Origin of the sequence: Micromonospora taraxaci, from assembly GCF_007830095.1 — a bacterium.
Classification (GTDB): Bacteria; Actinomycetota; Actinomycetes; order Mycobacteriales; family Micromonosporaceae; genus Micromonospora; species Micromonospora taraxaci.
In genome coordinates this window covers 3,200,438-3,315,780 of sequence record NZ_VIWZ01000001.1, presented here as the reverse complement: position 1 = coordinate 3,315,780, position 115,343 = coordinate 3,200,438, and the positions used below count along the sequence as shown (strand labels likewise).

Below are 115,343 nucleotides of genomic sequence, written 5' to 3'. Positions count from 1 at the left end.
CCTGGTTCGCGGCCAACGCGGTGATCGAGCACGGTGACCTGGCCCTGGCGTCGGAGCTGCTGCCCACCGCCGCCGTCGACACGTGGACCGAGGCCGCGGTGCTCACCTCCCTGGCCCACATCGCGCACGCGAACGGTGACCAGGCCACCCTGGAACGCACCGCGACGCGCAGCGCAGCGCTGTTCGCCGACCTCGGCGACCGGTGGGGCCGGCTCCGGGCGACCGAGTGGGTGGGCGGGCTGGCCGACATGCGCGGCGAACACGAGCGCGCCGCCGCGCTGCACCGGGAGGGGCTGCGCTGGGCCGAGGAACTCGCGCTGTGGCCGCAGGTCTGCGCCGAGCTGTCCTGGCTGGCCTGGCTCGCGGTGCAGACCCGCGACTACACCGAGGGCCGGGAGCTGGCCGAACGGGCGTACGGCCTGGCGGTGGAGCAGGGCTCGCCCGGTGCGCTGGTCTTCGCGGAGATGAGCCTCGGGCTGGCCGCCCGCCGCGACGGGAAACTCGACCTGGCCGTCACCCACCTCACCCACCTCGTCGAGCTGGGCCGGGGCGAGAGCCAGCCGGCACTGTACCTGCCGATGGTTCTGGTCGAGCTGGGCTACGCGGTCGAACAGGGCGGCGACCCGGACGCCGCGCTGGCCCTGCACATCGAGGCGTTCGAGGCCGCCGAGGCGATGGCCACGATGCGCGACGCTGTCGGCCCCCTCGAGGGGATGGCGGCGGCGGTGCGCTCCCCCGAGGTCGCCGCCCAGCTGCTGGGCGCCGCTGCCGCCGCCCGGCTCGCCACGCAGTCCCCCGCCGCGCCGGCCGAACGCGACGACGTGGAGCGGGTGACCGAACGCCTGCGGGCCGAACTCGGGCCGGAGCGGTTCGACGCGTTGCTCGCCGAGGGCGCGAAGCTGAGCCCGGGCGAGGCCCGAGCCCAGCTCTGAGTGTCGGTCAGGCCGTCGTCTTCGGCCGGTACGAGGCGACGATCACGCCGCTCTTGTGCACTCGGGTGTCGACCAGGTCGAACGACGCCTTGACGTCGGTCAGCGGCGCGGTGAGGCTCGGGCCGCCCTCCAGCACCGGGTGGATCCAGAACCGGACCTCGTCCACCAGGCCCGCCTTGATCAGCTGCGCGGTGACCGAGCCGAAGCCGTACTGGATGATGTTCCTGCCCTCCTGGGCCTTGAGCGCGCGGACCGCCTCGACCAGGTCGCCCTGGAGCACCTCGGTGTTCTTCCAGGTGGGGTTGGTGAGGGTGGTCGAGGCGACGTACTTCCTGACGTTGTTGAAGTACGCGGCGCCCGTGGTCGGGTCGCTTTCGTCCCGGGTCGGCCAGGCGGCGGACATGCCGTCGTAGGTGGCCCGACCCATCAGCATCGCGTCCGCCTCTTCGGTCTGCTCGCCGGCGAGGCTCATCGCCTCCTCGTCGAAGTACGGCGAGGTCCACATCGGGTTCTCGATGACGCCGTCGAGGGTGACGTAGGTCGAGTTGATGAGCTTGCGCATCGGAATCTCCTGGGTGTGTGTCAGGTGCTTCGGTGACACCCAGAACTCTGCCGGCTTCCGCTTACGATTCGCTTCAGGTGCTCTCGCCCGGCTCCGAAAGCGGGTCGGTCAGCGGGATGGGCAGTGCCTGCGCGGCCACCGTGCCGCCCCCGGTCGAGTGCGCCGGCGCGGGGCGGTCGCCGGTGCGGCTGTGCAGCCGTCCCTGCCCGGCAGGCCCGGCACGCCTGGCCACCTCGACGGTCACCATCCGCACCGGCGGTGGCGGCGCGGTGAAGCGCCCGACACCCCATCGCACCCAGATCGGAATCCGGCCGGCGTCCGCCTCCGCGGCCAGCTTCTGCACCGTACGGGCCCGGTCGGTGTGGTCGACCTCGACGACCACCGGTGGGCCGTCCGGGCGGGCGCACGCCACGTCGAGGACCGAGTGCCGTTGCTGAAGTGGCGGCGGCAACGGCAGGACGCTGGGCGCGCGGCGGTAGACCCGCCAACCCTGTGCCTCGGCCCACCGCACCACAGCGTCGATCACCTGCGCGGTGACCTCGTCGGTGTTCAGGTCGACGAAAGTCAGGTCGGTCAGCCAGCGGCCCAGGTCGGCGGCCAACCGCTCGCCCTGCGCCGTCACGTCCACCGGCGCAGGATAGCGCCTCAGCCGACGGTGGCCGCGGTCGCGGCGAGGTGCCGGGTGAGCCAGGCGGTGGTGGCCGAACGCGCCGCCTCGGCGTTGTCGCGGGCCAGGAAGTCGTGCCCCTCACCGGTCAGGACGAGATGGGCGTACGGGGCGTCGCGGGCCGCCAGGGCTTGGGCGACCTGCGCCGACTCACCCGCCGGCACGTTCGTGTCGTTGGCGCCGTGGATGAGCAGAACCGGCACGTCGAGCCGGTCGAGGTGGGTCATCGGCGACAGGTCCCGCAGCAGGTCGGCGTCGCGTACCGGGTGGCCGTACTTGCTGACGGCGGCGGCGGCGATCCACGGCTCGGTGCCGGCGAAGAAGGTGTGGAAGTCGGAGATCCCGCACTCGGCCACCCCGGCAGCGAACAACCCGGGGAAGTTCACCAGCACCGCGAGCACCAGGTAACCGCCGTAGGAGCGGCCGAGGCAACCGACCTGCCCGGGGCGCGCCACACCGCTGTCGATCAGGTGGTCGGCGCACGCCGCGACGTCGGCGATGGCCCCGTACCGGCCGGCCAGGTTGTCGGCGGTCACGAAGGACCGACCGAAGCCCGAGGAGCCCCGCACGTTCGGCGCGAACACCGCGACGCCCTGCGCCACGAGAGCCTGGAACAGCGGGTTGTAGCGGGGACGCTCCTGCGCCTCCGGGCCACCGTGCAGGCTGATGGCGGTGGGCCAGGGCCCTGGCCCGGCCGGGCGGTAGAGCCAACCGGAGAGCGGCAGACCGTCGCGGGCACGCAGGTCGACCAGTTGCGGTGCGACACCGCTGCCGCCCGTACGCGCGACGCCGCTGTCCGGCCGCAGCGGACGCGGCGCCCCGGTCGCCGGGTCGACCAGCCAGACCTCCCGGGGTTGCACCGGCCCCTGCGCGGTGAGGCAGAGCAGACCACCCTCGGCGGCGAAGACGGCGTCGTCGAGCACCTCACCCGGGGCAGCGACGGCCCGCTGCACTCCGCTGGTGAGGTCGAGCAGGCTGACCTCGCTGCGGCCCCCGTAGGTGTTCCAGAGCAGGGCGGCCCGACGTCCGTCGGCGCTCGGCGTGGCCTGCTCCAGCTCGGCGTCCGGCCGCCAGGCGAGCCGGGTCGGCGTCACGTCCGGGCGAGCCAGGTCGACCCGCACCAGCGCGGCGAGCTCCGAGTACGCGTCCGTGCGGGCCAGCACGCTCGTCCCGCCGGGGCCGAACCAGCCCTGGTCGGTGCTGCCCCGCCCGGTGTCCGTCAGCAGCCGCCGCCGCTCCCCGGTCGCCACGTCGAGCAGTTCCAGCCAGCGGGCGTTGCGCGGGCCGCGGCGCAGCAGGGCGCTGCGGGCGTCCGGGGTGACGTCCAGCAGGGTGAGCAGGTCATCCTCGGCGAGCACCCGCCGGTGCCCGCTGTCCGCGTGGATCAGGACGGCGGCACCCCGCTCGGCGGTCTCGGTGACCATCAGGACCGCACCGCTGGCCAGCCAACCGGCCGGCGTCGCGCTGTGGCGTCCGAAACCGGCTACCTGGTGACGCCCGCCGCCGTCCGGCCGGAGCAGCCACACCTCGGTGCGGGGCGCGCCGCCGGGAGCGACGACGCAGGCCAGCCACTGCCCGTCCGGAGACCAGCTCACGGCCAGCACCGGATCGTCACCGGTGGGCAGCGCGACGGCGTCATCCGCGCCGACCTGGCGGATCCAGATGCCGGGCGTCCCGGCCCGGTCGGAGAGGTACGCCACCCGAGCGCCGTCCGGGGACGGCGCAGGCGCGAAATCCTCGACGACGGGCGTCGGTGTCGGCCGACGACCGGCGAGGCGGGTCCGACGGGTGGTCCGCGGCGCCTCGATCCGTACGCTCATCTAAACCCCGATCCGCTGCAACCAGAGCTCCAGCAGCCCGAGCTGCCAGAGCGCGTTGGAGCCCAGCGTGGTCCGCCGGGCGTTCGGCGCGTCCAGCAACTCCTCCAGGTAATCCTTGCGGAACAGGCCCCGTTCGCGGGCCGGCTGGGCGGTCAACGCGTCGCGGACGTCGTCGAGCAGCGGCCCGGAGAGGTGCCGGATGGCGGGCACCGGGAAGTAGCCCTTCGGCCTGTCGATCACCTCGTCGGGCACGATGCCCCGACTCGCGGCCTTCAGCACGCCCTTGCCCCCGTGCGCCAACTTCAACGCGGGTGGGCAGGCGGCGGCCAGCTCGACGACCTCGTGGTCGAGGAACGGCACCCGGGCCTCCAACCCCCACGCCATGGTCATGTTGTCGACCCGCTTGACCGGGTCGTCGACGAGCATCACCAGGCTGTCCTGACGCAGCGCCGCGTCCAGGGCGGTGTCCGCGCCGGGTGCGCCGAAGTGCGCGGCCACGAACTCCAGGCTGGCGTCGTGGTCGAGCATCCACTCCGGCGCCAGGTGCCCGGCGAGCGCGTCGTGCCGACGGTCGAAGAACACCCTGGCGTACGCCTCGACGGCGTCCGACCGGGCGACGTTCGCCATCGGCGGGTACCAGTCGTAGCCGGCGAAGATCTCGTCGGCGCCCTGCCCGGACTGGACCACCGTGATCCGCTGTGAGACCTCCTCGGAGAGCAGGTGGAAGGCGACGCAGTCGTGGCTGACCATCGGCTCGCTCATCGCCGCGACGGCCTCGTGCACGGCGGGCACGAACCGGGCCGCGCCGACGCGGATCTGCTGGTGGTCGGTGTCGAACTCACGGGCCACCAGGTCGGAGTAGTGGAACTCGTCGCCGGTCTCCCCGGCTGCCGCCTCGAAGCCGATGCTGAACGTCGCCAGTTCGGTCTGGCCCTGCTCGGCGAGCAGGGCGACGATCAGGCTGGAGTCGAGGCCGCCGGAGAGCAGCACACCGACCGGCACGTCGGAGACCATGCGACGGCGTACGGCGGTGCGTAACGCCGTCATGATCCGTTCCTGCCACTCCCCGGCGGACATCGGCGCGGCGGCGGCACGGGTGAACTCCGGCCGCCAGTACACCGTGTCGGTGCTCCGCCCGTCCGCGGTGATCACCCGGATGGTGGCGGGTGGCAGTTTGCGGATGCCGGCGAGGATGGTGCGCGGCGGTGGCACCACCGAGTGGAACGTCATGTAGTGGTGCAGCGCCACCGGGTCGAGGTCGGTGTCGACGTCACCGGCGGCGAGCAGCGCCGGCAGCGTCGACGCGAAGCGGATCCGGCCGGGCCCCTCGGCGAGGTAGAGCGGTTTGATGCCGAGCCGGTCGCGGGCCAGCACCAGGGTGCGCGTGGCCAGTTCGACGAGCGCGAACGCGAACATGCCGTAGAACCGCTCGACGCAGGCGACGCCCCACCGGTGGTACGCCTTGAGGATCACCTCGGTGTCCGAGGTGGACCGGAAGGAGTAGCCGGCAGCGGTCAGCTCGTCGCGCAACTCCCGGTAGTTGTAGATGCATCCGTTGAAGACCAGGGCCAGCCCCAGTTCACCGTCGACCATCGGTTGGGCACCCGCGTCGGACAGGTCGATGATGCGCAGTCGCCGGTGCACCAGCGCCGCCGGGCCGTGCTGCCACCGGCCCTCACCGTCCGGGCCTCGGGAGGCCAGGGCGGGCAGCATCCGCTCGACGGCCGCCATGTCCGGTGGCGCCCCGTCGAGGCGAAACTCACCTCCGATACCGCACATGGCATCCACCTCTCATCGGCTCGGGCCGCTGACCGGTCCAGGCTTGGCGGACCGGGTTGCGCCCCGATGACGCGGGGGTCAAGCGTGGGTTACGCCGACGGTTGGTCGGCTCCACCGAGCAGCCACGTGTCCTTCGACCCACCGCCCCGGGACGAGTTGACGATCATGCTGCCGGCCGGCGCGACGCGGGTCAGGGCCACCGGCGCCACCTCGGCGGTCTCCCCCAGGAACACGAAGGCCCGCAGGTCGACGTGGCGGGGCGCGAGTGCCGTCCCGTCGAAGACCGGATGGGTGGTGAGCGCGATCATCTCCTGGGCGATCCAGCGGTGCGGGGCGGCGAGGATCTGCTCGCGGACGGCGTCCAACTCCTCCGCCTCCGCCCGTGGACCGATCACCACCCGGTCGCCGCCGTACCCGTCGACCGGCTTGAGCACCAGCTGATCGAGCCGGCCCAGCACGTCGGCGCGCTGCTCGGGCAGTCCGCACAGGTACGTCGGCACGTCCGGAAGCAGCGCCTTCTCCCCCAGGTAGTACTCGATCAGCCGGGGCACGTACGCGTACAACGCCTTGTCGTCACCGACGCCGTTGCCCAGCGCGTTGGCCAACGTCAGCCGGCCGGCGTGCACCGCCGCGAGCAGCGGCCAGCCCAACGGCACGCCGTCGGCCCCCGGCGCGTGCAGCAACGCCTCCTCGTCCATCCGCAGGTAGATCACGTCCACCTGGCTGCGGCGACCCTCCCGGATGAGCTGGACACGGCCCTCCTCCACGAGCAGGTCGCCGCTGCCGGCCAGCGGTACGCCCATCTCGTCGGCGAGCAGCCGGTGCTCGAACCAGGCCGGGTCACCCGGACCACTGCTGAGCACCACCACGGCGGGGTCGTCGGCAGCGGCGGGCCCGGCAGCCACCAGTGCCCGGTGCAGCATCGCCGGTGTCTCGTCAGCGGGCAGCAGATCGTCGGGGACCGGCAGCTCGGGCAGCACCGCCCGGGTCAGTCGACGGTTCTGCACGGCGTAGCCGATGCCCGAGGGCACCCGCAGGTTGTCCTCCAGCACGTACCAGCCGCCGTGAGGATCACGGACGAGATCGGTGCCGGACACCTGGGCGCGGGTGCCCCGCCGGCCCATGAGCGCCCCGGTCGGGCGCAGTCCGGGTGAGGATTCGACCACCCAGGCCGGGACCACGCCGTCGGCCACCACGGTCCGGTCTCCGTAGACGTCACGCAGGAAGGCGTCGAGCGCGCGGGCGCGCTGCACCAGGCCGGTGCGCAGGGTGCGCCAGTCGGCGGCGGGAACCACCCGGGGCACCAGGTCGACCGGGAAGAGTCGGGTGCTCGCCTCGCCGGCCACGCTGAAGGTCACGCCACGGGCGCGCTGCTCCTCGTCCCGGTCGTGCTCGCGGTGGCGCAACCCGTCGGCGCCGAGGCCGCGGAGGGCGGCCAGCAACGGCCGGTACGCGGGCTCCGGTCCCGCCGGGCCGAAGACCTCGTCGTCGGTGTGGGCGTACGTGGGTAGGGCCGGTGCGGTCGGCGCGCCGGGTAGCGGCCCCCGTACCCGTCCCCGGGTCTCGTCGAGCAGCAGGTCGACCACGTCCGCCAACCGGCCCCGCCGCTCGTACGCCCGCCGCTGCCGCGCGGCCGAGCTGCCGCGTTCCAGCGCGTACCGGGTCAGCTCACTGACCTGCTCCCAGTCCCCGGTCGCCGTCAACTGCGGGCGCAGGTCGGTCACCAGTCGGCGGACCGCCTCGGCCGCCGGCACCGGTCGGGCCGACCGGGGCAGGTCGAGCAGGTCGCCTTCGAGGCCGGACCGGGCGGCCCGCCAGACGGCGGCGCGCAGCACCGGTGGGCGCACTGCGGTGCGGTCCACACCGGCGCGAAGCGCGGCGACCTCCCGCCGTACCAGCGCCCGGAACAGGCCGGTGAGCAGGACGATGATCTCCACGTCGGCGTTGGCGTCGGTGATCCGCAGCTCCACTGTGGGCACGTGCGCGGAGGGTCGGACGTCGAAGTAGATCATGGCGGGATCGGTGATGGTCTCGGAGGAGATCAGCTCGGCGACCAGCGCCTCGTGGTCCGCAGCGCTGCTCACCTCCCCCGGGTCACCGGCGGTGGGCCAGCGCTGCCAGACCAGCGACCGGACGCTGGCGTAGCCGCTGTCCTGACCCATCCAGTACGGCGAACTGGTGGAGAGGGCGAGGAGCACCGGCAGCCACGGTTGAACGCGGCGGGTGACCGCGACGGCCAGATCCCGGTCGGACACGCCGACGTGCACCTGCGCACCGCAGATCAGCTGCTCCCGGGCGAGCATCTGATATTCGTCGAGCATCCGCCGGTAACGGGAGGTGGGGGTGACGCTCGGGTCGCCGTCGGCGCGCAGCGGCACCGTGCCGGCCGCCACGATGCCCAGGTCGAGCCGGTCGGCGACCTGCACCGCCGCCTGGCGCAGCCGGGTCAGCTCGGCGCGGATCTCGTCCAGTGTGCGGCAGACAGCGGTGTTGGTCTCCACCACGCTCTGGTGCAGCTCGGCGGTGAACGAGGTGGCCGGCAGCCGATCGAGCAGCTCGCCGGCCCGGGGCACCAGCTCCCGAGTGTGCAGGTCGACGACGTGGAACTCCTCCTCCACCCCGATGGTGGCCAGGTCCGCCGGGTCATCATCGTCCACCGGCAGGACCGATGTGGGGCGAGGCGTGGGCAGTGCCCGGCCGTTGCCGGATCGGCCCAGCGGCCCGTCGAACGTGGTCGCGTTCGTGGTGTTGTCGGCCATGGTCACCCCGGTTCACGAGTCGGTGGTCGTGGCTGTCCGACGAGCGTTCCCAGGGTTGGTACCGGGTGCGTTTCCGGCGCGTTAAGGTGACGCGCTGTTCTGCCCAGCCGGGCATCGAACGGCCGCGCCGGCGCTGATCGACACGAAGTCGCCGATGTCGGGGTATCCCGTTGGTGCGGATACTCCGACATCGGCGAACTGAGGAACGGCCAGCATCACCTCATGTTGGCCACCACGAACGGCGCGTGGCCGTGCAGGTAGTTGTTCCACCCGCCCGTCACCGGCGCGCCGGGGCTGAGCAGGTTGGTGGTGTCGGTGCCGACGTCGAGTTTCCAGGCGGTCCAGGAGATGCCGTTCGCCTTCATCCAGTCGATCCAGGACTGCGCCTCGGGTAGGCAGGACCGGCCGTCGAGGCCACCGTCGGCGTTACTGGCGCCCCACTCGGTGACGAAGAGAGCCAGCCCGGCGCGGATCGCCGCGTCACCCTTGGCGCGCAGCGCCGAGCCGTGCGTGCACGAGTAGAAGTGCAGCGTGTACATCAGGTTGGTGCCGGAGACCGGGCTGGCCGCCGCCACGTCCACGTCCTGCGACCACGTCGGGGTGCCGAGCACCACGATGTTGTCGGGGTCGGCGGCGCGGATCGCGGAGACCACCGCCTGGTGGTACGGCTTGATGACGTTGGTCCAGCTCACCTGCAGCGGTTCGTTGTAGGGCTCCCAGATGACGTTGGGCAGGTGACCGTAGCGGCGGGCCAGGTCGCCGAAGAACGCCACCGCCTGGGACTGGTTGTTCTGCGCCTCGTGGGCGTGCCAGTCGACGATCACGTACACCCCGGCGGTGACCGCGTTGTTGATGATGGTCTCCACCTGCGTACGGGCCTTGTTCGGGTCACTGAGGTACGCGCCCGCCGGCTCGACGCCCATGGCCGCGCGGATCACCTGGAGGTTCCAGTTGTCCCGCATCCAGCGCAGCGCGGAGAGGTTCTCGGCGTACGGTGCGGTCTCCCAGTTGAGCCACATGCTGCTGATGCCGCGTAGTTGCACACGCGCGCCGGACTTGTCGCACATGGTGCTGCCGCAGACCCGCAGTTGCCCGTGCCGCTCGACGGGTGTGCCAGTGGTCGGCGGCGGCGTGGTGGGGGGCGGCGTGGTGGGGGGCGGCGTGGTGGGAGGCGGGGTCGTCGGGGGTGTGCCGCCGGCGCAGGAGGCACCGTTGACTGTGCAGTTCAGCGGCGTGCCGGTGCCGTTGACGAGGAATCCGAACGACGTCGACGCGCCGGCGGCGAGGGTGCCATTCCAGGACACGTTGGTGAAGGTGTAGCGGCTGCCGGAGGTCGCCTGCTGCGCGTTCCACGACTGGCTGACGCTCGACCCGGACGGCAGGTCGAACTCGACCCGCCAGCTGGTTATCTGTGCGGACGTGTTGTTCGTGACGGTGACCTGACCCTGGTAACCGTTGCCCCAGGTGTTCGTCACGGAGAACACGGCGGTCGCCGCGCTGGCCGGTGTGGCGGCGACCAGGGCCGCCCCGCCGGCCAGCAGGCCGGCGACGGCCAGGGTCGTGACAAGTCTCAGTGTGCGCATGCGGAACCCGCTTCGGATCGACGGTGGTGGTCTGAGGCGGGGCGGCGCCTGGGCGCACGATATCGATCGATGACTATAGGGGCAAGGTGGAGGTTCTGGCCGGAGGGCTCAGCACCGGCGCCCCACACCGGGGCCCGGCCCCGATCAGACCGGTCCCCGCGGCGCTCAGGAGGCTCGGCGTACCCGGTAGGCCAGGTGGGTGACGCCGTCGCCCTCGACGACGCTGAACGGGCCGTCCAGCTGAAGTGGGGCGATCTTCAGGTCGGCGAAGAGCGGGACGCCGGCACCGAGCAGGACCGGGACGAGGTCGACGTGCACCTCGTCGAGCAGGCCGGCCTCGACGACCTGGGCGGCGATGGTGCCCCCGTTGACACCGACCTCCTTGTCCCCGGCGATCGCCTTCGCCCGGGCGATCGCGCTCTCGATGCCGTCGCTGACGAAGACGAAGGAGTCGTTCTCGGCTGCCCAGCCCTCCGGCACGCTGTGGGTGACCACAACGACGGGCACGTCCAACGGATGCCGACCACCCCACCCGCTGGTGATGTCGAAGAGCCGCCGGCCGACGACGAGCGCGCCGGTCCGCTCGGTGAGGGCCCGTAGGTGCCGGGCGCTCGTGGCCGAGGTCCGAAAGGTCAGCTCGGGGTCGGCCGTCGGCGTCTCGACGTCGCCGTTTTCGTACCACTGGAAGAGGTACTCGAAGCCACCGTGGGACGCGTCCGCGATGTAGCCGTCCAACGACATCGTCGCCCCGGTCGTCACCTTCGTCATCGATCCACTCCTCGGTCCGTGCCGTGTCGGCTCGTCGGCGAGGCCGGCTGCTCCGGCCCTCAACCCAAGGTCGAAGCCGGCGCACCGTCCTCGACACGTCGGCCGAGCTTTCTCCTGAGTGTCGACCGAGGCCGTCAGGGCCGCAGCGCGTTGAGTACGAGGTCGGCGTACCGGCGCCACACCGCCGGGTCGCGCTCGTCGAAAACGATGAGCTGCCGGACCGCTCCGCAGAGGATCACCCGGATGTCCAGCTCGCCGGCGTCCGGGCGGATCCCGCCGGACGCTCGGGCTGCCACCAACAGCTGCCCGATCAGGGCCAGGATGCGCGCGGCGGGCACCAGCCTGCCCTCGAAGAACGCGTCGGCGAGGACCCGGTCGGAGGCGAGGCGTTCGAACAGGTCGGGCACGAACGAACACCACTCCCGGTACGCGTCGGCGCCGTCGAGCGCCGCCCGGATGCGCTGCTCCAACTCCTGGAACTGCCGCTGAACGACCGCGACGATCAGGTCTTCTTTGCTGGGGTAGCTGCGGTAGACCGTCGCGCGACCCACCCCGGCCCGCTCCGCCACCTGCGGCACCGTCACCTGGAGACCCTGCTCGGTGAAGAGCTCCCGGGCGGCGGCGATGACCCGCTCCTGGTTACGGCGGGCGTCCAGCCGCCGACGGGGAGTCTCCGGGTCGCTCGGCGTCGGCGGCGTCATGGCCTCAGTCTGCCCGCTCGGTCTCGTCGGTCAGCAGCGGCTCGTCGCCGTACACGGTGGTGATTTCGACGTTGAGCGCCGTGGCCACCCGGCCGAACGACCAGTAGTAGCCGATCACCTGGAGCACCTCGACGATCTCGCGCTCGCTGAGGATCTGCCGGGCCTGGTCGAAGAGCTCGTCGGGAACGCGCGGTGACCGCACCACCTCGGCGGTGAACCGGATGAGCGTCCGGTCGTACGCGGAGAGGTCCGGACTGTCGATGCGCTGGCTGCTGATGATCTCGCGAGTGCGCTGGTCGACGCCGGCCGCCTCGGACATGGGGCGGTGCTGGGCCGCCACGAACTCGCACCCGGTGTACTCGGCCACCGTCAGGATGACCAACTCCCGCGAGCGGGCGGGCAGCTCCAGCGCGGTGAACTGCGCCCTCGCGAGCTGGATGAAGGGTGTCACAGTGCCGACCGAGTGGGTCAGCATCTTGACCATCGGATCGGGCGGCAGGGCGGACAGGAAATCGCGGACGTCGGTGGGAATGGCGTTCGGGTCGGGGTCGGTAAGGCGGGGCATGGCTATCTCCTGTTTCTGGTCGTCGAAGTGGGGTCAGGCGGGCAGGTCGAAGCCCGTTTCGCTGAGGTGGCGGAACCGACCGTCCTCGGCGTACGACCCGAAGATGGCGATTTCCCGCTTGGCGGTCGACCCGTCGGCCATGGTGATCTCGAAGACGTGTCGTTCGGCGTAGTGGAGGCCCTCGCGCAGCTCGTCCAGGACGGTGACGGTGCCGCTGACGATCTGGGCCCGTACTCGCGTCACCATCTCGGCGAATTCGACCCGGTCGACGGTCTTTCCGTCGCTGCGGTGCGTGTAGTCGGGGGCGTAGAACTCGTCCAGCGCCTCGGTCAGGTCGCGGGTCGGCTCGAAGGCCACCGCGCGGAGGGCGTCGCTGATCCGTACCGGGGTCACGGAATCTCCTCGTCGATCACTGTGGGTCAGATTCGGACTCGCTAGTCCGGTTAGAGCCCACCGTACCGGACTCGCGAGTCCGCATCAGGTGAGAGTCGTCACCGCCCGACGCCCTACCTGCTCGGGGTGACGCCCATCGGCTTGGTGCAGAGCACGTCCGGCTGGGGCAGGTAGCCCAGCGCCTGCCAGAACCGCAGCGCGCTCGTGTCCTCCGGCAGGACCAGCAGGTTCACCCGTGGGCAGTCCAGCGCCGCGAACCGCTTCTCCAACTCGGCGACCAGCAGGCTAGCGAGACCGCGTCGCCGGTGCTCCGGGGCCACGGCCAGCCGCAGGATCATGCCGCGCCGGCCGTCGTAGGTGCCGAGCACGACCCCGGCGAGCGTCTGGTCGACCTCGGCGACCAGGAACAACTGCGGATCCCGCGTCAGCTTGGCGGTCAACTCGGCGCGGGTCAGCACGTCCCGTCCGGTAGCGATCCACAGTGCCGCGACATTGTCGTAGTCCGGCCAGACGAACTCGCGAATGTGAGTCATGGCGGCTCTCCCCACATCAGTCGGCGGTCAACGGTCTGCGGGTGGTGACGCTACGTGCCTTCCGATCACGCGTTCCGTCCGGCGTAGCGTGGGGCGCATGCGAACCACCACGCTGGGCAGCACCGGCCCCGAGGTCGGCGTCATCGGCCTCGGCTGCATGGGCATGAGCCACGGCTACGACATCACCGGTCCTCGCGACGACGACACGTCGATCGGCGTCATCCGGCAGGCACTGGACCTGGGCGCGACGCTGATCGACACGTCCGACGTGTACGGGCCGTACACCAACGAGCAGCTGGTCGGGCGAGCACTGGCCGGCGGGCACCGGGAGCGGGCCGTGCTGGCCACGAAGGTCGGCCTGGTGGCCACCTCCCCCACCGGTGGCCCCGGCAACTCCCCGAAGATCGGCAACAACGGCCGCCCGGAGCACATCCGTGCGGCGATCGACGAGAGCCTGCGCCGGCTCGGCACCGACCACGTCGACCTCTACCAGTTGCACCGGGTCGACCCGGAGGTGCCCATCGAGGAGTCCTGGGGCGCGATGGCCGAGGTCGTGGCGGCCGGCAAGGCGCGGCAGATCGGGTTGTCCGAGGTGACTGTCGCCCAGATCGCGCGGGCCCAGGCGGTGCACCCGGTGGCGTCGGTGCAGTCCGAGCTGTCACTGTGGACGCGCGACCCGTTGACCGAGGTGCTGCCGTACTGCGCCGAGCAGGGCATCGCCTTCCTGCCGTTCTCCCCGCTCGGTCGGGGTTTCCTCGCCGGCCGGTTCACCTCGTTCGACGACCTGCCCGCCGACGACTTCCGGCGCGGCCTCCCCCGTTTCCAGCAGGACGCGCTGCGCGCCAACCTCGCCATCGTCGCCCGGGTCCGGGAGATCGCCGACCGGGCCGGGGCCAGCCCCGCGCAGGTCGCTCTCGCCTGGGTGGTCGCCCAGGGTGACCGGGTCATCCCGATCCCGGGCACCAAGACCCCCAAGTACCTGCTGGACAACTGCGCAGCCGGCGACGTGCAGCTCAGCTCTGAGGATCTGACCGACCTCGACGGGTTGCCCGCACCCGAGGGCGGCCGCTACTGAGACTCCGGCGGCCCGGCCCTCCGCGGCCGGGCCGCCACCGGCGGGCCGAACCTGACCGGGACGCCGGGCGAGTAGAGCACACTGACCGGCGGCCCGACCGGCGCCGGCAGCCCCGCGGCGGCTACCAACTCGTCGTCGAGGCGCAGCACCTCGGCCCGGTGCAGCGGCCAGCGCGGGTGCCAGTTCGGCAGGTGCAGGGTGCGCCCGTAGGCCCGCGTGTGCAGACCCCAGCGCGCGGTGACGAAGTGCTCAAGGGGGGTCGGGTCGACGATCGGCTCCCCCACCCGCACCGCCATTCGGCTCGTCGTACCCGCCGGGCCGGGCCAGCGTCGCCGGCACCGGTAGGTGAGGCGGTCGCCGTCGCGGTCCATCCGCATCGACGACCAGAGGTACGGCAGTCGCAACGTCGCCCGCGCCACCAGCACCGGCACCAGGCGGGACGCGTCGAGCGACCGGAACACCACCGCTCGCCGGCCGGCGTCGTCGACCGAGTAGAGCCGGACGTTGGTCTCCCAGAACGTGCCGAAGTACGGCACCCCTGGGCCACGGCCGAACCCCAGCCCGACCATCCGGAAGCCGATCAGGCCCACGTAACTGACGCCGTCGAACGTGTCCGGGCGAGTGCCGGCGGGCAGCAGCGGCGCGACGACCTCCGGGGCGACTGCCCAGTGCAGGAAGGTGAGGTCCTCCCAGCGCTGGCGCAGGACAGCCCAGGGAAACGACTGTCGGGGTTCGTGGTCGACGGGTTCGATGTCCACGCTCCCATCCTGACTCAGGCGTGCGGGCCGACGCTCACCGTGCCGATGGTCAACGTGGGTTTGCCTTCCAATATGTCGCCGAGCCGTTCGACCTCCTCGTCCAGCTCCCGCCGCTGCCCGGCGTCGAGGGGCCGCAGCGGCTCGACGGTGACGTGGATCGAGCGGCCCGAGCGGCGTTGGTGCCACACCCCGGCGACCACCCCGTCCACCAGCAGCACCGGGTAGTTGCCGGCCTGGCCACCGTTGAGCGCCCGCTCGGCGGCGGCGCCGGGGAAGAGCCGCTCGCGGGGGTGGCAGCCGACCGCGTACGCGTCGAAGTAGGGCAGCAGCCGCAACCCGGAAGGCCCGTCGTCGGGGAAGACGGTGTCGTCGGCGGCCACCCAGGCCCGGGTGCCCTCCACCGTCACCTCGGTCAGGTCGAGGGAGCCGAACAGCCACGTCGCCCATGCCGGGGGCACCCCCATCCACCGGGCGAACTGTGCCGGGGTCGCCGGCCCGTACGCGTACAGGTAACTGCGGACGAGTGCGGCCAGGGCGGCGGGGCCAGGCATCGGCGCGAAGTCGGGCAGCCATCGGGTCGGACTGGTGTACGTGGTGGCCCGACCACGATTCGGACCGAAGCAGACCACTCCGCCCCGGGTGGCGGCGGTCATCGCGGCGATCCACCGGGGCCATGTGTCCTGGAACGCCTCCATCACCAGGTCGCCCGCCCACGGGCCCGTACGGGCCACGATCTCCTCGGTCAGCTCGGCGGTGGTCAGGTCGGCCTCGGCAACCGCGTCGGCGATCGCCGCGAGGACCTGCTCGGTCTGCCGGGGTGTCAGCAGGACCGCGCTCCGCTCCCCGGAAGGGTCCGGCAACGCGGTCAGCGCGCCGATCCACATCGGCAGGTCCGCGGCGGCGAGCAGGTGCACAGTGCCGCGCGGCCCACGGGTCTTGACCAGCGTGCGGTCGCTCCACAGTGCCCGCCGCACCAGGGCGCGGGTCGCGCCCGGCACCCGCAGCCCGACGGACAGCTCGGCGGCCGACGCGATCTGGGCGTGCGCGCCGCACATCGCCGACACCACGTCGGCGACGCGTGCGGCATCCGGTGCCGCGTCTGCCGCCGGTGCGCCGAGCCGGTGCCGATGTAGACGTCGGGCGGACACCTGTGCCCAACTCAGCTCGGTCATCGCAGGCCCTCGAAGAACGCGCGGATGTCCGCCGCGTGCGCCAGCGGCTCGTCCATCGCCACGAAGTGGCTGCCCGGGTTGCCCTGCGGCCAGTGGACGATGGTGTTGTCCCGCTCGGCGAGGCGGCGCATCAGCGCGGACCCACCGCCGTACACACCGGACGGCACCCGCCGTTGGCCGGTGGGCCAGGCGAAACCGCCGTCGGCGGCGACGGTGAGTCGCTCGTACATGGGCCACGACGACGTTCCCGACGTGCCGGTGAACCAGTAGAGGCTCACATTGGTGAGCAGGTGGTCCCGGTCGATGGCCTGCTCCGGCGTCGGCACCGTCATGGTGAACTCCTTGAACTTCTGCATCATCCAGGCCAGCAGCCCGACCGGCGAGTCGTTCCAGGCGTACGAGAGGGTCTGCGGCGCCGCTCGCAGCAGGGCGTGATGGTCCACGCCACCGCTCATCCACTGCTGCATCTGCTCCCACTCGGCGCGTTCCGCAGCGCTCATGTCCGGCACGTCGGCGGCGGTCGGAAAGCCGAACCCTCCGTCGATGTGCACGCCGACGACCTGCTCTGGAGCCACCGCGGCCACCCGTGGCGCGACATACGCACCGAGGTCGCCGCCCTGGCTGCCGTAACGGTGGTAGCCGAGGCGGGCCATCAGCTCGACCCACATCCGGGCGAGCCGGTCGATCGTGAACCCGTCCGGCGGCGCCTGGGAGAAACCGTAGCCGGGCACCGACGGCACCACGAGGTGAAACGCCTGCGCGGGATCCGCGCCGTGGGCGCGCGGGTCGGTCAGCGGGCCGATCAGCTCGGTGAACTCAACAACGGAGTTCGGCCAGCCGTGCGTCAACAGCAATGGCAGCGCGTCCGGCTCCGGCGAGCGGACGTGCAGCAGGTGCACGGCCAAGCCGTCGATCTCGGTGACGAGTTGGGGGAGGTCGTTCAGCCGCGCCTCGTGCGCCCGCCAGTCGTAACCACTCGCCCAGTACGCGGCCAGCTCGCGCAGGTACTCCACCGGCACCCCCCGGCTCCAGCCCGTGCCGGGCAACGAGCGGGGCCACCGGGTGCGGGAGAGCCGGTCACGCAGGTCGTCGATGTCCGCCTGCGGGATGTCTATCCGAAATGGCGTCATGCCGGGAACGCTACGGCCCATCTAGGACAGGTTCTGGCACACATCGCTGGCATTCTGGGCTCATGTCCGACACCCCCGCCCGACTGCTAGGTCTGCTGTCGCTGTTGCAGACGCCCCGCGAGTGGCCAGGCAGCGAGTTGGCCACCCGGCTCGGCGTCAGCCTGCGCACCATCCGCCGCGACGTGGAGCGATTGCGTGACCTCGGCTACCCGGTGCAGGCGACGATGGGCGCGATCGGCGGATACCGCCTGGTCGCCGGCAAGGCGATGCCGCCGCTGCTGCTCGACGACGACGAGGCGGTGGCGATCGCTGTCGGTCTGCGCACCGCCGCCGGTCACGCGGTGGCCGGCATCGAGGAGGCCTCGGTACGGGCACTGACGAAGATCGAACAGGTGCTGCCGTCCCGGCTGCGGCACCGCGTCTCCGCGCTGGGGGCGGCCACCGAACCGCTGCTCACCTGGCAGGGACCGACTGTCGACCCGGAGCACCTGAGCGCGCTGGCCTGCGCCGTCAACAACCGGGAGCAACTGCGGTTCATTTACCGCCGCCGCGACGGCCTGGAGGCCGAACGGCTCGTCGAGCCGTACAAGCTGGTGTCGGCGGGTCGGCGCTGGTATCTGGTGGGCTACGACAACGATCGCGACAACTGGCGGATCTTCCGGGTCGACCGGATCACCGACCTGTGGCCCACCCGGATCCGGGTCGCCGCCCGGCAACTGCCGGCGTCCGACGCCGCCTCGTTCATGACGGAGAAGCTGCTTGAGCTGACGCCCGTCTACCGGGCGGTGATTACGCTGCACGCGCCGATCGAGCGGATGGCGGGCCCGCTCGGCGGCGCCGGCGTCGACCTGGAGCCGATCGACGCGACCTCGTGTCGGTTACGCAGCAACGCCGACACTCTGGATTGGCTGGCGTGGCGCCTGCTGACCCTCGGTTGCGACATGGAGGTGCATGAGCCTCCGGAGTTGATCGCGCACCTGCGGCAGATCGACTCCCGGGCCACCCGCGCCGCCAGCCCATCCGCAGCGTAGGGAGGCCGCCCCACCCTCGGCGAGGGCACGCCGGTCCGCCGTAGGCTTGAGTGAGCAGAAGCGTTCCAAAACAGGCGGTTTGGGGAGGAACTGGGCGTGACGCAGGGTGACGCGGAGCTGGTGGCACTCGCGCAGGCGGGCGACGCGGGGGCGCTCGGTGTGCTGCTGGCGCGCCACGAGGCAGGAATGCGGGCCGTCGCGTTGAGCATGCTCGGCTACGGACCGGACGCCGAGGACGCGGTGCAGGACGCCCTGGTGACGGCGCTACGGCGCATCGGCGAGGTCCGCGATCCGGCCGCCGTCGGCCCGTGGCTGCGCACGATCGTCCGCAACAACGCGCGGATGGCCCTGCGCGGGCCGCGCCCCGTCCCGGTCGCCGAGCCGGACTGGTTCGCTCAGCCCGCCACCAGCCCCACCCCCGAGGAGGCCCTGGACCGGGCGGCAATGCGCGACTGGGTGTGGCACGCCCTCGGGGCGCTTTCCGAGCCCGACCGGCTGGTCACCCTGCTGCGCTACTTCAGCGACGCCTCGTCGTACGAGCAGATCGCGGCCGTGTGCGGCGTGCCGGTCGGCACCGTCCGCAGCCGCCTCAGCCACGCCCGCCGGGCCCTCGCCGGCGGTCTACGGACAGCGGCGACCGCGGCCCACGCCGACGTCCGCGCGGCCGTCGACGCCCGCTGGCGCGAGGGCCGCGACATGATCGCCACGGCGATGCGGGGCGACTTCGACCGGGTCGTGCGGGAGAGCTGGTGGCCGGACGCCGAGATGGTGGTGCCGGGTGGGCCACGCGGTGGCCGCGACCTGGCGATCCGCGGCATGACCAGCGACCTGGAGGTCGGGATACGCCAGCGGCTGCGCAACGTGGTCGCCAGTGGCGACGTGCTGATCTGGGAGACCGACCTCATCAGTCCGCCGGACGATCCGGAGCACTGCCCGCCGGCAGCGCTGTGGTTGCAGCAGCTGCACGGGGGGCGGGTACGCCGGTTCACCCTCTTCCACCCCGTCGCGGCGCCGCTCTGAGAAAACGTCGCCGACCCAGCGAACTTTTCCCTCGACCCGTGCATCTGGTTCGTGTCAGTCACCAGCCGCGCGGCGGACACCCGCCGCACGGGTCACGAATCGGGAGATGGTTCATGGGTTCCACCAGCCACGACGTCGATGCCCTCGCACCGGGTACGCACACCTTCACCGTTGATGGCGTCCGGCAGGTCTACCACGTCGCCGGCTCCGGCCCGGTGTGCGTGGCGCACTCCGGCGGCCCCGGCATCGAGTGGGCCTACCTGCGGGCGCCCGGCCTTGAGGAGTACTTCACGATGGTCTACGTCGAGCCGGTCGGCACGGGCGCGTCGGGGCGACTCGACAACGCCGACAACTATCGCCTCGTCACGTATGTCCGGTTCCTCGATGCCGTCGTTGCGCACCTCGGCGAGCCCCGGGTGTACCTCCTCGGCCACTCGTACGGCGGATTCGTCATCCAGCGTTACGCCCTGGACCACCCGGACCGGGTCGCCGGACTCGCCCTGTACGACACGTCACCCGTCACCGGCGCCGATTTCTGGGCCGAGGCGATGGCCAACCTCGCCGCATACCCGCAGCGGCACCCGGACCGGCCGGAAGCGGCGGCGATCCCGGCCGCCCTCGGGCAAGCGCTGTCCGCCACCGACGACGAGACGTTGACGTCCGGCCTGAGCGCCGCGCTGCCGGTGTACTTCGCGGACTTCTGGTCCCGGCAGGCCGAGTTCGCCCCGTTGCAGGCGGGCCTGCGGGCCTGGGCAGCGCCGGCCGGCGCGCAGGACCCGACGCCCTTCGACGTGCGCGACCGGCTCGGTGAGATCACCGTACCGGCCGTGGTGATCGTCGGGGCGTATGACTTCATCTGCGGTCCCCGCTACGCCGAGGAGCTGCACGCGGGCCTCAAGGACTCGCGCCTGGTGGTGCTCAAGGACAGCGGGCACTTCGCGCACATCGAGCAGCCGGCAGAGTTCACCGAGGCCGTGGTGGAGTTGCTGAAGCGGTGACGCTCGCGCCGCCCCCGGAGGTCCGTTCGTCACAGCGGGCAGGCCTCGGGGGGCGGCGGCGTTGCACGGTCATAGGCTTGGCACTTCGCTGCGCCGTGACGAAGGAGAAACAGCCGTGAGCCAGACGGATTCCGTCGACGAGTGGAACGTGGCCGAGGACGACGGCGTCCTGGACGCCTCCGACACCCTTGACGACGACCGGGTCGGCGACCCTCTCGACACCGGCATCGTCGCCGAGGACCACTGGACGGCGGCGAACCGGTTCGGCACCACGCCCGCCGAGGAGCGGGCGGGCGAGTCCCTGGAGCAGCACCTCGCCCAGGAGGTGCCGGATGTCGACCCGTACGCCGAGGACGGCGACGACGAGGACGAGTTGACCCGCCGCGGCTACGAGGCCGAGGCGCGCGCCGGCCGTCTCGTCGCGTACGACGAGGGCGTCCGCGAGGACGACGAGGCCGAGTCGGTGGCGTGGGACGCCGGGATCGACGCGGGCGCCGCCAGCGCGGAGGAAGCCGCGATCCACGTGATCGAGGACCCGGACGGGCCCGGCGACGGCCCGCTGCGCTAACGACCGCCCTGAGACGCCGCGCCCACCATCGGTGGATGGCGGGCGCGGCGGGCGGGTTGCTCAGTGGATGACGACGGGCGTCCTGACCTGCTCGCCCTGCGGCTCGTCGAGCTGCGCCGGCTGACGTCGACGCGGCAGCAGAGCGGCCGGGATGAACGTCAGCACGACCAGCGCGAACGCGACCCAGAACGTGGTCGCGAACGACGTGGCGGCGAAGTCGAGCCCACGCTCGATGAGCGACGGGTCCACCGGCATCTGCTGAAGCAACTCCGGCCGCTGCTGGGAGGCGATGGCCAGCCCGGCCTCGGTGATCGGCTTGCCGCTCTCGTCCACCAGGCCGGGGATCGGCCGGGAGCCGTTCAGCTCGTTGGTGAGGATCACCGACATCACGGCGGCGCCGACCGACCCGCCGATCTGCTGGAGGATGTTGACCAGCGTCGAGCCGCGCGCCACCTCCTGCGCCTGCAACGTCCGCAGCGCCGACGTCATGATCGGCATCATCGTGCCGCCCATGCCCAGACCCATCACGAACAGCGACCCACCGAGCAGCCAGTACGAGGTCTGCGGGTCGACCTGGGTGAAGCCGAAGAACCCGACGACGATGAGACCCAGCGCGAACGGCACGGTACGCCCGATCGGCACCCGGTCGGCCAGCGTGCCGGCGATCGGCATGGTGATCATCGCGCCGATGCCCTGCGGGGCCATCAGCAGGCCGGCGGCCAGCGTCGACTCGCCGCGCACCTGGAGGAAGTAGCTCGGGAACAGCAGGCCGGCGCCCATGAACGCGATGATGAACACGAACATCGTCACCGACGCGATGGTCAGACTGCGGTTGCGGAACAGCCGCAGGTCGAGCAGCGGGTGCCGGGGCTTGAACGAGTAGAGCACGAACGCCACCACCAGCGCGCCGCCGACCAGCATCGGGGCCCACACCTTGGTCTCGGCGAACGTGCCCACCTCCGGCAGCGACGAGATGCCGTAGAGGAACAGGGCGAGGCCCGGCGAGAGCATGAGCATGCCGACGAAGTCGAACGATTCCGACGGTTCGGGGGCGTCCTTCGGGAGCGCCAGCTGCGCGTAGATCAACCCGACGACACCGATCGGGATGTTGATCAGGAAGATCCAGTGCCAGCTCGCGGTGTCGATCAACCAACCGCCGAGGATCGGGCCACCGATCGGGCCGAGCAGCATCGGGATGCCGAGGACGGCCATCAGCCGGCCGATCCGGTGCGGGCCGGCCGCCCGGGTCATGATGGTCATGCCCAGCGGCATGAGCATGCCTCCACCGAGGCCCTGCAGCACGCGGTAGCCGATCAGCTCGCCGATCGTGTCGGCCGTGGCGCAGAGCCCCGACCCGATCGTGAACAGGGCCAACGCCACCATGTAGAGGCGCTTGGTGCCGAACCGGTCCGCCGCCCACCCGCTCAGCGGGATCACGGTGGCCAGGGCGAGGGTGTACGCGGTCATGGTCCAGGCGACGCGGGCGTAGGACGCGTCGAACTCGCTCTGGAATTTGGGCAGCGCCACGCTGACCACCGTCACGTCGAGGATCGACATGATCGCGCCAAGGACGACGACGCCCGCCACCTTGAGCACCGCGGCGTCGAGTTTGTCCGATGTCGCGACGGATTGCTGTGTCACAAACTCTCCTGAGGTCGATTGAGCCGGCCAGTGGTGGGCGGTGGCGGCGATGCCGCGCCGACCAGGCGCGGGGCGCGTCGTACCAGGCCGACGACGCGCGGAGGAAGACTAACCGGAGGATGTGACGATTGGCCGCCGGTTTTCGTGACCGCCGGGCCTCGCACCCGAACGGCCGTCGGATGGGGACCGGACGTCCGGGTGTCGATCAGGCGGTGACGACCGGCACGGCGGCGGTCAGCGCCCAGTCGTGCCCGATGTCGGCGGCCACCCGCAGCAACCTCGGAAGGTGCTCTTCCCGCAAGGTCTCCACAGAGGTCTCGGCCGCGTGCACTGTCACGTTGATCGCGGCGACGACCCGACCGTCGCCGTCGCGTACGCCGGTGGCGACGGACCGGATGCCTGGGGCCAGGTCCTGGTCGGCGAGGGCCCAGCCCTTCGCCCGGACCTCGCGCAGCACGGCGTCGAGTTCACCGGGTGAGGGCTGCCAGCGGGGTGTGATACCGGAGCGCGTCGGCTCGGCGAGCGTGGCGGCCAGGGTCTCCGCGGGCAGCGCCGCGAGCAGCACCTTGCCCATCGACGTCGCGGGAGCGGGGAAGCGGGTGCCGATGGTGACACCCAGCGTGACGATCTTGGGGACGGCCACCCGGGCGACGTAGACGATGTCGCTGCCGTCGAGCTGGGCCATCGAGGTCGACTCGTTGGTCTGCGCGACCAGCTTCTCCATGTGCGGCCGGGCCACGTCCCACATGTTCAGCGCGTTGACGTACGCCATGCCCAGTTCGAGCACGCGTGGGGTGAGGGCGTGACCACGGCCGACCGCGCGGACGTAACCCAGCGCCTCGAGCGTGATGAGGATGCGCCGGACCGTGGGTCGGGCGAGGCCGGTGGCGGTGGCGATCTCGCTGAGCGTCATCGACGGACAGGCGGGACGGAAGGAGCGCAGGACGTCGAGCCCACGGGCGAGAGCCTCGATGAAGTCGGGCCCGGCGCCCCTTCCGTTGTCACTCATGTCCTAATGCTTCCATTGCGCCGAGCCGGCGTCCCACTCGGTGTACTGGTAGGGGTTCTCCAGGATGGCGGTCTCGGGGATGTCCGGGTTCATGCCACGCCGCCATGCCTCCTCCCCCATCGTCTCGCGGAGGTGGTCGATGGTCGACGCCACCTTCGCCTGGGCGGCGGCGAGGTCGACTCCGACGAGGCGGCCGTCGCGCTTGACGACCCGGCCGCCCACCAGCACGGTGTGCACGTCGCCGCGTTGGGCCTGGAAGACGACATGGCCGTGCGGGTTCAGGATCGGGAACATCACCGGCGACGCGTCGTTCTTGATCAGGACGACGTCGGCCTGCCGGCCGGGGGTCAGGGCACCGATCGTGGAGTCCATGCCGAGGGCGCGGGCGCCGCCTCGGGTGGCCCACTCGACGACCTGCTCGGCGCGCAGGTGGCAGTGGGTGATGGTCTCCTGCTTGGCGTGCGCCTCCAGGTGCTCGCGGGAACGGTCGGCGCCGAGCGTGGAGCGCATCGCGGAGAACAGGTCACCGCTCCACCACACGCTGGTGTCCATCGACAGCGACACCGGGATGTCGTGGTGGCGCAGCTGCCAGGTGGGCGGGTAGCCCTGCCCGGCGCTCTGTTCGCTCTCGGTCGAGACGGAGACGGTCCCGCCGGTGGCGGCGATCCGGTTGTACGAGTCGTGGGTGAGTGTCGCCGCGTGCACGTAGACGGTCGAGGGGTTCATGAACCCGTTCTCGTGCATCAGCCGGATGCCGTCGTCGTTGGTGGCGCCCCACACGCCGGCGTGCGTGGTCACCGCGGCGTCCAACTCCCGGGCCACCTCGAAGGCGGCCCGCTCCGGGAACGCGGGGTCGCCGGTGACGTCGAACGCCATCTGGAACCCGGCCAGCCTGCCGCCGTCGATGCGACGACGGTGGAAGTCGCGGAACTCCGGCGAGGTGGCCCACTCCCAGGGACCCTGCTGGATGTTGCCGTAGGCGAGCACGAAGCGTCCATCGACCGCCTCCAGTGCGTCGACGGCCGCGTCGGCGTGATCGGGCGTCTGGAGGCCGTGCGACCAGTCGACGGTGGTGGTGACACCCGCGTCGATGGCTTCGATGGCACCGAGCAGGTTGCCGGCGTGGACGTCCTCGGGTCGGAAGAGCTTGCCGGATTCGAGGTAGTACCAGACGAAGTACTGGGTCAGGGTCCAGTCGGCGCCGTATCCGCGCATGGCGGTCTGCCACAGGTGCCGGTGGGTGTCGACCATGCCGGGCATGAGGATGCCGCCGGCGGCGTCGATCTCCAGGGCATCGTCGGGCGCGGTGAGGCCGACGCCGACCTCCGCGATCCGGCCGCCGACGACCAGCACGTCGGCGCCGGGCAACACCGTGTGCGCGTCGTCCATGGTGAGAACCAGGCCGTTACGGAAGACCACCGGCCGGTCGGTTGCGCTCATCGCCACCCATTCCTTTCGGGAGAGTACGAGAGAATTCGGACCACTGTCCGCTGTGCGGCCAGCCCGAGTGGCGCAAGTGTGGTCCCGGTCATGAGTCGTGTCAATAGCATGTTTCCGTGCGATGAATCGACCATTGACAGGCACCGGACGGTGTCGCAAGCTGTCCCGGCGGACAGGTGTCCGCAGGACGGGCGGAAATATGGTGCAGCATTCGACGGGGCCGCTGGCCGGGCTGCTCGTCGCGGACTTCTCCCGGATCCTCGCGGGGCCGTACGCGACGATGCTCCTGGCGGACCTGGGCGCACAGGTGATCAAAGTGGAGAGTCCCGGAGGGGACGACACCCGCACCTGGATGCCGCCCACCCGCGACGGCGTCTCGACGTACTACCTCGGCATCAACCGCAACAAGCGGTCGATCGCCCTGGACCTCAAGAAGCCCGACGACCTGGCCGCCGCGCAGGAACTGTCCCGCCGCGCAGACGTGCTGATCGAGAACTTCCGGCCGGGCGGCCTCGCCCGGTTCGGCCTCGACTACGACAGCGTCGCCGCGAGCAACGAGAAGATCGTGTACGCGAGCATCAGCGGGTTCGGCACCGGCGCCGGCCGGGACTACCCCGGCTACGACCTCATGGTGCAGGCGATCTCGGGCCTGATGAGCCTGACCGGCGACCCGGACGGCTCGCCGTACCGGGCCGGGATCTCCGTCTTCGACGTGATGGCCGGGCTGCACGCGAGCATCGGCATCCTCGCCGCGCTGCACCATCGTGGCGAGACCGGCAAGGGCCAGCACGTCGAGGTCAACCTGCTCAGCTCGGCGCTGTCCGGTCTGGTCAACCATTCCAGCGGCTACGTCGCCGGTGGCACCGTCCCGTTCCGGATGGGCAACGCCCACCCCAGCCTCTTCCCGTACGAGCCGCTGCCCACCGCCGACGGCGAGCTGATCGTCATCGCCGGCAACGACGGGCAGTTCCGCAAGCTCTGCCAGGTGCTCGACCTGCCCGGCCTGCCCGACGACCCGCGCTTCGGGCGCAACCAGGACCGCACTGCCAATCGCGAGGAGCTGCGGCCCCTGCTGGTCGAACGGCTCGCCAAGCGGACCAAGGACGAGTGGTTCCGGGACCTGCTCGCCGCGGGCGTCCCGTGCGCGCCGATCAACACCATCGACGGCGGCGTGGCACTCGCCGAGGAGCTGGGGCTCGACCCGGTCGTCGCCGTCGGCGACGTGCCCGGCGTCCGCAACCCCATCACCTTCTCCGACACCCCGGCCCGGTACGAGCTGCCGCCGCCCGGGCTCGACGAACACGGCGAGGAGATCCGCGCGTGGCTGAAGAGCTGAGCTTCCCGACCGGGATCGGCACCTCCGACCCGACGAGCATCTCGCTGCTCGGCCAAGACCTGGCCGGCGACCTGATGGGTCAGGTCGGCTTCGGCGAGCTGGCGTACTGGCTGGTCGCCGGACGCCGCCCCACCCAGGGTGAGGTCCGGGTCTTCGAGGCGGTGCTGGTGGCGCTCGCCGACCACGGCTTCACCCCGACGGCCATCGCGGCCCGGTTGACGTACCTGTCCGCGCCCGAGTCGTTGCAGGGCGCGCTCGCCGCCGGCCTGCTCGGCGGCGGCTCCCGCTTCCTCGGCGTCACCGAGGACTGTGGACGCTTCCTCGCCGACACCCTCGCACAGGCTGGCGAGGTGACCGACTACGACGCGGTGGCCCTCGACGCGGTCACCCGGGCCAAGCGGGAGCGTCGGCTGGTCCCCGGGCTCGGGCACCCCGTGCACAAGCAGCAGGACCCCCGCACCCCCGTCCTGATCCGGGTCGCCACCGAGGAGGGTGTGCACGGCCCGCATCTGCGGCTGTTCGAGGCGATCGGACGGGTGCACCCGCAGGTCCTCGGTCGCACCCTGCCACTCAACGGCGCCGGGGTCTGCGGCGCGGCGCTCGCCGACCTCGGGTTGCCTGTGGAGATGCTGCGCGGCTTCGCCCTGCTGGCCCGCGCGGCCGGGCTGCTCGGGCACCTCGCCGAGGAGCGGCGCCGGCCGCTCGGCATGGACATCTACCGCACCGTGGACCGCAACGCCGTGTACGAGCCCTGACACCCCTCTTCTGCGAAAGGAGCGGAATGGCCACTGTCGTCGCGGTCATCGCCTCCACCCACCACCCTTTCTACTACCGGGCCAGCACCGCCACCGGCGAGGATCGACCACCGTTCGCGGACGAGTGGACCCGGAAGATCCTGGCCTTCCGGGAGACGTTGACCCGGGCCCGACCCGACGTGCTGGTGATGGTCGGCTCCGACCACTTCCACCAGCTCTGGTTGGACAACATGCCGCAGTTCCTGGTCGGCAAGGCGCCCGCGTACGACGCCAACTGGTACAACGAGGAGCGCGAGTTCGGGCTGCCCCGGATGCTGCTCAGGGGTCAGGAGGATCTGTCCGGGCACATCCTGCGGGCCGGGCTCGACTCCGGGTTCGACCTCGCGTTCAGCAACGAGCTGCGGATCGACCACAGCATCACCTGCCCGATCATCACGCTGCGGCCCGAGGCCGACCTGCCGATCGTGCCGATCTACACGAACATCTTCGCGCCGCCGCTGCCGCAGCCGAAGCGCTTCGTCCAGCTCGGCCAGGCCATCCGGGAGATCGTCGAGTCATGGCCGTCGCACCTGCGGGTGGCGGTCATCGGCACCGGCCACCTCTCGCTGGAACTGGGCGGCCCCCGGCAGTTCGGCCCGCACGGCCCGGACCCGGAGTTCGACCAGCGGGCCGTCGAGTGGATCGCCAACGGTGACCTGGACGGGTGCCTGCGCGAGGTCACCCTGGACAGCCTGCACACGCCGGGCAACGCCACCCACGGGTTCATGGACTTCATGCTCATGATGGGCGTGGCCGGCGCCGGCGTGAAAGCCGACTACGTCGACACCCTCGACCTGTTCCACACCATGGAGGCGTACTTCACCTGGTACCCGAACGGAGCGCCGGCGGCATGAGCAAATACCTGCTGAACAAGTTCCTCTTCATGGTCGACCGGGACCCCGAGCTGGTCGAACGCTACCGGAGCGAACCGCGCGAGCTGGTTGCCTGGTGGGAGGCCGAATGCGCCAACACGGTGCTGAACTGCCACACCGGCGAGGCGAGCACCTGGTTGCGTTTCGACGACGTGGAGCGAGAGGCACTGGCCGCGCACGACCACGTGAAGCTGTTCGAGTTGGGGGCGCACCCGTTCCTCACCCTGACCCTCTTCATCGCCGTCTTCGAGCGGGACAACACCGAGCCGCTGGAGTACCAGAAGTCGTACGGCGCACGGTTGGCGCACTTCTCGATGCCGTACCCGGACATCGCGACATGATCCGCGCGGCACAGCTCGCCGCCTGCGGCACCCCACCGACGATCGTCCAGCGGCCGGCTCCCGTGCCGGCCGACGGCGAGCTGACGATCACCGTCGAAGCCGCGCCGATCACCCCGCTGGACGTGCTCTGCGCCAGCGGCACCAGTTACTTCGGCACGCCGAGCACCCCCTATGTGCCGGGCGTGCAGGGTGTGGGGCGGCTGGCCGACGGCAACACTGTCTGGTTCGGCACGTCAGCCGGCATGCGGCCGGGGGTCGACGGCAGCATGGCGACCACGGTGGCGGTGCCCGCCGTCGATGTCGTGGCGCTGCCGCCCGGCGTACCGCTGACCCTGCTCGCGGCCCTGGGCCTCTCCGCGGTCGCCGCGCACGCGGCGCTGACCCACGCCGGCAACCTGACGGCCGGCGAGCAGGTCGTCGTGCTCGGGGCCGGTGGTGTGGTCGGTCAGGCGGCAGTCCAGCTGGCCCTGCTCGGCGGGGCCCGCCGGGTCGTCGCCGTGGCCCGCTCGGCCGCCGCGCGGGCCCGCGCCGAGGAGCTCGGCGCTGCCGTCACCGTCCCCTTCCTGCCTGACGACGACGTCGCGTCGATGGGCGACCGGCTGCACGACGCCGCCGACGGGCCGGTCGACCTCGTCCTCGACCCGGTCTTCGGTGTCCCGGCCGCGGCGGCGCTGCGGGTGCTGCGCCCCGGTGGCCGCCTGGTCAACCTGGGCAGCGCGGCGGGGGCGACGGCACCGATCGAGTCCGCCGTGCTGCGCAGCGGGTCGCTACGAATGGTCGGCTACACCAACAACGGGTTGTCGACCGCGCGACGGGCGGCGTCGCTGGCCGTGGTGGCCGAGCACGCTGCGGCAGGCCGGCTCACCGTCGACCACGAGATCGTGCAGTTCGACGCGGTCGCGGACGCCTGGGCCCGACAGGACACCGGCACCGCCTCCGGGCGCATCGTCCTCGCGCTCTGACCAGGGCGGCCCCAGCCAGGGATCACGAAACCCTGGACAAGGCGCACCTGGTTGGGCCTCCGGACCGGTGCGACGGTCGGTGCATGACACCTTCCACGTACACCGTCACCGGCCACTGGATCGGTGGCGAGACCGTCACCGGTACAGCCGGCACCCTCCCCGTCGTGAACCCGGCGACCGGCGAGGTCGTCGCCGAGACCCCGGCCGGCACCGCCGCCGACGTCGATCGAGCCGTCGCCGCCGCCCGCGCGGCCTTCCCCGCCTGGGCGGCGACCACGCCGCAGCACCGGGCGGACGTGCTGCGTCGCCTCGGCGCCGGACTCGGCGCCCGACAGGAGGAGATCGCCCAGGCGATCACCGCCGAGATGGGCTCGCCGATCGGCATGTCCCGCACCGCCCAGGTCGCCTTTCCGGCCGCTGTGGTCGAATCCGTCGCCGGTCTGGCCGACGACTTCGCCTGGACCGAGGAGGTCGGCAACTCGCTGATCGTCCGCGAGCCGATCGGCGTCGTCGGCGCGATCACCCCCTGGAACTTCCCGTTGCAGCAGATCGTCTCCAAGCTGGCGCCGGCACTGCTCGCGGGCGACACGATGGTCTTCAAGCCCTCCGAGAACGCCCCGCTGACCGCGCGGATCCTCGCCGAGGTCGCCGCCGACGCGGGCGTGCCGGCGGGCGTGTTCAACGTGGTGTACGGCACCGGGGCGGTCGTCGGTGAGGCGATCTCCGCGCATCCGGACATCGACATGGTCTCCTTCACCGGCTCCACCCGGGCCGGAAAGCGCATCGGCGCGGTGGCCGCGGAGACCGTCAAGCGGGTCGCGCTGGAACTGGGCGGCAAGGGCGCGAACATCATCCTGGACGACGCGGACCTGCCCGAGGCGGTCAACCGGGGGCTGATGATGTCGTTCACGAACGGCGGCCAGGTGTGCGGCGCGTGGCCGCGGATGCTGGTGCCCGCCTCCCGTCAGGACGAGGTGGTCGCGCTGGCCGTCGAGGCGGCGAAGCAGTACACCGTCGGCGACCCGACCGACGAGGCCACCCGGATCGGCCCGATGGCGTCCGAGGCCCACCGGGAGAAGGTCGTCGGGTACATCGAGCGGGGCATCGCCGACGGTGCCCGGCTCGTTGTCGGCGGCCCGGACCGGCCCGAGGGTCTGCCGACCGGCGCGTACGTCCAGCCGACGATCTTCGCCGACGTCGACCCGACAGCACCCATCGCCCAGGAGGAGATCTTCGGCCCGGTGCTGACGATCATCCCGTACGCCGACGAGGACGAGGCCGTGGCGATCGCCAACAGCACGCCGTACGGCCTGACCAGCGGTGTCTTCGGCGAGCCGGAGCACGCTCTGGCGGTCGCCCGGCGGCTGCGCGTGGGGCAGGTCGACGTGAACGCCGGCCACTGGAACCCCCTCGCCCCCTTCGGCGGCTACAAGCAGTCCGGCAACGGTCGCGAGTTCGGCCGCTTCGGCCTGGAGGAGTTCCTGGAGACGAAGTCCATCCAACGCTGACGGGCGGGTGGCGGTGTTCCCGGGGCGGAACACCGTCACCTGGTTTGACTGTTGCATTGGACGTGCCGGCCACCGTCGGCGACCACCGATCGGAGACACCGTGGACCGCGCCCAACTCGCGAGTTTCCTGCGCACCCGCCGCGAGGCGCTCCAACCCGAGGACGTCGGGTTGCCCCGGGGTCAGCGCCGGCGCACCGGTGGGCTGCGACGCGAGGAAGTGGCCGCGTTGAGTGGTATGTCCACCGACTACTACAGCCGGATGGAGCAGCAGCGCGGGCCGCACCCCTCGGAGCAGATGCTCGCCGCGCTGGCCCGTGGCCTGCGGCTCTCGCTGGCCGAACGGGACCACCTGTTCCAGCTCGCGGGGCACGCCGTTCCGCACCGCACCGTACGGGCCGACCACGTCAACCCGGGCATGATGCGGATCCTCGACCGGATGCACGACACCCCGGCCCAGGTGGTGAACCACCTCGGCGAGACCCTGGCGCAGACCGCCCCGGCCGTCGCCCTGCTCGGTGACGAGACCCGGTACACCGGGCTGGCCCGCAGTGCCCACCACCGTTGGTTCACCGACCCGGCGGTCCGGCAGCTGCACCCGGCCGAGGACCACCACACGCAGAGCCGCCTGCTCGTGGGGCACCTGCACGCGTCGTACACCCGGGATGGGCGCGGCTCGCGGGCCGCGACGCTCGTCGACGACCTGCTGGCCAGGAGCCCGGAGTTCGCGGAGCTGTGGCGCGAACACCCGGTGCCGGCCGGCTACTGCCCGGCGAAGCACTTCCTGCACCCGGAGGTCGGTGCGCTGGAGTTGCACTGCCAGACGCTCGTCGACCCGGACCAGTCCCAGACACTGCTGGTCTTCACCGCCGTGCCCGGCTCGTCGAGCGACGAGAAGCTGCGGCTGCTCTCCGTCATCGGCGCCCAGCAGGTCTGATCCCAGAAGGCGCGCCGAGGTAACGGGCCGGGCTGACACCCAGGTACCGGCGGAAGTGGCGGGTCAGGTGCGCCTGGTCGAAGAAGCCGGCCGCGACCGCGACCTCGGCGGGCCGCTGCCCGGCGAGGAGCAGCCGACGGGCCACCTCGACGCGGCGACCGGTCAGGTACGAGTGCGGCGGCACCCCGTGCACTGTGGTGAAGGTCCGGACCAGGTGGGTCGGGTGGGCGTGCAGCAGCGCGGCGGCCTCCCGCAGCGTGACGCCCTCGATGGTCCGGGCGTCCAGCAGCTCCCGTAGGCGGACCGCGAGACCACGGGCCGCCGGTGCGACGCTGACCGGGGTGTGTCGGCGAAGCTGCGCGTGCAGCCGGTCCAGGATCAGCGCGAGTCGGCCCTCGGCCTCAAACTCGTCTCCAGGCGCGGCGAGCGCCCGGTGCAGGAGGTGGATCCGGTCGCGCAACTGCGGGTCGACGATGCCCGGCTGGTCGACCGCCCGGCCGATCAGCTCCGCGTCGAGAGCCGAGGTGTCGAGGTAGAGAACCCGCTTGCGGAAGCCGTCGGCGGTGGCGGCGCGACCGTCGTGCGGCACGTGCGGTGGCAGGAGGGTGACCGAGGTACGCAGCGCGCCGTGCCGGTGCCGGTCCAGGTCGTAGCGGACCGCGCCGTCGTCGACGATCAGCAGCGTCCAGACGTCGTGGATGTGCCGGGGGTAGGCGTGGTCCACGAAATGGGCGTGGAAGACCTCGGCGACACCGGCTACCGCGGGTCGCCAGGCGCTGACGTGCGAGCCCGCCGGGCGGGTGGCCACGCTAAGAACGTACAAGACCGGTCGGCGGTACGCGGGCAGGCTCGACGCCATGACCGAACCCATCCGATTTCCCACCAAGATCGCCGTGCTGCTCCGTGACGACCTGGTGAGCTGGCAGCGCCTGAACGTCACCGCGTTCCTGGTCAGCGGCATCGCCAACGCCGTACCGGAACTGCTGGGCGAGGAGTACCGGGACGCGGACGGCACCCGGTACCTGCCGATGTTCGGCCAGCCGGTGCTGGTCTTCGTCGGCGATCGGGCCGCGCTGGTCGCTGCGCACTCGCGCGGGCTCGCCCGTGGGCTGCGTCTGTCCATCTTCACGGCCGAGCTGTTCGCCACCGGCAACGACCGCGACAACCGCGCCGCTGTGCAGGCGGTCGGTCGGGAGAAACTCGACCTGGTGGGCCTGGCGCTGCACGCGCCTCGCAACGCGGTGGACAAGGTGCTCAAGGGTACGACCATGCACCCGTGACCCCGGCACGAGATCGTGCACCGGCTGTTCAGGCGACGTTCCGGTGGGGGTTCCACTGTGGTGAGCGGCAGGCGCTTGCATCGGCCCGGCGGCAACAGCCGTCGACTCGATGCTGGAGGCAATGTGCGTACCACTTCCAGAAGGGCCCGGGCCGTCGCGTCCGCCGCGGCGGCGATCTCGCTGCTCGCGGCGGCGCCGGCGCTCGGCGCGCCGGCGCACCCGACCCCGGGGCACCCGGGTACGGGCGCGAGCTGCGCGCCGGACGCCTCGCTGCTCGGTTTCTCCGACGCTCTCGACAAGACCACCTTCCGGGGCACTCCGGTGGCCGGCCTGTCCGCGTTGTCGTTCGCCCGCCCCGGGCGTGCCCTCGCGCTGGTGGACAACATCGGCACCACTCCGGCCCGCGTCTACGAGCTGGGCCTGGACACCGGACGGCGCGGCGTGGACGTCGGTGTCCGTGACGTCACAGTGCTCACCCGGCCCGACGGCACGCCGTACACCGGGGCCGACTTCGACGGCGAGGGGCTCGTCGCCGAACGCGGTGGGGACACCGTCCTGGCCAGCTCGGAGCGGGAGCCCTCGATCCGCCGGTTCCGGCTCTCCGACGGCCGGGAGATCGGCTCGCTGCCGGTGCCGACCCGCTTCCAGGTCGCCCCGGCCGGCGAGGCAACCGTCAACCAGACCTTCGAGGCGCTGACCGCCACCGGGGACCACCGGGTGCTCTACGCCGGGATGGAGGGCCCGCTCGCGGCGGACGGCCGCGACGCCGAGGGCCGTGGCCGGCAGCGGATCATCCGGTACGACGGCCGTGCGGGCGGCGGGTACGCCCCGACCGCCCAGTACGCCTACCGGACCGACCCGAACCTCGGCCTGGTCGAGCTGATCGCGCTCGGCGACGACCAACTGCTCTCGGTGGAGCGGGGCTTCACAACCGGGGTGGGCAACACCGTCCGGGTGTACCGGGTCTCGGCGACCGGCGCACCCGACGTGTCCGCCGTCGCGTCCCTGTCGACCACGACCGACCCGCGCTCCTGGCTGGGCAAGGAGTTGCTGGTCGACATCGCCGACTGCCCGCCGTCCGGCGCGACCACGAAGCAACCGCAGCCCAACCCGTTGCTGGACAACATCGAGGGTGCCGCGCTCGGCCGCGACCTGCCGGGCGGTCGCCGCGAGCTGTACCTGATCAGCGACGACAACGGCAGCGCCACCCAGACCACCCGGGTGTACGCGCTGTCGGTGAACCTGCGTCCCGAGGTGACGTTGCGGGACCGGGCGCTGCTGTCGGCGACCGCGTACCAGCCGGGCCCGGTCTCCGGCACCCAGCTCGCCACGACCCCGGTCAACGGGATCACCGCGCCCTTTCCCGGCCAGCCCATTCCCGGCTTCTCCGCGGTGATCCCGGCCCAGCCGGGTGACAGTTCCGGCCGGCGGCTGCTCGCCATGCCGGACAACGGGTTCGGGGCGAAGACCAACTCGGCCGACTTCCTGCTGCGGGCGTACGAGATCGAGCCGAACTACCAGCGTCACGGCGTGACGGTCCGTGGGCACATCAGTTTCCGCGACCCCGACCGCAGGGTGCCGTTCCCGATCGTCAACGGCGACACCCGGGACCGTCTGCTGACCGGCGCGGACTTCGACATCGAGTCGCTGGCCCGCGACGCGCGGGGCGACCTGTGGATCGGCGACGAGTTCGGCCCGTACCTGGTGCGCACCGACCGGACCGGCAAGGTGCTGCAGGCGCCGATCCCGCTGCCGGACGGCACCAGGTCTCCGCAGTCGCCGGATCTCGCCCCGGGCGAGACGCCGACCCTTCGTGCCAGCAACGGTTTCGAGGCGATGGCGACCAGCGCGGACGGCTGGACGCTCTACCCGATCCTGGAGGGCGCCCGGGTCAACGACCCGGACCAGCGCCGCCGGGTGGTCTACGAGTTCGACGTGCGGCACAACCGGTACACCAACCGCACCTGGTCGTTCCGGGTGGACGACCCGTCCCTGCTGGTCGGGGACGCGGCGGTGCTCGACGGTCACCGGCTGCTGCTGATCGAGCGGGACAACGGCATGGGCCAGCAGTCGGTGGTCAAGCGTCTGGTCGTGACCGATCTGGACGAGGTGGGCGCGGACGGCTACCTGCCGCGGCGCACGGTGGTCGACCTGATGCGCGTGGCCGACCCGAAGGGTGTCTCCACCCCGGCCCGCCCGGGCGAGTACGGCGTCGGCCCGCTCTTCTCGTTCCCGTTGCAGTCGGTCGAGTCGGTGCTGCCGCTCGGCGGTGACCGGGTGCTGGTGGCCAACGACAACAACTTCCCGGGCAACGACGGTCGCATCCCGGGGCGTCCGGACGACACGGAGCTGATCGTGATCGACGTGCCTGGCCTGCGCTGACACCTCTGTTCCGAACGACCCCCGGCGCGCTCGCGCCGGGGGTCGTCGCGTTCGCGCGGGGGCGACCGCCGGTGGCAGGACATTGATATCGATGAGCGACGCTGTAATAATTAACACACTTTACAAATGCTGTGGCACCTGGAGGACGACGAGATGACACGACGACTGGCCGGAGCCCTCCCCCGCATCCGCCTGACCTCCGCGCTCGCCGTGGTCGTGCTCGCCGTACCGGCCGCACTGGCCGTCGGCGCGTCACCCGCGGCAGCCGCCGCGACCGGCGCCATCACCGGATACGGCGGCAAGTGCGTCGACGTGGCCGCGGCGAACCCGGCCAACACCACAGCGGTCCAGCTCTACACCTGCAACGGCTCGACGGCGCAACAGTGGACGGTGGGCGACGACGGCACGATCAGGGCACTGGGCAAGTGCCTCGACATCGCCGCCGGCAGCACCGCGAACGGCGCGCGCGCACAGATCTACGACTGCAACGGCACCGGGGCGCAGCAGTGGTCCGCGAGCGCCGGGCAGCTGGTCAACCCCACCTCCGGCAAGTGCCTCGACGCGACGGGTACCAGCTCCGCCGACGGCACTCCGCTGCAGATCTGGAGCTGCACCGGCACCGCCAACCAGACCTGGACGCTGCCCACCGGTGGCACCACACCACCGCCGTCGAGTGGATTCACCCACCCCGGCGTGCTGGTCAGCCGGGGACAGCTCGACTTCGTACGCGGTCGGGTGCAGGCCGGCGCGCAGCCGTGGGCGTCGGCCTACAACGAGATGATGGGCAGCCGGTACGCCTCCCTCTCGCGGACGCCGGCACCTCGGGCGGTGGTCGAGTGCGGGTCCTACTCCAACCCCAACAACGGCTGCACCGACGAGCGGGAGGACGCGATCGCCGCGTACACCGACGCCCTCGCCTGGTACCTCACCGGAGACGCCCGGTACGCGCAGAAGTCGATCCAGATCATGGACGCGTGGTCGGCCACCATCACGTCGCACACCGGCAGCAACGCCCCGTTGCAGACCGGCTGGGCGGCCTCGGTCTGGCCCCGCGCCGCCGAGATCATCAAGTACACCTACACGAGCTGGCCGAACGCCAACCGGTTCGCCACCATGCTGCGCAACGTCTACCTGCCGGTGGTGCGCAACGGCTCGAACAGCAACGGCAACTGGGAACTGACGATGATGGAGGCGGCCGTCGGCATCGCCGTCTTCCTGGAGGACCGCAGCGCCTACGACGCCGCGGTGACCCGCTTCCTCAACCGCACCCGGGCCTTCGTCTACCTGCCCAGCGACGGCGCGTTGCCGTACACGGTGCCCGGCAGCGGCCTGGACACCAGCTCCGAGATCATCGGCTACTGGCAGGGCCAGTCCACCTTCGTCGCCGGCCTCGCCCAGGAGACCTGCCGCGACTTCGTCCACACCGGGTACGGGATCTCCGCCATCTCGCACGTCGCGGAAACCTCACGGATCCAGGGGCGGGACCTGTACCCGCAGGTCGGTGAGCGGCTGCGGCAGGCGCTCGGCTTCCACTCCCGCTACCAGCTCGGCGAGGCGGCGCCCTCCTGGCTCTGCGGCGGCAGCCTCACCCGGGGCCTCGGCCCGATCACCGAGGTCGGCTTCAACGCGATGAGCACCCGGCTGGGCAACGTCATGACCAACACCCAGACCCTGACGTCTCAACAACGACCGGCCGGCAGCAACAACCTCTTCGTCGCCTGGGAGACGCTGACCCACGCCAACAACCCGAACTGACCGTACGACCACGGTCGGCGCCGAGCACTCGACGCCGACCCGTGGTCGCGTTCAGCCGTCGGCTCCCAGGGCCGCCACCGGGCTGACCCGCGACGCCCGGCGGGCCGGCAGCACTCCGGCCAGCGCGGTCAGCCCGACCAGTGTCACGAAGAGCCCGACCAGCGGCAGCACCGGCACGGTCAGCGGCGCGTTGACCCCGAGGGTCCGGATCGCCAACCAGCCGTACGGGACGCCGATCAGCAGACCGATGGTGGCTCCGATCACCCCGTAGAGGCCGGACTCGACAGTCAGCATGGTCCGCAGGCCGGTTCGGGAGAGGCCGATGGCCCGGAGCAGGCCGGACTCGCGGATGCGCTCCACCACGGACAGCGCGGTCGTGGAACCCACGCCGACGACAGCGATCAGCACGGTCAGGCCGACCAGACCGACAGCGATCCAGACCAGGGTGCGCACCAGGGCGTCGTTGCGGTCCCGTTCGTCGGCGAGCACCGCGAGGCCCACCCCGTCGGCACCCCCGATCGCCTGCCGCAGCGCCCGCACACCGGCGGTACGGCCGTCCTCGCCGGCAACAGCCGCGTCGGCCAGCAGACCGGTGTACGCCGTTGGCGCGCCGAGTCGGTCGAGGTCGGCCCGATCGGCCAGGATGCCGGCATGCAGCGGGCCGTCACCGGGCAGGACCGCTGCCACCCGCACGTCGACAGTGCGTCCGTCGCGGGCGAGCGCGACGGTGTCACCGGCCCGCAGACCCGCGTCCCGGGCCACCCAACTGTTGACCACGATCCGCCCCGGGCCACGATCGGCCAGCGAGCCCTGTGCCACGTCCAGTTCCCCGGTGGTCGGCAACGCCGCCAGATCCAGGTCGTTGGTCGGGTATCCGGAATCGACATTCCCGAGCCTGTCCGAGCCGCGCAGCAGTGTGACGTCGTCGAGCCGCCGGTACGGGACCACCCGAGCCAGCGCCGCGCGCTCCGCCTCGGCCCGAGTGACGACATCCGCCGGCAGGGTCCCCTCGTTGCTGGTGACCTCGAAGTCGGTCGGCGCGGACAACGCCATCTCGCGGTCGGTGAGGACCTGGAGCGACGCACCGCCGATGACCACCCCGGAGATCAGTGTCACGCCGAGCGCGACCACGACGGAGACCGCTGCCGCCCGGCGCGGCGCACCGCCGATCCCACCGACCGCCATCCGCCCGAGTGGCCCGAGCTGACGCAGCGGCCAACCCACCACGGCCAGCACCGGCCGCACCAGCAGCGGCCCGAGCGCCACCAGCGCGAAGAACGCCAACCCGCCCGACGCGACCAGCAGGAGCAGCGGCAGAGTCGGGTCGTAGTTCAACTGCTCCGGCTTCGGCAGCTGATTGATCGTCCCGATCGCGGCCAGCACGGCGCCGGCGGCCAGGAGCAGCCCGGAGACCAGGCGCGGCACACCGACGCCACGACGGCCGGCGGTGGTGCTCGCCGCCCGCAGCGCCTCCAGCGGGGAGACGCGGGCGGCCGAGAACGCCGGCGCCAGGACTGCCAGCACGGTGACCACAATCGCGCCGACCACCACCGACACCGCCATCGCCAGTGGTAGGCCCGGCGAGGAGACCGCCGTGCCGGACGCGCGCAGGATCGCCGGCAGCGCGTACCCGAGGGCGAGGGCGCTGCCGACCCCGACGACACCGGCGACCAGCCCGGTCAGGGCCCCCTCGGCGGTCAGCGCCCCCACCAGGGTGCCCCGGTTGGCACCGACCGCCCGCAGCAGCGCGAGTTGCCGCATCCGCTGGGCGAAGACGATTCGGAAGGTCGAGGTGACCACCAGCGCCGCCGCGACGACAGCGATCGAGACGAAGATGCCGACCAGAATGAAGAGCTTCCCGACCTCTTCGGCTGCCGCGTTGGCCTCCGCCTGGCGCACCTCCGCGCCGGTGCTGATCGGCTGGCCGGCGACCGCCGCGGTCACCCGTTGGCGGACCACCTCCGCCGAGGTACCGGGAACCACGCGCACGTCGACCCGCTCGACGGCGGTCAGGCGCGCCCAGGAGATCACGACGCTCTCCGGGGCGTACGCGTCGTACCCGGCGTCGGCGTCGGCGTCGACCACGCCGGTGACGGTGAGCCGGGTGGGCGTGGTGAGTTCACCGCCCGTGCCGGTGGTCGTCGTGCCGACCGAGAGCCCGAGCCGCTCGGCGGTCCGCGGGGTGATCGCGATCTCGCCGGGCTGCTCCGGGTACCTACCCTCGATGACCCGGATCGTGCTCAACGGGCCGGTGCCCGGGTCGGCCTGCAGGTTGAGGTACCCCTGACCGATCGAGACCCCGGTCGACACCCGGGCCACCGCCTCGGCCACGCCGGGCACCGCACGGATCGCCGGTACGTCCCGCACAGTGGGTGGCGGCACGTCGGTGCTGCCGATCACCAGGTCGGTGGCGGCGGGGGTGCCGCTGAGGTTGTCCCGCACGGTGCGTTCGGTGATCTGCTGCACCAGCACGGTGCCGAAGACGACGAACGACGCGACCAGGATCGCCAGACCGGTCAGGATCAGTCGACCGGGCCGCCGGGCCGCGGCGCTCGTCTGGGTACGCAACACCGTCGCTCTCATGCGCGGGCCGCCAGGTCACGCAGCGCGTCGGTGACCGACACCTGGTCCGGCTTGTCGATCTCCCCGGCGATCCGCCCGTCGGCGAGCAGCACCACCCGGTCGGCGTACGCGGCGGCGATCGGATCGTGGGTGACCATGACGACGGTCTGGCCGAGGTCGCGTACCGAGTCGCGCAGGATGGTGAGCACCTCCGCGCCGGAGCGGGAGTCGAGGTTGCCGGTCGGCTCGTCGGCGAAGACCACCTCGGGCCGCGCCACCAGGGCCCGGGCCAGCGCGACGCGCTGCTGCTGGCCGCCGGACAGCTCACTGGGCCGGTGACCCAGCCGCTGCGCGAGCCCCAACTCGTCGACCAGGCGGGCCAGCAGCTCGGCGTCGGGCTGACGGCCGCTGAGGTCCAGCGGCAGGGTGATGTTCTGCGCGGCGGTGAGCTGCGGCAGCAGGTTGAAGGACTGGAAGACGAACCCGATCCGCTCCCGTCGCACCCGGGTCAACGTCCGGTCCGACTGACCGGTCAGCTCGGTCCCGCCGAGCAGGACACGTCCCGAGGTGGCGGTGTCGAGGCCGGCGAGGCAGTGCATCAGTGTCGACTTGCCGGACCCGGACGAACCCATGATCGCGGTGAACTCGGCGCGACCGAAGCCGACCGACACGCCGTCCAGGGCACGTACCGCGGTGTCGCCGCTGCCGTACACCTTCACCAGGTCGACCGCGGCGACCGCGGCGTGGCTGGTTCCCGGCGGGGCGTGGGTTGTCATTGTTCCTCCAGTGGCTGCGATGTGACAGCCGGAAGCCTCGCCGCCGTCGCCGGGTCGGCACATCGGCCCGGGGCCGGGTATCGCCGGCGCCGGGTCTGCCTTTCGGCCGATCTGCCGACCCCACAGGGCTGGCTACGCTGGGTCATCATGAGCACGCCTGATCTTCGACGTCTGTGGGTACGCCTGGCCCAGGCCGCCGGCCTGGTGGCCATCGGCCTGCTCGCGGTCTTCGACCTACGGTTCGGCGTGCCCGAGAGCCTGGCCGCCCTCGTACTTCTGGTGGTGCGGATGGGGCTGGCGGTGGCCACCGTGCCGCTCTGGTTGCCGGTGCACCGGCTGGGTTCCCGCCTGCTGCCGTGGGCCGCGCTGGCGCTCTCCTGCGCCTCACTGGCCGTGACCGCCGCGATCGTCGTCCTCTCCGACGGCAGCTACCTGATCGGCGGCAGTTGGGGTCTCGCCGAGTCGGCCGGGCTGCTCGGGGTGGTCTTCGTGGTGACCCGGTGGGGCGCGCCTCGGCTCGCCCCGTGGGCGGCGGTGGCGGCTGGCCTCGCCGTCGCCGCGTTGCCGCTGCGCGTCGGCACCGAGAACCTACTGGTGATCTTCGGCCTGCTCCAGGTGATCGCCGCGGCCGGCGCCGCCGGAGTGGGGCTCTACCTGCGGATCGTAGCCGCCGGTCGGGAGCGGGCGATCGCACTGGTGCGGGCCGAGCAGCGCGCGGAGTTCGCCCGGGACCTGCACGACTTCATCGCCCACCACGTCACCGGCATCGTGGTGCAGGCGCAGGGCGCACGGTTCGTCGCCGAGCAGGACCCACGTCGGGTCATCGTCGCCCTGGAGCAGATCGAGCGGGCCGGCGCGGAGACGATGGCCTCGATGCGGCGGATGGTCGGCGTCCTGCGCAATCCCGACGCCCCGCCGGACGCCCCACTGGCCCCACTCGCCGGGGTGACCGAGCTGGCGCCGCTGGTGACGGGGTTCAACGGCACGGCGAACGCGCCGGCACGGCTGCACCTCGACGGTGACCTGGACGGGTTGCCGGTGGAGGTCTCGACCTCGGCGTACCGGGTGGTGATGGAGGGGCTGACCAACACCCGCCAGCACGCGCCGGACGCCCGGTCGGTGGACGTGGCAGTGCGTCGTACCCCCGACTGGTTGTTGGTCCGGGTGGCCGACGACGGCGCGTCGCCGCGCACCGCCCCGGCGCGGGGGCACGGCTTCGGCCTGATCGGCCTCACCGAACGGGTACGAGCCCTCGGTGGCACGATCACCGCCGGACCTGGCGTCGCCGGTGGTTGGGTGCTCGACGCCGCGTTCCCGTTGCAGGTGGGTCGATGATCCGGGTGTTGATCGCCGATGACCAGGCCATGGTCCGGACCGGCTTCGGAATGATCATCGGGGCGCAGGCGGACATGACTGTTGTCGGCGAGGCCGCCGACGGGGTCGTCGCCGTGGAGCTGGCCCGGCGGCTCCGCCCGGACGTGGTGCTGCTGGACATCCGGATGCCCCGCCTCGACGGCCTCGAGGCACTGCGACTGCTCGCCGGGCCGGGCGTCGCCGACCCGATCCGGGTGGTCGTCGTGACGACCTTCGACCTCGACGAGTACGTGCACACCGCGCTCTCCAACGGCGCGTGCGGCTTTCTGCTCAAGGACTCCGGCCCGGCCCTGCTTGTCGAGGCGGTACGCGCGGCCGTCTCCGGTGACGCGTTGATCAGCCCGTCCATCACGGTCCGGCTGTTGGAGCACCTCAGCTCCCCCGCCCCGGCCTACGACGACGCCGCGCTGTCCCCACGGGAACTCGACGTGGTGAAGCTCGTCGCCCGAGGGCTGACCAACGCCGAGATCGCTGCTCGGCTCTTCATCGCCGTCGGCACGGTCAAGACCCACCTGGCCAGCGTGCAGATGAAGCTCACCGCCCGCAACCGGGTGGAGATCGCCGCCTGGGCCTGGGAACGCCGCCTCGTCGGCTGAGGGGACAACGGCGCAACCGACGGTGACCTACCATCGTCATCAGTCGATGACTGGTCCGCTGCGCTCACCTGAAGGCGAGGCGATCAACCATGCGCGATCATCTGTGGCGCGGCGTCCGATTCAGGGCAGCCGCACTGGCCGCCTGCACGCTCACGGTGGCAGTGGTGGCGACGGGCGCGACCCCGGCGTACGCGGCCGCCGACGACACCGAGCGCCCTACCGCCCCCGGCCCGATCACTGTCGCCGCCATCGACACCACCTGGGTCGAGCTGACCTGGGCTGCCTCGACCGACAACGTGGGGGTGGTCCGTTACCCGGTCTCCGCGCAGTTCGAGGACAACGGCCTGACCTGGTCGACCGATACCAACAGCATTCGGATCACCGGCCTGCGGCCGTCGCGCACGTACACCTTCTTCGTGTCGGCGCTGGACGCGGCCGGCAACGGCTCACCGTCGAGCGGGCCCCTGCGGTTGACCATGCCACCGGGGGACGACCAACCGCCGGGCGCGCCGGGTCAACCGGTGGCGTTCGACGTCACCGCCACGGTGGTCCGGCTGCGATGGGCGCACTCGGTGGACAACGTGGTGCTCGAACGGTACGAGGTGTTCCGGGTGGACGCCGGCGGCGCTCTCACAGTGGTCCGCGACGTTTCCCAGTACCCGCCCGTCAACAGTGCCCAGATCAGCGGGTTGACGCCGAACACCACGTACACCTTCGTGGTGCGCGCCCGCGACGAGGTCGGACTCTTGTCCCCGCTGTCCGCGCCGATCACCGTCACCACCCTGCCACCGCCGCCGAGCTGCGAGGTCCGGTCCGTCGTGCGGCAGTGGTCGGACGGCTTCGTGGCGCACCTGACCGTCAAGAACACCGGCACCACTGCGGTCGACGGGTGGACGATGACGTGGCGGTTCTGGGCCAGCCAGCAGGTCCACGGCATCTGGGGCGCGAAGGTCATCGACCGTCCCAACAACAGCTACCTGCGGGTGGGCAACACCGGTCGCAACGCGGTGATCCCGCCCGGCGGCAGCGTCTCGCTCGGCCTCGTCGCCTCCGGCACGCAACTGCCGCAGGAGGTCACGCTCAACGGCGGCCTCTGCGTGGTGGCAGACGAGTAACGCTCGCGTACGGGGTCTGGCGCGCGCCGCGACATCTTGCGACGCTAGCCAATATGTATGACTACGACCTGGTGGTGCTGGGGTCCGGTCCCAGCGGTCAGAAGGCGGCGATCGCCGCCGCCAAGCTCGGCAGGCGGGTCGGCATCGTGGACCGTCGCGACATGATCGGCGGGGTGTGCATCAACACCGGCACGGTCCCGTCCAAGACGTTGCGCGAGGCCGTGCTCTACCTGACCGGCCTGAGCCAACGTGACCTGTACGGCAGCAGCTACCGGGTCAAGGACGAGATCACGGTCAGCGACCTGGCCGCCCGGACCCAGCACGTCATCACCCGGCAGACCGACGTCATCCGCAACCAGCTCGCCCGCAATCGCGTCGCGATGATCACCGGCACCGGCCGGTTCGCGGACGCGCACTCGATCTGGGTCGACGGCGGGTCCGGGCGGGAGTCCAAGGTGACCTTCGACAAGATCGTCATTGCGGCGGGCACCCGCCCGGCCCGCCCGGACAGCGTCGACTTCGACGACCGCACGATCGTGGACTCCGACGGCGTCATCAACCTCCAGGCCGTACCCCGCAGCATGGTCGTTGTCGGCGCCGGCGTGATCGGCATGGAGTACGCCTCGATGTTCGCCGCCCTGGGCACCAAGGTGACGGTCGTCGAACGGCGCGAGCGGATGCTCGACTTCTGCGACGAGGAGATCGTCGAGTCGCTGAAGTACCACCTGCGCGACCTGTCCGTGGCGTTCCGCTTCGGCGAGGAGGTCGCCGCCGTGGAGAAGCACCAGACCGCCGCGCTGTGCATCCTCAAGAGCGGCAAGAAGATCGTCGCGGACACGGTGATGTACTCCGCGGGTCGGCAGGGCCAGACCGACGACCTGGCGCTGGAGGCGGCGGGGCTGGAGGCGGACCGGCGCGGCCGGATCGCTGTGGACGCCAACTACCGCACGACAGTGGACAACATCTACGCGGTCGGCGACGTGATCGGCTTCCCCGCCCTGGCGTCGACCTCGATGGAGCAGGGTCGGCTGGCCGCGCAGCACGCCTGCGGCGAGCCGGTCCGGGAGATGCACGGCCTGCAACCGATCGGCATCTACACGATCCCGGAGATCAGCTTCGTCGGGCAGACCGAGGCGCAGCTCACCGAGAGCTCGACGCCGTTCGAGGTGGGCATCGCGCGTTACCGGGAGCTGGCCCGTGGCCAGATCGTCGGCGACTCGTACGGCATGCTCAAGCTGCTCGTCTCCCCCGCCGACGGCCGGCTGCTCGGGGTGCACGTGTTCGGCACCGCCGCCACCGAGATCGTCCACATCGGGCAGGCGGTGATGGGCTGCGGCGGCACTGTCGACTACCTGATCGACGCGGTGTTCAACTATCCGACGCTCGCCGAGGCGTACAAGGTGGCCGCCCTGGACGCCGCCAACAAGATCCGCAACATCACCCGCATCGACGGTTAGCCACCAGCCAACTCGGCTGCTGGGCCGCGATGTCGGTGCTGTCCTCTATCGTGCCGAGACTGGTGACGCATGGAGAAAAGAGGCAGCGGTGGGCGCATCCGGGTGGAGCTACTTCGTCGCGTACCAACCAGACCTGGACGCGGCGTTGGACGCCCTGCGGGACGAGGTCTTCGCCGAGGGACGGTACTGGTGGGCCCGAGGCGAGATTCCCAGCTCGGCGAGTGACTATCCGAACCGTCCCGCCACCATGAAGGAGCTGTTCGACGACGAATGGGTGCAGGAGTCGGGCACCCACTCCATCCTTGACGTCTACCGCGTCCTGGACGAGGGCGAAACACCCGACTTCGGCACTGTCGAGCCGGTGAGCGCCGCCGAGGCGCTGCAACGCGCCGGCACCGAGCGGCTCACCCGCGAGCACCTCGCCGCGATCGAAGACCTCGCCGAGCAGAGGTGGTTCGGCCGCTGCGCGGTCCTGCACGACGCCCACGGCACACCGGAGGAGATCTACTTCTGGGGCTTCTCCGGCGACTGACCTCTCCCCACCCGCCCCACCCCCGGTGATCAAGAGGTTTCGGTCAGCGCCCACGGCGTGTCGTGACGCAAACCTCTTGATCACCGCTCGGGGGTGGGGCGGGGTGGGGCAGAGGGGGCCGGTGCGGGGCGGGGACCGCCCCCACCGGCGGTGGTTCGTCAGCCTGCGGAGCAGGTGGGGCTCAGGCTGCCGGCGGTGCCGTTGGCCTGGAACCCGAACTCGGTGGACTGCCCGGCGCCGACCTGACCGTTGTAGGCCACGTTGCGCCAGTTCGTGGTGCCGGTGTTACCGCTGCGGTCGGCGCTCCACGCGTTGGTGACCGTCGCGCCCGATGGCAGCGCGATCGTCACCGTCCAGCCGTTGAGCGCGGACGAGCCGGCGGTCACCCGCACGTTCGCCACGAAACCACCTGTCCACTGGTTCACCGACACCGTCGCGGTGCAGGCACCAGTGCCCGGGGGCGGGGTCGTGGGCGGCGGGTCGGTCGGGGGCGGCGTGGTGGTGGGCGGCGGATCCGTCGGCGTGGTGCCGTTGTTCAGCGCGGCGAGCACCGCGTCGTACGCCGGCTTCTTCGAGCCGTTGCTGTTGAACAGCAGTGGGGTCTGGTTGGAGCGCCACGAGTCGCTGTCCCGGATGCCCCACACCGTGATGCCGGTGCAGCGCGAGACGGCGAGGCAGTCCTCCACCACGCTGCGGTAGGTGTTCGCCGACGCGCCCTGGATGTCCAGCTCGGTGATCTGCACGTCCACACCGAGCGCCGCGAAGCTCGACAGGGTGGTGCGGTAGTTGCTGACGTACGGGGAGTCGTTGTTGAAGTGCGACTGGAACCCGACGCAGTCGATCGGCACACCACGCGCCTTGAAGTCGCGCACCATGTTGTACACGGCCTGCGTCTTCGCGTGGGTCCAGTTGTCGGTGTTGTAGTCGTTGTAGCAGAGCTTCGCGTTCGGGTCCGCGGCATCCGCCGCCCGGAACGCCGCCTCGATCCAGTCGTTGCCGGTGCGCTGGAGGTTGGAGTCGCGACGGGCGCCGGAGCTGCCGTCGGCGAACGCCTCGTTCACCACGTCCCACGCGTAGATCTTGCCCCGGTAGTAGGTGGCCACCTGGGTGACGTGGTTGAGCATCGCCGAGCGCAGCGCGCTGCCGCTCATGCTCTCCATCCACCCCGGTTGCTGCGAGTGCCAGGCGAGGGTGTGACCCCGCACGCTCATGCCCTGGCTGCGGGCGTGGTTGACGATCCGGTCGGCGTCGGTGTAGCTGAACCGGCCCTGCTGGGGCTCGGTCGCGTTCATCTTCATCTCGTTCTCGGGCGTCACCGAGTTGAACTCACGGTTCAAGATCGTGGTGTACGCCGAGTCGGACAGCTTGTACGCCGCCACCGCCGCGCCGAAGTACCGACCCTTCTCGGCGGCGGACGCGCCCAGTGTCGTCCCGGCGGCGGCCGGTGCCGTCATGAACAGCGCCATGCCAGCGGCGAGGACGCCCACGCCGGTCAGCGCCACGGCGGCTCTCGATGCCGCCTTCCATCTGGTTCTTCTCATCTCGTGCGACTCCTTCAGTGGTGGGTGGGAAGGACAGTCAGGACACCGAACAGGCGGCACCGTTGAGGGCGAACGACGAGGGCTTGCCACTGCCGCCCTCGTGCGTGGCCTGGAAGCCGATCTCGACCGACGCGTTCGGGGCGATGGTGGAGTTGTAGGAGACGTTGCGGGCGGTGACCGCTCCGCTCGTCGGGGCGTACTGGGCGTTCCAGCCGCTGGTGATGCGCTGTCCGCTGGGCAGCGTGAAGGTCAGCGCCCACCCGTTCACGGCAGCGGAACCGGTGTTGGTGATGGTCACGCTCGCGGTGAGACCGGTGTTCCAGGCGTTGACCGTGTAGCCGACCCGGCAGGCGCCATCGCTCGGAGGCGGCGTCGTCGGTGGCGGAGTGGTCGGAGGTGGGGTCGTCGGGGGTGGCGTCGTCGGCGGCGGCGTGGTCGGAGGCGGCGTCGTCGGCGGGGCGGTGCCGTCCAGCCCGAAGAAGCGGATCACCTGCGCGGCGTCGACCGGGATGTTGTGCGAGACGCCCTGCATGCTGATCGCCTCGACCGGCGCCATCGGGCCGCTGCTGCCGTACCGGGTGCGGGTGTAGCCGGACTGCGGGGAGTCGGTGTACGTCGGGGTCTGGCTCAACCCGTGCACGTTGGTCCACTGCTTGACCTGCTCACCGAAGTTCGGGTAGCGCAACGTGTCGTCGTTGGTCCCGTGCCAGATCTGCATCCGGGGCCGCTGGCCGCTGTAGCCCGGGTACGCCTCGCGAACCAGGTCGCCCCACTGCTGTGCGGTCCTGATGAGCTGCCCGTTCGCGCACTGACTGTTCCACTCGGAGGTGCCGCCGGTGGCGAAGCAGGCGAACGGCACCCCGGCGAACGACGCGCCGGCCGCGAACACGTCCGGGTAGACGCCGAGCATGACGTTCGTCATCATCGCCCCGGACGAGGTGCCGGTCGCGAAGATCCGCGTGGGGTCGGCGGAATACCGCTGCCGCACGTAGTCGACCATCGACATGAGGCCGACCGGGTCGCTGCCGCCGCCACGGCGCAGCGCCTGGGGCGAGTACACGTCCCAGCACTTGCTGCTGCGGGTCGCCGACGGGTAGATCACGATGAACCCGTACCGGTCGGCGAGGGACGCGTACTGCGTACCTGAGTGGAACGCCGGGCCGGTGCCGGTGCAGTAGTGCATGGCCAGGAGGATCGCCGGCCGGGACGCCACCCGGTCCGGGACGTAGAGGTGCATCTGCAGGTTGGTGGGGTTGGTGCCGAAGTTGGTCACCTGCGTCAGCGTCGCCGCCGACGCCGGCGCGGCGAACGTCAACGCGGCGGCGGCCAGTGTCACGGCCGCCATGAGGACGCCAAGCATCCGGGTCTTCAGTGTCATGGGCGCGATCCCTTGCGAAAAAGGCGCGTGGAAGGGGACTTAAGTCGAGGACTGCCCTTCGCCCGACCTTGACCGCGGCTCGCGTGACCATGTCAGCTTCAATCGAGGCTGCTCGATTGTCAAGACTTCCGGAAACCTTTCGCCGCAACGGTTTCCGGGGTCACCTGCACGTCGACTGGCATCGGCGGAGACCAACGCCACCGGCAGCCGGCGACCAATTTTCGGCACGTTCTCGGAAGGTGCCGGAGGGCTCTCCGATCCGGGTCAGTAGATGTCCCGGCCTCGCTCGTCGAGCATCCCGGACTTCCGGTAGAAGTACGTGTTGATCTGGTCACGCCACTCGGTGGCACACCGCACCTGCTCGTCGAGGCGTTCGGCCACCCGCTCGTACACGGCCGGGTCGATCATCCCGTTCAGGGTCCGCCACCGCCGCCGCATCGCCGTCACCTCCTCGACGCCGGCGAAGTGGGTGTCGTAGATGTGCTGGATGACTGTCGACCCGCTGTGCAGGACGTGCCCGTACGGCACGTGGTGGAAGAAGAGCAACAGCTCGTCCGGGCAGGTCTCCAGGGACTCGTACACCTGCGCCCAGTACGGCGGGTACTGGCCGGTGAAACCGGTGCCCGACGCGCGAGTGCGGTCCACGCCGACACCGTCCCGGTCGGCGAAGTGGTAGGTGCCCCACCGCGTGTACTCGTACCCGTCGACGCCGGGGCCGTAATGATCGCCGGGGTTGACCATGAAGCCGACGCCCAGCGGGGCGGTGTACCGCTCGTAGGTGCGCCAGGAGTCGTCCATGATCTCGTGCAGCGTCCGCCGCACCAGGTCCGGGTCGGCGGTCGCCGACGGCGGGAAGGTCAGCGTGATCCACTCGTCGAGGACGGCAGTCGGGTCCCGCCGGGGGTCCCAGGCCAGCCGGCCGAACGTGTACAGGTTGGCCTGCGCCAACGGATGCCCGGTCCAGAAGAGGTCGTCGCCCACGTTGGCGACCGCGACCAGGCCGCCACCCGCGCCCGACTCGCCCGCCGCCACGTCCGCCACCGCCCGTCCGTCCGGACCCCAGGGCGCGAACCGCAGCACCTCGCTCCACCACGGGCCGAGGTGGCAGACGTGCCGCTGCTGGCCGGTGTACTCCTGGGTGACCTGCAACTCCACAGCGATCCGGGTCGCCGGCATCGCGGCGATCACCGGGGAGACCGGCTCACGGGTCTGGAAGTCCACCGGACCGAACTTCACCTGCACGACCACGTTGGTGCGGAAGCGGCCGTCGAGTGGGGCGAAGTGGTCGTACGCGGCGCGCGCTCGGTCGGTGGACCGGTCCCGCCAGTCCTGGTGGTGGTTGTAGACGAACGCCCGCCAGTGCACCACTCCCCCGAGCGGAGCCAGCGCCTCGGCCAGCATGTTCGCCCCGTCGGCGTGGTCACGTCCGTAGGTGAACGGGCCGGGTTGCCCCTCCGAGTCGGCCTTCACCACGTAGCCACCGAAGTCCGGGATGCGGTCGTACACCGTGCGGGTGGTCGCGGCCCACCAGGCCCGCACCCCCTCGTCCAGGGGATCGGCGGTCGACAGGCCGCCGAGGACCACCGGCGCGGCGAAGGTGACCGACAGGTGCACCCGGATGTGGTACGGACGCAGCACGTCCGCGATCTCGGCGACGTCGCCGAGCCGGTCGGTGAGCAGCAGCGCCTCGGTCCGGGCGACGTTGACGTTGTTCACCGAGATCGCGTTGACACCGCTCGCAGCCAACAGCCGCCCGTACTCCCGGATCCGGGCCAGGTCACCGCACGGTCGGCCGTCCCGCCAGAAGATCGAACCGCCCGCGTACCCCCGTTCGACCTGGCCCATCACCGGGTGCACGGCCACGTTGTCCCAGTGGTCCAGCATCCGCCGATGCAGTGCCGGCCGGTGCCGCTCCGGCGGGCGCTCGGGGTCGAAGGCAGCCGCACAGAGCCGAACCACGTGGAACAGTCCGTACAGCAGGCCGGCGGGCGCGTCGGCCAGCACCACCGTCACGTCACCGTCGCGGGCCAGCAGGAACCCCTCGTCGCCCAGCGACCCGCCGTCGCCGATCTCGGCCAACGCCGACTCCCCCGCCGACCGTGCCGCCCGCACCACCGAGCTGGGCAGCTCGTCGGCGCCGCGCAGGGCGAACACGAGGTCGACGTCGACGTCCCAGGACGGGGAATGCCACACCCGCCCGCCGTAGCGCGCGCAGGCGCGCGACACCTCGTGCAGCACAGTGTCGACGAGCAGCCCGTCACCGTGGACGAGGACGCGGCGTGCGCCGAGCGACCGGAACGCCTCCGGGGGCAGCCAGGCCGCGTGGACGCGTGGCTCGTTGGGTTCCATCGGATCGTCGACGAACATCAGCTGCTCCAGGTGGACCGACTCGTCGGCGTTCACCAGTCCTCCTTCAGCACCACGACTCCGTACGCCGGCAGGCGCACTGTTGAGCCGGTCACGGTCCGGTCACCGGTGAGCAGGTCGACGCCGCCGCGCCGGGCGGTCACCTCGACCGGGTCGGCCCGGTGGTTGAGCAGGAACAGCAGCCGCGACCCGTCCGGCGCAACCCGGACGGCGGATTCCAGGTCCGCGACGTCCGGGTACGGCCCGAGCACGTCGTGCCGCGCGAGCACCTGCCGCACCACCCAGGACACCCCCTCCTGGTCCAGGCCGGCTGCCACGTACCAGCCGTCGCCGTCGCCGAAGGAGTTGCGGGTCACCGCAGGTGTGCCCGCGTAGAAGTCGGCCTGGTAGGTGCCGACCACCTGCGCGCCCTGCGGAATCACCAACTCGAACAGCAGTCGCGCCTCGACGTCGACCTGCCCCGCGCCGTCGCCGAGGCGGACCGGGTTGACCACCTCCGGCCCCCGCGCGTCCCACTCGTCGACCCGGACACCCATCAGCTGCCCGAGCGGACCCGGCACGTCCATCAGGAAGGCCTGGTCGTTCTCGTCCACCCGACCCGACAGGTAGGTGGTCAGCACCGACCCGCCGCGCGCCGCCACGTCCTCCAGACGCTGCGGCAGGTCACCCTTGAGCATGTGCAGGGCCGGCGCGACGACCACGTCGTAGCCGGACAGGTCGGCGGTCACCGCGACGACGTCCAGGTCGACTCCGGCGTCCCAGAGCGCCCGGTGGTACGCGAGCACCACCTCCTGGTAGCGGACCAGCCGGGACGGGCCGTCGGAGATCTCCAACGCCCACCAGCTGTCCCAGTCGAAGAGCAGCGCCACCCGGGCCGGCGTCCGCGCGCCCAACGACGCCGAGCCGAGGCGGTCCAGCTCGGCACCCAGCTCGGCGACCTCCCGGAACACCCGGGTGTCGGATCGGCCGGCGTGGCCGATGACCGCGCCGTGGTACTTCTCGCTGGCACCCCGGGAGGCGCGCAGCTGGAAGAACAGCACCGCGTCGGCGCCGTGCGCCACCGCCTGCCAACTCCACAGCCGCATGAGGCCGGGCCGCTTCAGCGGGTTGACGTCGCGACACGCGGTCACGCCCGGGGACTGCTCCATCAGCCAGAACGGCTGGCCGCCCTTGAGCCCTCGCATCAGGTCGTGGGTCAACGCCATCCGGGCCGCGGACTCGTCGTCCGGCGGGTAGTTGTCCCACGAGGCGAAGTCCAGGTGCGCCGCCCAGCGGTGGTAGTCGATCGGCCGGTACATGCCCATGAAGTTGGTCGTCACCGGCAGCGTGGGGCTGGACTCCCGGATGGCCGCCTTCTCGTCGTGGAAGTTGGTCAGCATCGCGTCGGAGGAGAACCGCAGGTAGTCCAGGGTGATGCCCTGGAACGCGGTGTGGTCCGGGCCGCGCCAGTGCTCGGTCAACGCCGACGGTGGTTCGATCTGGTCCCAGTCGGTGAAGGTGTGCGACCAGAAGGTCGTGTACCAGGCCGCGTTCAGGTCGTCGAGGGTGCCGTAGCGGTTCCGCAGCCAGACCCGGAAGCCGGCCGCGCACAGCTCGCAGTAGCAGGCGCCGCCGTACTCGTTGCCCACGTGCCACGCGACGACCGCCGGGGTGTCGGCGTAGCGGCGGGCGACCCGGCGAGCCAACTCGACCGAGAGCCGGCGGTAGACCGGGGAGCTGGGGCAGGAGTTGTGTCGCTGACCGAAGCGGCGCTTGCGGCCCTCGAAGTCGGTGCGGGTCACCTCCGGGTACGCCGTCGCCAACCAGGCCGGGTGGGCGCCGGTGCCGGTCGCCAGGCAGATGCCGCGCCCCTCGGCGGCGGCCCGCTCCACGATCCGGTCCAGCAGCGAAAAGTCGTACACGTCCTCGGCGGGCTGGGTGAGCGCCCAGTCGAACACGCCGAGGGTGACCAGGTCGATCCGGGCGCTGTCGAAGAGACGGTGGTCCTGCTTCCACACGTCCTCGGGCCACTGCTCCGGGTTGTAGTCGCCCCCGAAGGGCACCTTGGCGGTGACGGGCAGGCTCATTCGGCGAACTCCTTCCGGATCAGGTCGACCATCGGGTCACCCACGCGCAGAAGCGCCAGGACCAGTACCGAACCGAGCATCGTCAGCACCGCCTCCGAGAAGACGGCGGTGACGCCGGTCGCCGCCGCCAGCAGCAACGCGGTGCCGACTGTGACACCGGGGGTACGCACGAGAAAGTGCACGGCCAACCGGAGCACGTCACGGGTGCGGAAGTCGAACAGCGAGGTGATCACCAGGGCGTTGGCCGCGCAGAGGGTCACCCCCACCGCGAGCAGGACCAGCGGCACCGACCACCAGCTCGCGAGCCCGACCGCGTCGCGGTAGGCGAGGTTCATGGCGAGCACGGTCAGCCACACCAGCGTCGGCACCCAGACGCGCAGCACGCCGGACACGTTCGTCCGGTACCCGCGCCAGAACAGCGCGGCGGGGCGCAGGTCGGTGAGGTCGGTCCGCTGGTGACGCATCGTGTACAGGGCGGCGGAGACCGCCGGGCCGACCGGCACCAGGAACAGCGCGGCCAGGGGCAGGTTGCTGGGGTCGCGGCCGAGCACCAGCAGCGGAAGCAGGCCGGGCACCGTGGTCAGCAGCAGGAGCAGCTCGACCACGAGCAGGATGTAGACGCGTGAGGTGATCCGCGACAGTGGTCCGTCGCCGAACTGTCGCCAGGTCTGGGCCGTTCCGCTCACTGCCGCTCCTTCCGGTCGTTCTGCCGGAGAGCGGGCGGGTCACGCCCCTCGCATCGGCCGGTGGTCGCCGGGGCGTCCGGCCGGGCGGGTTGCACCGCCCGACCGGACACCGCGTCGATCAGCCGTTGTTCTTCTGGAACCTCTCGTACGCCTTGTTGACCAGGTCGATGTACTGCTCGGAGTTCTTGGCCTTCAGCTCGGCCACGTACGCGTCCCACTCGGTGAGCGGCCGCTGGCCGAGGGCGAACTTCAACGTGTTCTGGGTGACGAAGTCCTTCAGCGGCGTTTCCCAGAGCGACACCTGCTCGCGCTCCTCGTCGGTCAACGGGGCCGGCGGGGGCACCACCCTCGGGGTACGGGCGTCCATCACCTTCTGGAACTCCAGCTCCTCCGGGGAGAAGAAGCCGCGGACCAGGTCGGGGCTGCCGCCGTAGGCGAAGACGCCGTTCTGGAAGCCGAAGTCCTTCTGCAGGTGCTTGGGGGCCTTCGGGTTGAGGCCGAGGAAGTCGACTCCGGGGTTGAGCGTGCGCTTGCCGGATGCGTCCTTGGTGAAGGTCGTGCCCTCGATGCCCCAGCGGGCAAACTCCAGGCCGGTATCCGAATACCACAACCAGTCGATGAACTGCATCATGGCCACGAAGTTCTTGCTCTCCCGGGCCTTCGTGGAGATCATGATGCCGTTCTCCAGCCGGGGGAACGGGTTGATCTCACCGGCCGGGCCGACCGGCAGCGGGATCTTGGCCATCTTCGCGTTCGGCAGGGTCTTGGCCAGGTCGGGCCGGTGGTTGTTGACCAGGGTCTGCGCGTTGCCGGTGACCACGAAGGACTTGCCGTTGGCCAGCTTCTGGCGGGCCTGGTCGTCGGTCTGGGTGAAGCTCTCCGGGTCGAGCAGCCCCTCGGCGACGAGCTTGTGCAGGAAGGTGACCATCTGCCGGTACTGGTCGGACGCGCCGGTGTAGTGGAACTTCTTGGCTGCCGCATCCCAGGTGGCGTGCTGGTAGTCCCAGCCCGCCTGGGTGCCGTGGGCGGAGCCGAGGATGTTCAGCAGGGCGCCGGTCGGGTTCGGCTTGCTGAAGAGGTCGGAGTACGGGTATACGTTCGGGTACTTCGCCTTCATCGCCTTGAGCACCGCGTACAGGTCGTCCCAGGTCTTCGGGGTCGCCAGGTTGAGCTCCTGCATGATGTCGGTGCGCACCAGCACCGTGTAGTCCTGCGTGGGCTTCTCGTGCAGGCCGGGCAGCAGGTAGAACTTACCGTCGGACTGCCGCAGGTTGTCGATCTCCGGCTTGAGGTTCCACTTGGCGATCTTGTCCTTGAGGTTGGGCATCAGATCCAGGTAGTCGCTCACCGGGAGGATCGCCCCGGAGGACACGAACGCGTTCTCCTGCGGGTGGTACGTCTTCGGAATGATCAGCGGAGCGTCCCCAGCGCCGATCAGCAGGCTGCGCTTCTGCTCGTAGTCACTGAGCGGTACCGCCACCGGCTCGATCTTGACGTTGGTCCGCTTGGTCAACTCGGACCAGAACAGCCAGTCCTCCTTGAGCGGGTAGAACGTGTGGTTGTTGTAGAGGGTGGAGAAGGAGAGCGCCTCGGTGGCCTTGAACTGGTCGCCGACACCGTACTTTTCCATCGCGCCGACCCGGTTCTCGGACAGGTCCTTCGACTCGCCGGGGTCCTCGGAACAGGCGGAGATGAGGGTGAGCGCGAGCAGACCCGCGGTGGCTACCGCCACGCGGCGCCACGGCTTGTGGAGCATGGCTCGTCCTTTCGGTGGTGGGGTTTCGGTGGGAGCGGTGCGGAGGCCGACGTCATCCCTTTACCGCGCCGAGCATCACGCCGCGGACGAAGTACCGCTGGACGAAGGGGTAGACCGCCAGGATGGGCAGGGTGGTGAGCACTATCGTCACGGCCTGGAGTGTGGCCGCGGCCTGCACGACGTCGGCCTCGGCCGCGCCTGACTGCTGTGCGTCGGTGGCACCCGCGATCAGGTTGCGCAGGTACACGGTGACCGGCAGCAGATCCTGCTCGTCGATGTAGAGGAACGCGGTGAACCACGAGTTCCAGAAGGAGACCGCGTAGAAGAGCACCATCGTCGCGACGATCGCCTTCGACAGCGGCAGAACGATCCGCAACAGGATGCCGTACGTGTTCAGCCCGTCGACCGCCGCGGCCTCCTCCAACTCGGTCGGCAGGCTCTCGAAGAACGCCTTCATCACCAGCAGGTTGAACACGCTGATGGCGTTGGGGACCACCACGGCCCAGATGGTGTTCTTCATCCCCAGGCTGGTGACCAGCACGTAGTTGGGGATCAGACCACCGGAGAAGAACATGGTGAACAGCGCGACACCGATGAGCACGCCGCGTCCCTTGAGCTGCGGCTTCGACAGCACGTACGCGTAACAGGTGGTCAGCACGATCGAGATGAGCGTCGCGACCACTGTGTACACCACGGTGTTGCGGTAGTTCGTCCAGAACATCGAGTCGGACATCACCAGCTTGTACGCGGTCAGGTCGAACCCGCGCGGGACGATGGTCACCTTGCCGGCGATGATGTACGCCTCTTCGCTGAGCGAGCGGGCCACGATGTTGAGGAACGGGTACAGCGTCACGACCACGACGCCGAGCAGGACGACAGTGTTGACGACGCGGAAGATCCGGTAACCCCGGCTGTCGTCCGGCCCGCGCGTCTTCGGGGCGTCGATCTTCGTACCGAAGGTCACCACAGGCTCGTCCCCACCGTGCGACGGGAGATGACGTTCGCCGACAGGACGAGGATCAGCCCGATCACCGCCTCGAAGAGGCCGATGGCCGCCGCGTAGCTGAAGTTGCTCGACTGGAAGCCCATCCGGAACAGGTAGGTGGAGACCACGTCGGCGGTCGGGTACGTCAACGGGTTGTAGAGCAGCAGGATCTTCTCGAACCCGACGGCCAGGAAGCTGCCGATGTTGAGGATCAGCAAGGTCATCATCGTCGGGCGGATGCCGGGCAACGTGATGTGCCAGGTTTGGCGCAGCCGGCCGGCGCCGTCGATCCGGGCGGCCTCGTACAGGTCCTCGTCGATGGTGGTGAGGGCGGCGAGGTAGAGGATCGTGCCCCAGCCGACCGTCTGCCAGACCTCGGACGAGACGTAGATGCTGCGGAACCACTCCGGTTGCTGCAGGAATGCCACCGGGTCGCCGCCGAACAGGCTGACGAGCTGGTTGGCCGTGCCCTCGATCGAGGTCAACTGCATGACCATCGCCGCCACGATCACGATCGACAGGAAGTGCGGCAGGTACGACACCGACTGGACGAAGCGCTTGAAGCGGCGGGCCCGGACCTCGTTGAGCAGCAGTGCCAGCACGATGGGCAGCGGGAAGCAGAACAGCAGGGTCAGCGCCCCGAGCGCCAGCGTGTTGGTGAACACCTCCCAGAACGTCGGGTCGCTGAGGAACATCCGGAAGTAGCGCAGCCCGACCCAGTACTCACCGAAGATGCTGCCGCCCGGCTTGAAGCGCCGGAAGGCGATGATGTTCCCGAGCATCGGCAGGTACCGGAAGATCAGGAAGAACAGCAGCGGCAGGACGGCGAGGGAGTAGAGCTGCCAGTCCCGGCGCAGCGCCTGCCGCCAGGTCCGGCCGCGTCGCGGCGAGCGGGGGGCGGGGCTGGCAACCGCCGGCGAGCGCGGCGACGCCGGCGGGGGTGGCCGCAACGTGGATGTCACAGCGGCCTCCTACGCGGACTGCGGAACGGCCACGAGAGGCTCGATCCGCACCGACGTGAGCAGTTCCCGTTGGTGGCCGACCTGGCGCTCGGCGCCGGTCAACCGCAGCGGCAGACGTGCCACCACGTCGCCGCTGGACCGGCCGAACCGCAGCTCGACGTCGCCGGGCTCCACGATGCGCCGGCCGGAGAGCCCGGTGAACGAGGCGACGTCGGCCGGCACCCCGAACGTCACGTGCGCCGATTCGCCGGGCGCCAACGGCAGGCGGGCGTAGCCGACCAGGCGGCCCACCGGACGGGTGGTCTGTGCGACCGGATCGTGCAGGTAGAGCTGTACCACCTCGGCGCCGTCCCGGTCACCGGTGTTGGCCACGGTGATCCGGACCCGCACCTCGCCGTCGACCGGCCAGGCCGCCGGCTCGTCCCGCGCGTCGTCCGCCGCCTCGACGATCCTGGCGTCGGACCACTCGAAGGTGGTGTAGCTCAACCCGTGGCCGAACGGGTAGCTCGGCGTCGGGTCGATCGAGGAGACCTTGTTGCGCCGACCGAGCGGCGGCGCCAGGTAGGTGCTCGGCAGCCCGCCCGCGTCGCGGGGCACGCTGACCGGCAACCGCCCGGACGGGTTGACCGCGCCGGTGAGCACCTCGGCGAGCGCCTGCCCGCCGAGTTGGCCGAGGAAGAACGCCTGCACCACGCCCGCCGCGGCGTCGAACTCCGGCCCGAGCGCGTAGGGGCGGCCGGTCATCAGCACCAGGACGACCGGGGTGCCGGTGGCGAGAACGGCCCGGACCAGGTCGGCCTGCACACCGGGTAGCCGCAGGTCGACGGCATCGCAGCCCTCACCCGAGGTGCCCCGGCCGAACATCCCCGCCCGGTCGCCGACGGCGAGCACACACACGTCGGCGTCGGCCGCCGCGGCGACCGCGGCCGGGATGCCCGAGGTGTCCTCGCCGGTGATGGCGCAGCCGGGTTCGTGGGTGAGCAGCGGGACACGTCGGGCCAGCTCGTCGCGCAGCGTGGGGATGTCCAGACCCAGCCCGAACTCGCTGTGGTTCACGCCCACGTGGTTGGGGAACGAGTAGCAGCCGAGCATGGCCATCGGATCGTCGGCGAGCGGGCCGACCAGGGCCACCCGCCTGCCGGCGGCCAGCGGAAGGACACCGGTGTTGCGCAGCAGGACGACGGCTTGCCGGGCGAGGCGTACGGCGACGTCCTGGCTGACGTCGTCGTCGAACCGCAGGGACGCCACGTCGTCGGGCAGCTCCTGCCAGCCCTCGTCGAGCAGACCGAGCTCGATCTTCTGGATCAGGACCCGCCGCAGCGCGCAGTCGATCAGCGCCTCGTCGACCTCGCCGCGACGTACCGCCTCCACCAGCGGCGCGCCGAAAGTGTCCACTGTGGGCAGCTCGACGTCGATGCCGGCTCGCAGGGCGAGCCGGGCGGCGTCGGCGGCGTCCGCGGCGACACCGTGCAGGGTTTCCAGGAAACGAACGGCGAAGTAGTCGGCGACGACGGTGCCGGTGAAGCCCCACTCGTCACGCAGCAGCCCGGTCAGCAACCCGGGGTCGGCGGCGACGGGCAGACCGTCGATCTCCGCGTAGGAGTTCATCACCGAGCGGGCACCACCGTGGCGCAGCGCCATCTCGAACGGCGGCAGGATGACGTCGGCCAACTCCCGGGGCCCCATCGGCACCGGCGCGAGGTTGCGTCCGCCACGGGAGGCCGAGTAGCCGGCGAAGTGTTTCAGCGTGGCCACCACGCCAGCCCGCTCCAGGCCCCGCACGTACGCGGCACCTGTCGTCCCCACCAGGTAGGGGTCCTCGCCGATCGTCTCCTCGGTGCGGCCCCAGCGGTAGTCGCGGGTGACGTCCAGGACCGGGGCGAGGCCCTGGTGCACACCGGCGGCGCGCATGGAGCGCCCGATCCGGTCGGCCATGGCCTCGACCAGGTCGGGGTCGAAGGACGCGCCCCAGCTGAGTGGAGTCGGGTAGACGGTGGCCCGCCACGCGGCGAACCCGGTCAGGCATTCCTCGTGCACCTGCGCCGGAATGCCGAACCGGCTGGCGGCGACGATCTGCGCCTGCGAGGCGGCCAGCGACCGGGCGCCGAGCACCGGGTCGACCGGCGCGGTGCCGAACGGTCGGGTGAGCTGGCCCAACCCGTACCGGATGACGGTGCTCCACTGCGGCGTCTCGCTGATCATGTCGGACTGGTGCGGTGCGACGCCCTCGCCAGTGGCTTCGGCGCCGACCCAGACCCCGACGAGCTGGGCGATCTTCTCCTCCAGCGACATCATCGGCACGAGCGCCTCGGCCCGTTCGGTCGGCGACAGCCGCGAATCGCGCCACGGCGCGGCGCCGCTGTCCCCGGGCAACTGACTTCTCATGCCAAGACCCCTCAGCTCCGGCCACATCCCCGCGCCCGGTTCGCAGCCGACGTTTCCCACGATCCGAAACTTTCCGGAATCCCGCGTAACCTTTTCGGCAACCTAAGTGCCCCATCGATGAGTGTCAAGGGCTGGCATGGACCTCCGCCGATCGTCGCCGGCACCCCCTGAGCCATCCCAGCGCATCAGTCGCATGGCGGGCGGGGCCGACGACGTGAGGGCAGCATCGACTGGCGAGAATGGGTGATCGTGTTAGGGTCTGCCGAAACTTTCGGATGTTGCGTGAGGCTGCGATGACGGAGCACCGCCCACTCGACCCACCCGCCTCCACCACCATCGCGACCATCGCCAACGACGTCGGCGTCTCGGTCGCGACGGTGTCCAAGGTCCTCAACGGACGTGGCGACGTCGCCCCCGGCACCAGAGCCCGGGTGGAGGCGAGCCTCGACCGCCACCAGTACCAGCGCCGTGCCCGGCGGCCCTCGACCGGCAGCGGTCGCATCGAACTCGTGTTCCACGAGTTCGACACCGGCTGGGCGATGGAGATCCTGCGCGGCGTGGAGGCGGCGACGACCGCGGCCGGCGTCGGGTTGTCGGTCGCCCAACTCGACGGCGCGCACCGCCCGCCGGCCCGATGGCTGGAGGCACTGCTCGCCGACCGGCCCCTGGGTGTGGTGTTCGTCCTCTCCCACCTGGCCGAGGCCCAACAACAGCACCTGCGCCGCCAGGGCATACCGTTCGTCGTCGTCGACACCGACAGCGCGACCTCGGCCTCCGTACCCACCGTCGGCTCGAACAACTGGAACGGCGGCCTGCTCGCCGCCCGGCACCTCCTGGATCTCGGGCACCGGAGGATCGCCGTCATCTCCGGGCCGCCCGACGTGCTGTGCAGCCGCGCCCGGGCGGCCGGCTTCCAGTCCGCCCACGACGAGGCCGGGATGGTGGTCGACCGTGAGCTGGTCCGTTACGGCAGTTTCTCCGCCGGCGCCGGGCACGCCCACGGCCTGCAACTGCTGCGCCGACCGGACCGACCCACGGCGATCTTCGCCGGTTCGGACATCCAGGCCATGGGGGTGCTCCGGGCCGCCCGCCAGTGCGGCCTACGAGTGCCCGAGGACCTCTCGGTGATCGGGTACGACAACCTGCCGGTCTCCGCCTGGACCGACCCGGCCCTCACCACGATCAACCAACCGTTGCGCGACATGGCCGGCATCGCCACCCAGATGCTGCTCGACCTGACCAGAGGCAACGAACCGGCGACCAGCCGGATCGACCTGGTGACCGAGTTGGTCGTCCGGGAGAGCACCGCACCACCCGCCGACCCGCGCTGACCCCGGCCCCTGCGAGGACCCGTGCCTGACTCCGCCTCCACCGTCGACGAACTCCAGCGGTACGCCCCGGACGTCGCCGAACCCGACGACTTCGACCAGTTCTGGCGGGACACACTCGCCGAGGCGGCTGCCCGCCCGGCGCTCGTCGACGTCCGCCCGGAGCCCACCGACCTACTGTTGCTCGACTCCTGGGACGTCACGTTCGCCGGCTTCGGCGGCGACCCCGTGCGGGCCTGGTACACCCGCCCGGCCGGAGTCCGAGAGTCGCTGCCGACAGTGGTCGAGTACGCCGGCTACGGTCGCGGCCGCGGCCTGCCACACGAGCGCTTGACCTGGCCGGTGGCCGGATACGCGCACCTGTTGATGGACAACCGGGGCCAGTCGGGGCTGTACGGCGCCGGGGACACCCCCGACCCGCACGGTGCCCCCGGCGGTGCCTCGCCGGCCACCTGGGGAATCCTCGACCCGCGCGACTACCACTACCGCCGTCTGATCACCGACGCGGTCCGGGCTGTCGAGGCGGTCCGCGCCCTGCCCGGGGTCGACCGTGACCGGGTCAGCGTGGTCGGCAACAGCCAGGGCGGCGGCCTCGCCCTGGCGGTGGCCGGCCTCGTCGACAACCTCGCCGCGGTGCTGACCACAGCGCCGTTCCTCTGTGACATGCGACGGGCCGTCCAGGTCAGCGAACCCGCGCCGTACGGGGAGATCGGGCGTTACCTGGCCGTGCACCGGGACGCCGAGGAGGCGGTGTGGCGCACGCTGTCCTATGTCGACGGCGTGAACTTCGCCCGGCGGGCGACCGCTCCGGCGCATTTCGGGATCGGCCGACGCGACACCGTCTGCCCACCTGACACCGGGTTCGCGGCCTACAACCACTACGGCGCCGCGAACGGCCGACCCGTCCCTCCGGAGCGGGAGATCCACGTATACCCGTTCAACGGTCACGAGGGCGGCGAGGCGGTCCACGTTCGACGTCAGCTGCGCTGGCTCGACTCGGTACTCCATCCCGCTCACGCATCCGCGGCGTGATCACCACTCATTGAGGCTCGCCGATGTTATTTTCGGTCGTCATCGATTGCGCTTCGAACACCGCCTGCGTTCGACAGCCAGCATCGACAACCGACCGACGGGGAGATCATGACGAGCCGCACGCAATCACGTCGCCTGACCTGGTTACGCATCATTCCCGCAACCATCGCGCTCGGCACGCTGGTCGCCTCCACGATGACCGGGCCGATGCCCGCAGCTGCGGTCTCCGGCACCGGCCGCGCCAATCCGGTGATCACCTGGGACCTGAATGCCCAGACGGCAATCTGGGATATCGCGGCTCAGCAACCGAACGAGCAGGTGCGCAGTTTCGCAATGGTGAACGGGGCGGTCTACGACGCGCTGAACGCGATCGCTGGCACCCCGTACCAGCCGTACCTCACCGCACCGCCGTCGAGCGGGACCGAGTCGGTGGACGCTGCCGTCGCCACCGCCGCCCATGACGTACTCGCCGCTCTCTTTCCCGATCAGCGGGAGCGGCTTCGGGCACAGTACGACGCGGCTCTCGCCACGATTCGCGACGGGCGGTCGAAGCAGGGCGGCATCAGGATCGGGGCGCGAGCCGCGGCCGCGATGGTCACCGCACGGCAGGACGACGGCGCGTTCGGGGACCAGCAGTGGACCCACGGGACAAGGCCCGGTCAGTGGCGACCCACGCCGCCGCTGTTCCTGTCCCAGGGCGCATGGACCGGCCACATGCGGCCGTTCCTCATCCCCCGTGCGTCGATGTTCCGCACGCCCGAGCCGCCGCAACTGACCAGCAGCGCCTACACCCGCGACCTCAACGAGGTGAAGGAGCTCGGCTCGGCGACGAGCACGGCGCGCACGCAGGACCAGACGGAGGCCGCGATCTGGTGGCACGACCGGCGATCCGGCTCCTGGGAGATCAAGCGACAGCTCGCCACCACCCAGGGGCTGGACGCCCTGCGGACCGCGCGCTTCTTCGCGATGACCGACCTCATCGTGGCCGACTCAGGCGTGGCGTGCTTCAGCCAGAAGGACTTCTGGAGCTACTGGCGTCCGGTCACCGCGATCCAACAGGCCGACACGGACGGTAACCCGAGGACGGCCGCCGACCCAGGCTGGCAGTCGCTGCTCGTCACGCCGCCCTTCCCCGAATACCCCTCCGGCCACGCCTGTGGCACCGGTGCGCGCATGTCGCTGTACCGACACTTCTTCGGCCGAGACGACATCACGTTCAGCGGGTCCAGCGCCGACTCCGGCACGACCCGGCAATTCACCAGCTTTTCGCAAGCGCTCGACGAGCTCATCGGCGCGCGCGTCTGGGGCGGCGTCCACTTCCGCACTGCTGACGTCGAGGGGGCGAAGATCGGCGAGGAGGTCTACCGCTATGCGGTCCGGCACTACTTCCGCCCTCTGAAGTAGCCGGCCACGACTTTGTCGGACGAGGTTTCAGCCGGCTCAGCGGTGCATTGCTGCTGTTAGCGATAACACGCTATGGTGCGTCGGCGAGGTGCAGGGCACACCTCCGCCACGGCCCATCGGTCCGACGCGCCTGACCGATGCTCGCCACCGCGCCACGACCACCAGTGACGATGTCCGGGCTCCTGGTCGTAACGCGACGCCCACCTCCGCGTGCCGCGCCAGCAGCAGCCGTCCCCTCGGCGGCCGCTGCTGGCGCGCACCCCACCAGAGGAAGTCCCATGAGCAGTTCGATGCTCGTCACTCCCGCCCCTCCCGCACCCACCCCCATCGCCCCGACGTTACGGCGCCGACGCGCCCGCCTGTGGTGGGCCGCCCTGACCGCCGTCGCCGCCATGATCGCCGCCGTACCGATCGCGACCAGCCCCGCGAGCGCGGAGTCCAACGGCGGAGTACGCGTGATGCCACTCGGCGACTCGATCACCGACGGGTTCAACGTCCCCGGCGGTTACCGGATCGAACTGTGGCAGCGGTTCACGGCCGGCGGTTACCGGATCGACTTCGTCGGCTCGCAGTTCAACGGCCCAGCCAGCCTCGGTGACCACGACCACCAGGGGCACTCCGGATGGACGATCGCCCAGATCGACGCCAACGTGGTCAACTGGTTGCGGGCCACGAACCCCCGGACCGTGCTGCTACACATCGGCACCAACGACATGTACGGCGACACGTCCGGCGCACCGGGTCGGCTGGCCACCCTCGTCGACCGGATCACCAACACCGCCCCGAACGCGGACGTGTTCGTCGCGACGATCATCCCGAAGTCCGGTGCGGACAACCAGGTCCGGGGATACAACAATGCCATCCCCGGAATCGTGCAGAGCCGCGCCGCCGCCGGAAAGCGTGTCCACCTGGTCGACATGTACCGTGCCCTGACGCTCAGCGACCTGGCCGACGGCGTGCACCCCAACGCCACCGGCTACCGCAAGATGGCCGCAGCCTGGTACGACGCACTCAGGACGGTGCCCGGCAGCATCGGCGGCGACACACCTCCGACCACTCCCCCACCCACCACTCCCCCGCCGACGACGCCCCCGCCGTCGGGTGACTGCCGCGTCGCGTACACGGTCAACGCCTGGAACAGTGGTCTCACCGCCTCGATCTCGGTGACCAACACCAGCAGCACGCCGGTCAACGGTTGGGCCCTGACGTTCACGCTGCCCGGTGGGCAGAGCATCACCAGCGGCTGGAACGCCGGCTACTCCCCGTCCAGTGGTGCGGTCACCGCCCGCAACGTCTCCTACAACGCGACGATCGCGCCGAACACCTCGGTCGACATCGGCTTCCAGGCGACCCACACCGGCAACAGTGGCCGCCCGTCCGCGTTCACCCTCAACGGCACCGCCTGCACTGTCGCCTGAGAGCAACCGCGCGGTGCCGGGTCTCGGTGGCCCGGCACCGCGTGCTCTCAGTGGGCGTCAGCACTCGGCTGCCGGGCCGGTCGAGAACGCGTGGTGTGGTCCGGACGACGCAGGTACCACTCGGCCACGGCCAGGTTGATCAACCAGCCGGCGAGCACCAGCCCGGCCCGGACGTTCCCGTCCGGCTGCTCGCCGACCGCGATGAGGTACGGCGCGTGCGTGAACGCCTGCGTGCCGGCACCGAGGCCGATCGCGTAGCCGCGCACCATCCACCTGCGGTGCTGGGCGATGTCGCGGCGGAGCACGGCGGCCAGGCCGAGCAGGATCGAGACGGCCATGGCCGAGCCGAAGACGAGCCGCAGACCGGCGAGCACGTCGTTGTCATGCGCCGGCAGGTCGTAGGCGAAGGCCATCCAGAGCCCGGAGAACGCGACGGTCAGTCCGCAGGGCGCGAGCACCCGGCCGGCGCGACGGTGCCAACGGCGGCGGCGCAGGCTGGGCACGAACTGGAACGCGCCGAGGATCGTGTAGACCACCGCGCCGACGACGTGCAGCACCACCGGCAGCGGATCGGCGACGAAGCGAGCGTTCGCCGGGGTGACCACCGGTCCGGTGCTCAACTCGGTGAGCCGCCCCGCACCGGCGACCATCGGTATCAGGCCCAACAGGATCAACGCGGCCGGTAGCCGCCATTCGCGGAACGTCATGCCACCGATGGTGGGTGCCGCACCCGCCCCGGCTCATCGGCACATGGGCCGCGATCGTGTCGGCCCATGGTCGGACGCCGTCGTCGTACTTTCGCCGGTCAGCGCAGTCGTCACCACCGCGTCCGGATGCGGTTGGTCTCGTACGCCCACATCGCCACCTCGACCCGGTTACGCACTCCCAGCTTCGTCATGAGGCTGGTGACGTGCGACTTGACGGTGCTCAACGTGATGTGGAACTCGTCGCCGATCTCCTTGTTGGTGCGCCCCCGCGCGACAGCGACGAGCACCTGCTCCTCCCGGTCGGTGAGAGGCTCGACGGGCTGCTGACGCGGCGCGGCGGGACCCGTGTCGGCGAACGCCTTCAACAGCCGAGTGGTGACGCTCGGCGCGATCAGCGCGTCCCCGTTGGCAGCCGCGCGAACGGCCTGGCCGAGCAGGTCGGGGCCGGCCTCCTTCAGCAGAAAGCCACGTGCGCCGGCACGCAGGGCCGCGTACACGTACTCGTCGAGGTCGAAGGTCGTGATGACGACCACCGCGAGCGGCTCGGCGACAGTGGGCCCGGCGAGCGCGCGGGTGGCCTCGATGCCGTCCATGCCGGGCATCCGAATGTGGAAGAGACACACGTCGGGGCGGAGCCGCCGGGCGAGTTCGACCGCTCGGCGTCCGTCGCCGGCACTACCGACGACGTCGATGCCGGGCTGCGTGTTCAGGATGATGGTGAGACCGGTACGGACGATCTCCTGGTCGTCCGCGACGAGCACGCGGATGGTCACGCGCCGGCCCCCTCGCGCGGGAGCACGGCCGTGACGGTCCATCCCCGGTCGGGATTGGGGCCTGCCTCGCAGGTGCCGCCGAGCAGGTCGACGCGCTCCGACATGCCCACCAGGCCGAACCCGGAGGAGCCGTTCGGTCGTGCGGCACCGGCCTCGCCGTCGTCGCTGACCCGCAGCCGCACCGAACGGTCGTCGGCCGTGACGCTGACCTCGATGCGGGTGGCGTGGCGGGCGTGGCGTCGGGCGTTGGTGACCGATTCCTGCGCCAGGCGGTAGAGCGCGGAACCGACCGCGGGCGGCAGGTCGCCGAGGTCGCCGCGGAGATCCACGTCGACCTCCGGCCCGCTGCGGAAGCGGCCGGCGAGGCTCTCGATGTCGGCGACCCGTGCAACGGGCACCCGCTCGGCGGTCTGGTCGCGGCGAAGGACGTGAACCATCGCGCGCATCTCGGCGAGCGCGCGCGACGCCTCGGCCTCGATGACGTGCAGCGCCTCGACGGCGGCGTTCGGCTGGCTCGCCGAGGCGGCGATACCGGCCTGGGCGCGGATCGCCATCGCCGACACGTGGTGGGCCACCGTGTCGTGCAGGTCGCGGGCCAACCGCTCACGCTCCAACAGCTTCACCTGGTCGAGCTCGCGCGTCCGCGCGGTGGCGCGGAAGCGGGTCGCGGTGCCCAGCGTGGCGGCGGCGAACATCACCGCGAAGCCGGCGACCAGTTCGCCGCCGTCGACCGAACCGGCCAGACCGGCGGTGGTCACCTTGGCCACCACCAGGACCGCACCGATCGCGGTATCCCGGCCGGAACCCCAACGGAACAGCGCGGAGACCAGCAGGACCAGAAAGCTCGCTGTGACCATCTGGCAGGGATCGCCGGGCAGCACGAACGGGCCCACCGTGGCGGACCCGAATGCGATCGCCACCATCATCAACGGCCGCGTACGCCGCCACAGCAGCGTGGGTAGCAGGGCGAGCACGACGACGAGGCAGCCCACAGGCCACGGCAGATCGGGCCGGAGGAGCGCCTCCACCACGGCCGCCGGCGCGAGGACCGCGATCATTGCCCAGTCGCGCCACCCCCTGGGCGGTGCGGTTGGGACGCGCGGCTCGGCCAACACAGCGCGCAGGCGGGAGAGCATGAGGCCATCGTACGAACGGTGGTGCGAACCCAGATCGTCCCAAAGTACGACTGCCGGGGCCGGCCCGGTCGGCCACAGGCGAGGGCAGCGGGTTAGGCGACCGTCAATTCACGGCGCGGTAGAGACGACTCACGGTCTCGGCAACGCAGACGGGCTTGCCGCCGCCGTCGCTCTCGACGGTGACCGTCGCGACCACCTGCACACCACCGCTCACCGGAGACACCTCGGCGATGGTGGCGGTGGCCCGGACGGCGGTGCCGACCCGGACCGGCGCGGGGAAGCGCACCCGGTTCAACCCGTAGTTGACCCCCATCGTCACCCCGTCCACCCGGTAGAGCTGGCCGGCCAGCGTCGGTAGCAGCGACAGGGTCAGGTACCCGTGGGCGATGGTGCCGCCGAACGGTCCCGCCGCTGCGCGGGCCGGGTCGAGGTGGATCCACTGGTGGTCGTCGGTGGCGTCGGCGAAGAGGTCGACGCGCTTCTGTTCGACAGGTAGCCACGGCCCGGGCCCGAAGGTCTCGCCGACTGCGGCGGCCAACTCCTCGAACGTGCTGAAGACTCTCATGCCTGCTCTCCCTGCAGCTAGAAGGCGTTGACGCCGGTGAGTGCGCGTCCGATGAGGAGTTGCTGGATCTGGCTGGTGCCCTCGTAGAGCGTGGCGACCCGCGCGTCCCGCAGGTACTTGCCAACCGGGTACTCGTCGATGTAGCCGTATCCGCCGAACACCTGGACCGCGTTGTTGGCCGCGCGGACCGCGGCCTCGCTGGCGAAGAGCTTGGCCATCGACGCCTCGGTGGCGAACGGCTGGTCGCGGTCGATCAGGTCGGCCACCTGCCACACCAGCAGCCGGGCGGCGGCGGTGTCCACCGCGATGGCGGCGAGCAGTTGCTGGACGAGCTGGTGCCCGGCGATGGGTTTGCCGAACTGGGTCCGCTCCCCCGCGTAGCCGACCGCCGCGTCGAGACAGCCCTGGGCGATGCCGACGCACCCGGCGGCCACCGACATCCGACCCTTCGCAAGAGTGGCCAGGGCCAGGCGGAACCCGCCGCCCTCGGGCCCGAGGCGGGCCGCGTCGGGCACGCGTACCTCGTCGAAGCGCAACTCGCCGGTGGCCTGGCCGCGCAGGCCCAGCTTGCCGTGGATCTCCCGTCGGGTCAGCCCGGGGCTGTCGGTGGGCACCAGGAACGCGGTGATGCCTCGATGCCCGGGGCCGCCGGTGCGGGCGAAGACCAGCGCGACGTCGGCGGTGGTGCCGTTGGTGATGAACGTCTTGGTGCCGGTGAGCAGCCAGTCGGCGCCGTCGCGGACCGCGCGGGTGCGCAGTGCCGCCGCGTCCGAGCCGCTGTCCGGCTCGGTCAACGCGAAGCAGCCGAGCGCCGTACCGGCGCAGAGTCGGGGCAACCACTCTGCCCGCTGGTCGGCCGACCCGTGGGCGGCGATCGACTTCGCGACCAGGCCGAGCGAGACCGAGACGATGCCGCGTACCGCCGAGTCGCCCCGGCCGAGTTCCTCCAGGACCAGGCAGTACGCGAGGTGGTCGCCACCGGAGCCGCCCTCGGCCTCGGCGATGGTCAACCCCAGGAAGCCCAGGTCACCCAGCATGCCGACGACGGCGGGGTCGACCGACTCGCGTCGGTCCCAGGTGGCCGCGTGCGGCAACAGCTCCCGGTCGGCGAACTCGGCGGCCAGCTCGCGGACCGCGGCCTGCTCGGCGGAGAGGGTGAGCTCCATGAGCATTAAACTAGCGGTGATAGTTAATGACGTCCAGACCGGACGATCACCGATCGGAGGCCAGCCCGACCTGCCGCTCGGTGGCGAACGCGCGGACCAGCTCGGTACGCGAGCGGATGCCCAATCGGTGGAACACGTTGCGCAGGTGGTGGTCGACAGTACGGGTGGAGAGGAACATCCGGGCCGCGATCTCACGGTTGGTCGCCCCCTCCGCGACCAGCTCGGCGATCTTCAGTTGCTGGCCGGTCAGCAACCGCGCCGCCGGCAGGTCCGGTGGGCCGACCGACTCCCCGGCCGCCCGCAGCTCCGTGGTGGCCTGCTCGGCCCAGCGACCGACCCCGAGCAACGTGAACATCTCGCGGGCCTGGTGCAGGTGCGTCCGCGCGTCGCGCGGGCGTCGACTGCGACGCAGCTCCTGACCAAACAGCAGCTCGGTGCGTGCCCGCTCGAACGTGCCGGCATCGGTCGGGTGCAGCCGCAGCGCCCGCTGGAACTCCTGCTCGGCCTCGGGTCCGCCGCGAGGCGCGAGCAACGCGTGACTCCGGGCGGACAAGGCCCGACGCAACGGGCTCGCGGTGCTGCTGGCCCACCTGTCGAACACGGCGAGCGCCGCCGTCGCCGTCGGTCGGCAGGGCAGGTGCGCCGCCGCCTCCACCAGGTACGGGGTGGCCATCACCTGCACGAGCACCTGACCGCGCCCGGTGCCGAGCCGGGCCAACGACGCCAGCCGGTCGGCGGCCTCGGCGTGTCGGCCGTCGACCAGGTCGAGCACGGCCAGTGCCCAACCGGCGAGCGCGTGCGGACGGCTGCCCGCCGTCGGCGCCTCGCCCATCTCGCGGATCCGCCCCAGGGTGGCGTCCCGGTCGGCCCGTACGGCGGCGAGCACGGCGAGCATGCCGAGGTGGACGTTGGCGCAGTTGACCTGGCCGGTGGCCCGGGCGACCCGCAGCCCGTCACGGGAGGTCTCCGCCGCCGCCTCGTGTCGACCCAGCCAGTACTCGGCGACCGCCCGCAACTCCAGCGCCCGGGACAGCATGGACAGCTCGCCCCGATCCCGGGCCACAGTGGCGGCGCGGTCAGCGAGTCGATGTGCCGCGCCGTCCACCGCGACCACCAGGCCTGCTGCCGCGGCGCAGCTGAGCGCGGTGGGGGTCGCCGCCGGCCCGGTCAGCCGGCCACCCAGCACGACGGCGCGACGCAGCGCGGGACCGCCCCGCTCGTGGTCACCGCGCAGGGTCGCCGCCACCCCGGTGACCAGACTGCTCATCAGCTCCATGGCGGGCGGATCGTCCGGCCGCCGCAACGCCGACGCCCGGCGGCCAACCTCGGCGTAGCGGTACTGGTCACCGGCGAAGCAGACCGCCTCGCCGGCTCGGGCCAGCCCGGACAGTGCCAGCGCGCGGTCGGTCCCGGCCACCTTTGCGGTGGCGGCGAGCAACCGGGCCGACGCGCGTGCCGCCGTGCCGCACCGCAGTTCCAGCTCACCGAGGAGCAGGTCGGCGCGACCCCGGACGCCCGGGTCCCTGCAGACCAGGCGGAGGCGGGCGAGCAGGAGCCGGGCCACGTCGGGCTGTCCCCCGGCCCAGGCGTACTGGGCGGCGGTCAGCAGCCGGGCGGCCGTCCGGGTCGGTTCGTCGCTGAGGTCGGCCGCCCAGCGCAACGCCGCGGACGCGGTGGCCCAACCGTCGGCGCCACCGACCGCCGCCTCTTCCAGCTCGTCCGCGAGGGCCGGGTCGACACCGGCTGCGGCGGCGGCGAGATGCATCGCCCGGCGCAGCCGCTGCCCGTCGGCCACCAGCACACCGGCGAGCAGTCGGTGCGCGGTGCGCCGTTCCGCGAGCGTCGCACTCGACGCGATCAGAGCGCGAACCAACGGTTGGGGGAACGTGACGCCCTGCGACTCGACGCGGACCAGGCCGGCGACCTCCGCCGGGGCGAGCGCCTCGACCTCCGTGCCGGTCGCCCGGATCAGCGTGCCCGGCTCGCCGCCCTCGTCGAGCGCGGCGAGCAGCAGCACCCGTCGGGTCTCCGGGGGCAGTCGGTCCAGCCGGGCCCGGTACGCGCGGCCCAGCGCGCCGTCCACAGGCGGTGCGTCCGGCAACTGCTCCTCGCCCCGGCACTGCCCCGGGGTGAGCACGTCGGCGAGATCCACCAGGGCCTGCGGGTTGCCGCCACCGACCATCGCGAGTGTGGTCGCGACCGGAGCGGTGGGGGGTTCGGACAGCCGGTCGGTGAGCACGGCCATGCTGTCCCGCAGGTCGAGCGGCCGGAGTCGGTGCGCCGGAATCCCGTCGACCGTGGTGGTGACATCCGCGGTGAGCAGGACTGCGACCGGCAGGTGCCGCAGCCTACGCGCCACGAAGGCCAGCACCTGCGCGGTCTGCGGATCACCCCGGTCGACGTCGTCCATGGTGGCGAGCAGCGGACGCTCCCGGGCGACGGCGGCGAGCAGGCCGAGCACCGCCATCGACAACGTCAGTCGGCGGTCGGCGGGGCAGCCCTCCCCGGCCAGCACGCGCCGCAGCAGCCGGCGCTGCTCGTCCGGCAGTGCGGTCATCCGGTCGAGCACCGGGTCGAGCAGGCGTTGCAGGCCGGCGTACGGCAGGGCGGCCTCCTCGGCGAGCCCGGTCCCCGCGAGCACTGTGCAGTTCTGGGCGTACCGGTGGGCGTAACCGACCAGCGCGGTACGGCCCGATCCGGGCTCCCCCTGCAGCAGCAGGGCGCCGCCGCCGTCGGTCACTCCGTCGAGCAGGCTCCGGAGCGCTCGACACTCGTCGTCTCGCCCACGCAGCACGGTTAGTTGCACTCTCGATGCAGTAACCATGCCTGCCAGTGTCACTCATCGGAAACCGAATGGAAAGAGCTGCTTCTCTGCTGCCGCGACAGGCCCACGGGGTCGAATACGGTGGGCCTTGGCTGCTCGGACGCGAGGCGGGCCCGCCGTGGAACATGGTGGACTGGGAGGCGGACCCCGACTGGGACTGGCAATCCGCTGCCGAGGATTCGCCGGAGCAACTGGTGACGCACTGGCAATCCGCCGCGGCCAGATCACGGGCGATCGTCGCGGACGCGCTGGCCGACGGCGGCCTGGAGCAACTCGGCCGGTTCACCAACTCCCGCGGGGAGTCCCCGACCCTGCGGTAAATCCTGCTCACCCTCATCGAAGAGTACGCGCGCCACGTGGGCCACGCCGACCTCATCCGGGAGTCGGTGGACGGGCTCACCGGGGAGAGCCCGCCCGGCTGAGTCCGGTATCAATCGCCGGATTCAGTCGGCCGCGACCTCCGCCAACAGGGCGCCCACCGTCCGGGTCATCACCGCGCGAGCCTGGTCCACACCGAGATTGAGGCCGTACCGCAGCATCGACCAGGCCGGCCACATGCTCGCCGCCACCAGGGCGTTGAGCAGTTGCTCCCGACCCCGACCAGCCAGCACCAACTCGGCGGCGAAGAGCTCCTCGACCTCGTCCCGGACCCGGTCGATGTGCTTGAGGCGGTTGCGGTGCAGCTGGTCGGAGACCGGCTCCCGCATCTGGGCGGCCCGTGCCGACGGAGTGATGAGCTGGAGCAGCCGGGCCCGCTGCCGGCAGTACGCGTCGACCCGCTTCGCCAACGGCAACCCGGTCGGGATCGGCCGGTAGGCGGCGTCCTGCTGCCGGAGCACCTCCGCGCCGCTCGCCTCGAACAGCGTCTCCATGTCCTTGAAGTTGGTCCACAGCGTCCGCAGCGAGATGCCGGCCCGCTCGGCGATGCGTTCCCCCGTCGGGCGCAGGTCGCCCTCACCGATGAGCGCGAGGTGCGCCTCGACGATGGCCGCACGGGTGCGCTCGGCTCGGGCGGTACGCCCGTCGACCCGACTCGCTACCTCGACCCCGTCCATCCGCCCTCGCCTCCTCACCGCCACGGCGCCTCCTGACGCACCGCCGAGTCTAGACAGGCGGTGATCAGCGGTTCCGGGCCGACCGTCGGCACTGTCATCCGGACCGACCGGTCAGCGAGACGCCGCCGTCGCAGACGATGGTCTGGCCGGTGATCCAGGTGGCGTCGTCGGAGGCCAGGAAGGCGACAGCGCCCGCCACGTCCTGCGGCAGACCGAGACGGGCGAGCGGGTACCGCGCCGCGACCTCGTCCTCACGGCCCTCGTAGAGCGCGGCGGCGAAGCGGGTCTTCACCACGCCGGGCGCGACAGCGTTGACCCGGACTGTCGGCCCCAACTCCACGGCGAGGCTGGCGGTGAGGTGATTGAGCGCAGCCTTGCTCACCCCGTAGAAGGCGATGCCGGCAGCGGGTGCGAGACCGGCGATCGACGAGACGTTGACGACGCTGCCACCCCGCTCGGTCATGCCGGCGGCACACACCTCCTGTGTCCAGCCGAGCGTGGCGACCACGTTCACGTCGAGGATCTTGCGGGCGGCGGCCGGGTCCAGCCCGATCAGCGGCCCGTGCACCGGGTTGATCCCGGTGTTGTTCACCAGCAGGTCCACCGGCCCGAACGCCTCACCGACCTGGCGTACCGCGCGGGCTCGATGCTCGGGGTCGTCGGACCGGCCGGGCACGGCGACGGCGTTCGCCGGGCCACCCAGGGCGGCGACCGCGTCGGCGAGCGCCTCGGGGCGGCGAGCGGTCAGCCCGACCCGGGCGCCTTCGGCGACGAGGCGTTGGGCGATGGCCAGACCGATGCCGCGACTGGCGCCGGTGACGATGGCGACACGGTCCAGAAGCCGAGCCGAATCTGCATTCACAGTGCAGATAGTAGGAGGGTGGATCGGTGGCGGTCAACGCCTCGGACGATCGGTCGGAAGGCTCGGACGGCAGCCGTCCGACCGGGCGTGGTCACGTGTGACCACGCCCGGTCGGACGGCTGTCGATCGGGTCAGGAGACGGTCGGCACCCCGTTCGCCGGCGGCGCTGCCGGCGTGGCGGTGTACTCGTTGACCGCCCCGTCCGCCTCGTCGGTCTCGTACGCCGGCCCGAAGTAGGTCTGCACTCCCCCGCTCACCCGGCTCAGCCGCTGACCGCCGTAGCCGCTGTGGTCCTTCTCGGAGAAGCGCAGCGGCACCAGGCCGGGGCCCTGGAAGCCGCCCTTCTGCACGGCCTGGATCACCTTCTCGCGGGTGAGGTTCTTGCCGGCGGCGAGCAACGTCTGCACGAAGAGGTAGCCGACCGACATGCCGTAGACGGTGTTGCCGTCGAACGGGGCGTCCCCGTTGTGCTCCTTGTTCACCTTCGTGAAGAGCTGGATCCACGGGTTGGCCGTGTCGTTCTGCATCGGGAGGTAGTTGGTGCCGACCATGCCCTCCAGCAGCGGTGCGGCGGCGCCGAGCTGCTTGGCCAGGGTCGGGTGGTCGGCGCCGACGTTGGAGACCAGCCACTGTGGCTTGAAGCCCAGCCGGGCCGCGGTCCCGACGGAGAGCGCGGTGAAGCCCGGCACCGTGGCGAGCACAACGACCTGGCATCCGGCCGCCTTGAACGCGCCGATCTGCGGCGCGACGTTGGTGTTGCTGGTGACGTACGTCTGCTTCACCGCCACGGCACCGGCGCCGAGTACCTTCTCCACACCGGCCAGGCTGTCCCGGCCGAAGTCGTCGTCCTGGCCGAGGAAGCACACCTTCTGCCCCGCCAGGTCCCGCTTCGCGTAGTTGGCGAGGATCTTGCCCTCGACGGTGTAGTCCGGGTTGAACCCGAACGTGCCGGGATACTTGTCCGGCTGGTCCCAGCTGCGGCTGCCGGAGGCGACGAACAGGTCGGGCACCCGGTTGCTCTTCAGGAAGTCGAGCACGCCGGTGTGCGTCGGCGTCCCGAGGCCGTTGAGGATGGCGAAGACCTTGTCCTGCAGGACGAGCTGACGGACCACCTGCTGGGTGTTCGCCGGGTTGTAGCCGTCGTCCATGATCTTGTAGGTGATCTTCCGGCCGTGCACACCGCCGTTGGCGTTGACGTAGTCGAAGTACGCCTTCGTCGCCGGGGCGATCTTCGAGTAGCCGGCCGAGGCCGGACCGGTGAGCGGCATGTGGGTGCCGACGACGACCTCGGTGTCGGTGACGCCCGGCACCGACGCCCCGCCGGGACCGGAGCCGTCGTCACCGCTGCAACCAGCGGCGGCGGCCAACAGGGCGATGGTGCTGGCGATCGCGAGACCACGTTGTGCCAAACGGTGCATGGAGAACACCGACCTTTCTCGGTCCGGTTTGCGGGAACGGTGTGGGTGGTGGGGACGCCTGGCCGGGGCCGGGCTTAGAACAGCTCAGGAACGCCGGGCCCGCAGGCGCCGACCAAGACGGGACAGCAGTCCCTGCACGCCGCCGGGAGCGGCGATCATGACGACGATCAGGGTGAGGCCGAAGATCGCCAGCGGGAGGTTGCCCTCCAGCCGCTGCGCCACAGCGGGCGAGAGCGTGAGCATCTCCGTCACGGAGTGGGTGAGGTCGGGCAGGGCGACCAGCAGGACGGCCCCCCACAATGCGCCGGTGAGACGGCCGAGACCACCGATCACCACGGCCATCAACAGGAACAGCGACAGGGTCAGCGAGAACGCCCCCGGGGAGACGCTCTGCGCGAGGACCGCCAGCAACGCGCCGCCGAGCCCGGCGGTGGCGGCACTGACCACGAACGCGAGGACCTGGGTGCGGGCCACGTGGATGCCGGCGAGACGGGCCGCAACCTCGTCATCCCGGACCGCCCGGAAGGTCCGCCCGTACCGACTGCGGATGAGGTTGGCCAGCAACAGCAGGGCGAGCAGGGTCGCCGCCCCGGTCAGCCAGAGCTGCCACCGCTCGTAGGGGAAGTACGGGCCGAGCGCCAACGGTGGCGGCTCCACCGGCACGGACAGCCCCTGCTCCCCGTTGAACACGCCGTCGAAGGTCACCGCCAGCGCCGGCACGACGATGGCCACCGCGAGGGTCACCCCGGCCAGGTAGGGGCCCCGCAGGCGGGCCGCGGCCGCACCCACCACCGCGCCGACCGCGACAGTGCTGACGATCGCCGCGACCAGCGAGAGCGGCAACAGCCAGCCGCCGGTCATCCCCCGGTCGGCGAACGCGTTCTGACACAGAGCCACCGTGTACGCGCCGGTGGCCATCAACGCCCCGTGCCCGAGAGACAGTTGACCGTTGAGGCCGGTGAGGACGGTCAGCCCAGCGGTCGCGCAGAGGTAGGCCGCCACTGTGGCGAGCTGGAAGTTCCGGAACGGCTCGACGGCGTAGCTGACCCCCACCAGCACCAACCCGACGGCGAGGACCACCGCGAGGTGGCGCAGCAGGGTCGAGCCGCGTCGCCGGTCGACGGGTCGGTCGGCGGCGTCGTCCGGCCGCTGCTTCGGCGGCACTGCCGCCTTCGTGGCGCTCACACCCGCCTCGCCGCGACCGGGGCGAACAACCCGCCGGGCCGGACCAACAGCACCGCCAGCAGCAGGACCAGCACCGCGAGTGGCGTGAGGTCGCTGCCGGCGTAGCCGCTCACGTAGGAGAGCAGCAGACCCACCACCAGACCGCCGACCACAGCGCCCGGCGGGCTGTCCAGCCCGCCCACCACCGCTGCCGTGAACGCGGAGACGAACACCAGGTCCATCGCGTGCGGGTGCAGGCCCAGCTCGGTCGGGATGACCAGCATGGCGGCCAGCGCGCCCACCCCGGACGCCAGCGCCCAACCGAGGGTCAACATGCCACCGACGTTGACGCCGAGCAGCCGGGACACCTCGGGCGCGAAGGCCGCCGCGCGCATCCGCAACCCCACCGGGGTACGCGCGAACATCCACGCGAGGCCGCTGACCACCACCCCGATCGTGGCGAAGACGAACAGGTCGTACGGCGACAGCACGGCGACACCGCCCACGCTGAGGGCGGCCCTACTGAACGGCGCCTCGGCGGGACGGAACTCGTTGCCGTACACCATGCCCAGCACGGCCTGGATCAACAGCACCAGCCCGAGCGCGACGATCACCGGGTTGAGCGGTGAGGCATGGTCGACGTGCCGCATCACGACGCGGTCCACCAACGCACCGAGCAGCAGGCCGGCGACGATCGCGACCACGAAGCCCAGCCAGTAGGAGCCGGTGGCGGCGGCGACGGAGTACGCGACGTACGCGGCGGCGACGGCCATCGCGCCCTGGGCGAAGTTGACGACCCGCGCCGCCCGCCAGATGAGCACCAGGGCCAGCGCGAACGCGGCGTACACCGCGCCCCGGGACAGGCCGTCGACGGTGAGGAAGACGAAGCGGTCCAACAGTCCTCCCTCCGGGGGACGAGGTGGTGGTCAGAAACCGAGGTACGCGTGGCGCAGGTCGACGTCGTCGCGCAGCTTCGCCGCCGGGGCGGCGATCACCACCCGGCCGAGGGACATCACGATCCCCTGGTCGGCGACGGCGAGTGCGCTGCGGACGTTCTGCTCGACCAGCAACACGGTCAGGCCGGTGCGGTCGCGGAGCTGGCGGAGCAGGGCCATGGTCCGGGCGACCACCCGTGGTGCCAGGCCGAGCGACGGCTCGTCGAGCAACAGCAGACGGGGACGACCGACCAGGGCCCGACCGAGGGCGAGCATCTGCCGCTCACCGCCGGAGAGCTGGTGGCCGAGGTGCCGGCGGCGACGGGCCAGAGGTTCGAAAAGCTCGTAGACCTCATCGAGGGCCCGACCGGCGTCGGCCCGGTCGCGCCGCCACAGCCCGCCGAGCCGCAGGTTCTCGTCGACGGTCAACTCGCTGATCACACCCCGGCCCTCCGGCACGTGCGCCATGCCGCGGCGGACGAGCTGCTCCACCGGCGTACCCCGCAGGTCCTCCCCGGCCAGGACGACCTGGCCGGCGGCCGGACGGATCATGCCGGAGAGCGCACGGAGCAGGGTCGTCTTTCCGGCGCCGTTGGCGCCCACGACCGCGGCGATCGTGCCCGCCGGAACGGTGAGGTCGACGGCCTGCAACACGGGCGCGGCGCCGTAGCCGGCCACCAGTCCACGCACGACGAGCAGATCGGTGCCGGTCATGGGGTGACCTCCTCGACGGTGGCGCCCAGGTAGGCGTCGGTGACCGCCGGGTCGTCGCGGACCTCGTCCGGGGTGCCGGCGGCGATCACCCGGCCGAAGTCGAGCACCACCAGCTCGTCGCAGACCGCCATCACCAGGTCCATGTGGTGCTCGACGAGCAGCACCGCGCAGGGATCGTCGTCCCGCCGGGGAAGCTGGCGGATCAGCTCCGCCAGCTCGGCGATGTCGTCGGTGCCGAGGCCACCCGCGGGCTCGTCGAGCAGGAGCAGCCGGGGCCGGGCGGCGAGCGCGCGGGCCAGGGCGACCCGCTGGCGTACCGCGAAGGGCAGTGTTGTCGGTGCGGCCTCGGCGTGCGCGGCGATGCCGAGACCGTCGAGGAGGTCCAGGGCGTGCTGGCGCAGCCGGCGCTCGTCACGGTCGCTGGCCGGCAGCCCGAGCAGCGCCGGGACGAAACCCGCCCGGGCGGTGTGCGAGGCGCCGGTCATCACGTTCTCCAGCACACTCAGACCGGCGAAGAGCCCGGTGCCCTGGAGGGTGCGGGCGATGCCGAGCCGGGTCAGCCGGTGTGGCCGCGGGCGTAGCGGCCGACCATCGAGGGTGAGCGAACCCGTCTCCGGCGCGACGAAGCCGCAGATCACGTTGAACAGCGTGGTCTTGCCCGCGCCGTTGGGCCCGATCACGCCCACCACCCGGTTGGGTGGCACCCGCAGCGAGACGTCGTCGAGGGCGGTGAGGCCGCCGAAACGGACGCCGATGTGGTGCAGTTCGAGGCCGCGCTCCATCACCCATCCCTCTGTCGTGGCGGGTGTTTATTTACACTCGCAGTGTACGTTTCTCGGGTATCGCGTCAAGACCTTCAATGCCCCGACCACGCAGACGGGGCGGTCGCCGTCGGCGACCGCCCCGGGACCACGATCAGGCGCTGGGACAGGTGTTGCGGTACTCCTGGATGGCCGAGCCGCTCGGGCCCGGGCAGAGGAACTGCTCGTAGCGGGTGTCGTCGTCGACGAAGCGCTTCAGCCAGGCCACCATCTGCCGGGCGGTGGGGGTGTTCGTCGTCTGCGGGAAGAAGTGGCTCGCCCCGTTCAGCTCCAGGTACGCCTTCTCGGCGGAGGCCGGGATGCTGTTGTAGAACGGCACCGAGTGCGACGAGACGGGTGCGACGCTGTCGCTCTCGCCACCGATGATCAGTGTGGGAACCCGCAGCTCGGACCAGCTCTTGTCCAGGTTCCACGGCGCCAGCGGCACCGCTGCCTGCAACGACGGCCGGGACGAGGCCGCCTCCAGACTGCCCCCACCGCCCATGGAGTGACCCGCGACCGCGAGCCGGCTGCTGTCGATCCGACTGCGCACCGAGCTGCGCTGGGTGAGGTAGTCCAGCGCGGCGAGCAGCTGCCGGCCCCGGCTGTCCGGCTGGTCGAGTCGGGTGTTGGTCTCGATGCCGATCACCACGAACCCGTGCGAGGCGATCCGCGGCCCGAGCCAGCTGATGCTGGACCAAGCGGCGGTGTAGCCGGGCGAGATGGCGATGGCGCCGAAGGTGCCCTCGCTGGTGCTGGTCGGGTAGTAGATGACGCCGCCGCCGAAGCCGGTGACGCTGAGCGAGGACACGCTCTGCGACGCCGTGGCGAAGGGTCCGCGACTGGCTTCCAGGATGGCGGTGGTCGGAGCGGGGCCCCGCTCGTACGGGCCGGCCGCCTGGGCGGCGCCGGTCGATCCGGCCAGGGCGCCGCCGGCGGCCAGGACGGCTGCGAGGGCGAGCCGGGTGGCCCGGGCTGCGACGGAACGGGGACGGGTGGTGGTTGGTGAGGACACGTCGGGCACTCCCTAGAGTCGAGGGATATCGACGTGTGTCAGTTTTGGCCGCTCGGCCGGTCGCCCGCATCGGCAGAATCACCAGTCCTGGCGGCATTTGCCGTGATCAGTCGTGTTTCGGCACCCTGACCAGGGGTAGCAGGGCAGGCGCCTGCCCGTACACGCGCCATCGAGAGGTTCGCCCAGTGGATTCCAGCAAGCCCGCCGAGGCGGTCAAGAACGCCGTGAAGACCGCCTCAGGAAAGATCGCCGACGCTCTGACCCCCGATGTCCCGGGTGCGCCGGGAAGCGCGCCACCAACCGTCGAGGAACCGACGACGCCGCACGACCCGCTGCCGCCGAAGCCGGAGCAGGGGGCACCGCAGACGCGGACGCCGACCGGCGCCGAGACCGGTGCGCCGCCCACCGCGAAGGGTCAGCAGGGCGCGTACCTCACGACCGCCAACGGCGCACGACTGCGCGACACGGACCACTCGCTCAAGGCCGGACCGCGTGGCCCGGTGCTGCTCCAGGACCACCACCTGCGCGAGAAGATCACGCACTTCGACCACGAACGCATTCCCGAGCGGGTCGTGCACGCGCGGGGCGCCGGTGCGCACGGTGTGTTCACCGCGTACGGCACCGGCGAGGCGGTCACCCGGGCCGGCTTCCTGAAGAAGGGGCGGGAGACCGAGGTCTTCGTGCGCTTCTCCACAGTGCTCGGTTCTCGCGGCTCGGCCGACACGGTCCGCGACACCCGCGGGTTCGCGACGAAGTTCTACACCGACGAGGGCACCTTCGACCTGGTCGGCAACAACATGCCGGTGTTCTTCATCCAGGACGCCATCAAGTTCCCCGACATCATCCACGCCGGCAAGCCGCACCCGGACCGGGAGATCCCGCAGGCGCAGAGCGCCCACGACACCTTCTGGGACTTCGTGTCGCTGCACACCGAGGCGCAACACCACGCGCTGTGGAACATGTCCGACCGGGGCATCCCGCGCTCCTACCGGACGATGGAGGGCTTCGGCGTGCACACCTTCCGCCTCGTCAACGAGGCCGGGGAGACGGTGCTGGCCAAGTTCCACTGGAAGCCGAAGTTGGGCGTGCACTCCCTCACCTGGGAGGAGGCCCAGATGTTGAGCGGGATGGACCCGGACTTCCACCGTCGGGACCTCTACGACGCCATCGAGGCCGGCGCGTACCCGGAGTGGGAGCTCGGCATCCAGGTCTTCCCCGACACTCCCGAGGAGACCTTCGCCGGCATCGACCTGCTCGATCCGACGAAGATCGTGCCGGAGGAGTTGGCCGAGGTGCAGCCCATCGGCAAGCTGGTCCTCAACCGGACGCCGACGAACTTCTTCGCCGAGACCGAGCAGGTGGCCTTCCACCTGGGTCACCTCCCGCCGGGCATCGACGTCACGAACGACCCGCTGTTGCAGGGCCGGCTCTTCTCGTACGTCGACACGCAGCTCACCCGTCTGGGCGGGCCGAACTTCTCGCAGATCCCGATCAACCGCCCGCACGCGGCGGTGAACGACATGCTGCGCGACGGGTTCCACCAGCACGCCGTGCACGCGGGCGTCGCGCCGTACCGACCCAACTCGCTCGATGGCGGCAACCCCTTCCCCGCCGGCGACGCCGAGCAGGCGTTCGTCGACGTGCCGGTCACTGTCGCGCAGGCACCCAAGGTGCGGGCGAACCCGGCCTCGTTCGACGACCACTACAGCCAGGCACGCCTGTTCTGGGCGAGCATGTCGCCGGTCGAGAAGGAGCACATCATCCGGGCGTACACCTTCGAGCTCGGAAAGTGCTACCACCAGGCGATCAAGGAACGGCAACTGCGGAGCCTCGCCAACATCGACCCGGTGCTGTGCGAGCAGGTCGCCGCCGGTCTGGGTCTGCCCGCGCCGCAGCCCAGCGTGCCGCTCGCCGACGTCACACCGAGCCCGGCGCTGTCGCAGGTCGGCCGGGAGTGGCCGAGCGACGGTCGTACCGTCGGAATCGTCGTCGACCCGGACGGTGACCTGGACGGTGTCGCCGAGGTCCGCCGGGCCGTGTTCGAGGCCGGCATGGTGCCGTTGCTCATCGCACCGCGCGGCGGCATGGTGGCGGACCTGCCGGTGCAGCGGACCTTCGCCACCGGCCGGTCGGTCGAGTTCGACGCGGTCCTGCTGGCCGGAGCGCCGGTGCCCGCACCGGACGCCCTCCCCGCCCGCGACGACAAGGCGGGCCGGCCCGGCCTGGCAGCAGTGGATCCCCGCGTGCTGCTGCTCGTCGAGGAGTGCTGGCGGCACGCCAAGGCGATCGGCGCCTGGGGCGCCGGCGTCAGCGTGTTGGAACAGGTCGGGGTGGCCGGCACCCCCGGCGTCGTCGCGGCGGGCTCCGGTGCCGAGGCGCTGACGGCGGTGCAACAGTTGATGGCCGCGCACCGGGTGTGGGAACGGTTCCCGGCCTCGGTGGCCTGACCCCGCGCCGAGCACCAACGAGGGCCGTCCTCCGCTGTACCGGAGGGCGGCCCTCGTCGCGGCGAACTCAGCCGACGTCGGCCAACCGCGGCAACACCTCGTCGCCGAGCCGCTGGGCGAACTCGACCGGGTGCCGATCCGGCGTCACCTGCACCTCGCTCACACCGAGCGCGGCGTACTCGGACACCTCGGCGAGGAACGCGTCGACGTCGTCCAGCGGTGCCCGGGAGGCGACCACAGTCTTCTCGATGGTGTCGTAGTCACGGCCCTCGGCGGCGCAGTGTCCGCGCAGCACGTCCAGCTTGCGGGTGATGTCGTCGATCCCACCGCGACCGAACAGGTTGCAGGCATCGGCATAGCGGGCCACCAGCAACAGTGTCTTCTTCTCACCCCCACCACCGATCATGATGGGCGGGTGCGGCCGGCTCAACGGCTGCGGGGAGTTGATGGTCTCGGCGAGCTGGTAGTGCTTTCCGTTGAACGGGCCGTCGTCGGCACTCCACATCTGCCGGCAGATGCGCAGCGTCTCCTCCAACCGCTCGAACCGCTCGGCCACCGGGACGACCGGCACACCCAGCCCGAGTTGCTCCCGCTCGTACCAGGAGGCGCCGATGCCGAGGCGGGCCCGCCCGCCGGAGAGCACGTCGAGGGTCGTCACGGTCTTGGCGAGCAACCCCGGGTAGCGGTACATCACACCGGTGACCAGCACACCCAGTGTCATCCGTTGCGTCTGCCCCGCGACGAAACCCAACGTGGTGTACGCCTCCAGCATCGGCTCCTCGGCCGCGAAGACCGCGTCCATCTGGAAGAAGTGGTCCATCACCGTGAACGACGCGACGCCGGCCTGCTCGGCGGTGGTGGCCGTCTCCGCCAACGTCGGTGCGATGGCGGTCGGGTCGGCCGGGGTCGAGTAGTTCCAGTAGTGCAGTCCGAGCTTCATGGTCGGCACCTCCGAAACGAGCCTAGTCCCGTCCGGCGCCCACAGGGGGCGGCTCGGAACTGCCTGCGGGTCGGGTCCGGCAGCCTCTATTACCGGTTCATGACAATCCGTGGATCACGTGCGGATATCCGGCTGGCACCTTCCGATGAATGATCCAACAGCTGACCGGGTCCCGGGTCGCCGAGCTGCCGCCCGACGAGACGCGCGTCCGGTTCCGCCACCGGCACCAAACCGGGACGACCCGCACCGAGGGACGATCGCAGCGGGCGGAATGGGCCGACGCCGCGAAGGGCGCCTGCATCATTCTCGTCGTCCTGTGGCACGTCGTCGTGAAGGACTACCTACAGATCGACTGGCACGTCGGCGTACCGGTGCCGGGCCTGTGGGGGACGCTGGGTGAGCAGTTCCTTCCGCTGCGGATGCCGTTGTTCTTCACCATCTCGGGCGTCTTCGCGGCGAACGCCGCCCAGCGGCCCTGGCGGGTCGTGGCCCGCAGCCGGGTCGCCGGGTTCCTCTACCTGTACGCCCTCTGGCTACTGATCCACACCGCGGTCCTCGCCGCAGCCCCCGACCTGCCGACCGACCGCGCCACCTCCGCCCTCGGCGTGCTGGAGCAGCTCACGATCACGCCGTCCAACCTCTGGTACCTGTACGCCCTGGCGTTGTACTTCACGATCGCCAAGGCGATCCGTCGGGCACCCTGGGCGCTGGTGCTCGTACCCGCCGGGGTGCTGTCCGCCGTCGCCGCCGCCGGCCTGCTCGACACACCGGGCAACCGTGCTGGGCTCTACCAGAACCTGGTGTTCTTCCTCGCCGGCCTGTACCTGCGACCGCAGATCCAGCGCTGGGCCGCCACCGCCAGCCGGCGACGTCTCCTCCTGACCTCGGGGGCCTACGTTCTCGCGCTCGCCGCGATGGCGCTGGCCGGCGCACAGCAGTGGTTCGGCGTGTGGCCGGCGGTCTCCGTCGTGGCAGTGATCTTCGGCATAACCGCCGCTGCCCTGCTGGCTCGCTGGTCGGCGCTCAGCAAACCGCTGGCTAGTCTCGGCCGCATCACCCTGCCGATCTACGTCGTCCACATGCCGGTCCTGGCCCTGCTGCACCGGCTGTTGCTCGTACCGGTTTCCGAGCTGGGTCCGTCCGCTCAGGGCCTGATCGTGCTCGGATATCCGGTTCTGCTGACCGGCCTGGTGATCGGCCTGAGCCTGGCCGTGCACCGTGGCCTGCTGGCGGTCCGGGCGGGCTGGCTGTTCGCCCTGCCCGGTCCTCGCCGGGCGGAGGCGTCCCGATGAGCGCCCTGGCCGAAGCGCTCGTCGACCTCGACGCGATCGCCACCAACGTGCGCACGATCGCGTCGGTCACCGGCACCGACCTGATGGCGGTGGTGAAGGCCGACGGGTTCGGCCACGGCGCGGCGCAGGTGGCCCGGGCGGCAGTTCGCGCCGGTGCGAGCTGGTTGGGGGTGACCTCGACGCGCGAGGCGCTGACCCTGCGCGACGCGGGTGTGACCGCGCCCACGTTGAGCTGGCTGCACGGCCCGAACGACGACTTCGGTAAGTTGATCAACGCTGGCGTCGACGTCGGCGTGTCGACGACGACGCACCTGCACGCCGTCGCCGACGCGGTCCACCGGCTCGGCGTACCGGCGATGGTGCAGCTCAAGGCCGACACCGGTTTGTCCCGCAACGGGGCCGCCGGCGACGACTGGCCCGAGTTGGTCGGTTGGGCTCGCAAGTACGAACGGGAGGGTGGGATCCGGGTGCGTGGGGTGTGGTCCCACCTCATGGACGCCGACGTCCCGGGCGCTCCCGAGTTGGACCGCCAGGTGACGTCCTTCGAGGAGGCGCTGCGGGTCGCCCGGTCGGCGGGCCTCGACCCCGAACTGGTCCACCTGGCCAACTCGGCGGCCGCGTTGTCGGCGCCACGGACCCGCTTCGACCTCTGCCGAATCGGAATCGCGCTGTACGGCGTGGACCCGTTCGGCGCGACCGGCCCGGGCGAGTTCGGGCTGCACGCCGCGATGACACTGCGTACGAGCGTGGTCAACGTCAAGCGGGTACCGGCCGGCACCGGCGTCTCCTACGGGCCCGAGCACGTGACGGGGGCGCCGACCACTCTGGCGCTGCTGCCGCTCGGGTACGCCGACGGCCTCCCCCGCGCCGCGGGTGGTCGCGCCTGGGTGTGGCTCGCCGGCCGGCGGTGCCCGATCGTCGGGCGCATCGCCATGGACCAGTGCGTGGTCGACGTCGGGGACCTTCCCGTGGCGATCGGCGACCCGGTCGTGGTGTTCGGCCCGAGCGAGGCCGACCAGGACCCACCGACTGTCGTCGAGTGGGCCCGCTGGGCGGACACCAACCCACACGAGATCTTGACCGGCATCGGGGCCCGGGTGGCCCGCGACCACCTCCACGGAAGGGCACGCATTTCATGACAACCCGACTGGCAGTGCTGTACGGCGGACAGAGCGGCGAGCACGACGTGTCCTGCCGCTCGGCGGCGAGCATCCTCGCCCACGTGGACCGTGCGCGGTACCGGGTCACCGAGGTGCTCATCGACAAGGACGGCGGCTGGCACGTCGACGGACGCCCGACGGCACTCCCCGCGGCGTTGCGCGTGCTGCGCGCCCAGGACGTGGTGTTCCCGGCTCTGCACGGCCCGTACGGCGAGGACGGCACTGTCGCCTCGCTGCTGGAGTGGCTCGGGGTGCCGTACGTCGGCAACGGTGTCTTCGCCAGCGCCGCCGGTATGGACAAGGGTGTCACCAAGCGGCTCCTCGCCGCCGAAGGGCTGCGGGTCAGTCCGGGGGTGACCCTGCGGCCGGGCGAGGACCTGTCGCCCGACGACCGGCAACGCCTGGACCTGCCGGTCTTCGTCAAACCGGCTCGGGCCGGGTCGAGCCTGGGCGTCGTCAAGGTGGACGACTGGTCGGGGGTTCCCGCCGCGTTGGAGCAGGCCCGACAGGTCGACCCGAAGGTGCTCGTCGAGCAGGGGGCCCGGGGTCGGGAGATCGACGTGGCGGTCCTGCAGCACCCGGACGGCCGGGTGCAGGCCGGCCCGCCGCTGGAGATCCGGGTGACCGGTGCCGGTTTCTTCGACTACGACGCGAAGTACGACGGCGGCGCGATCTTCCAGATCCCCGCTGCGCTGGACGCGGCGACCACCGAGGTGCTCCAGGACCGCGCGATCCGCGCCTTCCAGGCCCTCGACTGCCGTGGGCTGCTCCGGGTGGACTTCTTCCTGCCCGCCGAGGGGTCGCCAGAGCCCATCGTGAACGAGGTGAACACGTTCCCCGGTTTCACCGCCGCGTCGCAGTTCCCGCAGATCTGGCAGAAGGCCGGCCTCGGGTTCGTCGACCTGATCGACATCCTGATCGACGGCGCGCTGGCCGACGAGGACCGGAGCCGCTACGGCGGGCTTCCCCGGCAGGCACGGGCGGTCAACCTGGTGTGAGCGGTGGCGGGTGCCCGGTCATCTGATCGGGCACCGTCGAGGCTGCCGAGCGCCGTCGGGTCCGACGATGCTGACCGCGGCGGGACCGTTCACCAGGCCTACCTGCGTGGCGGCGTCGGTCACCGTGCAGACGATCTGGTCGACCGCGTCGGCCGTCAACGGCCGTACCGCGCCGGTCGTCGTCACCGTGAGGTCGGATCTCTGCCCCCCCGGCGTCACGGTGAACGGGCCGAGCCCGGCGGGCACCTCGCTGGTCAGACCGCTGGCGCGTTCGTCCTCGCTCGGACCCGCCGCGAGCAGGGCGAGGGCCTGAGCCGGCTGGCAGGGCGAGCCGCCCGGGGATGACGGTGAACAGTTCACGGCGGGCGCGACACCGGCCTGGGTCGCCTTCGGCTGCCGGAGGACCAGCGCGGGGTCACCCTGCGCGAGAAGGTAGACCCCGATGCCCTCGGCGGGGCCGCTGACCGCGGCGCGACCGGTGATGACGGCGCTGGGCCGCACCCCGCAGCCCGCCGTGAGCAGGGCGACGAGCAGCCCGCCGGCGATCAGCGCGCGGCCCGTCCGCCGGCCGGTCACCGGGCACCTCCGTCGTCCGTGGTGTCGCGGGGCAGGCGGAGCGTGAACACGGCGCCGCCACCGGGGCCGTTACCGGCGACGAGACTTCCCCGGCGCTCACCGTGGCGGTGCAGGCGCGCGTTCTCCCAGGAGATGGCGAGGCCGAGGCCGCTGCCCTCGGACCGGGTCCGGGCGGTGTCGGCCTTGTAGAAACGGTCGAACACGTGCGGCAACACCTCCGGGTCCAGTCCAGGCCCTCGGTCGGCCACCTCGATGGTGACCCAGTCCTCGTCGGCGCTCAGGCGCACCGACACCGGCTCGGCGCCGTGCCGGAAGGCGTTTCCGACCAGGTTGGCGACGATGACGTCCAACCGGCGGGGGTCGAGCCGGGCCACGACTCCGGACGGCAGCTCCGCACGTACCCGGTCGGTCCAGCCACGGATGCGCAGGGTCGCGGTCACCGCCGCGGCCACGTCCACGTCGTCCAGGGCGAGCCGTGCCGTGCCGGAGTCGAACCTGCTGACCTCGATGAGGTCGTTGACCAGCTGGGTGAGGTTCTGCGTCTCCTGACTGACCAGCCGGGCTGCCCGGCCCGCGTCCCCGGGCAGGTGTTCCGCCTCCTCGTCGAGCACGTCGGTCACCGCCGTCATCGCGGCCAACGGCGTACGGAGTTCGTGCGAGACGTCCGCCACGAACCGGCGGGCGTCGGACTCCATTCGTCGCAGCTCCCCGACCTGCCGTTCCAGCCTCCCGGCGGTCTCGTTGAAGGTCCGCGCCACATCGGCCAGCTCGTCGACGCCCCGGACGGTCAGCCGGGTGGTCAGGTCACCCTCGCCGAGGCTGCGCGCCGCCCGGCCCAACTCGCGTACGGGTCGCAGCACGCTGCCGGCGGCCAGCAGGGCCAGCAGGACGGCGAGGACCAGCGACAGCCCGCCGGTCAGCCACGCGCGAGCTGCGAGCTGGTCGATGCTCTGCTGCTCGGGTAGGAGGCTGCGCACCGAATAGACCTCCAGCCCGGACGGGCGGGAGGTGCCGTCGGGTCGTTCGAGCGCCAACTGGGTGCCGATGATCAGCTTGGGTTCCCCGTCGAGCACGACCCGTTGCCAGGCGATCTGGCCGTCGCCGACCTCCTGCCGCAGCTCCGGGGTGAGCGCGTCGGTCACCCCGACACCCTGCGACCGCAGGTCGCGGTAGACGACCACCGTGGTCGTCTTCCGGTCGGAGAGACGCTGGGCCAGGATGTCGAGGTCGTCCTGGGTCGGCGGCAACTGGGCTATCGGGTAGTACTTGGTGAGCTGGTCGGTCAGCGACGTCACCGCGGCGTCCTGCGCCTGTTGGAGGATGACCGTCCGGGCCTGGACGTAGCTGCCGCTGGCCACGACGGCCGTGGTGGTCACGCCGAGCAGCACGAACGCCAGGAGCAGCCGGACCCGCAGGCCCGAGACCCGGGCGCCGGCCCAGCGCCAGAGTGTCACAGCGGCCCGAACCGGTATCCGAAACCGCGCACGGTCTGGATGAAGACCGGTGCCGACGAGTCGACCTCGATCTTGGCGCGCAGCCGCTGGACGCACGCGTCCACGAGCCGCGAGTCGCCGAGGTACCCGTGTTCCCACACGGCCTCCAGCAGTTGCTGGCGGCTGAGCACCTGGCCCGGCGTGTGCGAGAGTTCGAGCAGCAGACGCAGCTCGGTCGGGGCGAGGCCGACGGGCACGCCGTCCTTGCTGACCACCAGCGCGGCCCGGTCGATGGTCAACGCGCCGTGCTGTTCCAGGCCGGGCCGCTCGCCACCGGCACGCCGCGACTCGCCGCCGGTCCGTCGGAGCACCGCGCGGATCCGCGCCTCGAGCACCCGGGCCTGCACGGGCTTGACCACGTAGTCGTCGGCGCCGGCCTCCAGCCCCGCGACCACGTCCATGTCGTCGTTGCGGGCGGTCAGCATGATGATCGGCAGGTCGCCGAGCTGTCGGATCCGGCGGCACACCTCGAACCCGTCCATCCCGGGCAGCATCAGATCGAGGACCACGACGTCGGAGGGGGTGCTGCGGAGCCGTTCCAACCCCTGCTCGCCGGTCTCCACGGCGTGCACCGTGTGGCCCTGTCGGGTGAGCGCCAACTGAAGTCCGTCGCGCACCGTCTGGTGGTCTTCGATCAGCAGGACCTGGGACATGTCGTCAAGTATCCCATCATGAGATCTTTTGAAAATCAGCCGACGACGGCAGTCCACCACGCCGGGCTCCCAGCGGGACCACGAAGTCCGCCGAGCGCACCAGGAACACCACCACACCCACCAGGAACATCGTCGTCGCACCCGCCACCACGATGGCGACGAGTGCCCCGCGCTGCACCGAGGCCGCCAGACCGGGCACCACCGCCACCAGCGCCCAGAGCAGCGCGACCAGACCCACCGCCACCTCGGCCAACCGACGCCACAGGCTCCCGCCGTCCGGTTCGCCGTCCGCGTCCCGGTCACCCCGCAGACCCGCCAACGCGGCCGCGGCCAGGCAGAACAACGCCACCCCCAGCAGTACGCCGCCGAGCACGTCACTGAACCGGTGCCAGCCGGCGATCATCGTGGCCGAGGCGATCACCGAGACACCGGCCGCGCCGGGCACCGCCAGAAGGCGACGGGCCCACCCGGGCAGAACCAGCATGAACGCCAGCAGCAGCGCCGTCGCCGCCGCGACGTGCCCGCTGGGGAAACTGTTGTGGGTGGTCGAACTCTCGATCTGGAGCTCCGGACGGGGCAGCGCCGACTTCAGCGCACCGGCTGTCAGCACCGCGCCGACCACCATGCCCACACCGACGGCCCCCGCCACCAGCCGGCGACGGAGCACACCCACCAGCAGCACCGCGCCGAGGAGGGCGGCGAGGAGTGTCGGGCTGCCGAAGCCGGCCAGCAGGGTCTTGGCCGGATCCACCAGGACGGTCTCCTGTTCGTATCCCCCACCCCGCTCGGCGCGAGGCAGGAGCAGGCCGTCCAGCCACTGACCGGGGTACGTCCGGACGAAGACGGCGGCGGTGAGCGCCAACGCGACCAGACAACACAGCGCCGCCGCGAGCAGCCGCAGACCCAGCGGCACCGCCGCGCGGGCGGAGGGCAGGGGTCGCGCCGACGGCGAGCCGGGCGTCGACCGCCCCACGGGGTACGACGATCCGATGGTCATGTCGGCCATGCTCGTCCCGGCAGGTCCGGATGCCGTACTCGGAATGTCTTGGTTCTGTCACAACCGCCCCCGGCGCCGGCGGGAGGCGGATCGTCGTCGGAAGGGCCGGGTGGGCCTCGACGGACAAGCGGCATTCACATGCTTACATGCAACTATGTTTTACCCCGCCGAGATCAGCCACCACTAAGGTCAGGACACCGATCGATGTCTCGGTCGTCGGTGCGAACAATCCATCCGGAGAGCTGGAGCACCGGAAGGGGTGGGGGGAATGCAGGGAATTCCAGTCGCCAGCCTGGTCATCGGCATCGCGTCCTCGCCGGCCGAACGCCGACATCTGGCCCGGCTGCTCGGCGGCAGTGACGCCTTTCTGATCGTCTCGACAGTCGACCAGGCCCGAGAGTTTCTCGGCGTGGTCGAGACACCTACGGCGGCGACCTCGCCGAACGGGCCGGTGCCCGCCGGGGCCCCGCAAACCGAAGCCGTGCTCGCCCCGGCCCCACAAGCCACAGCCGTACTCGCCGAGGTGGCACCGAGCCCGCAGCTGCCGCCACCGGACCTGGCCGTCGACTCCGACCGCCGGGTGCTGCGGTGGCGCGACCAGGAGATCGACCTGACCCGACTGGAACACGACGTCCTGCTCTGCCTGGTGCACGCGCCCGGGCAGATCTGGACCTACGAGCGTCTGCACCTCGAGGTCTGGGGCAACCGGCACCTCGGCCGGGGCTCCGACATGCACTCGGTGGTCCGCCGCGTGCGCGGCAAACTCGCGAGACTCAACGCCGCGACGACCATCCACTCGGTACGCGGGGTCGGCTTCCGGCTCGCCCCGGTCTGATCCCCCCGAACACGGTCCGGCCCGCCTGGTCGAAACCAGGCGGGCCGGACTGTGCGCTACCGCTCAGGCGTCAGCACTTGATCGGTACCAACCCGAAGTTCTCCACGGTCGGAGTGGTGGTGTTGATCCTCGTCTGGCGGGTCTGCGGCTTCCAGCCGTCCTTGGCGACGATCATCGTGAGCGGGTTGTTGCGGCGGTCCACCCAGTAGGCGTACCTGCCCTCGGCGTCGGTGGCGAAGGTGTAGGACGCCGCCCACGAGTCGACCTGGACGACCGCGCCGGCGAGCGGCGAGGTCGCACCCTGGCAGCTGCTGCCGATGACCGTTCCCATGAGCTTGCCCCACGTCTTCGGGGGGTTCGCGGTCATGGTCACCGCGACCGGCGCCACCGAGTACGGCGTGTTCTCCGTGATCCCGACCGAACCGGAGTAGGTGCCCGGCTGGTCCACGTTGGCCGACAGGCCGACGGTGACCGTGACCTTCGCACCCGGCGCCAGGGTGGCCGCCGTCTTGTCGATGGTCATCCAGCTGACGTCGGCCGCCGACTCGGCGCAACCCTCGAAGCCCGGGAGCACCTCGCTGTTGGCTGCCGCGTTGAAGTTGCCCGACGAGCCGCCGATCTTGTAGAAGCCGCATGCCGCGCCGCCCCGGTAACGGGCGGTGTTGGCGTTCGGCAGGTTCGACCACGAGCCGGCGGCCGGGTCGAAGGCGAAGCCGGCGTTGCTGATGGCCCCACCCTGCGAGCCACCGACGACGAGCAGCTTGCCGCTGGCGACGGCGTACGAGCTGGCCCAGTTGTCGGCCGGCGCGTCGGCGATCGCGGTCCAGGTGTTGGCACCCGGGTCGTAGGCGTAGCTGGACTTCTGCGCGGCGGAGCCGTCGTTGCCACCGGTGCAGTAGAGGATGCCGTCGATCCCGCCGCAGGAGGCGAAGGCCACCGACTTCGGGTAGTTGGCCATCGTCGCCCAGGCGTCGGTGGCCGGGTCGTACCGGACGACGCTGTTCGACATCGGCGTGCAGTTGGCAGTGGTGCAGCCACCGACCGCGTACAGCTTGCCGTCGACGACGCCCTGACCGGCCGCGGCCCGGGGTGCCGGGTTGTCGGCCAGCTCGGTCCAGGTGTTGGCCCCCGGGTCGTACGACCACGTGGCGGAGTCCGGGCCCTCGTCGCCCCAGCCACCGCTGGCGATGATCTTCCCGTTCAGGACGCCCACCGTCAGGGCGTTGCGAGCGCCCGGGAGGTCCGCGATCGCGGTCCAGGTCTGGGCGGCCGGGTCGTAGGCGTAGTTCTTGGTGGTGGAGGCGTTACCGTCGCCACCGCCGATCGAGTACACCTTGCCGTCCAGGTTCACCACCCGGTTGTCCATGATCACGGACGGGTAGTTGGCGATGTCGGTCCACGGCGCGGCCTGCGGGCCGGTCGCGGCGGCGGCGGCCTTGGCCTCCTTGCCGGACGCCTTGGAGGCGAACGACGTCGGTACGGTGAGCCGCTGCTCCGGAGCGCCGCTGCCCCCGAGCACCTGCTGCCGGGTGACGGTGGACCCGTCCGCCCGGAGGAGTTCGAATCCGTTGTCCCGCTCGCTGAACTTGACCTCGACCGGCGCGCCGCCGGTGTTGGTCACCGTGAACGTCCTGCTCGCCTTGCCGTTGGGCATCTGGAGCGTCGCGCTCAGCTCGGTCGGCGTCACCGACAGTCGCCCGGCCGCGAGCTGGAAGTTCGCGGTGGTCGCCCAGTCGGCCTCGACGTCGACCGACTTGGTCTGGCTGACGTAGTTGCCGGCGGTCGCCGTGAACTCGTGCTCGCCGGTCAGCGACGAGTAGATCCAGTAGAAGCCGTCGGCCAGCCCGGGGTCGTCCGGGGTCGCCACGGTGACGGCCTTCTCGGCGGGCCGGTCCTTGCTGGTGACGGTGGCACCGTTGACGTAGCTGTCGTCGTTCTTGTCGCGGACGTTACCGACGACCAGACCGCCGTCGACCGGCACGCAGGTGACCTGGCTGCCGATGAGGACGTTGTCGACCTCCCACCACCACTCGTACGAGGCGTCGTAGTAGTGGAACCGGACCTGCACCTGCGCCTTACCGGCCGCCTGCGGGATCGGGATCTCGGTCACCTTCGGGCCCCGGACGTCGGTCTCCTGCCGGAGCACGTTGGTCCAGGTGGCGCCACCGTCGATGCTCAGGTCGACGTCGGCGGTGTCGTCGTTGAGCTGGTTGAAGTCCTGGTTGAAGCGGATCACCGGAGCGGTGACGGCGGTCAGGTCGACCACCGGGCTGACCAGTGAGGTGTCCTGGCTGGTGCCGGCGCCGTAGTTGTCGCTGTCGATCATCGCGAAGTTGCCGCTGCCGCCGGTCAGGTTGCCCCGGTCGCCGTCGTCGGTGAACTTCCAGACCTGGCCGCTGCCCGCGTTGTCCACCACGGTCCAGCCGGCCGGGGTGGTCGTGGCGTCGAAGGTCTCGTACTCACCGTCGGAGCCGAACGTGTACCCGGGGGCGGTGGTGCAGGTGTCGGTGTCCACCGGCACGGCGACGTTGGCGGTGGCGTTACCCGTGCCGACAACGACCTGCTTGGTGACGGTCTGATAGCCCGGGTACTGCGACTCGTACGTCAGGGTGTAGGTCTGCCCGGCCGGCAGCTTGATGCTGTAGCGGCCGTTCGACGGGGTGGTGTAGTCGTAGACGCCGGACACGCCGGTCACTGTCACCTTGGCGTAGAGCGGCCAGCCGTGGCCGGAGCCGTCGGTGACCGCTCCGGTGACGTTGACACTGGGCACCGGCGTCAACGCGACGTTGAGCGTGGTGGTCGCGCCCTTGGCGACGGTCGCCGTCTTCGTGGTGCTGCCGTAGCCGAAGGCCGCCACGGCGACCTGGTAGTCACCGGTGGGCAGCTGGGTCGAGTACTTGCCGTCGGCGCCGGTGGTCAGCTCCCGCGCGGCCGGGCCGGTGAGCGTGAGGGTCGCGCCGGCGATCGGGGCGCCGGTGGCCGCGTCGGTGACCGTGCCGGCCAGGATGCCGATGTCGCCGGTCGGGGCCGCGTTGAGAAGCGCGAGGGCGTCCAGGCGGCCCTCGCCGTAGACGTTGTTGTCGGCGGCGGTGCCGCCGCACTGGTCGTCGGCCTTGTCGATCGCCGCGCCGTTGAGCAGCGCACGGGTGGCGTCGACGTCACCGATCAGCGAGGGCGCCGCCGAGTACAGCAGCGCGATCGCGCCCGCGAGGTGCGGTGCGGCCATCGAGGTCCCGCTGATGCTGCCGTACGCGCTGCCCGGGATGCTCGACCGGACGTTCACGCCCGGCGCCGAGATGTTGGGCTTGATCTCGCCGTTCTGCCCGACGCCCCGGGCGGAGAAGCCGGCGACGTTGTTGTTGACGTCGTACGCGCCGGTCGAGTAGTTGCTGGCGAGGCTGCCCGGCGAACCACTCGTCTGGCATGCCGGCCCGCTGTTGCCGTTGGACCAGGTGCCGAAGATCCCGGAGGCTGCCCAGGCGTCCGTCACGTCCTCCATGAAGGGCTCGTTGGACGGGTCCCGGGTGCCCCACGAGTTGTTGATGATGTTCGGCCGCTTGCTCGCGTCCGCGTTCTGGCCGTTGAGGTCCAGCGGTTCGAGCATCCACTGACCGGATTCGATCAGAGCGGCGTCGCTGGGGCAGCAACCGTTCGCCGCGATCCACTTGACCCCGGGCGCGACACCGATCTGGTTCGCGCCGTCGGAGCCGGCCATGGTGCCCATGGTGTGCGTGCCGTGGCCGTCGCCGTCGCAGGGGGCGGTGGCGCAGGCGCCGGTGGAGTTGGCGGCGTTGAACCAGTTGTAGTTGTGGTCGAACGTGCCGTCGCCGTTGTTGCCGCGGTAGGAGTTGACCAGCGCCGGGTGGTTGAACTGGACCCCGGTGTCGATGTTGGCGATGGTGATGCCCTCGCCCTTGACGCCGTACTGGGACCAGACGTCGTCGGCGTTGATGTTGGCGATGCCCCACTCGAGGGCGTTCACGGTCTTCTCGTCAGTGCCCTTGGTGGTCTCGGGCACCTTGTAGGCAACCGGCGCGTAGAGGCCCTCGACCTCGGAGTGGCCGGCGAACTTCTGCGCCATCGCCAGCGAGCCGCTGTTCACCTTGATCGCGTTGGTGGCCCAGAAGGTCTGGTACCTGGTGCCCGAGCTGTCGAGGTCGGCCCGGATCTTGCCCTGGCTCGCGGCGGCGGTCTTGCGCAGAGCGTCCGCTACCGCGGTACCGCGCTTCGACCAGTCCTTGATGGCGCTGGCCTTGCTGAGGTCCGCCCGGTCCTTGAACCGGATCCAGAAGTCACCTTCACTCTTGGCCTGGAGCTGCTTGGCGAGCTCGGGTCGGATCTTGTCGCCGGTCGGGGCGCCCGCCTGCATCCCGCCGCCCGGCGCCGCCTGCGCGCCCGAGCCGATGGTGGCCAAGCATGTCGCGGCGAGGATCGCCGCCGCACCGGCGCTCACCAGTGATCTGGCTGTGCGCCGCCATTGTGGACGTCTGAACATCGGTGCTGCCTCCCTCAGAACGACCCAGGGTGAAGATGGGCCATGGGTGGACCTCCCATGCACCGCGCGGGTCACGCCGGTTGCCCGAGTGGACACTATGATCGAGAAGAAAGGACGATCAAGAACTTGCCGTGAGCAACTTGTCGCTAAGAGTTGCCGCGCTGACGACGCGCTTGCCAATCATTGTCAGGACCATGACGAGAGCCGGGCAGGGATGCCCATCGATCCCGGGCGGTGCTGTGGCCGAGGACGACGATGCGACGTCAAACAGGGGGGATCCGGCCGACGAGCCGTTCCCGCTACTGATCGCGGTGACGTCGTCGCCGGCCGAGCGCATCCGGCTCGCGGAGCGACTCGACGGCATCGCACCGCTACTGCTCGTGGCCGATCTCGACGAGCTACGCCGACTGATCGCCGCCCCCCAGCAGATGGCCGCGGCGGCATCCGAGCCGGCCAGCGCTCTGGTGATCGACTCGGCCCGGTCGAGCGCCCGTTGCGGAGAACGTGAAGTCGACCTCACCCGACTGGAACACGACCTGCTGACCTGCCTGATCACCGAGCCGGTCCGGGTCTGGAGCTACGCGGAGTTGCACCGGTCGGTCTGGGGCGACGAGGGGCGCGAACGTAAGGCGGACGTGCAGTCGTTGGTGAAGCGGCTACGCCGCAAGCTGCACGACCTCGGCACCCTGGCCACCATCGACGTCGTTCGAGGTGTCGGCCTGCGGCTGACCGATCACCAGCAGGCCCGGGTCGAACGCGCCTGACGCGCCGACGCATGAACTGATCAAGCGGCGGGTACGACCTGAAGATCAGCAGCGACACAGGCGACGAAGACGCTGGTAAGGAGACTCCGAATGGCATTCCCCGACCTCTCGAACGTGTCCATCGGCCTCACGTCGGCCGCGCACGTCGGGATCGCGGTGAGTGACCTCGACCGCTCGGTAGCGTTCTATCAGGCCTTGCTCGGCAAGGAACCGGTCGTCCGGGACGAGACCATGCACGGAGCCGGTTTCGCGCAGTCGCAGGGGCTGCCGACGACGAAGCTGCGGTACGCCACCTTCAACCTCGACAACCTGGGGATCGACCTGATCCAGTTCCAGGACCCGGTCGGCGAGGTCGCCCAGGTGGCCGCGAACCGGCCCGGCTCGATGCACCTCTGCTTCCACGTGGACGACGTGCGCTCGGTCGTCGACCGGATGCGCGCCGCCGGGATCGAGTTCCTCGGCGAGCCGTACACCTTCGCGGCCGGCGAGGTCAACCCGCCGGAGGCCCTCGGCACCGAGGTCGCGTACTTCAACGATCCGGACGGAACGAACCTCGAACTCATCGCGCCGAAGGGCGGTTTCGCCCGCAGCGAGTGAGCTCAGGCGGCATGGGGGCGGGCTCACGCCCCCATGCCGCCGCACCGAGCGGCGTCAGGTCAGATCAGCCCGGCCCGGGCCCACAGCAGACGCCCCGGCCCGGCCACCAGACCGACACCCGCCAGGTTGGCGTGCACCCGCGCCGCCGACCAGCGCAGGGTGGCACGCCAGTGCGGGTTGGCGCGGGCAGCGGCACGACCGACGGCCGGTGGAATGCCCACCGCCGCGTACACGTCGGGATGGACCAGCCGGCCGGCGATCGTGTAGGCGGCGCGACCGACCAACAGCCGGGCGTACGCCATGCCTGCCGGGCCGGTGGCCTCGACGGCGGCGGCCAGTTCCGCACGGGCGAACCGGACGTGTCGGGCCTCCTCCACCACGTGGATGCGGGAGACCATCCGGATGAGAGGCTGGAGCGACTCGTCCGCCATGATCTCGCGCTGGAACGCGTCGAGGATTTCCTCCGCGATGAGGATCGCCGCGTACATCCGGGGCCCGCTGGCGGTGGCCTTGAGGAACCGCCCGAGGTGGTGGTCCACGGTGCTCGCGCGGTAGACCGGACAGCCCATCGCCTCGATCAGCCGGCCGAACATGATGGAGTGCCGGCACTCGTCGGCGACCTCGGTCAACGCGTACTGCGCCTGTCGACTGGTCGGGTCGGCGCGGTAGTACTCCCGGATCAGCATCTGCATGAGGATCGTCTCGAACCACAGCCCGGCGCTGGCCGCGCTGGCCACCTCGTGCTTGGTGAGCTCGACGCGCTGCTCCTCACTGAGCTGCCCCCACAGTGGCGTGCCATAGAGGCTGCTGCGCTGCGGCGGAAGCCAGTAGGCACCGGGGGTGTGCGGGGCGTCCCAGTCGATCTCGACGGTGGGGTCGTAGCTGGTCCGCAGTGAGGACGTGAGCAGTCGCTCGGCGACCGCCGCACGCCCGGTTTCCGCCGCCTCCATGGCTCCTCCATATTGACGTGACGACCGGTAACTGTTACGAGTAGTAGCATGCAATCGCCGTTCACCGATGTCAATGCGTCCGACCCGCCGACCACGCCCCCCGACGGCGCAACGAAGGCGAAGGGCAACGGCCGTCGAGACCGCTGGGCGGACCATCGTGAGCAACGAAGGCAGGAGTTGGTCGCGGCTGCCGTGCAGGCGCTGCTGCGGCACGGGCCGGAGGTCGACATGGAACAGGTGGCCGCCGCCGCCGGCGTCAGCAAGCCGGTTCTGTACCGCTACTTCGCCGACAAGTCGCAGCTCTGGGTCGCGGTCAGCGAAGTGGTGGCGGCCCGGATGGTCGACACGATCGCGCCCGCCGTCGAGCAGGTCCGCGAGGAACGTGACCTGGTCGAGGCGACCATCGACGCCTACCTGGGCGTGATCGAGTCGGAGCCGAGGCTCTACCGGTTCCTGATGCACCAGTCCGGCGACCCCGGCATCCACCAGGTGATCGCCGGCACCAGCCGGCAGGTGGCCGCCGGGCTCGCCCGGGTGATCGGCGACCGGCTACGTACGCTGGGCCTGGACGCCGGTCCCGCTGAGCCCTGGGCGTACGGCCTGGTGGGTTTCGTGCAGGCGGTCGGCGACTGGTGGACCACGCACGGCCAGCCCATCAGCCGGGCGGCCCTCACCGACTACCTGACCGCTCTGCTGTGGAGCGGCATCGAGGGGGTACGGGCCAGCGCCGACCTGCCGCACGAGCTCACCCGCGCCCACGAGCGGATCGTGCCGTGAGTTACCACGGCCCGGCGGGCGTCGAGGGCACCTCGGTCCGGGTGCACCTCAGCGGGCGGTGGGAGCCGGTCGACGGCCGCTTCCACTGGGGCGGGCGGATCGAGCCCGAGCCCCGGGTGGCCCACCTGCTGCGCTCCGGGCGACGCGACGTCGAGGTGCGCATCGCCGACCGCGTCCGGGCCGCACGACTGGCCGAGATCGATCCGTGGGGCGGCGTACGAGTCACCGGCGTGGGCGATCCGCCCTGGCCGCCCGCCGCCGAGTCGACTGCCGCCGAGTCGACTGCCGCGCCCGAGCTCACGGAGGAGTGAATGGAGACAGACGTTGCCATCATCGGCGCCGGCTTCGGTGGTCTGGGCGCCGCCATCCGCCTCCAGCGGACCGGCTTCACCGACTTTCTCGTCTTCGACCGGGGCGACGAGGTCGGCGGCACCTGGCGGGACAACACCTACCCCGGCTGCGCTTGCGACGTCCCGTCGCACCTCTACTCGTTCTCCTTCGCGCCCAACCCCCGCTGGTCGAACACCTTCTCCAGCCAGCCGGAGATCTGGGACTACCTGCGCGGCTGCGTGGACCGCTTCGGCATCCGCCCGAAGCTGCGGCTGCGTCACGAGGTGCATGAGGCGCGCTGGGACGACCACCGGCAACGCTGGCTGCTGCGTACCTCCGGCGGCGACCACACCGCCCGCGTCCTGATCTGCGCGGCCGGCCCGCTCAGCGATCCCGCCATCCCCGAGCTGCCCGGGGTCGACGAGTTCGCGGGTACGGTCTTCCACTCCGCCCGTTGGCGGCACGACCACGATCTGACCGGCCGTCGTGTCGCGGTGATCGGCACCGGAGCCTCGGCGGTCCAACTCGTGCCGCAGATTCAGCCGCTGGTCGAGAAGCTGACGCTCTTCCAGCGCACCCCCGCCTGGATCATGCCGAGGCGGTCGCGTCGGATCAGCCGGGCCGAGCAGGCCGCGTTCCGTGCGGTGCCCGGCGCGCAGCGGGCCGTCCGGGCAGGGCTCTATCTGGTCCGCGAGGGCATGGGCCTGGGTTTCCTGCACCCGACGGTCAACCGCTTCGCCTCGCGGCTGTCCCTGCGGACGCTGCGACGTCAGGTCGCCGACCCGCACCTACGGGACAAGCTCACCCCGCGGTACGCGATGGGCTGCAAGCGGGTGCTCATCTCCAACGACTACTGGCCGTCGCTCGCCCAGCCGAACGTCGACGTGGTCACGGCCGGCATCGACCGGATCGTGCCGGACGGCCTGGTCACCGCCGACGGCGTTCACCACCCCGCGGACACCGTCATCTTCGGCACCGGCTTCCACGTCACCGACTCCCCTGTCGTGCGGCGCATCAAGGGCCGTGGCGGGCGCACCCTGGGCGAGGCGTGGACCCCGAGCATGCACGCGTACCGGGGCACCACCATCAACGGCTTCCCCAACCTGTTCTTCCTGCTCGGCCCGAACACCGGGCTGGGGCACACCTCAGTGGTGCTGATGATCGAGGCGCAGCTGCGTCTGGTGGTCGCGGCCCTGCGGCACATGCGGACCAGTGATATCCAGGCCATCGAGCCCACCGCGGAGGCGCAACGGCGCTGGACCGAACGCATCGATCAGAAGATGGCCGGCACCGTGTGGGAGTCCGGCTGTGAGAGCTGGTATCTCGACAGCACGGGCCGCAACACCACCATCTGGCCGGGCTTCGCCACCAGCTTCCGGGTGCGGCTGCGCCGGTTCCGCCCGGCCGACTACCAGGTGGCCACGGCCGGGACCACCCCGAACGAGACGGAACGGGAGCACGCCGATGCGGTATGACCTGGCGGGCAGGACGGTGCTCATCACCGGCGCGGCGCGCGGTATCGGGGCGCGGATGGCCGGCGAGGCCGTCGCTCGCGGCGCCCAGGTCGCCCTCGTGGGCCTGGAAGGTGAGCTGCTCAAGCAGCTCAGTGCCGACCTCGACGCGCACTGGTACGAGTGCGACGTCACCGACCAGGCGGCGCTGAACGCCGCAGTGGCATCCACTGTGGATCGCTTCGGCGGCATCGACGTGGTCGTGGCCAACGCGGGCATCGCGAACCTCGGCACCGTCGCCGTCGGACCGGTCGACGCGCTGGTCCGTACCGTCGAGGTGAATCTTTGCGGCGCGATCCGCACGGTCAGCGCGGCGCTACCCCACGTCACCGCGGCCCGTGGCCACGTCCTGATCGTCTCGTCAGCCGCCGCCTTCACGGCGATGCCCGGCATGGCCGCCTACTGCGCGTCCAAGGCGGGCGTGGAGCAGTTCGCCAACGTGCTGCGCCTGGAGACCCGCCCGACCGGCGTCACCGTCGGCACCGCCCATCCGATCTGGATCGACACCGACCTGGTCCGCGACATCCGTGACGACCTGCCGTCCTTCCGCACCGCGCTGCGCCGGATGCCGTGGCCGCTGTCCACCGTCGTGCCCGTCGAGCAGTGCGCGGAGGCCCTGCTGCGCGGCATCGAACGCCGCAGACGCACTGTGTACGTGCCACGGTCGCTCGCCATGGTGCAGGCGCTGCGGCCGGTGGTGTTGAGCGGCCTCTCGGACGCGTTGATCACCCGGTTCGGCGGCCGAACCATGGTCGGCCAGATGGAGGACGAGGTCCGTCAGCTCGGGCGCTCCTTCGGCAGGACGTCGGTGGGAGAGCAGTCATGACAGTTCACTTCCGTCGGGCGGGCAGCGGTGAGCCACTCCTGCTCATCCACGGCATCGGTCACCGCCACCAGGCATGGGAGCCGGTGTTCGACCGACTCACCGCCCACCACGAGGTGACAGCGCTCGACCTACCCGGGTTCGGGAACTCACCGGTGCCCGGCACCGGAATGCCCGCCGACATGGCCGCCACAGTGGCCGGGGTCCTGCCGGTCCTGACCGAGTGGGGGCTGGAGCGTCCGCACGTCGCCGGCTACAGCCTCGGCGGGGCGATCGCCCTGGAGCTCGCCGCCACCGGCGCGGTCGCCTCGGCCACCGCCTTCTCCCCCGCCGGCTTCTTCACCTCGGCGGAGCGCCGACGGGCGCTGGCCATCCTCCGGATGCTGCGGGCCAACTCGTACCTGCCCACCCCGATCATGCGGGTCGCGCTGCGTTCGGCGTACCTCCGGGCGTTGTGCTTCGCGCCGCTGATGGCCCGCCCGACGCTGCTGGACGTCGAGCGCGCGCTGGGAGACGCGCTCGCCCTGCGACGCGGGCTCGGCTTCAACGCCGTCGCCCGAGCCGCCCGCGACTACCGCTTTGACTGCCGTCGTCTCTCCGACGCGACGGTGCCCGTGACCATCGGCTGGGGGGACCGCGACCGGATCTTCGGCGTCCACCAGGCCGAGCGCGCCCGGGCGGGCCTGCCCGCGGCGAGGGTGGTGACGCTCCCCCGTTGCGGGCACGTGCCGATGAGCGACGACCCGGACCTGGTCGCCGCGCTCATCCTGGAGACCACCGGCGCCGTGCCCGGCACCGAACGACCGGATCCGTCGGTCTCCGTCTAGCGCCGCGGTCAGAGAGGTCAGGGGCGGGCCGACGTCTCCATACCTCCGTTTTGCGGTAATGACAGGCTGTGAACTCACTGACACGTAACGTGAGGATGCAGCCGGACTACGGCTGCCGCAGGCGTGCACCGGGCCGCCACCGTGGCGGTGCCGCTCGGTCAACGACCGGGACGGACAGCCCTGCACCGCCGCCGGCCTACTCAGCCGCAGGAGGTGTGGACGATGCCCATGCTGTCGGTCTTCAATCCCCGGCACACTGTCGCTCCCCCGGGATACAGCCGCTGGCTCATCCCGACCGCGGCCCTGGCCGTGCACGTGTGCATCGGTCAGGTCTACGCGACGAGTGTCTACAAGAACTCCCTCATCGCGCACTTCGACGTCAGTCAGACGGCGATCGGGGCGATCTTCAGTATCGCCATCGTGATGCTGGGTTCGTCCGCGGCGGTGGGTGGCCGTTGGGTGGAGCGGAACGGACCGCGCCGGGCGATGTTCGTCTCGGCGTGTTTCTGGGCCACCGGGTTCCTGGTCGGCGCGCTCGGCATCGCGACCCAACAGCTCTGGCTGCTCTACCTCGGTTACGGCGTCATCGGCGGCATCGGGCTCGGCATCGGCTACATCTCGCCCGTCTCCACACTGATCAAGTGGTTCCCGGACCGGCCCGGCCTCGCCACCGGGTTGGCCATCATGGGGTTCGGCGGCGGCGCTCTCGTCGCCGGCCCGCTCGCGCGCCAACTGCTCTCCCTCTACGACTCCGGCTACAACCCCAACAATCCTGCGGCGGTGGCCTCGGGACACGCCCTCGTGGCGCTCTTCGTCACGTTCGGCATCGGATACTTCGTGATCATGATGTTCGGCCCCTTCAACGTCCGGGTACCGGCGCCGGACTGGCGGCCCGCCGGGTTCGACCCCGCGAGCGTCGCCTCCCGGCCTCTCGTGACGACGGCGAGCGTGTCGGCCTCGAATGCCGTGCGTACCCGGTCGTTCTGGTTGCTGTGGATCGTGCTGTTCTGCAACGTCACCGCGGGCATCGGCATCCTGGAGCAGGCAAGTCCGATGATCCAGGACTTCTTCCGGGACAACGGGACCGCCACCACGGTCTCGGTGACAGCGGCGGCCGGTTTCGTGGGGGTGCTGTCGCTGTTCAACATGGCGGGGCGGTTCGTCTGGTCGACGACGTCCGACCTCATCGGCCGTAAGCCCATCTACATGGTCTACCTCGGCGTCGGCATGGTGCTGTATCTGCTGCTCGCCGTCGCCGGCCACTCCGCGACCGCGGTCTTCGTGCTGATCGCCGCTGCGATCATCTCCTTCTACGGCGGTGGCTTCGCCACCATGCCCGCCTACCTGCGTGACCTGTTCGGCACCTTCCAGGTCGGGGCGATCCACGGCCGGATCCTGACCGCGTGGTCGGCCGCAGGTGTCGCCGGCCCGCTGATCATCAATGGGATCCTCGACACGCAGGGCAAGCCGGGCACCCTCACCGCGGCGGCGTACCGGCCCGCCCTGTTCACCATGGTCGGCATCCTCGCCATCGGGTTCATCGCGAACCTACTGGTCCGTTCCGTGCCCGAGCGGTTCCACGAACCGAACCGGGGGCCGACCTCGCCCGTGGCGAAGGCAACTGTCACCGAGCCGGTCGCTCTCGGGCGGGACAGCCAGCCGCCCGCGCCACCACGCGTCGGCAATCAGACCGGGCGGCTCTGGTTGTCCTGGTTGCTGGTCGCGGTGCTCCTCGGGTACGGCATCATCCAGACCGCGATCACCGCCGCGAAGCTGTTCACCGGCTGACGCGTGGCGGCCAGACCTCTTGCATCACAACGGAAGGCGCCCCCTTGAAGGGGTGCCTTCCGTTTCGTAGATCCGCTCAGAGCCGGGTCGCCGACCGCTTCTCGTCGAGCCGCTCCCGCTGTGGCACGACCGTGTACTTAGGATCGCGTGCCGACACCCGGCCCGCCTCGAAGACGCCGAACCGGGTGGCGATCGACGAGGCGACGAGAGCGGCGCCGGAGATCGCCGACAGGACCCGGCTGCGTCGGCTGAACAGCGCGGCGACGGTGCCCACGCCGAGTAGCACGTCACCCGCACGGACCAGACGACCGCTGCGACCCTGCCGGTAGGGCTCACCGGTCAGGCCCAACCGCTCCATTCGGCGGCCGCCGAGGTACTTGATGGTCGCCGCGACGACGGCGAGTCGCCGCAGCGGAGCGGTCTGGGCGGCGGGTGCCGCGATGAGGCCGACCCCGGTGGCGGCGGCGAGCGCGCTGCCACCGAAGACGAACGGCAGATAGGGGTACGCCTCGTGCCAGGCAGGTACGGCGGTGTCGGCGAGCAGCACCCCGGTGTACGTCGCGAGGGCCGGCGCGGTGGCCGCGGCGGCCAGGCCGGCGACGTTGCCGACGGGCGGTGCGATCCGACGGGCGAGGCCGAGCACACCGTGCTGCGGGAGCAGCGGCGCGAGCTCGGCGACCGCGGCCACACCGGCCAGCGGCCCGAACGCGGCGAGGATCCAGGTGCCGACCGACATCGGCGAGGTCACCTTGACCACCCGGAGCATGTGATGGAACCGGGCCGGCCGGCCGAGGTCGTGGACCAACAGGTACGTGCTGGCGGCGATACCACCGAGGGCCGTCCACCGGCCCACGGTGCATAACCCCGGTCGTCCGGTCAGTTGGGCGCCCGCGCCGATCAGCGCGCCTCCGGCGGCGAGGCCTCCGGTGAACAGGTAGCCGGCGATGTCGTACTTCCACACCGGCGGCTTCAACACCGGCCTCCCGTAGTAGGAGGCGAAGTCGGCCGGCGGCACCGTGAGCTGCTCACCGCCGCGGGTCATGATTGCCTGCCCAGGAATGCGACAACAGTGGCGGCGGTCATCGCCAGGGCGGCCAGACCGGCGCGTTTCCACATGGCCGGCAGGTCCCGGGTGGTCACGACTGGGTCCGGTGGCAGCCCGTACACCTCCGGCTCGTCGAGCAGCAGGAAGAACGCCCCGTCACCGCCGACGCCGTCGTTCGGGTCGTGCCCGTACAACCGCGCCTCGGAAACCCCCCGCCCCCGCAACGTCGCCACCCGCGTGGCGGCCCGCTCCCGCAACTCGTCGAGGGGCCCGTACTGGATCGACTCGGTCGGACACGCCTGCGCACACGCCGGGGTCATGCCCGCGCCCAACCGGTCGTAGCACAACGTGCACTTCCACGCCCGACCATCGTCCTTACGCTGGTCGATCACCCCGTACGGGCAGGCGGAGATGCAGTAACCGCACCCGTTGCAGATGTCCTCCTGCACCACCACCGTCCCGAACTCCGTCCGGAACAACGACCCCGTCGGACACACGTCCAGACACGCCGCGTGCGTGCAGTGCTTGCAGACGTCCGACATCATCAACCACCGGAAATCGGTACGCCCCTCGACACCGGTGCCCCGACCCGGCGGCTGCGCACCCGGCATCCCCAGGAACTCCGGGCCGGCCGACATCCGGGCCGCCGCCTCGGGCGAACCGGTGGGCAGGCCCGGATCGGTGCCGGTGTCGGCGCTGGTCAACGCGCCGACTGCCGCCGTGACCGGGCTGACCGGCGGCCCGTCCGGGTCCCCGGCGAACGCCGGGGTCGCCAGACCGGCGCGGCGGGGCTGCTCGACGAACGCCACGTGCCGCCACGAGTTCGCGGTCAACGCACCCGTGTTGTCGTACGACATGCCGAGCAGGTCCAACCCACTCTCCGGCACACCGTTCCACTCCTTGCAGGCCACCTCACAGGCCTTGCAACCGATGCAGACACTCGTGTCGGTGAAGAACCCCATCCGCGATGGCGCGTTCTCATAACCCGCGTCCGGCGCCGGGTCCAGCGGACCGTACAGGGCATTGGTGTGGGGCATGGGTCAGACCTCCTGGTCCGGGCCGCTGTCCGCGGAGTCGGTCGTGACCAGCGGTGGGTAGTGCGGGTTGAGGTCACCGGACCGCCGCCGATAGTCGACGAGGAGCGCCAGCAGCTCCGCACCTCTCGGGCGACGCCCGGACCGGATGTCGCAGGTGCCGACCTTGCTCTCCTGGATCAGCACGTTCGGGTCCAGGCTGATGCCGAACAGGTCGTTGGCCGAGTCACCGGTCACCAGACCCTCGAAACCGAAGTGGTACGGCAACCACACCTGGTGGATGATCCGGTCATCCACCCGCAACGGGGTGAGCCGGTCGGTCACCAGCACCTTCGCCTCGATGGACGCACGCGCGGTGATCAGGTGAGCCCAGCCCAGGTGGGTGAGGCCGCGTTCGACGGCCAACTCCGGGGACACCTCCACGAACATCTCCGGCTGCAACTCGGCCAGCGGCGACACGGTCCGGCTCATCCCGCCGGCGGTGTGGTGCTCGGTGAGCCGGCTGACCGTGAACACGTACGGGAACACCTGGCTGTACGGTTCCGGCGGGCTCGGGTTCAGCGTGTTGATCGGGTGGGTGTACACCTTGCGGGTCGGGTTGGCCTGCTGTCGGTAGAGCGGGTTGCGCACCGGCGACTCGACCGGCTCGTAGTGGGTGGGCATCGGCCCGTCGAGCACGCCGGTCGGCGCGTACAGCCAGCCCTTGCCGTCGCCCTGCAGGATGAACGGGTCGTCGCCGGCGATTCCCGCCACGCCTGAGGAGTCGTGCGCCGGTCGGTAGGACGGCGGTTTGGTCTTCTCGAAGTCCGGTACGTCGTAGCCGGTCCACTCGCTCTTCTCCGCGTCCCACCAGACGTAGCGTTTGCGCTCGCTCCACGGGTTGCCGTCCGGGTCGGCGGAGGCACGGTTGTAGAGGATGCGCCGGTTCGCCGGCCACGCCCAACCCCACTCGGGCGCCACCAGGGACTGCTCCGCGCCGGGCTTGCGGCGGGCCGCCTGGTTGACGCCATCCGCGTACACGCCGGTGTAGATCCAGCAACCGCCGACGGTGGAGCCGTCGTCCTTCATCTCGGTGAACGACGCCAGTGGCCGGCCGGTGGCCACGTCGTACCCGTTGATCTCGCGCAGCACCGCCTCGGCGCTCGGCTCGGCGTTCGGGCCGTGCGTGGGGTAGTCCCAGGCGAGGTCGAGCAGCGCCCGGTCGCGCGGCTTCGTCGACGTCGCCAGCCGTTCCCGGATGACGCGACCGAGGTGGTAGAAGAACCACAGTTCGGAGCGGGCGTCGCCTGGTGGCTCGACGGCCTTCTCCCGCCACTGCAACAGCCGCTGCGTCTGGGTGAACGTGCCCTCCTTCTCCACGTGCGAGGCGGCGGGCAGGAAGAACACCTCCGTGCGGCACTCCTCCGGCACGATCTCGCCGGTCTCGATCTCCGGCGCGTTCTTCCAGAACGTGGCGCTCTCGATCTCGAACAGGTCCCGGACCACGAGCCAGTCGAGGTTGGCCATGCCGAGACGCTGCGCCCGGCCGTGCGCCGAACCGACCGCCGGGTTCTGACCGAGCAGGAAGTACCCCTTGACCTTCCCGTCGATCATGTTGAGCACCTGTTGGTAGGTGCCGTGGTCACCGGTCATCCGGGGCATGTAGCCGTAGCAGTAGTCGTTGTCGGCGGTGGCTGCGTCTCCCCAGTACGCCTTGAGCAGGTTGACGCCGTAGGTGCGGGCGTTGCCCCAGAACCCCTTCTGCCCTGGGTGCGCGATGCTGTCCACCCACGTGTCGAGCGTCGGGTGGTTGGCGTGGTGGGGCATCGGCAGATAGCCGGGCAGCAGGTTGAACAAGGTCGGGATGTCGGTCGACCCCTGGATGCTGGCGTGCCCCCGCAACGCCATCACCCCGCCACCCGGCCGGCCCATGTTGCCGAGCAGGAGCTGGATGATCGCGCCGGTACGGATGTACTGCACACCCACGCTGTGCTGCGTCCAGCCCACCGAGTAGACGAGCATTCCGGTGCGGTCCCGACCGGAGTTCTCCGTCCAGGCCTGCGCCAGTTCGAGGAACTTCTCCTGCGGGATGCCGCAGACGCGTTCCACCATTTCCGGGGTGTAGCGGGCGTAGTGCCGCTTCAGGATCTGGTAGACGCAGCGCGGGTGCTGCAACGTCTCGTCGCGCTCGGTCTCGCCGCCGACCGGGGCACCGTGTGACTCGTGCTCCAGCCCAGCGCCGGTCTCCCGCTGGATCTCGGTGTCGCGGGTCGTCTGGTTCTGCCCGTGGCCCTCGTAACGCCAACTGGTCTGGTCGTACGAGGCGTTCTCCTCCTGGAAGCCGGAGAAGAGCCCGTGCAGGTCCTCAGTGTCGGCGAACTCCTCGGTCACGATCGTCGCGGCGTTGGTGTAGGAGACCACGTACTCCCGGAAGTCCAGCTCGTTCTCGAGGATGTAGCGGATCACCCCGCCGAGCAGCGCGATGTCGGTGCCCGCCCGGATCGGCAGGTACGCGTCAGCCAGCGCGCTGGTGCGGGTGAAGCGTGGGTCGACGTGGAACACCTTCGCGCCTCGGCGCTTGGCCTCCATCACCCACTGGAAGCCCACCGGGTGCGCCTCGGCCATGTTCGAACCCTGGATGACGATGACGTCGGAGTTCGACAGGTCCTGCTGGTACTGGGTGGCGCCGCCACGACCGAAGCTGGTCCCCAGACCGGGGACGGTCGAGGAGTGTCAAATACGGGCCTGGTTCTCGATCTGGAGCGCCCCCATCGCGGTGAACAACTTCTTGATGAGGTAGTTCTCCTCGTTGTCCAGCGTCGCCCCACCCAGGCTGGAGATGCCCAGCGTCCGGTTGAGCGGTCGCCCCTCGGGGTCGACGTCCTCCCAGGTCTCGTCGCGGGCGGCCAGCACCCGGTCGGCGATCATGTTGAGCGCGGTGTCGAGGTCGAGGTCCTCCCACTCGGTGCCGTACGGCCGGCGGTAGCGGACCTTGGTCTGCCGCAGTGGGCTGGTCACCAGGCTCTTGCTGGCCGAGCCCTTCGGGCAGAGCCGACCCCGCGAGATCGGGCTGTCCGGGTCGCCCTCGATCTGACTGACCTGCCCGTCCTTCACGTACACCCGCTGGCCGCAACCGACGGCGCAGTACGGGCAGACGGACCGGGCCATCGAGTCGGCGGTGTCGGTACGGGCAGTGAGTGCGCGGGATCCAGCGGACTTGGCCGCCGCGCCCCGGCCGAGTGGGTCGGTGCCGGTGAGCTGCCGGTAGACCGGCCAACCCTCAATCCAGCGAGGCACCCCCATCGCGCACCTTCCCGACTAATCACACAAAATGTGAACAGCCTGACATTAGTCGAGGTGCCGTCCCCGTCGCAGCGGGATCAGAAGAGACAAGCCTCCCCCACCCTCTTCGCGAGGGCCGGGGGAGGCTTGGTGCCTGCCGGGCGGGGGTCAGTTCGGCTGGAGCTGGCCGACGGGGTGCTCGTTGAAGGTCCGGTAGCGGTGCAGCTCCCAGAACAGCCAGCCGATGCTGACGAGCGCCACCACGACGAAGACCAGCGAGCCGGTGAACGTGTCCCAGAGGGTGTGCAGGACGACGACGCCCACGAACGTGCCGATGAACCCGAACAACCGGCGGGCGCTCGGCGTGGCCAACAACGCCCACAGCGCTCCGGCGGTGAGCCCGGTCCAGGCGGTGTGACCGGCGGGCGCGGTCAGACCACGGATGAACAGCGTCTGCTCCACCGCCCCGATGTTGCCCTGCGAACTCAGCAACGCGCTGAACGCGTAACCCATCGTCTCCAGCGCGGCGAACCCCATGCCGGCGGCGACGCCGATGACCAGACCGTCCGAGGGCACCCGACGCCGACGCTGGGCCACCACCGTGAACAGCAGCACCACCGGCACGATCAGCTTCGCCGACTCCTCGATCAGCGCCACGAACAGCATGGGCAACGTGCCGAGGCCGCGCAGGGTGTCGTACTCCAGGGTCCCGGCGACGACCGTGCCGATCACACCGCCGAAGAACGCCGACGTCACCAACACCGACGCCGGCACCTGCCACCGCCCGGTCCGGGCCTGCGCGAACGTCAGGAACGTCAACGGCACCAATGTCGCCCCGAGCAGGATCAACGCCGGTACGAAGTTCGGATTCTTGGTGCTGACCAGGGTCCGCAGCACCGCCAAGTAGAGGATCAGCCCGACAACGAACACCCCGACCCACGCCCACCGGCGCCAACGATCACGCATACCGCGCAGTGTGGCGGATCCAGGTTACGAAGGCTAGCCACGGCACCGGGACCGGGCCGGCTCTCGTTCAGAGCGCCTCGGCCACGCTTGCCGCCGCCGGGCCATTCCGACTGGCAAAACACCAGGCGACCGCCTCGTCACCCAAATCGGGGGCCGTGGCCAGCGGCATCGACACGTTGCGCAGATGGCCGGGTACGAGCCCGTCGCCCTCGCTTCAGGACCGGCGCCGCTCAACACTCGCGCGGACGCGGGCAACTTCCGCGCCGCAGAGATCACGATCCACGCGGGTGCAGGCCGGGTCGCTGGTCGTGAGCGGCGAGCGGTAACAGAGCGCGCACCAGGGCACGTTTCGGAGCGGGCAGTACAGCCAGGACGATCCGCCCTGCGGCCTCCGTGACGCGCAGCGGCTGTGGGTCTCGTTGATGCGCACCGCAGGCGGCCCAGGGCATGCTGCACCCGGCGATGTCCACGCAGCGAGCGGATCCGCGCAGCCAGACCTCCCCGGTCGTGGTGGCGATCCATTGCCGACCGCGGCGAGGCCTTGGGATGAGTGACTCGCATCGCGGGTCCGGGACGCAATGACCGGAGCCTGTGGGGCCGATACGTGGCCAATAGTGAATAGAGTCCACTTTATCCGAATTCCTTCGGAATGACGTGAAACCTATCAGAAGCGGCGAATCGGTCGAATACTCTGCGACTCGCCCGTGAAGTTACGGTGCGTCGCTCCCCAGCATCTCTGGGTGTACCAAGCGCGGCTCTCTGGAGGGGTCATGAGCAACAACCGACGGCTGCGGCGAAGGCTGAAGCCTGGCCGCGCCGCTTCCGGGCTGAGTTCTGCCCTGATGGTGGTCGGGATGACGGGCGGGCCCGCAGCCGCAGCGCAACCCGTGGAAGCGAAATCGTCTGCCCAGGACGTGCACGTCGGCACGCCCGGTCCACTCGGCCAGTACGGCGGTTGGCCCTCGTTCCTGCCGGTTGCTCAAGACGGCGGGGGACCATACGACTCGGCAGACCAGCACTCTGACGGGCCACCGGACTGCGGCCCCCAGGGATGGCAGGGCCCATGGGGCAAACACGACGAGGGCAAGCGGCCGAAGCCCGACTACCCGAAGGGCACTCAAGGCCCCCAGGGCGCTCAAGGCGACACCGGCGCTCAGGGCGACACCGGCGCTCAAGGTAACCAAGGCGACTCCGGCGCTCAGGGCCTTCAAGGTAGTCAAGGTGCCCAGGGCAACCAGGGCAACACGGGCAGCCAAGGGAACCAGGGTGCTCAGGGCGCCCAAGGATTCCAGGGATTCCAGGGATTCCAGGGATTCCAGGGCGACACCGGCGCACAAGGCCCCCAGGGCAACCAGGGCACCCAAGGTAATCAAGGTGCCCAAGGCGACACCGGCGCACAAGGCCCCCAAGGCAACCAAGGCGCCCAAGGTAACCAGGGATTCCAGGGCGCCCAGGGCGCCCAGGGCGCACAAGGCCCGCAAGGCAACCAAGGCGCCCAAGGATTCCAGGGCACCCAAGGCGACACCGGAGCCCAAGGCCCACAGGGCAACCAGGGCACCCAAGGTAATCAAGGTGCCCAAGGCGACACCGGAGCCCAAGGCCCACAAGGTAACCAGGGTGCCCAGGGGTTCCAGGGCGCTCAAGGGAACCAAGGCGACACCGGCGCACAAGGCAACCAAGGCAACCAAGGCAACCAAGGCGCCCAAGGATTCCAGGGCGACACCGGCGCACAAGGCCCCCAGGGCAACCAAGGCGCCCAAGGATTCCAGGGCGCTCAAGGGAACCAAGGCGACACCGGCGCACAAGGCCCGCAAGGCAACCAAGGCGCCCAAGGATTCCAGGGCGCTCAAGGGAACCAAGGCGACACCGGCGCACAAGGCCCCCAGGGCAACCAAGGCGCCCAAGGTAACCAGGGATTCCAGGGCGCCCAGGGCGACACCGGAGCCCAAGGCCCGCAAGGCAACCAAGGCGCCCAAGGATTCCAGGGCACCCAAGGCGACACCGGAGCCCAAGGCCCACAGGGCAACCAGGGCACCCAAGGTAATCAAGGTGCCCAAGGCGACACCGGAGCCCAAGGCCCACAGGGCAACCAGGGCACCCAAGGTAATCAAGGTGCCCAAGGCGACACCGGAGCCCAAGGCCCACAAGGTAACCAAGGCGCCCAAGGATTCCAGGGCGACACCGGCGCACAAGGCCCCCAGGGCAACCAGGGCACCCAAGGTAATCAAGGTGCCCAAGGCGACACCGGCGCACAAGGCCCACAAGGTAACCAAGGCGCCCAAGGTAACCAGGGATTCCAGGGCGCCCAGGGCGACACCGGCGCACAAGGATTCCAGGGATTCCAGGGCGACACCGGCGCACAAGGCCCACAAGGTAACCAGGGTGCCCAGGGGTTCCAGGGCGCTCAAGGGAACCAAGGCGACACCGGCGCACAAGGCCCGCAAGGCAACCAAGGCGCCCAAGGATTCCAGGGCACCCAAGGCGACACCGGCGCACAAGGCCCCCAGGGCAACCAGGGCACCCAAGGTAATCAAGGTGCCCAAGGCGACACCGGCGCACAAGGCCCCCAGGGCAACCAAGGCGCCCAAGGATTCCAGGGCACCCAAGGCGACACCGGCGCACAAGGCCCCCAAGGCGCCCAAGGCGCCCAAGGGCTCCAAGGGCTTCAAGGAGCTCAAGGTTTCCAAGGCGCCCAGGGCGACACGGGCACTCAGGGTGCGCAGGGTCCGCAGGGCCCGCAGGGCCCGCAGGGTGCCCAGGGCGTGCAGGGCCTGGCCGGCAATGGAATCGAGGCGGCCTACATTCAGGGCCCGCTGACCGTCATTGCGGACACCCCCGTCGATTTCGGGTGTCAGGCCGGAGACATTGCTGTCGGAACCGGCTACCAACTGTCGGGTGCGGGCGTCAACCCGGTGCTGATCCAGCCCCTCTCGGTCAGTGGCTACCAGTTCACCTTTACGGGCGGAGGCGCCGACATCTGGGTGTCCTGCATCTCGACCGTCACACCGGTGGCGTTCGGGCTTGCGGCTGACACGGCGGGCCGGGCGACGACCGACAGTAGAAATGCCAGCCGGCCGATCAGCGAGTCCGACCGCCCCGTTACCCGTCAAGGAGAATGAATGAGCACGCGTCAGATATTCGGGTCACTCGCCTGTGGTGCGGTCCTGCTGGCCGGAGTCACGGCATGCAGCGAGAAGCCTGCTGAGAAGCCGAGAAACAACGCCGGCAACAGCGACAAGACGAACGGTGGCACTACGCCGGCGGAGCTGCTGAAGCTCGGTGTCGAGCAGGGCCAAGCTGGCAACTTCGACGCGGCGAAGGCTACCTTCGAGAAGGTGGTGGCCGCCGAGGCAGACAACAAGTTCGCCTGGTTCAACCTGGGCTACATCGCCCAGTCGCGCAACCAGGCCGACGAGGCGGTCGGCAACTACGACAAGGCATTGGCGGCCGACGCCAACTACCGGCCGGCCCTCTACAACAAGGCCATCGCCTTGGAAGGTAAGGCTCCCGCGACATCGATGGAGATCTACCGCAGGGTGGTGTCGATCGACGACAAGTCGTCAACCGCCTACCTCCGGTTGGGCTTGCTGCTGTCCCAGTCTGGTGACGACGCTGCGGCGCGGGACGCCTTCAAGGCGGCGATCCGGCTGGACAAGGAGCTCACCTCGGCCGTTCCGGCGAAGTACCGTCCGGCCGCGAAGGCTTCGCCCTCGACGCCAGCGGGTAGGTGATCAGTTCAATGCCTACGCCGCGCGTAACGGTCTTCACAGGAAGCAACCGCACCCAATTCATCGACGAGTGCTTCCGATCGCTGGTCGAGCAGACTTTCACCGATTGGGAATGGGTGGTCATTCTCAACCAGGGATCTCGTTGGCGGCCCGAGAGGCACGACGATCGGATCCGGCTCATCGTCCAGGACGATCTGAAAGGCGTTGGCGCCGTGAAGCGGTACGCCTGCGCCGAGGCTTCTGGGGACATCCTGGTCGAGCTTGACGACGACGACCTGCTCAGCAGCGACTGTCTGCAAGAGATCGTCGACGCCTTCGACTCCAACCCGGAGGTGGGGTTCGTCTACAGCGACACCGCGCAGATCCAGGAGGACGGGGGCCGCTGTGAGGACCGTTTCGCGAGTTCATTCGGTTGGCGGCACTACGATGAGAAGGTGGACGGCCGCGAGGTGCTGGCCTGCCAGGCGATGCCGCCGACACCACACAATGTGAGCTACATCTGGTACGCACCGAACCATGTGCGGGCCTTCCGGCGGGACATCTACGAGAAGGTCGGCGGATACGACGAGTCACTCGACGTCGCGGACGACGCCGACCTCATGGCTCGGTTCTACCAGGTGGGCGAGTTCCATCACATTCAGAAATGCCTGTACCTGCAGCGGATGCATGCCAAGAACACACAACGCATCCCGGACTTCAACGCCCGCATCCAGCAGCGCACGGTAGAGATCTACGACCGGAATATTCAGCAGAACGCGCTGGCCTGGTCACGGCGGCGGGGACTCCTGGCTCTCGACCTGGGTGCGGCCCACAACAAGCCCGAGGGGTATCTCGGGCTGGACTACCACGACGGGTCGGGCGTCGACATGGTCTGCGACATAACGAAGGGAGTCGACCTGCCGGACAACAGCGTCGGGGTCATCCGGGCTGTGGATTTCCTGGAGCACATCCCGGACAAGATCGCACTGTTCAACGAGTTGTACCGACTGCTCGCGCCGAACGGGATGCTCCTGTCGCTGACACCCAGCACCGACGGTCGGGGCGCCTATCAGGACCCGACGCATGTCGCTTTCTACAACGAGAACTCGTTCTGGTACTTCACGGACGCCAACTATTCTCGGTTCGTGCCGGAAA

At 70.8% G+C, this 115,343-nt stretch carries 97 protein-coding genes and 1 pseudogene (2 of these 98 running past the window's edge); 43 read left to right on the top strand and 55 right to left on the bottom strand.

What is annotated here, in order from left to right:
* A protein-coding gene (locus FHU34_RS15180) for an AfsR/SARP family transcriptional regulator (protein ID WP_244311685.1) crosses the window boundary here: on the top strand, window positions 1-932 show its final stretch. Its footprint begins 2,110 nt before the window's first position; 932 of the gene's 3,042 nt are visible here — the last part of the coding sequence; the start codon falls outside the window, past its left edge; its stop codon occupies window positions 930-932.
* Between the two features lie 7 nt (window positions 933-939).
* On the opposite strand, the gene FHU34_RS15175 is transcribed toward FHU34_RS15180, so the two are convergent.
* From FHU34_RS15175 to FHU34_RS15125, 11 genes are all read right to left on the bottom strand, one after another.
* Entirely contained in the window at window positions 940-1,494 is a 555-nt protein-coding gene (locus FHU34_RS15175; RefSeq protein WP_145780923.1) for a dihydrofolate reductase family protein, read from the bottom strand.
* Between the two features lie 73 nt (window positions 1,495-1,567).
* On the bottom strand, window positions 1,568-2,122 hold the full coding sequence (locus FHU34_RS15170) for a hypothetical protein (RefSeq protein ID WP_244311684.1): 555 nt from the start codon (window positions 2,120-2,122) through the stop codon (window positions 1,568-1,570).
* 17 nt (window positions 2,123-2,139) lie between these two features.
* The gene (locus tag FHU34_RS15165) at window positions 2,140-3,981 is read right to left on the bottom strand and encodes a S9 family peptidase (protein ID WP_145780921.1); all 1,842 of its coding nucleotides are present in this window, start codon (window positions 3,979-3,981) and stop codon (window positions 2,140-2,142) included.
* Window positions 3,982-5,760, bottom strand: a complete 1,779-nt coding sequence (locus FHU34_RS15160; RefSeq protein ID WP_145780919.1) for an N-acetylglutaminylglutamine amidotransferase — start codon at window positions 5,758-5,760, stop codon at window positions 3,982-3,984.
* 89 nt (window positions 5,761-5,849) lie between these two features.
* Window positions 5,850-8,519, bottom strand: coding sequence for a carboxylate--amine ligase/circularly permuted type 2 ATP-grasp protein (locus FHU34_RS15155; protein WP_208745005.1), 2,670 nt, complete (start codon window positions 8,517-8,519; stop codon window positions 5,850-5,852).
* A gap of 215 nt (window positions 8,520-8,734) precedes the next feature.
* Entirely contained in the window at window positions 8,735-10,102 is a 1,368-nt protein-coding gene (locus FHU34_RS15150; RefSeq protein WP_145780917.1) for a cellulase family glycosylhydrolase, read from the bottom strand.
* 165 nt (window positions 10,103-10,267) lie between these two features.
* On the bottom strand, window positions 10,268-10,870 hold the full coding sequence (locus FHU34_RS15145; protein WP_145780914.1) for a dihydrofolate reductase family protein: 603 nt from the start codon (window positions 10,868-10,870) through the stop codon (window positions 10,268-10,270).
* Window positions 10,871-11,004: 134 nt separating this feature from the next.
* A complete protein-coding gene (locus FHU34_RS15140) occupies window positions 11,005-11,571 on the bottom strand; it encodes a TetR/AcrR family transcriptional regulator (RefSeq protein WP_145780912.1) in 567 nt (188 codons plus the stop codon).
* 4 nt (window positions 11,572-11,575) lie between these two features.
* Window positions 11,576-12,136, bottom strand: a complete 561-nt coding sequence (locus FHU34_RS15135) for a carboxymuconolactone decarboxylase family protein (protein ID WP_145780910.1) — start codon at window positions 12,134-12,136, stop codon at window positions 11,576-11,578.
* 33 nt (window positions 12,137-12,169) lie between these two features.
* A complete protein-coding gene (locus tag FHU34_RS15130) occupies window positions 12,170-12,529 on the bottom strand; it encodes a nuclear transport factor 2 family protein (RefSeq protein WP_145780908.1) in 360 nt (119 codons plus the stop codon).
* 113 nt (window positions 12,530-12,642) lie between these two features.
* Window positions 12,643-13,062 (bottom strand): GNAT family N-acetyltransferase, encoded by a 420-nt coding sequence (locus tag FHU34_RS15125; protein ID WP_145780906.1) that lies wholly within the window; start codon window positions 13,060-13,062, stop codon window positions 12,643-12,645.
* A 97-nt stretch (window positions 13,063-13,159) separates the two neighbouring features.
* Here FHU34_RS15125 and FHU34_RS15120 point away from each other — a divergent pair, with 97 nt between their 5' ends.
* A complete protein-coding gene (locus tag FHU34_RS15120; protein WP_145780903.1) occupies window positions 13,160-14,137 on the top strand; it encodes an aldo/keto reductase in 978 nt (325 codons plus the stop codon).
* Here the strand turns inward: FHU34_RS15120 and FHU34_RS15115 are convergent.
* The 3 genes from FHU34_RS15115 to FHU34_RS15105 are packed head-to-tail and all read right to left on the bottom strand — an operon-like array spanning window position 14,131 to window position 17,197.
* Complete coding sequence (locus FHU34_RS15115; protein WP_145780901.1) at window positions 14,131-14,895, bottom strand: YqjF family protein; 765 nt, start codon at window positions 14,893-14,895, stop codon at window positions 14,131-14,133. The two genes, FHU34_RS15120 and FHU34_RS15115, sit on opposite strands and share 7 nt — an antisense overlap.
* Before the next feature lie 14 nt (window positions 14,896-14,909).
* Window positions 14,910-16,067: a winged helix DNA-binding domain-containing protein gene (locus tag FHU34_RS15110; protein WP_145780899.1), complete on the bottom strand. Its 1,158-nt coding sequence runs from the start codon at window positions 16,065-16,067 to the stop codon at window positions 14,910-14,912.
* Window positions 16,064-17,197, bottom strand: a complete 1,134-nt coding sequence (locus FHU34_RS15105; protein ID WP_145780897.1) for an epoxide hydrolase family protein — start codon at window positions 17,195-17,197, stop codon at window positions 16,064-16,066. The genes FHU34_RS15110 and FHU34_RS15105 overlap by 4 nt, the downstream gene beginning before the upstream one ends.
* Window positions 17,198-17,259: 62 nt before the next feature.
* Here FHU34_RS15105 and FHU34_RS15100 point away from each other — a divergent pair, with 62 nt between their 5' ends.
* The 4 genes from FHU34_RS15100 to FHU34_RS15085 all read left to right on the top strand — a co-directional run bounded on the left by FHU34_RS15100 (window position 17,260) and on the right by FHU34_RS15085 (window position 20,814).
* Window positions 17,260-18,228 (top strand): helix-turn-helix transcriptional regulator, encoded by a 969-nt coding sequence (locus tag FHU34_RS15100; RefSeq protein WP_145780895.1) that lies wholly within the window; start codon window positions 17,260-17,262, stop codon window positions 18,226-18,228.
* Between the two features lie 96 nt (window positions 18,229-18,324).
* Window positions 18,325-19,248, top strand: coding sequence for an RNA polymerase sigma factor (locus FHU34_RS15095; protein WP_145780893.1), 924 nt, complete (start codon window positions 18,325-18,327; stop codon window positions 19,246-19,248).
* A 113-nt stretch (window positions 19,249-19,361) separates the two neighbouring features.
* Window positions 19,362-20,246 (top strand): alpha/beta fold hydrolase, encoded by an 885-nt coding sequence (locus FHU34_RS15090; RefSeq protein ID WP_145780892.1) that lies wholly within the window; start codon window positions 19,362-19,364, stop codon window positions 20,244-20,246.
* Window positions 20,247-20,361: 115 nt separating this feature from the next.
* Complete coding sequence (locus FHU34_RS15085; RefSeq protein ID WP_145780891.1) at window positions 20,362-20,814, top strand: DUF5709 domain-containing protein; 453 nt, start codon at window positions 20,362-20,364, stop codon at window positions 20,812-20,814.
* Window positions 20,815-20,874: 60 nt separating this feature from the next.
* On the opposite strand, the gene FHU34_RS15080 is transcribed toward FHU34_RS15085, so the two are convergent.
* The 3 genes from FHU34_RS15080 to FHU34_RS15070 form a co-directional block, all read right to left on the bottom strand.
* Window positions 20,875-22,455, bottom strand: coding sequence for a DHA2 family efflux MFS transporter permease subunit (locus FHU34_RS15080; protein ID WP_145780888.1), 1,581 nt, complete (start codon window positions 22,453-22,455; stop codon window positions 20,875-20,877).
* 205 nt (window positions 22,456-22,660) lie between these two features.
* Complete coding sequence (locus tag FHU34_RS15075) at window positions 22,661-23,464, bottom strand: IclR family transcriptional regulator domain-containing protein (protein WP_145780886.1); 804 nt, start codon at window positions 23,462-23,464, stop codon at window positions 22,661-22,663.
* A 3-nt stretch (window positions 23,465-23,467) separates the two neighbouring features.
* Window positions 23,468-24,904, bottom strand: coding sequence for an amidohydrolase family protein (locus tag FHU34_RS15070; protein WP_145780884.1), 1,437 nt, complete (start codon window positions 24,902-24,904; stop codon window positions 23,468-23,470).
* 199 nt (window positions 24,905-25,103) lie between these two features.
* Between FHU34_RS15070 and FHU34_RS15065 the strand changes: the two genes are divergently transcribed.
* From FHU34_RS15065 to FHU34_RS15035, 7 genes are all read left to right on the top strand, one after another.
* A complete protein-coding gene (locus FHU34_RS15065; protein ID WP_145780881.1) occupies window positions 25,104-26,240 on the top strand; it encodes a CaiB/BaiF CoA transferase family protein in 1,137 nt (378 codons plus the stop codon).
* Entirely contained in the window at window positions 26,225-26,995 is a 771-nt protein-coding gene (locus FHU34_RS15060) for a citryl-CoA lyase (protein ID WP_145780879.1), read from the top strand. The genes FHU34_RS15065 and FHU34_RS15060 overlap by 16 nt, the downstream gene beginning before the upstream one ends.
* 26 nt (window positions 26,996-27,021) lie before the next feature.
* On the top strand, window positions 27,022-27,888 hold the full coding sequence (locus FHU34_RS15055) for a DODA-type extradiol aromatic ring-opening family dioxygenase (RefSeq protein ID WP_145780877.1): 867 nt from the start codon (window positions 27,022-27,024) through the stop codon (window positions 27,886-27,888).
* Complete coding sequence (locus tag FHU34_RS15050; RefSeq protein WP_145780875.1) at window positions 27,885-28,247, top strand: hypothetical protein; 363 nt, start codon at window positions 27,885-27,887, stop codon at window positions 28,245-28,247. The genes FHU34_RS15055 and FHU34_RS15050 overlap by 4 nt, the downstream gene beginning before the upstream one ends.
* A complete protein-coding gene (locus FHU34_RS15045) occupies window positions 28,244-29,209 on the top strand; it encodes a quinone oxidoreductase family protein (RefSeq protein WP_145780873.1) in 966 nt (321 codons plus the stop codon). The genes FHU34_RS15050 and FHU34_RS15045 overlap by 4 nt, the downstream gene beginning before the upstream one ends.
* An 83-nt stretch (window positions 29,210-29,292) precedes the next feature.
* Entirely contained in the window at window positions 29,293-30,717 is a 1,425-nt protein-coding gene (locus FHU34_RS15040; RefSeq protein ID WP_145780871.1) for an aldehyde dehydrogenase family protein, read from the top strand.
* A 100-nt stretch (window positions 30,718-30,817) separates the two neighbouring features.
* Window positions 30,818-31,651, top strand: coding sequence for a helix-turn-helix transcriptional regulator (locus FHU34_RS15035; RefSeq protein ID WP_145780869.1), 834 nt, complete (start codon window positions 30,818-30,820; stop codon window positions 31,649-31,651).
* Here FHU34_RS15035 and FHU34_RS15030 read toward each other — a convergent pair.
* Entirely contained in the window at window positions 31,629-32,459 is an 831-nt protein-coding gene (locus tag FHU34_RS15030; RefSeq protein WP_244311683.1) for an AraC family transcriptional regulator, read from the bottom strand. The two genes, FHU34_RS15035 and FHU34_RS15030, sit on opposite strands and share 23 nt — an antisense overlap.
* Before the next feature lie 49 nt (window positions 32,460-32,508).
* Here FHU34_RS15030 and FHU34_RS15025 point away from each other — a divergent pair, with 49 nt between their 5' ends.
* The 3 genes from FHU34_RS15025 (at window position 32,509) to FHU34_RS15015 (ending at window position 37,068) form a co-directional block, all read left to right on the top strand.
* Window positions 32,509-32,931, top strand: coding sequence for a DUF2000 domain-containing protein (locus tag FHU34_RS15025; protein WP_145780865.1), 423 nt, complete (start codon window positions 32,509-32,511; stop codon window positions 32,929-32,931).
* Between the two features lie 123 nt (window positions 32,932-33,054).
* Entirely contained in the window at window positions 33,055-35,313 is a 2,259-nt protein-coding gene (locus FHU34_RS15020; RefSeq protein ID WP_145780863.1) for an esterase-like activity of phytase family protein, read from the top strand.
* Window positions 35,314-35,439: 126 nt separating this feature from the next.
* Entirely contained in the window at window positions 35,440-37,068 is a 1,629-nt protein-coding gene (locus tag FHU34_RS15015) for a ricin-type beta-trefoil lectin domain protein (RefSeq protein WP_145780860.1), read from the top strand.
* Between the two features lie 51 nt (window positions 37,069-37,119).
* Here the strand turns inward: FHU34_RS15015 and FHU34_RS15010 are convergent, their stop codons facing one another.
* Both FHU34_RS15010 and FHU34_RS15005 read right to left on the bottom strand, forming a co-directional pair.
* Window positions 37,120-39,651: an FtsX-like permease family protein gene (locus FHU34_RS15010; protein ID WP_145780858.1), complete on the bottom strand. Its 2,532-nt coding sequence runs from the start codon at window positions 39,649-39,651 to the stop codon at window positions 37,120-37,122.
* Complete coding sequence (locus FHU34_RS15005; protein WP_145780856.1) at window positions 39,648-40,406, bottom strand: ABC transporter ATP-binding protein; 759 nt, start codon at window positions 40,404-40,406, stop codon at window positions 39,648-39,650. Before FHU34_RS15005 ends, FHU34_RS15010 begins: the two co-directional genes overlap by 4 nt.
* 147 nt (window positions 40,407-40,553) lie before the next feature.
* On the opposite strand from FHU34_RS15005, the gene FHU34_RS15000 reads away from it, so the two are divergent.
* The 5 genes from FHU34_RS15000 to FHU34_RS14980 all read left to right on the top strand — a co-directional run bounded on the left by FHU34_RS15000 (window position 40,554) and on the right by FHU34_RS14980 (window position 45,480).
* Window positions 40,554-41,741, top strand: coding sequence for a sensor histidine kinase (locus FHU34_RS15000; protein WP_145780854.1), 1,188 nt, complete (start codon window positions 40,554-40,556; stop codon window positions 41,739-41,741).
* Window positions 41,738-42,376 (top strand): response regulator, encoded by a 639-nt coding sequence (locus FHU34_RS14995; protein ID WP_145780852.1) that lies wholly within the window; start codon window positions 41,738-41,740, stop codon window positions 42,374-42,376. The genes FHU34_RS15000 and FHU34_RS14995 overlap by 4 nt, the downstream gene beginning before the upstream one ends.
* 89 nt (window positions 42,377-42,465) lie before the next feature.
* Window positions 42,466-43,491, top strand: coding sequence for a fibronectin type III domain-containing protein (locus FHU34_RS14990; protein WP_145780850.1), 1,026 nt, complete (start codon window positions 42,466-42,468; stop codon window positions 43,489-43,491).
* A gap of 53 nt (window positions 43,492-43,544) precedes the next feature.
* Window positions 43,545-44,948: a Si-specific NAD(P)(+) transhydrogenase gene (sthA, locus tag FHU34_RS14985; protein WP_145780848.1), complete on the top strand. Its 1,404-nt coding sequence runs from the start codon at window positions 43,545-43,547 to the stop codon at window positions 44,946-44,948.
* 88 nt (window positions 44,949-45,036) lie between these two features.
* Window positions 45,037-45,480, top strand: a complete 444-nt coding sequence (locus tag FHU34_RS14980; RefSeq protein ID WP_145780846.1) for a hypothetical protein — start codon at window positions 45,037-45,039, stop codon at window positions 45,478-45,480.
* A gap of 158 nt (window positions 45,481-45,638) precedes the next feature.
* On the opposite strand, the gene FHU34_RS14975 is transcribed toward FHU34_RS14980, so the two are convergent.
* The 9 genes from FHU34_RS14975 to FHU34_RS14935 all read right to left on the bottom strand — a co-directional run bounded on the left by FHU34_RS14975 (window position 45,639) and on the right by FHU34_RS14935 (window position 59,606).
* Window positions 45,639-47,021: a glycoside hydrolase family 10 protein gene (locus FHU34_RS14975; protein WP_145780843.1), complete on the bottom strand. Its 1,383-nt coding sequence runs from the start codon at window positions 47,019-47,021 to the stop codon at window positions 45,639-45,641.
* A 37-nt stretch (window positions 47,022-47,058) separates the two neighbouring features.
* Window positions 47,059-48,399: an extracellular catalytic domain type 1 short-chain-length polyhydroxyalkanoate depolymerase gene (locus tag FHU34_RS14970; RefSeq protein ID WP_145780842.1), complete on the bottom strand. Its 1,341-nt coding sequence runs from the start codon at window positions 48,397-48,399 to the stop codon at window positions 47,059-47,061.
* Window positions 48,400-48,663: 264 nt separating this feature from the next.
* Complete coding sequence (locus FHU34_RS14965; protein ID WP_244311682.1) at window positions 48,664-50,802, bottom strand: alpha-glucuronidase; 2,139 nt, start codon at window positions 50,800-50,802, stop codon at window positions 48,664-48,666.
* On the bottom strand, window positions 50,799-52,832 hold the full coding sequence (locus FHU34_RS14960; RefSeq protein ID WP_145780840.1) for a beta-galactosidase: 2,034 nt from the start codon (window positions 52,830-52,832) through the stop codon (window positions 50,799-50,801). Before FHU34_RS14960 ends, FHU34_RS14965 begins: the two co-directional genes overlap by 4 nt.
* Window positions 52,829-53,518 carry a DUF624 domain-containing protein gene (locus tag FHU34_RS14955; RefSeq protein ID WP_145780838.1) on the bottom strand — a complete coding sequence of 230 codons (690 nt, stop codon included), beginning with the start codon at window positions 53,516-53,518 and terminating at the stop codon, window positions 52,829-52,831. The genes FHU34_RS14960 and FHU34_RS14955 overlap by 4 nt, the downstream gene beginning before the upstream one ends.
* Window positions 53,519-53,636: 118 nt before the next feature.
* Window positions 53,637-55,274 carry an ABC transporter substrate-binding protein gene (locus FHU34_RS14950; protein WP_145780836.1) on the bottom strand — a complete coding sequence of 546 codons (1,638 nt, stop codon included), beginning with the start codon at window positions 55,272-55,274 and terminating at the stop codon, window positions 53,637-53,639.
* A gap of 52 nt (window positions 55,275-55,326) precedes the next feature.
* Entirely contained in the window at window positions 55,327-56,238 is a 912-nt protein-coding gene (locus tag FHU34_RS14945; protein ID WP_244311681.1) for a carbohydrate ABC transporter permease, read from the bottom strand.
* Window positions 56,235-57,221, bottom strand: a complete 987-nt coding sequence (locus FHU34_RS14940; RefSeq protein WP_145780834.1) for an ABC transporter permease — start codon at window positions 57,219-57,221, stop codon at window positions 56,235-56,237. The genes FHU34_RS14945 and FHU34_RS14940 overlap by 4 nt, the downstream gene beginning before the upstream one ends.
* 9 nt (window positions 57,222-57,230) lie before the next feature.
* Complete coding sequence (locus FHU34_RS14935; RefSeq protein ID WP_145780832.1) at window positions 57,231-59,606, bottom strand: beta-xylosidase/alpha-l-arabinosidase; 2,376 nt, start codon at window positions 59,604-59,606, stop codon at window positions 57,231-57,233.
* A gap of 293 nt (window positions 59,607-59,899) precedes the next feature.
* On the opposite strand from FHU34_RS14935, the gene FHU34_RS14930 reads away from it, so the two are divergent.
* The 4 genes from FHU34_RS14930 (at window position 59,900) to FHU34_RS14915 (ending at window position 64,788) form a co-directional block, all read left to right on the top strand.
* The gene (locus FHU34_RS14930; RefSeq protein ID WP_145780830.1) at window positions 59,900-60,937 is read left to right on the top strand and encodes a LacI family DNA-binding transcriptional regulator; all 1,038 of its coding nucleotides are present in this window, start codon (window positions 59,900-59,902) and stop codon (window positions 60,935-60,937) included.
* A gap of 21 nt (window positions 60,938-60,958) precedes the next feature.
* On the top strand, window positions 60,959-61,966 hold the full coding sequence (locus FHU34_RS14925; protein ID WP_145780828.1) for an acetylxylan esterase: 1,008 nt from the start codon (window positions 60,959-60,961) through the stop codon (window positions 61,964-61,966).
* Between the two features lie 108 nt (window positions 61,967-62,074).
* The gene (locus tag FHU34_RS14920) at window positions 62,075-63,370 is read left to right on the top strand and encodes a vanadium-dependent haloperoxidase (RefSeq protein ID WP_244311680.1); all 1,296 of its coding nucleotides are present in this window, start codon (window positions 62,075-62,077) and stop codon (window positions 63,368-63,370) included.
* 278 nt (window positions 63,371-63,648) lie between these two features.
* Window positions 63,649-64,788, top strand: coding sequence for a cellulose binding domain-containing protein (locus FHU34_RS14915; protein ID WP_425280527.1), 1,140 nt, complete (start codon window positions 63,649-63,651; stop codon window positions 64,786-64,788).
* A gap of 47 nt (window positions 64,789-64,835) precedes the next feature.
* Here FHU34_RS14915 and FHU34_RS14910 read toward each other — a convergent pair whose 3' ends face one another.
* The 6 genes from FHU34_RS14910 to FHU34_RS14885 form a co-directional block, all read right to left on the bottom strand.
* Window positions 64,836-65,495 (bottom strand): DUF2306 domain-containing protein, encoded by a 660-nt coding sequence (locus FHU34_RS14910; protein WP_145780826.1) that lies wholly within the window; start codon window positions 65,493-65,495, stop codon window positions 64,836-64,838.
* Between the two features lie 110 nt (window positions 65,496-65,605).
* Window positions 65,606-66,268: a response regulator gene (locus FHU34_RS14905; protein ID WP_145780825.1), complete on the bottom strand. Its 663-nt coding sequence runs from the start codon at window positions 66,266-66,268 to the stop codon at window positions 65,606-65,608.
* On the bottom strand, window positions 66,265-67,404 hold the full coding sequence (locus FHU34_RS14900; protein WP_145780823.1) for a sensor histidine kinase: 1,140 nt from the start codon (window positions 67,402-67,404) through the stop codon (window positions 66,265-66,267). Before FHU34_RS14900 ends, FHU34_RS14905 begins: the two co-directional genes overlap by 4 nt.
* A 103-nt stretch (window positions 67,405-67,507) precedes the next feature.
* Window positions 67,508-67,969 carry a MaoC family dehydratase gene (locus FHU34_RS14895; RefSeq protein WP_145780821.1) on the bottom strand — a complete coding sequence of 154 codons (462 nt, stop codon included), beginning with the start codon at window positions 67,967-67,969 and terminating at the stop codon, window positions 67,508-67,510.
* A gap of 17 nt (window positions 67,970-67,986) precedes the next feature.
* On the bottom strand, window positions 67,987-69,135 hold the full coding sequence (locus FHU34_RS14890; RefSeq protein WP_145780819.1) for an acyl-CoA dehydrogenase family protein: 1,149 nt from the start codon (window positions 69,133-69,135) through the stop codon (window positions 67,987-67,989).
* A 46-nt stretch (window positions 69,136-69,181) separates the two neighbouring features.
* Window positions 69,182-71,959, bottom strand: coding sequence for an AAA family ATPase (locus tag FHU34_RS14885; RefSeq protein ID WP_145780817.1), 2,778 nt, complete (start codon window positions 71,957-71,959; stop codon window positions 69,182-69,184).
* An 8-nt stretch (window positions 71,960-71,967) separates the two neighbouring features.
* Here FHU34_RS14885 and FHU34_RS14880 point away from each other — a divergent pair, with 8 nt between their 5' ends.
* Window positions 71,968-72,279, top strand: coding sequence for a hypothetical protein (locus FHU34_RS14880; RefSeq protein WP_244311679.1), 312 nt, complete (start codon window positions 71,968-71,970; stop codon window positions 72,277-72,279).
* Entirely contained in the window at window positions 72,280-72,381 is a 102-nt protein-coding gene (locus tag FHU34_RS34235) for a mycothiol transferase (RefSeq protein WP_425280574.1), read from the top strand. It begins immediately after the preceding gene.
* A gap of 21 nt (window positions 72,382-72,402) precedes the next feature.
* Here the strand turns inward: FHU34_RS34235 and FHU34_RS14875 are convergent, their stop codons facing one another.
* The 8 genes from FHU34_RS14875 to FHU34_RS14840 all read right to left on the bottom strand — a co-directional run bounded on the left by FHU34_RS14875 (window position 72,403) and on the right by FHU34_RS14840 (window position 79,922).
* The gene (locus FHU34_RS14875) at window positions 72,403-73,014 is read right to left on the bottom strand and encodes a TetR/AcrR family transcriptional regulator (protein ID WP_145780815.1); all 612 of its coding nucleotides are present in this window, start codon (window positions 73,012-73,014) and stop codon (window positions 72,403-72,405) included.
* Between the two features lie 94 nt (window positions 73,015-73,108).
* Complete coding sequence (locus FHU34_RS14870; protein WP_145780813.1) at window positions 73,109-73,876, bottom strand: SDR family oxidoreductase; 768 nt, start codon at window positions 73,874-73,876, stop codon at window positions 73,109-73,111.
* Window positions 73,877-74,007: 131 nt separating this feature from the next.
* A complete protein-coding gene (locus FHU34_RS14865) occupies window positions 74,008-75,294 on the bottom strand; it encodes an ABC transporter substrate-binding protein (RefSeq protein WP_145780810.1) in 1,287 nt (428 codons plus the stop codon).
* An 84-nt stretch (window positions 75,295-75,378) separates the two neighbouring features.
* Window positions 75,379-76,479, bottom strand: coding sequence for a branched-chain amino acid ABC transporter permease (locus FHU34_RS14860; protein WP_145780808.1), 1,101 nt, complete (start codon window positions 76,477-76,479; stop codon window positions 75,379-75,381).
* Window positions 76,476-77,354 carry a branched-chain amino acid ABC transporter permease gene (locus FHU34_RS14855; RefSeq protein WP_145780807.1) on the bottom strand — a complete coding sequence of 293 codons (879 nt, stop codon included), beginning with the start codon at window positions 77,352-77,354 and terminating at the stop codon, window positions 76,476-76,478. Before FHU34_RS14855 ends, FHU34_RS14860 begins: the two co-directional genes overlap by 4 nt.
* Before the next feature lie 30 nt (window positions 77,355-77,384).
* Window positions 77,385-78,107, bottom strand: a complete 723-nt coding sequence (locus FHU34_RS14850; RefSeq protein WP_088989173.1) for an ABC transporter ATP-binding protein — start codon at window positions 78,105-78,107, stop codon at window positions 77,385-77,387.
* Window positions 78,104-78,889 carry an ABC transporter ATP-binding protein gene (locus tag FHU34_RS14845; RefSeq protein ID WP_145780805.1) on the bottom strand — a complete coding sequence of 262 codons (786 nt, stop codon included), beginning with the start codon at window positions 78,887-78,889 and terminating at the stop codon, window positions 78,104-78,106. The genes FHU34_RS14850 and FHU34_RS14845 overlap by 4 nt, the downstream gene beginning before the upstream one ends.
* Window positions 78,890-79,022: 133 nt before the next feature.
* A complete protein-coding gene (locus tag FHU34_RS14840) occupies window positions 79,023-79,922 on the bottom strand; it encodes an alpha/beta hydrolase family protein (protein ID WP_145780803.1) in 900 nt (299 codons plus the stop codon).
* Window positions 79,923-80,107: 185 nt separating this feature from the next.
* On the opposite strand from FHU34_RS14840, the gene FHU34_RS14835 reads away from it, so the two are divergent.
* Window positions 80,108-82,369, top strand: a complete 2,262-nt coding sequence (locus FHU34_RS14835; protein WP_145780801.1) for a catalase — start codon at window positions 80,108-80,110, stop codon at window positions 82,367-82,369.
* A gap of 67 nt (window positions 82,370-82,436) precedes the next feature.
* Here FHU34_RS14835 and FHU34_RS14830 read toward each other — a convergent pair whose 3' ends face one another.
* On the bottom strand, window positions 82,437-83,309 hold the full coding sequence (locus tag FHU34_RS14830; protein ID WP_145780799.1) for an LLM class F420-dependent oxidoreductase: 873 nt from the start codon (window positions 83,307-83,309) through the stop codon (window positions 82,437-82,439).
* Between the two features lie 149 nt (window positions 83,310-83,458).
* On the opposite strand from FHU34_RS14830, the gene FHU34_RS14825 reads away from it, so the two are divergent.
* Genes FHU34_RS14825 through FHU34_RS14815 form a run of 3 tightly spaced genes read left to right on the top strand, consistent with a single transcriptional unit; the run spans window position 83,459 to window position 86,759 of the window.
* Window positions 83,459-84,601 carry an acyltransferase family protein gene (locus tag FHU34_RS14825; protein WP_145780797.1) on the top strand — a complete coding sequence of 381 codons (1,143 nt, stop codon included), beginning with the start codon at window positions 83,459-83,461 and terminating at the stop codon, window positions 84,599-84,601.
* The gene (alr, locus tag FHU34_RS14820; protein WP_145780795.1) at window positions 84,598-85,740 is read left to right on the top strand and encodes an alanine racemase; all 1,143 of its coding nucleotides are present in this window, start codon (window positions 84,598-84,600) and stop codon (window positions 85,738-85,740) included. Before FHU34_RS14825 ends, alr begins: the two co-directional genes overlap by 4 nt.
* The gene (locus FHU34_RS14815) at window positions 85,737-86,759 is read left to right on the top strand and encodes a D-alanine--D-alanine ligase family protein (RefSeq protein WP_145780793.1); all 1,023 of its coding nucleotides are present in this window, start codon (window positions 85,737-85,739) and stop codon (window positions 86,757-86,759) included. Before alr ends, FHU34_RS14815 begins: the two co-directional genes overlap by 4 nt.
* Before the next feature lie 18 nt (window positions 86,760-86,777).
* Here FHU34_RS14815 and FHU34_RS14810 read toward each other — a convergent pair whose 3' ends face one another.
* From FHU34_RS14810 to FHU34_RS14795, 4 genes are read right to left on the bottom strand one after another with little or no spacing between them, the layout of a single operon-like run.
* On the bottom strand, window positions 86,778-87,335 hold the full coding sequence (locus FHU34_RS14810) for a hypothetical protein (protein WP_244311678.1): 558 nt from the start codon (window positions 87,333-87,335) through the stop codon (window positions 86,778-86,780).
* On the bottom strand, window positions 87,332-88,789 hold the full coding sequence (locus FHU34_RS14805) for a sensor histidine kinase (RefSeq protein WP_145780791.1): 1,458 nt from the start codon (window positions 88,787-88,789) through the stop codon (window positions 87,332-87,334). The genes FHU34_RS14810 and FHU34_RS14805 overlap by 4 nt, the downstream gene beginning before the upstream one ends.
* Window positions 88,786-89,481: a response regulator transcription factor gene (locus FHU34_RS14800; protein WP_088989165.1), complete on the bottom strand. Its 696-nt coding sequence runs from the start codon at window positions 89,479-89,481 to the stop codon at window positions 88,786-88,788. Before FHU34_RS14800 ends, FHU34_RS14805 begins: the two co-directional genes overlap by 4 nt.
* 16 nt (window positions 89,482-89,497) lie before the next feature.
* Window positions 89,498-90,478: a phosphatase PAP2 family protein gene (locus tag FHU34_RS14795; protein ID WP_167524825.1), complete on the bottom strand. Its 981-nt coding sequence runs from the start codon at window positions 90,476-90,478 to the stop codon at window positions 89,498-89,500.
* Between the two features lie 268 nt (window positions 90,479-90,746).
* On the opposite strand from FHU34_RS14795, the gene FHU34_RS14790 reads away from it, so the two are divergent.
* The gene (locus FHU34_RS14790) at window positions 90,747-91,313 is read left to right on the top strand and encodes a winged helix-turn-helix domain-containing protein (RefSeq protein ID WP_145780787.1); all 567 of its coding nucleotides are present in this window, start codon (window positions 90,747-90,749) and stop codon (window positions 91,311-91,313) included.
* 70 nt (window positions 91,314-91,383) lie between these two features.
* Here the strand turns inward: FHU34_RS14790 and FHU34_RS14785 are convergent, their stop codons facing one another.
* Entirely contained in the window at window positions 91,384-95,766 is a 4,383-nt protein-coding gene (locus FHU34_RS14785; RefSeq protein WP_244311677.1) for a S8 family serine peptidase, read from the bottom strand.
* Between the two features lie 173 nt (window positions 95,767-95,939).
* Between FHU34_RS14785 and FHU34_RS14780 the strand changes: the two genes are divergently transcribed.
* Entirely contained in the window at window positions 95,940-96,572 is a 633-nt protein-coding gene (locus tag FHU34_RS14780) for a winged helix-turn-helix domain-containing protein (protein WP_244311676.1), read from the top strand.
* 90 nt (window positions 96,573-96,662) lie between these two features.
* The gene (locus FHU34_RS14775; protein WP_145780783.1) at window positions 96,663-97,169 is read left to right on the top strand and encodes a VOC family protein; all 507 of its coding nucleotides are present in this window, start codon (window positions 96,663-96,665) and stop codon (window positions 97,167-97,169) included.
* Between the two features lie 59 nt (window positions 97,170-97,228).
* On the opposite strand, the gene FHU34_RS14770 is transcribed toward FHU34_RS14775, so the two are convergent.
* Window positions 97,229-98,119 (bottom strand): AurF N-oxygenase family protein, encoded by an 891-nt coding sequence (locus FHU34_RS14770; RefSeq protein WP_145780781.1) that lies wholly within the window; start codon window positions 98,117-98,119, stop codon window positions 97,229-97,231.
* A 48-nt stretch (window positions 98,120-98,167) separates the two neighbouring features.
* Here FHU34_RS14770 and FHU34_RS14765 point away from each other — a divergent pair, with 48 nt between their 5' ends.
* The 6 genes from FHU34_RS14765 to FHU34_RS14740 all read left to right on the top strand — a co-directional run bounded on the left by FHU34_RS14765 (window position 98,168) and on the right by FHU34_RS14740 (window position 104,175).
* Complete coding sequence (locus FHU34_RS14765; protein ID WP_145780778.1) at window positions 98,168-98,896, top strand: TetR family transcriptional regulator; 729 nt, start codon at window positions 98,168-98,170, stop codon at window positions 98,894-98,896.
* Window positions 98,893-99,207: a DUF4873 domain-containing protein gene (locus FHU34_RS14760; RefSeq protein WP_145780777.1), complete on the top strand. Its 315-nt coding sequence runs from the start codon at window positions 98,893-98,895 to the stop codon at window positions 99,205-99,207. Before FHU34_RS14765 ends, FHU34_RS14760 begins: the two co-directional genes overlap by 4 nt.
* Window positions 99,208-100,701 (top strand): flavin-containing monooxygenase, encoded by a 1,494-nt coding sequence (locus FHU34_RS14755; RefSeq protein ID WP_145780775.1) that lies wholly within the window; start codon window positions 99,208-99,210, stop codon window positions 100,699-100,701.
* A complete protein-coding gene (locus tag FHU34_RS14750; RefSeq protein WP_145780773.1) occupies window positions 100,691-101,563 on the top strand; it encodes an SDR family oxidoreductase in 873 nt (290 codons plus the stop codon). Before FHU34_RS14755 ends, FHU34_RS14750 begins: the two co-directional genes overlap by 11 nt.
* A complete protein-coding gene (locus tag FHU34_RS14745) occupies window positions 101,560-102,387 on the top strand; it encodes an alpha/beta fold hydrolase (protein WP_145780771.1) in 828 nt (275 codons plus the stop codon). Before FHU34_RS14750 ends, FHU34_RS14745 begins: the two co-directional genes overlap by 4 nt.
* 228 nt (window positions 102,388-102,615) lie before the next feature.
* On the top strand, window positions 102,616-104,175 hold the full coding sequence (locus FHU34_RS14740; RefSeq protein ID WP_145785595.1) for an OFA family MFS transporter: 1,560 nt from the start codon (window positions 102,616-102,618) through the stop codon (window positions 104,173-104,175).
* 76 nt (window positions 104,176-104,251) lie between these two features.
* Here the strand turns inward: FHU34_RS14740 and nrfD are convergent, their stop codons facing one another.
* From nrfD to FHU34_RS33680, 5 genes and pseudogenes are all read right to left on the bottom strand, one after another.
* On the bottom strand, window positions 104,252-105,217 hold the full coding sequence (gene nrfD, locus FHU34_RS14735; RefSeq protein WP_145780769.1) for an NrfD/PsrC family molybdoenzyme membrane anchor subunit: 966 nt from the start codon (window positions 105,215-105,217) through the stop codon (window positions 104,252-104,254).
* On the bottom strand, window positions 105,214-106,257 hold the full coding sequence (locus FHU34_RS14730; protein WP_145780768.1) for a 4Fe-4S dicluster domain-containing protein: 1,044 nt from the start codon (window positions 106,255-106,257) through the stop codon (window positions 105,214-105,216). The genes nrfD and FHU34_RS14730 overlap by 4 nt, the downstream gene beginning before the upstream one ends.
* A gap of 30 nt (window positions 106,258-106,287) precedes the next feature.
* Window positions 106,288-109,536, bottom strand: a pseudogene (gene fdh, locus FHU34_RS14725) (formate dehydrogenase); the annotation flags it as partial.
* 147 nt (window positions 109,537-109,683) lie between these two features.
* On the bottom strand, window positions 109,684-110,481 hold the full coding sequence (locus FHU34_RS14715; RefSeq protein WP_145780762.1) for a PrsW family intramembrane metalloprotease: 798 nt from the start codon (window positions 110,479-110,481) through the stop codon (window positions 109,684-109,686).
* A gap of 710 nt (window positions 110,482-111,191) precedes the next feature.
* Window positions 111,192-113,087, bottom strand: coding sequence for a hypothetical protein (locus FHU34_RS33680; RefSeq protein WP_244311675.1), 1,896 nt, complete (start codon window positions 113,085-113,087; stop codon window positions 111,192-111,194).
* A 156-nt stretch (window positions 113,088-113,243) separates the two neighbouring features.
* On the opposite strand from FHU34_RS33680, the gene FHU34_RS33675 reads away from it, so the two are divergent.
* The 3 genes in view from FHU34_RS33675 to FHU34_RS14700 are tightly spaced (at most 8 nt apart) and all read left to right on the top strand, a layout consistent with a single transcriptional unit that may run on beyond the window.
* Window positions 113,244-113,600, top strand: a complete 357-nt coding sequence (locus tag FHU34_RS33675; protein WP_244311674.1) for a hypothetical protein — start codon at window positions 113,244-113,246, stop codon at window positions 113,598-113,600.
* Window positions 113,601-114,212 (top strand): tetratricopeptide repeat protein, encoded by a 612-nt coding sequence (locus tag FHU34_RS14705; RefSeq protein ID WP_145780758.1) that lies wholly within the window; start codon window positions 113,601-113,603, stop codon window positions 114,210-114,212.
* Window positions 114,213-114,220: 8 nt separating this feature from the next.
* Window positions 114,221-115,343 carry the 5' portion of a glycosyltransferase gene (locus tag FHU34_RS14700; protein WP_145780756.1) on the top strand. The gene runs 143 nt beyond the window's last position, so the window shows 1,123 of its 1,266 coding nt (coding positions 1-1,123); it begins with the start codon at window positions 114,221-114,223; the stop codon falls past the right edge of the window.

Excerpts from the sequence above, each read along its gene's own strand:
- FHU34_RS15150 (WP_145780917.1), bottom strand. The coding sequence starts at position 10,102 with ATGCGCACACTGAGACTTGTCACGACCCTGGCCGTCGCCGGCCTGCTG.
- FHU34_RS14740 (WP_145785595.1), top strand. The coding sequence starts at position 102,616 with ATGCTGTCGGTCTTCAATCCCCGGCACACTGTCGCTCCCCCGGGATAC.
- FHU34_RS15015 (WP_145780860.1), top strand. The coding sequence starts at position 35,440 with ATGCTGTGGCACCTGGAGGACGACGAGATGACACGACGACTGGCCGGA.
- FHU34_RS14750 (WP_145780773.1), top strand. The coding sequence starts at position 100,691 with ATGCGGTATGACCTGGCGGGCAGGACGGTGCTCATCACCGGCGCGGCG.
- FHU34_RS14815 (WP_145780793.1), top strand. The coding sequence starts at position 85,737 with ATGACAACCCGACTGGCAGTGCTGTACGGCGGACAGAGCGGCGAGCAC.
- FHU34_RS14990 (WP_145780850.1), top strand. The coding sequence starts at position 42,466 with ATGCGCGATCATCTGTGGCGCGGCGTCCGATTCAGGGCAGCCGCACTG.
- FHU34_RS15025 (WP_145780865.1), top strand. The coding sequence starts at position 32,509 with ATGACCGAACCCATCCGATTTCCCACCAAGATCGCCGTGCTGCTCCGT.
- FHU34_RS14930 (WP_145780830.1), top strand. The coding sequence starts at position 59,900 with ATGACGGAGCACCGCCCACTCGACCCACCCGCCTCCACCACCATCGCG.
- FHU34_RS15125 (WP_145780906.1), bottom strand. The coding sequence starts at position 13,062 with ATGACTCACATTCGCGAGTTCGTCTGGCCGGACTACGACAATGTCGCG.
- FHU34_RS14885 (WP_145780817.1), bottom strand. The coding sequence starts at position 71,959 with ATGGTTACTGCATCGAGAGTGCAACTAACCGTGCTGCGTGGGCGAGAC.
- FHU34_RS14800 (WP_088989165.1), bottom strand. The coding sequence starts at position 89,481 with ATGTCCCAGGTCCTGCTGATCGAAGACCACCAGACGGTGCGCGACGGA.
- FHU34_RS15175 (WP_145780923.1), bottom strand. The coding sequence starts at position 1,494 with ATGCGCAAGCTCATCAACTCGACCTACGTCACCCTCGACGGCGTCATC.
- FHU34_RS14975 (WP_145780843.1), bottom strand. The coding sequence starts at position 47,021 with ATGAGAAGAACCAGATGGAAGGCGGCATCGAGAGCCGCCGTGGCGCTG.
- FHU34_RS14705 (WP_145780758.1), top strand. The coding sequence starts at position 113,601 with ATGAGCACGCGTCAGATATTCGGGTCACTCGCCTGTGGTGCGGTCCTG.
- FHU34_RS15155 (WP_208745005.1), bottom strand. The coding sequence starts at position 8,519 with ATGGCCGACAACACCACGAACGCGACCACGTTCGACGGGCCGCTGGGC.
- FHU34_RS15160 (WP_145780919.1), bottom strand. The coding sequence starts at position 5,760 with ATGTGCGGTATCGGAGGTGAGTTTCGCCTCGACGGGGCGCCACCGGAC.
- FHU34_RS14845 (WP_145780805.1), bottom strand. The coding sequence starts at position 78,889 with ATGGAGCGCGGCCTCGAACTGCACCACATCGGCGTCCGTTTCGGCGGC.
- FHU34_RS15045 (WP_145780873.1), top strand. The coding sequence starts at position 28,244 with ATGATCCGCGCGGCACAGCTCGCCGCCTGCGGCACCCCACCGACGATC.
- FHU34_RS14895 (WP_145780821.1), bottom strand. The coding sequence starts at position 67,969 with ATGAGAGTCTTCAGCACGTTCGAGGAGTTGGCCGCCGCAGTCGGCGAG.
- FHU34_RS14920 (WP_244311680.1), top strand. The coding sequence starts at position 62,075 with ATGACGAGCCGCACGCAATCACGTCGCCTGACCTGGTTACGCATCATT.
- FHU34_RS14995 (WP_145780852.1), top strand. The coding sequence starts at position 41,738 with ATGATCCGGGTGTTGATCGCCGATGACCAGGCCATGGTCCGGACCGGC.
- FHU34_RS15005 (WP_145780856.1), bottom strand. The coding sequence starts at position 40,406 with ATGACAACCCACGCCCCGCCGGGAACCAGCCACGCCGCGGTCGCCGCG.
- FHU34_RS14730 (WP_145780768.1), bottom strand. The coding sequence starts at position 106,257 with ATGCCCCACACCAATGCCCTGTACGGTCCGCTGGACCCGGCGCCGGAC.
- sthA (WP_145780848.1), top strand. The coding sequence starts at position 43,545 with ATGTATGACTACGACCTGGTGGTGCTGGGGTCCGGTCCCAGCGGTCAG.
- FHU34_RS14795 (WP_167524825.1), bottom strand. The coding sequence starts at position 90,478 with ATGACCATCGGATCGTCGTACCCCGTGGGGCGGTCGACGCCCGGCTCG.
- FHU34_RS14775 (WP_145780783.1), top strand. The coding sequence starts at position 96,663 with ATGGCATTCCCCGACCTCTCGAACGTGTCCATCGGCCTCACGTCGGCC.
- FHU34_RS14825 (WP_145780797.1), top strand. The coding sequence starts at position 83,459 with ATGATCCAACAGCTGACCGGGTCCCGGGTCGCCGAGCTGCCGCCCGAC.
- FHU34_RS15100 (WP_145780895.1), top strand. The coding sequence starts at position 17,260 with ATGTCCGACACCCCCGCCCGACTGCTAGGTCTGCTGTCGCTGTTGCAG.
- FHU34_RS14790 (WP_145780787.1), top strand. The coding sequence starts at position 90,747 with ATGCAGGGAATTCCAGTCGCCAGCCTGGTCATCGGCATCGCGTCCTCG.
- FHU34_RS14915 (WP_425280527.1), top strand. The coding sequence starts at position 63,649 with ATGAGCAGTTCGATGCTCGTCACTCCCGCCCCTCCCGCACCCACCCCC.
- FHU34_RS15050 (WP_145780875.1), top strand. The coding sequence starts at position 27,885 with ATGAGCAAATACCTGCTGAACAAGTTCCTCTTCATGGTCGACCGGGAC.
- FHU34_RS14900 (WP_145780823.1), bottom strand. The coding sequence starts at position 67,404 with ATGCTCTCCCGCCTGCGCGCTGTGTTGGCCGAGCCGCGCGTCCCAACC.
- FHU34_RS14890 (WP_145780819.1), bottom strand. The coding sequence starts at position 69,135 with ATGGAGCTCACCCTCTCCGCCGAGCAGGCCGCGGTCCGCGAGCTGGCC.
- FHU34_RS15010 (WP_145780858.1), bottom strand. The coding sequence starts at position 39,651 with ATGAGAGCGACGGTGTTGCGTACCCAGACGAGCGCCGCGGCCCGGCGG.
- FHU34_RS14910 (WP_145780826.1), bottom strand. The coding sequence starts at position 65,495 with ATGACGTTCCGCGAATGGCGGCTACCGGCCGCGTTGATCCTGTTGGGC.
- FHU34_RS14850 (WP_088989173.1), bottom strand. The coding sequence starts at position 78,107 with ATGACCGGCACCGATCTGCTCGTCGTGCGTGGACTGGTGGCCGGCTAC.
- FHU34_RS14865 (WP_145780810.1), bottom strand. The coding sequence starts at position 75,294 with ATGCACCGTTTGGCACAACGTGGTCTCGCGATCGCCAGCACCATCGCC.
- FHU34_RS14765 (WP_145780778.1), top strand. The coding sequence starts at position 98,168 with ATGCAATCGCCGTTCACCGATGTCAATGCGTCCGACCCGCCGACCACG.
- FHU34_RS15140 (WP_145780912.1), bottom strand. The coding sequence starts at position 11,571 with ATGACGCCGCCGACGCCGAGCGACCCGGAGACTCCCCGTCGGCGGCTG.
- alr (WP_145780795.1), top strand. The coding sequence starts at position 84,598 with ATGAGCGCCCTGGCCGAAGCGCTCGTCGACCTCGACGCGATCGCCACC.
- FHU34_RS15090 (WP_145780892.1), top strand. The coding sequence starts at position 19,362 with ATGGGTTCCACCAGCCACGACGTCGATGCCCTCGCACCGGGTACGCAC.
- FHU34_RS14950 (WP_145780836.1), bottom strand. The coding sequence starts at position 55,274 with ATGCTCCACAAGCCGTGGCGCCGCGTGGCGGTAGCCACCGCGGGTCTG.
- FHU34_RS15070 (WP_145780884.1), bottom strand. The coding sequence starts at position 24,904 with ATGAGCGCAACCGACCGGCCGGTGGTCTTCCGTAACGGCCTGGTTCTC.
- nrfD (WP_145780769.1), bottom strand. The coding sequence starts at position 105,217 with ATGACCCGCGGCGGTGAGCAGCTCACGGTGCCGCCGGCCGACTTCGCC.
- FHU34_RS14875 (WP_145780815.1), bottom strand. The coding sequence starts at position 73,014 with ATGGACGGGGTCGAGGTAGCGAGTCGGGTCGACGGGCGTACCGCCCGA.
- FHU34_RS14745 (WP_145780771.1), top strand. The coding sequence starts at position 101,560 with ATGACAGTTCACTTCCGTCGGGCGGGCAGCGGTGAGCCACTCCTGCTC.
- FHU34_RS14960 (WP_145780840.1), bottom strand. The coding sequence starts at position 52,832 with ATGAGCCTGCCCGTCACCGCCAAGGTGCCCTTCGGGGGCGACTACAAC.
- FHU34_RS14935 (WP_145780832.1), bottom strand. The coding sequence starts at position 59,606 with ATGAGAAGTCAGTTGCCCGGGGACAGCGGCGCCGCGCCGTGGCGCGAT.
- FHU34_RS15000 (WP_145780854.1), top strand. The coding sequence starts at position 40,554 with ATGAGCACGCCTGATCTTCGACGTCTGTGGGTACGCCTGGCCCAGGCC.
- FHU34_RS15075 (WP_145780886.1), bottom strand. The coding sequence starts at position 23,464 with ATGAGTGACAACGGAAGGGGCGCCGGGCCCGACTTCATCGAGGCTCTC.
- FHU34_RS14770 (WP_145780781.1), bottom strand. The coding sequence starts at position 98,119 with ATGGAGGCGGCGGAAACCGGGCGTGCGGCGGTCGCCGAGCGACTGCTC.
- FHU34_RS15105 (WP_145780897.1), bottom strand. The coding sequence starts at position 17,197 with ATGACGCCATTTCGGATAGACATCCCGCAGGCGGACATCGACGACCTG.
- FHU34_RS15120 (WP_145780903.1), top strand. The coding sequence starts at position 13,160 with ATGCGAACCACCACGCTGGGCAGCACCGGCCCCGAGGTCGGCGTCATC.
- FHU34_RS15040 (WP_145780871.1), top strand. The coding sequence starts at position 29,293 with ATGACACCTTCCACGTACACCGTCACCGGCCACTGGATCGGTGGCGAG.
- FHU34_RS15145 (WP_145780914.1), bottom strand. The coding sequence starts at position 10,870 with ATGACGAAGGTGACGACCGGGGCGACGATGTCGTTGGACGGCTACATC.
- FHU34_RS14970 (WP_145780842.1), bottom strand. The coding sequence starts at position 48,399 with ATGACACTGAAGACCCGGATGCTTGGCGTCCTCATGGCGGCCGTGACA.
- FHU34_RS15165 (WP_145780921.1), bottom strand. The coding sequence starts at position 3,981 with ATGAGCGTACGGATCGAGGCGCCGCGGACCACCCGTCGGACCCGCCTC.
- FHU34_RS14830 (WP_145780799.1), bottom strand. The coding sequence starts at position 83,309 with ATGAAGCTCGGACTGCACTACTGGAACTACTCGACCCCGGCCGACCCG.
- FHU34_RS15135 (WP_145780910.1), bottom strand. The coding sequence starts at position 12,136 with ATGCCCCGCCTTACCGACCCCGACCCGAACGCCATTCCCACCGACGTC.
- FHU34_RS15055 (WP_145780877.1), top strand. The coding sequence starts at position 27,022 with ATGGCCACTGTCGTCGCGGTCATCGCCTCCACCCACCACCCTTTCTAC.
- FHU34_RS15110 (WP_145780899.1), bottom strand. The coding sequence starts at position 16,067 with ATGACCGAGCTGAGTTGGGCACAGGTGTCCGCCCGACGTCTACATCGG.
- FHU34_RS14755 (WP_145780775.1), top strand. The coding sequence starts at position 99,208 with ATGGAGACAGACGTTGCCATCATCGGCGCCGGCTTCGGTGGTCTGGGC.
- FHU34_RS15065 (WP_145780881.1), top strand. The coding sequence starts at position 25,104 with ATGGTGCAGCATTCGACGGGGCCGCTGGCCGGGCTGCTCGTCGCGGAC.
- FHU34_RS14715 (WP_145780762.1), bottom strand. The coding sequence starts at position 110,481 with ATGCGTGATCGTTGGCGCCGGTGGGCGTGGGTCGGGGTGTTCGTTGTC.